The organism is Diaminobutyricimonas aerilata, from assembly GCF_002797715.1.
GTDB lineage: Bacteria > Actinomycetota > Actinomycetes > Actinomycetales > Microbacteriaceae > Diaminobutyricimonas > Diaminobutyricimonas aerilata.
Genome location: NZ_PGFF01000001.1, coordinates 2,826,547 through 2,941,889 on the forward strand (window position 1 = coordinate 2,826,547; position 115,343 = coordinate 2,941,889).

Below are 115,343 nucleotides of genomic sequence, written 5' to 3' on the forward strand. Positions count from 1 at the left end.
CACGTTCCGACGTTCGCGAGCTGGATCGCGAAGCGCGGGTCATCCGCGGTGGCCTCGTCCGCCGACGGCAGCGCGAGCGACGCGGTGTACGTGCCGGCCGGGATGCCGTCGAGCGACGCGGTGATCGTGGAGGTCGTGCCGGGCAGCCAGGTGCGGGCGTCGCCGTTCGAGAACGGCACCTCGAACCGGCCGGCCGCGCCCTCGAGCACGAGATACGCGGAGCGCGGCGTGTAGGGGGCGGCCCAGCCGTCGTTGCGCACATCGACCGACACGGTGGTCGCGCCCGCCGCATCCGCCTGCACGGTGCTGCTCGTCGCGACGAAGCGGTAGCCGAGGCGCATCGCGGTCTCGTCGATGCCGGCCTGACCCCAGCTGTCGAGCACGTCCTGGTTGTAGTCGCGGTTGAGGTAGCTGTAGTGGTAGCGCGCGAGTTCCGCGGAGGCGCTCGGCCACTCCGAGCGCGGCGGGTTCACGTTGCAGGTCTCGCCGCCGACCGGCACGTAGAGGCTGTCGGCCTCGAGGTACTGCTGGTCGAGCTCGATCGGGTCGGAGAGGAAGGTGCCCCAGTCGTCGGGCGCGGCGAGCAGGCAGTCGTTGTGGTGACCGATGCGGGCGATGTCGCTCTCGGTGTACGCCTGCGCCGGGTCGATGGCGCCCTCGGCGCCGGTCGGCACGTCGAGGGTGCGCTGCTTGGTGAGCATGGTGCGCACCTGCACCGAGCGGTCCGTCGGCAGCGCATCGAGCAACGCCTGCACGACCGCGGCCCGGTTCGCCCAGTCCTCGTCGGTGACGACGCCGGGGTTCGCCGGGTCGGCGACGAAGTGGTCGGTGTAGTAGCCCTCGCCCCACAGCCCGATGAACCCGTTCTGCACGACGGGGATGACATCCGAGTTGGCGCGCAGGATGGGGGTGAGCTGCTCGATGTGCGCGAGCACGACCTCGAGCGGCGCGTCGCCGTAGGGCGGCTCGTACGGCCAGGCGCCGCCCTGCACGTACGCGAACCGTGTGATCACGGAGACGCCGGCCGCGCGGGCGGTGTCGTAGTCCGCCTGCACGAGGGCGAGGAACTCCGGGTCGAGGGTCGGGGTCGCGGCGAACTTCTCGAGGTAGAACACCCGCAGGATCTGCGTGATGCCCTCCTCGCGGAAGCCCTCGAGCGTCGCCTGGTCCAGCGGCACATAGCCCGAGTTGTCGGCACGGTAGTGCGTCTCGGTGTGGTGGTAGAACCCGCGCTGCGGGTTGGCGATGATCGCGTCGCTCGCCTCGTACGTCACCGTCGTGGATGTCGCGGGGGCGGCGACCGCGGGGGCGGCGGCGCCGAGCGCGACGAGTCCGGCGACGGCCGCCGCGGTCAGGGGCAGGGTGGATCTCGACTTCATTGTGGGTCTCCGTATCCGAACAGGGAGGGGCTACTTCAGTCCGCTCGACGCGAGTCCGTCGATGACGCGGCGCTGCAGGACGATGAACATGATGAGCACCGGCGCCATGGCGAGCAGACTCGCAGCCATCACGACGGGGTAGTCGGTCGTGCGGTCGCCGATGAGCGTCGCGAGACCGGCGGAGAGCGGCATCCGGTCGCTGAAGGTCGTCACGACGAGCGGCCACAGCAGCTCGTTCCACGACCACAGCACGGTCGTGATCGCGAGCACGCTGATCGTGGGTCGCGCGAGCGGCAGCATCACCTTCCAGAAGATCTGGAACGGGTTGGCGCCGTCGAGGCGCGCCGCCTCCTCCAACTCGTTCGGCATCGCGAGGAACGCCGTGCGCATGAGGAACGTGCCGAAGGCGCTGAAGAGGCCCGGCAGCACGAGACCGCCGAGGCTGTCGAGCAGGCCGAGTCCCTGCACGATCTGGTACTGCGACAGCAGGTACACCTGCGAGGGCACCATGAGGATCGACAGCACCAGCGCGAGCATGATCGCCCGACCGCGGAACCGCATCCGGGCGAAGGCGTAGCCGGCGAGGGTGCAGAACAGGATCTGCGCGAGCGTGCGGATGGTCGTGATGAGCACCGAGGTCTGCAGCTGATCGAGGAAGGGCAGCCGGTCGAACACCTCGGCGTAGTTGCCCCACTGCAGTTCGGCGGGCCAGAACACCGGGGTCACGCTCTGCACCTCGGCGTTGGTGGAGAGCGACATGATGATCTGCCACACGAACGGGAACGCCATGATCACGCCGCCGGTCGCGAGCACGATGTGCGCCACCACGTGGGAGCCGCCGCGTCGGCGGGCGGATCGGCGCGCCGACGCGCGCGTCGCCCGTCCGATCGCGGCGGTGGCACGCGGCTGCTGCGCGGTGAGCGGCACGTCGACCGGACGCACGGCGGTGATGTTGTCGCTCATGCCTGCACCCATCTCTTCTGCAACCGGAACTGCAGCGCCGTGACCAGGCCGATGATGAGGAACACGAACATGGCGATCGCGGCGGCGTAGCCCTTGTCGTTGCTCACGAAGCCCTCGCGGTAGAAGAAGTAGACGAGCGACATGCTGCGCGGCAGCACGGGGTTGCTGCTGCCGAGGATCGCGTAGAGCAGGTCGAACAGCTGGAAGCTCGAGATGACCGTCACGATCGTGACGAAGAAGATGCTCGGGGTGAGCAGCGGCACGGTGACCGACCGGAACTGCCGCCACCGGGTGGCGCCGTCGAGCTCCGCCGCTTCGTAGAGCTCCGGCGGGATGTTCTTGAGCCCGGCTGCGAGCACGATCATCGAGAACCCGAGCGACGACCACAGCCCCACGATCGCCACGGCCACGAGGGCCGCGCCGGGCGTGCTGATCCAGTACGGCCCCTCGATCCCGACGAGACCCAGTCCGTAGTTGAGCAGCCCGAAGTCACCGTTGAAGATCACCCGCCACACCATCGCCACCGCCGTGGGCATCGCGACGTAGGGCAGGAAGAACAGCACGCGGTACAGCGCGGCGAAGCGCAGACCGGGGAGGTTCAGCAGACTCGCGAGATAGACGGCGAGCGGGATGCCGAGCAGCACGATCGCCGTGTAGAGCAGCGTGTTCCCCAGCGAGAGGTACAGCGCCGGGTCCGCGAAGAGCTCGAGGTAGTTCTGGATGCCCGCGAAGGTCCAGCCGCCGAAGGCGCCCCAGTCGGTGAGCGAGTAGAACGCGGTCTGCAGGATGGGCCAGAAGTAGAACACCGCGACGCCGAGCAGCAGGGGGCCGACGAACAGCACGGGCCAGAGCCCGTCACGGCCGCGCCCCTCCTCGGAGGGGGCGCCGCCTCCGGCCCGCCCCGCCCGGCCCCGAGGGGCGCGAGGGGACGAGCCGAGCGGAGGGGAGACGGTCGCCATCGGGTCACTCCTCGGCGAGCGCCGCGTTCATCTGCTCCGCGAGTTCGGCCGTCACCTCGTCGACGGGACGCTCCCCCGAGAACGCCTGCGGCAGCAGCTCCGTCTCGAAGGCGTTCCACGCCGCGGAGTTCGAGCTCACCGGCAGGGGCTGCGAGTACTCGAGCGCGTCGAGGAACACCTGCAGGTTCGCGTCGGGCAGCGATTCGGTGAAGGCGCCCTGGGTTCCGTCGAAGGCCGGGATGATCGCGCCGGCGTCGCCCTGCATCTGCTGCGCCTCCTCGCTAGCGAGGAACACCTGGAACGCCTGTGCGGCCTGCTTGTTCTTCGACGCCGCGGAGACGACGTTCGACACGCCGTGGATGACCGACGCCTTCTGCTCGCCTTCCGGCAGCGGCAGCACCGTCACATCGGCGGCGAGCTCGGTGTCGGTGAGCGCGGAGCGGAACCAGCTGCCGCCCCAGTACATCGCCGCCTTGCCGGAGGTGAACCACTGGTCGCCGGTCGTGTCGGTCAGCTGCTGGATGGTGGGCGAAGCGCCGCTCGCGATGAGGTCGGTCCAGAACTGGATGCCGGCCTGCGCCTCCGGGGTGTCGTACGCCGACGTGCCGTCGTCGATCACGGCGCCGCCGGCCTGGAAGATGGTGTTGTAGTACGTGGTCTGACCGTCCATGCCGCCGGCTGCACCGTAGATGCCCTGGCCGCCCAGCGCATCCGAGATCGCGGATGCGGTCGACTGGAATTCCTCCCAGGTCCAGTCGCCCTCGGGCAGGGCCACTCCGGCCTGCTCGAAGAGCGCGCGGTTCGCCCAGATGGCGATCGTGTCGAAGTCCTTCGGCACGCCGTACTGCACGTCGTCGACGTTGTAGAGGTCGACGAGCGCCTCCGGGTAGTTCGCGAGATCGAGGTCGCCGGCGTCGACGGCGCCGGTGATCGGCTCGAGCTGACCGTTCGAGCCGTAGAGGCCGATGTTGGGGCCGTTCATCCAGAACACGTCGGGGAGGGTGTCGCTCGATGCCTGCGTCTGCAGCTTCGTCCAGTACTCGCCGTACGGGGTGACGTTCACGTTCACCTCGATGTTCGGGTAGATCTCGTTGAACGCCTCGATGTTCTCCTCGATCGCGGGCACCTGGTTCTGATCCCAGAGGCCGTAGGTGATCTTCGCGGAGAGGTCCTCCTCCGGCGCGGAGTACTCCGACGAGCCGCCGCCGGCGTTTCCGCCGCTGCAGCCGCTGAGGATGACGGCGAACGCGGCGGTCGCCGCGGTGGCCACGAGCGCGCGTCGGGTGCGCGCGAAGGGCGAGGTGCTGGTCATGATGTCCTTCCGGGAATGTGATTCGTGGAGACTCGGGAGAAGTGCTCGAGCACGTGAGCCGGCAGCTCCGGCACGTCGAGGGGGCGTGATCCGTCGCGCAGCGAGGCGGCGGCGAGCGCACCCGCCGCGACGGCTTCGCGGGCGGCGATGGGCGAGACGACCGTCGGCGCTCCGTCGACGACGTGGTCGAGGAACTCGCGCATCGTCAGCAGGTCCGCGTCGGCGTGACCGCTCGCGACACCTTCGATGGGGTACTCGCGGTCGCCCTCGACCTGCCATTCGTGGCGGCGGTTCCACACCTTCACGACGCCGCCCGCGGTGTCGCCGACGTTCTCGAGGCGCCCCTCGGTGCCGATCACGGTGTAGTTGCGCCAGTAGTCGGGCGTGAAATGGCACTGCTGGTAGCTCGCGAGCACGCCGTTGTCGAGGGTCATCATCATCATCGACACGTCTTCGACGTCGACCACGGGGTTGAGGCCGGTCTGCGCGAGGGGCGGCCAGTTGTCCATCGAGAACCAGTCCGGCATGGTCTCGCCGCGGCGGTCGCGCCGGTCGGTGATGCCGCCGTAGATCATGAGGTCGCCCATCCCGACGACGCGCCGCGTGTAGCCGGAGGCGAGGTAGTGCACCACGTCGATGTCGTGGCTCGCCTTCTGCAGCAGGAGCGTGCCGGTCTTCGAGCGGTCGGCGTGCCAGTCCTTGAAGTAGTAGTCGCCGCCGTTGCCGACGAAGTGCCGCACCCAGACGGCCTTCACCTCGCCGATCTCGCCGCGTTCGATGACCTCGCGCATGGTGCGCACGACGGCGGAGTGCCTGAAGTTGTGTCCGACGTAGAGCGGGGTGCCGGTCTCCGCGGCGGTGGTGAGCACGCGGTCGGCGCTCTCGAGCGTGATCGCGAGCGGCTTCTCGAGGTAGACGGCGATGCCGGCTTCGAGCAGGGCGACCGCGATCGCCTCGTGCGTGTGGTCGGGGGTCGTGACGATCGCCGCGTCGATGCCGCCGGCCGCGATGAGGTCGTCGAGGCTCGAGTGGATGACGGCGTCGGGGTGGGCGGTGCGGGCCCGCGCGCGTCCGATCTCGTCCGTGTCGACGATCGCCGTGATGCGGGCACCGGGCCGCGCCTCGGGCACGTGCTCGGCGATGTAGCTGCGAGCACCCGCGCCGATGACGGCGACCGAGAGGTCGGTCGTCGGGGCGGATCCCGTTCCGGACGTCGTCATCGTGCGGCCGGCCACGTCGTCGTGCATGCCGCCATCCTGCAGCACGTGAGCGGATTTGTCACGTGCGGGGTCGAAATGAGCATGTCCAGACAGTAATCGCTCACGGCAAGCATGCGGAACGGTGCGGCGAAACGTTTACGAACCCGAAACACGGCCGATCCGCCGAGAGAGGTCGTCCCGCTCGCGCGGCGCGGCCGCGGGACGGCTCGGCTCAGGCGTTTCGGGCGACGACGACCTCGACACCTGCGGCGGCGAGGTCGGCGGCCATCTCCCGCGAGGGCTCCAGGTCGGTGACGAGCACGTCGACCCGGCTGAGTGGGCAGATGCGGGCGAACGTCGTGCGCCCGAGTTTCGTCGAGTCGGCGGCGATGACGATGCGGCGCGCGACGGCCGCGATCTCTCGGCTCGCGTCGGCTTCCCCCTCGTGCACGGTCGTCGCCCCGAAGGCCGCGCTCAGACCGTCGACGCCGAGCACCGCGGTGTCGATGCTGAAGTCGCGCAACGACGCGCCGACGAGGGGACCCACCAGTTCGTAGGACTGGCGGCGCGGCACACCGCCGGTGACGACGATCTTGACGTGCTCACGCACCGACATCTCGTAGGCGATGTTGAGCGCGTTCGTCACGATCGTCACACCCGGCACGTCGGACCCGACATGCAGCCGCTCGCTGCGACCGAGCATCCGTGCCACTTCGCTCGTGGTGGTGCCCCCGTTGAGTCCGACCGACTCGCCCGGCGCCACGAGATCGGCGACGGCCCGCGCGATCGCGAGTTTCGCGTCGGCCTGCCGCGCGATCTTGTACTGCAGCGGCAGTTCGTAGCCGGAACCGAGGGCGGATGCGCCGCCGTGTGTGCGCGTGACGAGCCGCTGCTCGGCGAGGGTGTTGAGGTCGCGGCGCACCGTCGCGGTCGACACCCCGAGCGCATCGCTCACGTCGGCGATCGACACGTTGCCACGTTCGCTCACGAGTTCGAGCACCACGTTCAGGCGCTGTTGCGGGGTCATCTCCTGTGCCGGCCCTTCGATTCGCCTCATCTTGACACACCCGGTCTTGCGGTGGCGTGATCGATTCTGATCGAATACCACCAGGTGGCAACAAAAACGCTTGTCACGGTTCACCCCCGATGGAAAGAAGCCGATGCCCTCCACCTTCGTCGACGCAGAGATCGCCTCCCAGCCCCAGGTGTGGCGCCAGGCGGGCGCACTCGCCCGCGAGGTCGCCGACTCGCTGCCCGCACCCGGCGAGCGCGTGGCCGTCGTCGGCTGCGGCACCAGCTGGTTCATCGCCATGTCGTACGCCGTGCTGCGCGAGCAGGCCGGTCACGGGGTGACCGACGCCTTCGCGGGAAGCGAGTACCCCACCACCCGCGAGTACGACCGCGTCGTCGCCATCTCCCGCTCGGGCACCACGACCGAGATCGTCGACCTGCTCCACGCGCTCGACGGGCGCGCGACCACCCTGATCACGGCGGTGCCCGACTCCCCCGCCGCCGACGCGGCGGCCACCACGATCGCCCTGCCGTTCGCCGACGAGCAGTCGGTCGTGCAGACCCGTTTCGCCACGTCCGGCCTCACCCTCCTGCGCGCACACCTCGGCGCCGACGTCGAGGAGCTCGCACGCCAGGCCGAGGTCGCCCTCGAGATCCCGGTCGACGAGTTCGTCTCGGCCGACCAGTGCACCTTCGTCGGCACCGGGTGGGCCGTCGGCCTCACGTTCGAGGCCGCCCTCAAGACGCGGGAGGCCGCCCAGTTCTGGTCGGAGTCCTACCCGGCCATGGACTACCGCCACGGTCCCATCGCCATCGCCCAGCCCGGTCGCCTCGTCTGGAGCCTCGGCCCCGCGCCCGTCGGACTCGACGGCGAGGTCGCCCAGACCGGCGCGACCTTCGTCTCGCACGACCTCGACCCGCAGGCCGGCCTCATCGTCGCGCAGCGTTTCGCCGTCGCGCTCGCGAAGGCGCGCGGCCTCGACCCCGACCACCCGCGTTCGCTCACCCGCTCCGTCATCCTGACGTGACCGGCGGGCCGACCGCATCCGCTGCCGACTCCCTCATCGGGGTCGACGTCGGCGGCACGACGATCAAGGCCGTGCGGGTCGACCGCGCGGGAGTGATCGTCGCGGAGCAACGAGCACTCACCCCCAAGCCGGACCCGTCGGGCGAGCTCGTAGCCGGGGCCGTCGGCGACGTGGTCGAGGCGCTCGGCGGCCACGGCGGACGCGCCGTCGGAGTGGTCGTGCCCGGCATCGTCGACGAGACGCGCGGCGTCGCCGTGCTCTCGGCGAACGTCGGCTTCCGCGAAGCGCCGGTGCGCGCGCTGCTCGAGCGCCGCCTCGGTACGACCGTCGCCTTCGGGCAGGACGTGCGCTCGGGGGCGATCGCCGAAGCACGCACCGGCGCCGGTCGCGATGTGGATGGAACCCTCGCCTTCGTCGCCGTCGGCACCGGCGTCGCCGCCGCCCTGCTGCTCGAGGGCCGCGCCATCGTCTCGGGCGGCTGGGCCGGGGAGATCGGTCAGCTCGTGCTCACTTCGGGACCGCACGCCGGCAGCCGGGTCGAGCACATCGCCTCGGCGTCGGCCACAGCGCGACGCGCGGGCGAACCGGACGCCCTCGCCGTCGCCCGCCGCGTCGCCTCGGGAGACTCCGCGGCGACCGCGGTCTGGCAGACGACCGTCGAGGTGCTCGGCGAGAGCCTCGCAGGCATCGCCGCCTCCCTCGCCCCGACGCGGATCATCATCGGCGGGGGCCTGGGTCAGGCCGGCGATCTGCTGCTCGAACCGCTGCGTGACGACCTGGCGCGTCGGCTCGAGGGCCTGCGAGTGCCCGAGCTCGTCGCCGCGACCCACGGCGACGTCGCGGCCGCGCTCGGTGCGGCGTTCCTCGCGCGCGACGCCGAGCACAGGACACCCGCCGACCCCGGGCCCACACACTCATGAGCAGCGACGTCGTGATCGCGGCATCGCGACTCGTCGACGGCACGGGTTCCGACGGTCCGGGCTGGCTGCGGGTGCGCGACGGCGTCATCGTCGAGCGTGGGCAGGGAGAGCCGACCGGCGACGTGACGACCCGGCTGGGCGCCGTCGTGCCGGGCTTCCTCGACATGCACGTGCACGGCGCTCTCGGCGTCGACTTCGGCGCGCTCGGGGCGGATCCTGCTCCGGCGATCGCCGCGCATGCCCGACGAGGCAGCACCACCCTCGTCGCGTCCCTCGCAACCGGCCCCCTCACCGCGACCGCCGACCGCCTGCGCGAGCTTGCGCCGATCGTGCACCAGGGCGGGCTCGCCGGTCTGCACCTGGAGGGCCCGTTCCTCTCCTCCGCACGCGCCGGCGCTCACGACCGGTCCCTGCTGCGGGCACCCGAGCGCGCCGACCTCGACGCGCTCCTCACGGCGGCGGACGGCACGATCGCGATGGTCACGCTCGCGCCGGAGCTTCCCGGCGCGTTCGAGGCGATCGCGCATCTCGTTGACGGCGGGGTCGTCGTGGCCCTCGGTCACACCGACGCCTCCGCGGACGAGGTCCGTCGCGCCATCGACGCGGGCGCGACCGTGATCACCCACCTCTTCAACGGGATGCCGCCCCTGCACCACCGGCATCCGGGTCTCGCGGGCGTGGCGCTCACCGACGAACGGGTCACGGTCGAGCTCATCGCCGACGGCCACCACGTCGACGACGTCGTCATCGACCTCACCCGCCGTGCCGCGGGCGGCCGGCTGGCCCTCGTCTCCGACGCGATGTCGGCGACCGGGCTCGGGGACGGGCGCTACGACCTCGCGGGATCGATCGTCGACGTGCACGACGGGATCGCCGAACTCGCCGACGGGTCATCGCTCGCGGGCAGCACGACGCCGGTCGGCGACGCCGTCGCCCGGCTGCTGCGACGGGGCATCGACCTCGCCGAGGTCGTCTCGGTCACGAGCGCGGCGCCGGCACGCGCGCTCGATCGCCCCGGCCACGCCCTCGCCGTCGGCTCCCCCGCCGACCTGGTGGAGATCGTCGACGGCGCGGTCGCGCGCGTGCTGCGCGGGGGCGCGCTCGTCGCCTGAGCACCGTTCCCTGAGCCCGTCGAAGGGGACGGCCGCACGACCCGCTTCGACAGGCTCAGCGGCCGACCCGTTCCCTGAGCCCGTCGAAGGGGACCGCCGCACGACCCGCTTCGACAGGCTCAGCGGGCGAGGGACTCAGCGACCGTCACGCTCAGCGGGCGCGGGCCACCCGGCCCTCGTCCCACACCGGCTCGTCGGACTCGTACACCCGGCCGTCCTCGCCGAACACGAGGAACCGGTCGAACGAGCGCGCGAACCAGCGATCGTGCGTCACCGCCATGACGGTGCCCTCGAACCGTTCGAGCGCATCCTGCAGGGCCTCCGCCGACACGAGGTCGAGGTTGTCCGTCGGCTCGTCGAGCAGCAGGAGCGTGGCCCCGCTCAGCTCGAGAAGCAGGATCTGGAACCGCGCCTGCTGGCCGCCGGAGAGCGACTCGAAGTCCTGCGCCGCCGCCCCGACGAGTCCGTACCGGTCGAGGGCACGACTGGCCTCCCCACGGGGCATGCCGGCACGGGCGTCGTCTCCGCGAAAGAGGATGTCGAGCAGCGAGCGCCCGATGAGCGACGGATGCTCGTGGGCCTGGGCGAACCAGCCGGGCACGACCCGCGCGCCGAGCTTCGCGACGCCCTCGTGCCGCACCGGCGTGAGTTCCGCGCCGACCGAGGTGAGGTGACCGGCGGCCGGGTCGGGGTCGCTCCCGCCGAGCGCGAGCAGCCGCAGGAAGTGCGACTTGCCCGATCCGTTCGACCCGAGCACGGCGACCCGCTCCCCGAACCACACCTCGAGGTCGAACGGCGCCATCAGGCCGCTCAATTCGAGCTGCTCGCAGACGACGACCTTCTTGCCCGTGCGGGATCCGCGCAACCGCAGATTGAGGTCCTGGTCGAGCGGACGCTCCTGCGGGGGACCCGCCTCCTCGAAGCGCCGGAGCCGGGTGAGCGCGGCCTGGTACCGCGAGGCGAACCCGTCGTTGGCGGCCGCCTTGACCTTCATCGTCGCGACGAGCTGCTTGATCTTCGCGTGCTGTTCGTCCCAGCGCCGCTTGAGCTCGTCGAGCCGCTCCATCCGCTCGTCGCGGGCGCGGTGGTAGCTCGCGAACCCGCCTCCGTGCACCCACACGGTGTTGCCGGCCCCGCCGAGCTCGAGCGTGATGATGCGGTCGGCGGCGCGCGCGAGGAGCTCTCGGTCGTGGCTCACGAGCAGCACGGTCTTCGGCGTGGCGCGCAGCGCCTCCTCGAGCCACCGTTTCGCCGGCACGTCGAGGTAGTTGTCGGGCTCGTCGAGCAGCAGCACCTCGTCCGGGCCGCGCAGCAGCGCCTCGAGCACGAGCCGCTTCTGCTCTCCCCCGCTCAGCGTGTTCACCTCGCGGTACTGCGCCCGGTCGAACGGCACGCCGAGCGCCGCGACCGTGCACTGGTCCCACACCGTCTCGTGCTCGTAACCGCCCGCATCCGAATATTCGGCGATGGCCGACGCGTAGGCGAGCTGCGTGTCGAGCTCGTCCCGCTCGATGAGCGCGGATTCCGCGGCGTCGAGCGCGCGGGCGGCATTCCGGATGCGCGGGGGCGCCACGGAGACGAGCAGCTCGCGCACGGTCGTCGAGTCGCGCACGTGACCGACGAACTGGTCCATGACGCCGAGGCCCCCGTCGAGGGCGACGGAGCCGGAATCGGGCGCCACCTCGCCGCGGATGATGCGCAGCAGGGTGGACTTGCCTGCGCCGTTCGCGCCGATGAGCGCCGACGTGGTGCCCTCCCCGACGCGGAACGAGACCTCGTCGAGCAGCGGGCGCCCGTCAGGTAGCGAGAGCGAGACGTTCATGACGTCGATGTAGCCCATGGGGATGTACTTCCGTTCGCGGCCCCGTGCGGGGGCTCGCGCCTCGGGCGAGCCGACCAGGCTACAGGCCTACGCCCCGGAAAGTCGAATCCCTTTCGCCCCGCCTTTCGGCGGGCGGATGCGCTCAGCCGCGGTAGTTCGGCGCCTCGACGACCATCTGGATGTCGTGCGGGTGCGACTCCTTGAGCCCCGCGGCGGTGATGCGCACGAAGCGACCCTTCACGCGCAACTCCGGGATCGTGCGGGCGCCGGTGTAGAACATCGACTGCCGCAGTCCGCCGAGCAGCTGGTACACGACCGAGCCGACGGGACCGCGGTAGGGCACCTGCCCCTCGATGCCCTCGGCGATGAGCTGCTCGTCGCTCGGCACATCCGCCTGGAAGTAGCGGTCGCGCGAGTAGGAGGTCTTCTTGCCGCGGGTCTGCAGGGCGCCGAGCGACCCCATGCCGCGGTAGCTCTTGAACTGCTTGCCGTTCACGTAGCGCAGCTCGCCGGGGCTCTCGTCGGTGCCGGCGAGGAGCGATCCGAGCATGACGGTCTCGGCACCGGCGACGAGCGCCTTCGCGATGTCGCCCGAGTACTGCAGGCCGCCGTCGGCGATCACGGGCACGTCGAACTCGCGGGCGGCGAGTGCCGCCTCGTACACCGCGGTCACCTGCGGCACACCCACCCCGGCGACGACGCGCGTGGTGCAGATCGAGCCCGGGCCGACGCCGACCTTGATGGCGTCGGCGCCCGCCTCGGCGAGCGCGCGCGCGCCCGAACGGGTGGCGACGTTGCCGCCGATCACGTCGATCGCGTCGAAGGCGGAGTCGGACTTGATGCGGCGGATGATGTCGAGCACGCCGGCCGAGTCGCCGTTGGCGGTGTCGACGACGATGATGTCGACACCCGCGTCGCGCAGCGCGCCGGCACGCTCCCACGCGTCACCGAAGAAGCCGATCGCGGCACCGACACGCAGCCGGCCCTCGGCGTCCTTCGTCGCGTTCGGGTACTTCTCGGTCTTCTCGAAGTCCTTGACGGTGATGAGCCCGCGCAGCCGGCCCCGGTCGTCGACGAGCGGGAGCTTCTCGATCTTGTGCTGGGCGAAGATGGCGACCGCGCCGTCCGGGTCGATGCCTTCGGGTGCGGTGATGAGCGGCGTCTTCGTCATGACGTCGCGCACGAGCGTCGTGGACTTCTCGAACGGCGAGACGAAACGCATGTCGCGGTTGGTGATGATGCCCACGAGGGTGCCGTCGTCCTCGACGACCGGGAGTCCAGAGACGCGGAACTGGCCGCACAGCGCGTCGACCTCGGCGACCGTGGCATCCGGCGTCGTCGTGACCGGGTTGGTGATCATCCCGGACTCGCTGCGCTTGACCTTGTCGACGTGCGCCGCCTGGTCGTCGATCGACAGGTTGCGGTGCAGCACCCCGAGTCCGCCGTGCCGGGCCATGGCGATCGCCATGCGCGACTCGGTGACGGTGTCCATCGCACTCGAGATGAGCGGCGCGCTCACCGAGACGCGCTTGCTGAGGCGCGAACTGGTGTCGGCCTCGCTCGGAATGACATCGGTGTGCCCGGGCAGGAGCATGACGTCGTCGTAGGTGAGTCCGATGAATCCGAACGGATCGGGCTGGTCCATGAGTCCCCTCGCAGATGCGGAATGAAGTCAGGCCGGATGCGACATCGGATACCGGTAATCCATGTTAACCGTTTAGGCGCCCAGGCATTCCGCGGTCATAATGAGCGGGCGGTTCGGTGCGCACGCATGAAACACGAGCGACACAAACCGCAAGTATCGTCAACGCCGACGATCGGGCTGGTCGCGGGATCCCCTGCCCGGCGACTCGGCGCCAACAGGAGGTTTCGTGCACACAGCTGGCCAATCGCGTACCCCGCGATTCCGACGGTGGCTCGGCGGCCTCGGTGCCGCCCTTGCCGGGGCGACACTCGCGACGCTCCTCGTCTCCGCCTCCGCGGCGGCCGAGGAGACCACGCCGACGCCGACCCCCACACCGACGGGCGACTTCACCACCACCTTCACCGTCGGCGGCATCATCCGCTCCGACGACACCCCGCTCGAGGGCGTCGAGGTGCTCGTCGAGGGTGACGACTTCGAAGAGACCGGCACGACCGCCGAAGACGGCCGCTGGGCCGTCGTGGTCCCGGGCCGCGGCGAGTACACCGCGACGCTGCAGGTCGACACCCTCCCCGAGGGCGTCGCCCCGCGCGATCCGGACAACGTCACCCGACAGGTCACGATCGGCACGACGAACACGGTCAACGTGCTCTTCCCGACCGGTGAGGGGTCGACGCAACGCACGACGTTCGCCGACACCCTGCTCACCCGGCTCGTGTACGGACTCAACTTCGGCCTGCTGCTCGCCCTCGCCGCGATCGGTATCTCGCTGATCTTCGGCACGACGGGCGTCAACAACTTCGCCCACGGCGAGATGCTCACCTTCGGGGCGATCTTCTTCTACCTCTTCACCACGGCGTTCGGCTGGAACCTCGTGGTGTCGATCCTCGCGACGCTGCTGTTGAGCGCCGCGTTCGGATGGGTGCAGGACGCGGGGCTGTTCAAGCCGCTCCGGCGCAGGGGCGTCGGGCTCGTGCAGGTGCTCGTCGTCACGATCGGCCTCTCGATCGTGGTGCGCTACCTCTTCCTCTACTTCTTCGGCGGAGGCACCGAGAACCTCAACACCGGCCTCACCGACACCGTCGCCCTCGGCCCGGTGACCATCACCGCCGCCTCGCTCGTGAGCATGGGCGTCAGCATCGTGATGCTCGTGCTCGTCGGCCTCTTCCTCACCCGCACCCGCATCGGCAAGGCCACCCGCGCGGTGAGCGACAACGCGTCGCTCGCGGCCGCATCCGGCATCAACGTCGACCGCGTCATCCGGGTCGTCTGGGTGATGGCGGCGACGCTCACCGGCCTGAGCGGCATCCTGTACGGCCTCTACCGCGGGGTCACGTGGGACATGGGCTTCGCGATCCTGCTGCTGCTCTTCGCCGCGGTGACCCTCGGCGGCCTCGGCAGCGCGTTCGGCGCGCTCGTCGGCGCCCTCATCATCGGGCTCTTCACGGAGCTCTCGACCGTCGTCATCCCGCCCGACCTGCGTTTCGCGGTCGCGCTCGTCGTGCTCATCCTCGTGCTCCTGTTCCGCCCCCAGGGCGTGCTCGGGCGCAAAGAGCGGATCGGCTAGGAGGAACCATGGACTGGGGAAGCATTCTCGGCAACGCGGCGGGCGAGATCATCAGCCCGACCACGGCTGCCTACGCCCTCGCGGCGATCGGCGTCGGCGTGCACTTCGGCTACGCGGGCCTGCTCAACTTCGGGCAGGCGGGCTTCATGGCCGTCGGCGCGTACGCGTTCGCCATCACGACGCTCGAACTCGGGTTCTCGGTGCCCCTCGCGATCCTCGCGTCGGTCATCGCCTCGATCATCTTCGCGTTCATCCTCGGCATCCCGACCCTGCGGTTGCGGGCCGACTACCTGGCGATCGTGACGATCGCGGCGGCGGAGATCGTGCGCTACCTCGTCTCGACCGTCGGACTCACCGACCTGACCGGCGGATCGCAGGGCCTCAGCGGATACGCCCGCGAGTTCCAGGCGCTCAACCCGTTCGGCGAGGGCACCTTCGGCATCGGCCCGTGGGTGTACTCGGGCGAGCAGTGGTGGGTGCGCGTCTTCGGCTGGGGCCTCGTCGCCATCGCGTCGGTGCTCGTGTGGCTGCTCATGCGCAGCCCGTGGGGACGCGTCGTGAAGGGCATCCGCGAAGACGAGGATGCGGTGCGCAGCCTCGGCAAGAACGTCTACTCCTACAAGATGCAGGCGCTCGTGCTCGGCGGTGTGCTCGGCGCCCTCGCCGGTGTGGTGTTCATCCTGCCGCGCGCCGTGCAGCCGGGGAACTACGGCACCGCGCTCACCTTCTTCATCTGGACGGCGCTGCTGCTCGGCGGTGCCGCGACGGTGTGGGGCCCGATCGTCGGCTCGATGATCTTCTGGGTCGTGCTCTCGCTCACCAACGGCATCATCAACGGGCTGCGGTCCGCCGACGTGCTGAGCTTCATCTCGAGCACCCAGGCCGGTCAGATCCGCTTCATCCTCGTGGGTGTCGCCCTCATGCTGCTGGTCATATTCCGCCCACAGGGCATCTTCGGCAACAAGAAGGAGCTGTCGTTCAATGTCTGACACGTCGACAGTCCGCACGCATCCGCTCGTCAAGGGCGAGGTGGGTCCGGGATGCGCCAAGGTCGATCCCATCGTCGTCGCCGACGGCGTGACCCGCACGTTCGGCGGCCTCACCGCCGTCGACGTTCAGCACGTCGAGATCCCGCGCAACGCCATCACGGCGCTGATCGGACCGAACGGGGCCGGCAAGACGACCTTCTTCAACCTGCTCACCGGGTTCGACAAGCCCAACACCGGCTCGTGGAGCTTCGAGGGACACAGCCTCGCGGGTGTGCCCGCGTACCGGGTCGCCCGCCGCGGCATGGTGCGCACGTTCCAGCTCACCAAGTCGCTCGGTCGCCTCTCCGTGCTGCAGAACATGCTGCTCGGGGCGACCAAGCAGCCGGGCGAGAACATGTTCCGCGCGCTCGTGCGGCCGCTGTGGCGCAATCGCGAGCAGGAGATCACCGAGAAGGCCGACGATCTGCTCAAGCGCTTCAAGCTCGACACCAAGCGCGAGGACTACGCGGCGTCGCTCTCCGGCGGTCAGCGCAAGCTTCTCGAGATGGCACGGGCGCTCATGAGCGACCCGGTGCTCGTGATGCTCGACGAGCCGATGGCGGGTGTGAACCCTGCCCTCACGCAGTCGTTGCTCGGGCACATCAAGGACCTCAAGGCGCAAGGCATGAGCGTGCTCTTCGTCGAGCACGACATGCACATGGTGCGGCACATCTCCGACTGGGTGATCGTCATGGCGGAGGGCCGCGTCGTCGCGGAGGGTCCGCCCGAGACGGTCATGTCCGACCCCGCGGTGATCGACGCCTACCTCGGCGCACATCACGACACCGACCTCGGCGAGATGACCGGGGACGACCGCGCCGCGCTCGCCCAGGAGGCCGCCGCGGAGATCCCGGTCGACGTGTCGCCGACCCCCGTCTCCGACCCGACGCCCGTCTCCGACACGACGCCCGTCTCCGACAAGGAGGAGAAGTAATGGCTCAGGCCGTCGCATCCAGCACCGTCACGCGCACCGACGAACCGGTGCTGCGCACCGACGACCTCGTCGCCGGCTACCTGCCGGGGGTCAACATCCTCAACGGCTGCACCGTCGACGCCTACGACGGTGAGCTCATCGGCATCATCGGCCCGAACGGCGCCGGTAAGTCGACGCTGCTCAAGGCGATCTTCGGGCAGGTGAGGATCCGCGGAGGCGCGATCTGGCTGAAGGGCGAGGAGATCACGTCCCTCAAGGCCGACAAGCTCGTCGCCAAGGGCGTCGGCATGGTGCCGCAGAACAACAACGTGTTCCCGAGCCTCAGCATCGAGGAGAACCTCGAGATGGGCATCTTCCAGTCGCCGAAGAAGTTCGCCGAGCGGTTCGAGTTCGTCACGACGCTCTTTCCGGAACTCGAGAAGCGGCGCCGCCAGCGCGCCGGTTCGCTTTCGGGCGGTGAGCGTCAGATGGTGGCGATGAGCCGCGCGCTCATGATGGACCCATCGGTGTTGCTGCTCGACGAGCCGTCGGCCGGCCTCTCCCCCGTGCGTCAGGACGAGACGTTCCTGCGCGTGGCGGAGATCAACCGCGCGGGCGTCACGGTCATCATGGTGGAACAGAACGCGCGCCGCTGCCTGCAGATCTGCCACCGGGCCTACGTGCTCGACCAGGGCAAGGACGCGTACACCGGCACCGGCCGCGAGCTGCTCAACGATCCGCGTGTCACCGAGCTCTACCTCGGCACCCTCGCCGCCGACGAGGACGCCAAGCGCAAGGGCCCCGCGACCGCCGAGCCGCCCACCGCATCCGGGTTCACCGCGTAGCGGCCCACCGCATCCGGGTCACGGCCCCGTCTCCCCGAGGAGGCGGGGCCGTTCCCGTCCCTCGGGCGGGCCCGTCTTCCCGGAAGACGGGCCGTTCCCGTCCCCGCGGTGCCCGCCCCGGCCGTCGGCATCCGCCGCCCGATCGGGGCGACGGATCCGGCCCGGCGGCGTCGCGCTACAGTTCCGCGGCGCCGCGCCGGAAACTCCTGGCGCGCGGACACGAGGCTGTAGCGCAACGGCCCCACGCCGGCGGGTAACGACGTTTCCGGCGCACCACGTGCACCGACAGACCGGGCGTCGCCGGGCACGCCGCAGCGGCCGCAAGTCGCCGCAGCGGCCGCAAGTCGCCTCAGAGGCCCGGCAACGCCTCAGTGGCCCGGCAACGCCTCAGGGGCCCGGCCGCGCCGGGAACGCCGAAGGGGCCCGGCGTCGCCGCCGGGCCCCTCCGTGTCGACGTGTCACGCGAGCGCGACACGTGCGAGGTGGATCACTCCTCGTTCAGGCTGCCGAACTCCGCGTTGAGCGGGGCGTACTTGTTGTCGGCACCGTACTGGTAGATGCCGATGTACGCCTCGGTCGGGTCACCGTTCTCGTCGAACTCGATCGGGCCGGAGGCACCGTCGTAGTCGACGTCCTCACCGTCGCCGATCAGGGCGAGGCAGTCGGCGACCGTCTCGCACTTCTCGCCCTCGGCCGAGACCGACTGCATGTTCGCCTTGATGGCGTCCGCGTGGTCGTTGCCGGCCTGCGCGGCGGCGAGCGCCGCGACGACGACCGCGTCGTAGGACTCAGCCGCGTAGCTGAAGTCCTCGAGCGCGGGGTCGATCTCGAGCAGTCGCGCCTGGAAGTCCTCCGAGGCGAAGTTGCCCGGAAGGGTTCCCTTCGCGCCCTCGAGGGTGCCCGGCTGGAACTCGTACGTGTTCGAGAGGTTGCCGTCGACGAAGTAGACCTTGTCGCTCGGGAAGCCCTGCGTGTTCACGAGCTCGGGGATGATCGACGCCGTCTCCTCGAACGCGATCACGGCGATCGCGTCGGGGTCCTCGGCGAGGAGTTCGTCGACCTGGGTCGAGAACACCGTGTCACCCGGGTTGTAGGGCACGGATGCGGACACCTCGCCACCGGCGGATTCGATCGCCTGCTTGGCGTTCTCCTCCAGGCCGATGCCGTACGGGTCGTTGATGTAGATGATGCCGACGTTCTCGGCGCCGTCACCGACCATCAGGTTGCCGAGCACGCGGCCCTGCAGCACGTCGGACGGGGCGGTGCGCCAGTAGTAGTCCTCGTCGTCGTAGTCGGTGAAGTCCGGCGACGTGTTCGCCGGCGAGATCTGCACGACCCCGCCGTCGATCATCTGGTCGATGAACGTGAACGACACACCGGACGACGCGGCACCCACGGCGATGTCGACACCGGCGTCGACGAGCTCACCCGCCGACTGGGTCGCGATGTCGGTGGTCGTGTCGCCCGAGTCGCGCTCGGTCAGGGTGATGTCGAACTCGAAGCCGGCCGCCTCCAGGTCGGCGATGGCGAGCTTGACGCCGGCGACCTCGGGCGGGCCGAGGTAGGCCAGGTTGCCCGTTGCGGGCAGGATCGTGCCGACCGCGAAGGTGCCGTCACCTTCCGGGATGTCTGCCGACGGCTCTGCGCTCTCCTGGGGGGGAGTGCTCGCACACGAGGCGAGCAGCAGAAGTCCGGCACCGAGTGCCGCGAACTTCGCACCGCGAGAGACGAACTTCGAGCGTGCGGAGGGGGATCCTCCGGTGAATGCGCTCATCGTGCTCCTCAAGTTGTGATTACAGATCTATCGCCCGCGGAGTCCGCGCGCGATTGCCTAAAGGTATTGGGCGTACCTGCCATTCTCAATACGAGCGTGTTACAGCCGCGTAACACGGTGCCAATCGTTACCTTCCGTGATTTTCGGACGCGTTCCGCGCGAATCCTGCCGGAATCCGTCGTCGCCGCTCCGGATCCCGTGCCGCGCCGGATTCCGTGCGAGAGAGGCTCAGGCCGGTTCGAGGGCACTCCGCCGCGGGCCGCGACCGGCGGTGAACATGTCGATGGTGAGGATGAGCAGCGCCACCCACACGAGCCCGAAGCCGACCCAGCGTTCGAAGGGCATGTCCTCGTGCAGCGCGATCACGCCGAACAGGAACTGCAGCAGCGGAGCGAGGTACTGGGACAACCCGAGCACGGTGAGTTTCAGGCGTCGCGCGGCTGCGGCGAAGAACAGCAGCGGCACGGCGGTCACGACGCCGGCGCTGAGCATGAGGGCCGTGTGCCAGGCCGACACCGTGCCGGTGGTGAGACCGGTCGTCACGCCGATGACGATGAGAGCCGCGAGCGCGAGCGGACTGAGCCACATCGTCTCGATCGTGAGCCCGGTGATGGCGTCGACGCGGGGGCCGACCTGCTTCTTGACCAGGCCGTAGATGCCGAACGAGAAGGCGAGGATGAGCGCGATCCAGGGCACGCTGCCGTAGCCGATGGCGAGCACGAGGGCCGCCACCGCACTCAGGCCGATCGCGGTCCACTGCAGGGGACGCAGCCGCTCGCGCAGCAGGAAGACGCCCAGCAGCACGGTGACGATCGGGTTGAGGAAGTAGCCGAGCGCCGCCTCGACGACGTGGCCCGTCGTCGCGGCGAACACGTAGGTGAGCCAGTTGGTGAGGATGAGCACGCCGGCGAGGGCGAGCAGCAGCATCGAGCGGCGATCGCGCAGGGTGGCCGCGAAGGCGAGGCCGCTGCGGGTGATCGCGATGAGCACGAAGCAGAAGACGAGTGAGAGCAGGATGCGCGCCGCGACGATCTCGACCGGTGACGCCGGCATGAGCGCGAGGAAGAAGACGGGGAGGATGCCCCACAACCCGTAGGCCCCGACCGCGAAGAGGAGGCCGGTGCCCTGCTTCTGGGGAGGGGGCGTCGAACTCACCGATTCAGCCTAGACCTGCGGATGATGGCCCCCGGAACGGCGAAGGCCCCGATGGCGGGAAGCCATCGAGGCCTTGGCGGTTTCGGCCGGGATCAGCGGACGACGACCGCCAGCACGTCGCGAGCCGAGAGCACGAGGAACTCGTCGGCACCGAACTTGACCTCGGTTCCGCCGTACTTCGAGTAGAGCACGCGGTCGCCGACGGCGACGTCGAGCGGGACACGGTTGCCGTTGTCGTCGATGCGGCCGGGGCCGACGGCGACGACTTCGCCCTCCTGCGGCTTCTCCTTCGCGGTGTCAGGGATGACCAGGCCCGACGCAGTGGTCTGCTCGGCCTCGACCTGACGAATGACGATGCGATCCTCGAGCGGCTTGATGGACACCGACACGGTTGACCTCTTCTTTCTGAGAAATCCGGGGTTGGCACACTCCCTTCGGGAGTGCCAGATCAAGTGTAGGGGTGGGCTAGCACTCGGTCAATCCGAGTGCCAATCGCACCCGGGCGGCGAGCGCCGATGGGAGGATGGCGGGATGGATGTCGCCGAGCTGAGACACCTGCTCACCCCCGAGGGGCTGCGCCTGCTCGACGACCTGCCGCCCTACGACTCGCAGGGCGACGTGCTGCGCATGGTCGCGGGCCTGCGCGCGCAGGGGCACTCCCCCGGGCTCGTCGCCGCCGTGCTCACCCAGGCACGGTTGCGGCGTCGGGCTCGCGCCAAGTTCGGCGAGTTCGCCGACCGGATGCTGTTCACCGAGGCCGGGCTCGAGCAGGCCACGCGGCTCAGCGTCGCGGCCGTGCACGCCGGCCGGTTCCAGGGCGCGGGCGTGCGCTGGGTGGCCGACCTCGGGTGCGGGATCGGCGCCGACGCGCTCGCCATCGCCGCCCTGGGGCTCGATGTGACCGCGGTCGAACGCGACGAGGTGACGGCCGCGATCGCGAGCTTCAATCTCGCCCCGTGGGGCAACGCTCGCGTCGAACAGGGCACCGCCGAGGAGGCCGCCCTCGACGGCGTCGGCGCGGTGTGGCTCGACCCGGCCCGGCGCGATGCCTCCCGCCGGCTCGACGACCCCGCCGACTGGTCGCCGTCGCTCGACTTCGCGTTCGGGCTCGCCGAACACCGGCCGATCGGCGTCAAGCTCGGCCCGGGCATCGACCGGGACCTGCTGCCGGCCGATGCCGAGACGCAGTGGGTGTCGGTCGACCGCGAGGTCGTCGAGGTCGTCGTCTGGACCGGCGCGCTCGCCCGCCCGGGCGTTCGTCGCGCCGCCCTCGTCATCGGCGACCACGGATCGGCCGAGCTCACCGCCGCGGCCGACGCCGAGGACGTCGATCCCGGTCCGCTCGGCACCTATCTCCACGAACCGGACGGCTCCGTCATCCGCGCGCGCCTCATCGGCGACCTCGCCCGTTCGCTCGGCGCGACGACGGTGCATCCGCAGATCGCCTACCTGACCGGCGACGCACCCGCGGAGTCCCCGTTCGCGCGTTCGTTCCGCATCCTGGCCGAACTGCCGCTCGACGAGCGCGCCCTGCGCCGCGAGCTCGCCGCCCGCCGCATCGGCACCGTCGAGATCAAGAAGCGCGGCGTCGACATCGACCCGGCGCAGTTCCGCAAACGGCTCGCTCCGAAGGGTCCCGAGTCGGCGACGCTCGTGCTCACCCGCGTCGGCGGGCGCCGTGTGGCGCTCCTGACCGAACGGGTGTGAGTGGATGCCGCCGGCGGCTCCGTGGCCGGACGATCAGCGCTTGGCGGCGGCCTTCGCGGCGCGCTTCGTCTCGCGCACCTTCGCGAGCGACTCGGGGTCGACGATGTCGGCGACGGAGCGGTACGACCCCTCGTCGCCGTAGTTTCCGGCCGCCTCGCGCCAGCCGGCGCCGGTGAAGCCGTAGCGCTTGCCGAGCAGGGCGAGGAAGATCTTCGCCTTCTGCTCACCGAAGCCGGGCAGCGCCTTCAGTCGCTTGAGGACGGTCGCGCCGTCGGGATCGTCGCGGGTCCACAGCGCCGCGGCGTCGCCGTCCCACTCCTCGACGAGCGCAGCGCACAGCGCCTGGATGCGCCCGGCCATCGAACCGGGATAGCGGTGCACCGACGGCGGGGTGCGGCACAGCTCGACGAACTCGTCCGCGTCGGTGCGCGCGATGACCTGCGCGTCGAACGCACCGAGGCGCTGCCTGATCTTCGCCGGACCGGCGAAGGCGGTCTCCATCGCGACCTGCTGATCCAGCAGCATCCCGATCAGGAGGGCGAGCGGATCGGTCGACAGCAGCTCGTCGGCCTCCGGGTCGCCGGTGATGTGCAGCTCGTGCGACATGGTGTCAGGAGCCGAGCGCGGCGACACCCTCGGTCGCGGCGACGCCGAGGGCCGGGATGAGGAACGCGAAGGGCAGGAACGCGAACATGGTCGCGAGCACGAGGAAGATGACGAAGATGCCGATCGCCGCGTAGCCGGTGATGAGGCCGGTCAACGCCATGCCGCGACCGGCGGGCTCGCGCTTGAGGGCGAGGTGGCCGAAGACGACGGCGAGGATCGACGGGATGCCGAGGGTGAACCACGAGACGAAGAAGCCGGAGAGTCCGAGCACGAGGGCGGTGATGCTCATTCCCTTGGGCGGTCCGGCGTAGGCGGCCGGGTACGGCTGCTGCGCGTAGGGCTGTCCGTAGGGCTGCTGGCCGTAGGGCTGGGCGTACTGCTGCTGCGGGTCGTGCGGCTGCACCGGGTACTGCTGCTGCGCCGGGTACTCCTGCACGGGTGCCGCGTACTGCTGCACCGGGGGCGAGTACGGCGGCGGCACGGGCACGGTGGGTTCCTGTGCGGCGACCGCGGGCTCGCCGGTCGGCGGCGCGGTCGCCGCGGACGGCTGCTCGGATGCGGGGGTGGTGTTGTCGCTCATGTGGTCTCCCGAGACGACTGTGGGCCCGCCGAAGCGAGCCCACAGTGCGTGATGGTTGCGCTCAGTAGGTCGGGACCTGCGAGAGGCTGGCCAGCGCGGCGATGCCGATGATGAACGCGATCGCGTAGATGAGGCCGATGGCCACGCCCACGAAACCGGTGATCATGCCGACGATCCACATCCACTTCGGCGCGTTGGGCTCGCGCGACTTCGCCATGAAGGCGAGCACGACGGCCGCGGCCGAGGCGAGGAGACCCAGGAACGGGATCCACGACAGGATCACGAGCGAGCCGACACCGATGATGAACGAGGTGAGCGACAGGCCCTGCTTGACGCCACCACCGGGCGTGCCGGCGGGGGCGGAGTAGGGGGAGGGCTGGTGCGCGGCCGGCGGCGGCGTGGCGCCCGAGGGCGGGGGCACGTCAGGGGGCGGCGGCGGAGGCACGTTGGTCATTGAGGGGTCTCCTTCTGGGACGAAATGTCCTCACTGGGCGCCCCCATAGTGGCAGCACGGGAGAACAGTGTCAACGCGCTGGACGGCGCGCCGGGAAGAGCCCAAAGGCCCGCGAACCCGCAGAAGTCACATCTGGACGGTCGTGACCGGCAGGGTCGAATCGGCCCCGAAGCCGAGCCCGGACGGCGCGCGCCCCGCGGCGATGAGCCCAGCGCCGACCGCGGCGATCATCGCCCCGTTGTCGGTGCAGAGCGACAACGGCGGCACCCGCAGTTCCACTCCGGCCGCATCCGCCCGCTCCTGGGCGAGCCCCCGGATGCGGGCGTTCGCCGCCACGCCGCCGCCGAGCAGCAGGCGAGGCACACCCCGGTCGACGCACGCGGCGATCGCCTTCGCCGTGAGCACGTCGGCGACCGACTCCCGGAAACTCGCCGCCACATCCGCCACCGGCACGTGCTCGCCGGCGTCCTGGCGTTGCTCCACCCAGCGGGCCACCGCGGTCTTGAGTCCCGAGAACGAGAAGTCGTAGCGGTGGCGTTCGAGGTCCTTCGGCTGGGTGAGGCCGCGGGGGAAGCGGATGGCGGCGGGGTCGCCGGATGCCGCGGCCTCGTCGATGCGCGGGCCGCCCGGGTATCCGAGCCCGAGCAGGCGGGCGACCTTGTCGAAGGCCTCCCCAGCCGCGTCGTCGATCGTCTCGCCGAGCAGTTCGACGTCGGAGAGCAGGTCCCGCACGTGCAGGAGTGAGGTGTGTCCGCCGGAGACGAGCAGCGCGATCGTCGGCAGTTCGAGTTCGCTGCCGTCGGCGCGCAACACGTCGGCGCCGACGTGGCCGACGAGGTGATTGACCGCGTAGAGCGGCTTGCCGGTCGCGAGGGCGAGTCCCTTCGCGGCGCCGATGCCGACCATGAGCGCCCCGGAGAGTCCGGGTCCGCTCGTCACCGCGATGCCGTCGAGTTCGTCCAGGGTGACGCCTGCGGTGTCGAGCGCCTCGCGCAGCGTCGGTTCGAGCGCCTCGAGGTGCGCCCGCGCGGCGACCTCGGGCACGACTCCCCCGTAGCGCGCGTGCTCGTCCATCGACGAGGCGATGACGTTGGCGAGCAGCTCGCGGCCGCGCACGATCCCGATGCCGGTCTCGTCGCAGCTCGTCTCGATGCCGAGCACGAGGGGGCCGCTCATCGCGTGGGCTCCCCGCGCATGATGACCGCATCGATGCCGCCGCGGTAGTAGCGGGGGCGCACGGCGATGCGTTCGAAGCCGAACGACTCGTAGAGCGCCTGGGCGTTCGGGTTGTCGGCCCGCACCTCGAGGAACACCCGCTCGACGCCGCGTTCGCGGGCCTCGGCGAGGAGTGCGGCGAACAGTTCGCGCCCGAGGCCCTGCCGCCGCACATGCGGGGCGACCGCGATCGTCTGGATGTCGCCGTCGCCGGTGCCGCGCGGGGCGAGCAGTCCGGCGTAGCCGATCACCGCATCCGCGTCGTCGACGGCCACGAGGTAGTGCCCGTGCTCGCCGGTGAGCTCGGATCTCATGGTGTCGGCTGACCAGGCGTCGTCGTCGAACGTCGCCGTCTCGAGCGCCATGATCGCGTCGAGGTCATCGATCGTCGCGGGGCGCAGCCGGGTCACGACACCCTCCGCGCGCCGCGGTTGCTCGCCGACATGGTCACGTCGGGAGAGCGGAGGTACAGGGCACGGTCGTCGGCGAATGGTCGCCCGGCGGCATAGAGGCGTTCGGCGAGCATGCCGAGCGCGCCGGCGGAGACGGGGGCGTGCTCGAGACGCGGCAGTGCCGTCTCGAGCTCGTCGGGTCGCGCGATCTCCGGTCCGCGGATGCGCCGGGGCAGGCCGAGCTCGTCGGGCGCGTCGTATTCGGACCAGTACACCTCGCGGCGACGCGCGTCGGTGATGATCGCGACCGCGTCGGCGTGCGCGAAGGCGAGGGCGTCGTGGCTCACGACGGGCACGAGCGGGCGTCCGGTGCCGAACGCGAAGGTTCGCGCGGCGGCGATGCCGACCCGCAGGCCGGTGAAGGGGCCGGGACCCATCCCGACGGCGACACCGGAGAGGTCCGACGCGGTGACCCCCGCATCCGCGAGGCTCCGCTCGATCAGCAGCCCGACGACCTCGGCGTGGCGGCGGGTGTCCGCCTCGGTGTGCTCGGCGAGCACGCCGGCGTCGCGGTCGACCACGGCGACGCTCGTCCCCGAAGAGGTGTCGATCGCCAGCAGCACGGCGACCAGCCTAAGCGCTCCCGCCGCGGGGGTACGCCCGTGCTCGCCCCGCTGGTCGAGTAGGCGCGGCGAAGCCCGCCGTATCGAGACCGCTGACGCCGATGTCCCGACTCAGGGTTGCGGCAGGGAGGTCTCGATACGGGCGCCAGAGCGCCCTACTCGACCAGCGGGTGCGGCTCCGGTGGCGGGGCGACCCAACTCAGGTCGGTCCAGCGGGGGCCGTGGCCGGTGATACGCACGCGCCGCGGGGTCGCTTCGTCCGATTCGGGGTCGGCCGCGACGTCGCCGTGCCCGCGGTCGATGTCGACCTCGAGCCATGATTCGGCGACGCCGTCGAGCAGGCCCGCGCCCCACTCGACCACCACGATCGAGCCGGGGTAGTCGAGGTCGAGGTCGTCGAGTTCCGTCGCATCGCCGAGCCGGTAGGCGTCGACGTGCACGAGCGGGGCGCCGGAAGTGCGCGGATGGGTGCGGGCGAGCACGAAGGTGGGGCTCGTCACCGTGCCGCGCACGCCGAGGGCGGCACCGAGTCCGCGGGTGAGCGTCGTCTTGCCGGCGCCGAGTTCGCCGTTGAGGGCGACGAGATCCCCGGCATCGAGGCGACCGGCGAGGCGCGCGCCGAGCGCCTCCATCTCGTCGGGTGTTCCGACGATCAGTTCCACGCTCATCCGCGGTACCGCCGGGGTACTCGCGGGCCGACCCGCGTGACGATCTCGTAGTTGATGGTGTCGGCCGCGAGCGCCCAGTCGTCGGCGGAGGGCACTCCGTCGGCCGGGTCGCCGAACAGCACGGCGCGGTCCCCCGCCTGCACGGGTGTGTTCCCGACGTCGACGACGAACTGGTCCATCGCGATGCGGCCGCTCACCGTGTGGGTGACGCCGCCGATCGTCACGGGACCGCGGTTGGACGCCTGTCGGGGCACCCCGTCGGCGTAACCCATCGCCACGAGCGCGAGGGTCGTGTCGCCGGCCGTGCGGTAGGTGAATCCGTACGACACCCCGCTGCCGGCGGGCACGCGCTTGACCGACACGACCTCCGCCGAGAGCGTCATCGCGGGGGTGAGTCCGAGTTCGGCGCTCGAGACGCCGTCGAAGGGCGAGAGGCCGTACATGCCGATGCCGAGGCGCACCATGCCGAAGCGGCAGTCCTCATGACGGATCGCCGCGGCCGTCGAGGCGAAGTGCACCGCCTCGGGCGCGAGCCCGGCCGCGCGAGCCGCATCCAGGTGACGGTGGAAGGCGGCGAGCTGCTCGCGGTCGTCGTCGTCGCTCGCGTTCGCGAGGTGGCTGAAGATCCCGCGCACGCTCAGCCGGCCGGCGCTCTCCAACGCCGCCGCCCGGTCGAGCACGGCCGGCAGCTCGCTCTCCGGGATGCCGTTGCGGCTGAGCCCGGTGTCGGTCTTGAGGTGCACGGTGGCCCCGGCGTCGCCCGCCCGCTCGAGCTGGTCGGCGGTGCTGATGCCGAGGTCGATGTCGGCCTCGACGGCGGCGCGCATGTCGACGTCGCCGGGGTGCAGCCAGCAGAGCAGCGGTGCGGTGATGCCCGCCGCGCGCAGCGCGAGCGCCTCGGCCAGGTCGGCGGTGCCGATCCACTCGGCCCCCGCCTCCAGCGCCGCCCGCGCGACCGGGAGGGCGCCGTGCCCGTACCCGTCCGCCTTCACGACCGCCATCGCGGTCGCCCCTCCGGCGCCGCGGCGCAGCACCTCGACGTTCCGGCGCACGGCGTCGAGGTTCACGAGCGCCTCGCGCAGCGTCATGACTCCACCACCACGTAGGCGACGGCGATCCCGGCGTCGTGCGACATCGAGAGGTGGATGCGGGCGATGCCGCGCTCCTCGACGAGCGCGGCGAGGCGGCCGGTGATGCGGAAGTCCGGGTCGCCCTGCGGTCCGGAGACGACGGCGATGTCGTGCCAGGTCACCCCGTCGGATCCGCCGAGCGCTTTGATGAGCGCTTCCTTCGCGGCGAACCGGCCCGCGAGGCTGCGCAGCGGACGCGGCCGACCGTCGACGACCTGCTCATCCGCGCCGAACAGCCGGTCGCGCAGCCGCGGCGTGCGACTCAGAGCCCGTTCGAAACGGGCGAGATCCACGACGTCGACGCCGATCCCGGCGATCACGGCTACTCGACCGTGACCGACTTGGCGAGGTTGCGCGGCTGGTCGACGTCGAGCCCCTTGGCGGCGGCGAGCTCCATGCCGAAGATGTGCAACGGCACGACCGACAGCAGCGGCTCGAACAGCGGCGCCGCGAGCGGGATGCGGATGACCTCGTCGGCGTACGGCAGCACGGCCGCGTCGCCCTCCTCGGCGATCGCGATGACGCGGGCGCCGCGGGCACGGATCTCCTGGATGTTCGACACGACCTTGGGGTGCAGCGACAGGGGGTCGCGCGGGCTCGGCACGACGACGAACACGATCTGACCCGGCTCGATGAGGGCGATCGGTCCGTGCTTGAGCTCGCCGGCGGCGAAGCCCTCGGCGTGGATGTACGCGAGCTCCTTGAGCTTGAGGGCACCCTCGAGCGCGACCGGGTATCCGACGTGGCGGCCGAGGAACAGGACGGAGCGGGTGTCCGCCATCCAGCGCGCGAGCTGACTGATCGTCTCGCCCGACTGCAGCACCTCGCTGAGCTTGGCGGGCACGGCCGCGAGCTCGGCGACCTGCTCGGCGATGAGCTCGGGGCTCAGCGAGCCGCGGATCGAGGCGAGCTGGAGTCCGAGCAGGTAGAGGGCGGTCACCTGCGCCACGAACGCCTTCGTCGAGGCCACGGCGACCTCGGGGCCGGCGTGCGTGTAGAGCACGGCATCCGACTCACGCGGGATGGTGGCGCCCTGGGTGTTGCAGATCGAGAGCGTGCGGGCCCCGGCCTCACGGGCGTACTTGACCGCCATGAGGGTGTCCATCGTCTCGCCGGACTGACTGATCGAGACGACCAGGGTGCGGTCGCCGATCACCGGCTCGCGGTAGCGGAACTCGTGCGAGAGCTGCACGTCGACGGGGACGCGCGCCCACTTCTCGATCGCGTAGGCGCCGAGCATGCCGGCGTAGGCGGCGGTGCCGCACGCGATGACGATGATGCGCTCGATGCCGGCGAGCGTGTCCGCTCCGAGCGGGTCGAGCTCGCTCAGCGAGACCGTTCCGTCGTGCACGCGGCCGAGGAGGGTGTTCGCGATCGCGTCGGGCTCTTCGCTGATCTCCTTCGCCATGAAGCTCGACCAGCCGCCCTTCTCGGCGGCGGACGCGTCCCAGGCGACCTCGAACTCGCGGGTCTCGACCGCGGCGCCGTCGAAGTCGGTGACGTCGACGGAGTCGGGGCGGATCGTGACGATCTGGTCCTGACCGATCTCCATCGCGCGCCGGGTGAACTCGACGAACGCGGCGACATCGGAGCCGAGGAAGTTCTCGCCGTCGCCGAGTCCGATCACGAGCGGCGAGTTGCGCCGGGCGCCGACGACGACGCCGGGCTGGTCGCGGTGCACGGCGAGCAGGGTGAAGGCGCCCTCGAGGCGCTTGACGACGTTGCGGAACGCCGCGGTGAGGTCGTTGGTGGCGCGGTACTCGCGGCCGACCAGGAGGGCGGCGACCTCGGTGTCGGTCTCGCTGGAGAATTCGGCGCCCTCGGCGAGCAGTTCCGCCTTGAGCTCGGCGAAGTTCTCGATGATGCCGTTGTGGATGAGCGCGAGCTTGCCGTCGTCGCCGAGATGCGGGTGAGCGTTCCCGTCGGTCGGGCCGCCGTGGGTGGCCCAGCGGGTGTGACCGATGCCGGTCGTGCCGTTCGGGAGGGGCGACTCCTCGAGGTCGTCGGCGAGGACCTGCAGCTTGCCGGCGCGCTTGCGCGTGCCGAGGGTGCCGTCGGCGTCGATGACCGCGACGCCCGCGGAGTCGTAGCCGCGGTACTCCAGGCGGCGCAGGCCGCCCATCAGCACCTCGATGCTCTTGGCATCACCGACATATCCCACGATTCCACACATGCCCCCGATTCTACGGGCGCGCGTCCGCGCGGGCTCGCCCGCGTTCGGGGCGACGGTCGCGGGGCTAGGCTGGCACGCGATGTCGGACCCCTCAGCCCACGGCTCCTCGCCGTTCCTCGAGATCGAGCGAGCAAGGTGGGCGGAGCTCGCACCGACGGTGCCGTTGCCGCTCGACGACGCCACCCTGGCGGGGCTCGTCGGAGTCGGCGACGTGCTGGATGCACGCGAGGTGCGCGAGGTGTACCTGCCGCTCAGCCGCCTGCTGGGACTGCACGTCGAGTCCGCCCGGCGGCTCAACGCCGCCCGCAACGGCTTCCTGCGACAGGAGCGCCCGACCACACCGTTCGTCGTCGGCATCGCCGGGTCGGTCGCCGTCGGCAAGTCGACGACCGCGCGACTGCTGCGCGAACTGCTCTCCCGGTGGGATGGCACTCCCCGGGTCGAGCTCGTGACGACCGACGGGTTCCTCTTCCCCAACGCCGAGTTGGAGCGCCGCGGGCTGATGCAGCGCAAGGGGTTCCCCGAGAGCTACGACCGCCGGGCGCTGCTGCGGTTCGTCAGCCGGGTCAAGAGCGGCGCCGACGAGGTCAGCGCACCGGTGTACTCGCATCTGAGCTACGACATCGTGCCGGACGCCGCGGTCGTGGTGCGCCGGCCCGACGTGCTCATCGTCGAGGGCCTCAACGTGCTGCAGCCCCCGCGCGCCGGCGGTCTCGCGGTGAGCGATCTGTTCGATGCGAGCATCTACGTCGACGCGCGCACGAGCGACATCGCGAGCTGGTACGAGGAACGCTTCCTCAGCCTCCAGCGTGGGGCGTTCGCCGATCCGCAGTCGTACTTCCACCGCTACGCCGCCCTCGACGAAGAGCAGGCGCGCAGTCGGGCCCGGGAGATCTGGGGCGCGATCAACGAGCCGAACCTGGTGGAGAACATCCTGCCGACCCGGTCGCGCGCGACGATCGTGCTGCGCAAGGGCGGCGACCACGCCGTCTCGACGGTGCTGCTCCGCAAGATCTGACGTGGGCGCCCTACTCGACCAGGGGGTCGGGGTCAGCGGGCGAGGTGCTCCCGCACGGCGTCGGCGAGCCGTTCGGCGATGCGCTGCGCCGTCGCCTCGTCGGCCGCCTCGACCATGACGCGCACCATCGGCTCGGTGCCCGAGGGGCGCAGCAGCACCCGTCCGGTGTCACCCAGCTCGGCCTCGGCCTCGCGCACCGCGGCGGCGACGCCGTCGCTGTCGCCCAGGGCGTGGTGGTTCACATCGCGCACGTTGATGAGCACCTGCGGGAACACCGTCATGATCGACGCGAGTTCCGCGAGGGTCTTGCCGGTGCGCGCCATCTCGGCGACGAGGTGCAGCCCGGTGAGGATGCCGTCGCCGGTGGTCGCGAAGTCCGTCATGATGACGTGCCCGGACTGCTCCCCGCCGAGCGACAGGTTCTGCTCGGTCAGCGTCTCGAGCACGTAGCGGTCGCCCACCTTCGTCTCGAGCATCGTGATGCCGTTGTCGGCCATCGCGCGCTTGAGGCCGAGGTTGCTCATGACCGTCGCGACGAGGGTGCGGTCGTTGAGCCGCCCGCGTTCGGCCATCGAGACGGCGAGGATCGCCATGATCTGGTCGCCGTCGACGACCCGACCCTGCGCGTCGACCGCGAGGCAGCGGTCCGCGTCGCCGTCGTGGGCGATGCCGACGTCGGCGCCGTGCTCGAGCACGGCTGCGGCGAGCTGATCGAGGTGGGTCGAGCCGACACCGTCGTTGATGTTGACGCCGTCGGGGTCGGCGCCGATGAGTGTGACCCGCGCGCCGGCGTCGGTGAACACCTGCGGCGAGATGGCGGATGCGGCGCCGTTCGCGCAATCGAGCACGACGTGCAGTCCGTCGAGGCGGTGCGGCAACGTGCCCAGGAGGTGCACGACGTAACGGTCCTCGGCATCCGCGAACCGCGCGATGCGGCCGACGTCGCCGCCGATCGGGGTGAGGTGGTCGGCACCGAGCGCCTGCTCGATGCGATCCTCCACCTCATCCGGCAGCTTGCGGCCGCCGATGGCGAAGAACTTGATGCCGTTGTCGGGCGCCGGGTTGTGCGACGCCGAGATCATGACCCCGAAGTCCGCGCCGAAGTCGGCGACGAGGAACGCCGCCGCAGGGGTGGGGATGACGCCGGCGTCGTAGACGTCGACGCCGGAGCTCGCGAGTCCCGCCGAGACGGCGGCCGTGAGGAACTCGCCCGAGATCCGCGGATCGCGAGCGACGACGGCAGTCGGCCGCCGCCCGGCGGCGCGTCGTGCCTCCGCGGAACGTCCGCGGGTGAGCACGACGGCAGCCGCCTGGGCGAGGCCGAGTGCGAGGTCGGCGGTGAGGTCGCGGTTCGCGAGCCCCCGGACGCCGTCCGTACCGAACAGTCGAGGCATAGGCCGGACTCCCGAAGGAGCCTCGATCAGCGCTTCGAGAACTGAGAGGCCTTGCGGGCCTTCTTGAGACCGGCCTTCTTGCGCTCGATGACGCGGGCGTCACGAGTGAGGAAGCCGGCCTTCTTGAGCGCAGCGCGGTTGTTCTCGCGGTCGATCTCGTTGAGCGCACGGGCGATCGCGAGACGCAGCGCGCCGGCCTGGCCCGAGGGGCCACCGCCGGTGATGCGGGCGATCACGTCGTAGCTGCCCAGGAGATCGAGCACCTTGAACGGGTCGTTGATGAGCTGCTGGTGCAGCTTGTTCGGGAAGTACTCCTCGAGCGTGCGGCCGTTCACCTGGAAGGTGCCGGCGCCGGGCACGAGACGCACACGCGCGATGGCCTCCTTGCGACGACCCACGGCAGCGCCGGGGACGTTGAGGACGGCACGCGGGGTGCGGGGGGCCGAGTCGGCCGGGGTCTCGGTCGAGTAGTTCGACAGAGCGTCGTCGGTGATGGAGTCTGCGATCTTCGCCACGGTAAAAGTCCTTGGTCTCTCGGGCGCTTACTGGGCGACCTGGTCGAACGTGTAGGTCGTGGGCTGCTGGGCAGCGTGCGGGTGCTCGGCACCGGCGTAGACCTTGAGCTTCTTGATCTGGGCACGGCCCAGCGAGTTCTTCGGCAGCATGCCGCGCACGGCCTTCTCGACGGCACGTGTGGGGTGCTTCTCGAGCAGCTCGGTGTAGCTGGTCGCCGTGAGGCCGCCCGGGTAGCCCGAGTGACGGTAGGCCATCTTCTTCTCGTGCTTCGACCCGGTGAGGGCCACCTTGCCGGCGTTGACGATGATGACGAAGTCACCCATGTCCATGTGCGGCGCGAAGGTGGGCTTGTGCTTGCCGCGCAGGATGGCGGCGACGTGGCTGGCCAGTCGGCCGAGCACGACGTCGGTCGCGTCGATGACGATCCAGTTGCGCTGGATGTCCGCCGGCGTGGGCGAGAACGTGCGAGTCACAGGTGTACTGCTTTCTCTCGAGGTGGTCGTGAATCCCGCTCCGGTGGGAGTTCCGTGGGGAACGCCGCGGTGGAGGGCTCGGAGGGTCCGCGAGTGCGGACACAACTTCGTTAGATTAGTCCATCGGCAGGGGATCGGTCAATTGCGGCAGCGTGCGCAGGGCTCGGGTCTGCTCGGCTCGCTCGGCGAGCGCCGCGTCATCCGGGTATCCGACCTCGACGAGCGTGAGCCCTTTGGCGGGCGCGACCTTGAACTCGCTCGTGCGCGCGAGCCCGTCGCGCACCGCGACGAGTCGCTCCGCGTCGAGCTTGTCCTCCCCCACCGCGATGCTCGCCCCGACGAGCGCCCGCACCATGCTGTGGCAGAACGCATCCGCCTCGACCTCGGCGAGGAGCACCCCGGTCGCGTCACGTCGCCACGCGAACCGCTGCAACGAGCGGATGGTCGTGGCGCCCTCGCGCGGTTTGCAGAACGCCGCCCAGTCGTGCAGTCCGATGAGCGCCTCGGCGGCGGCGTGCATCCGCTCGACGTCGAGCCGGGCCGGGTACCAGAGGGTGTGGTTCTGCAGCAGCGGGTTGCGTTCGGCCGCGACGTCCGCCACCCGGTACACGTAGCGGCGCCAGATCGCCGAGAAGCGGGCGTCGAAGCCGGGCGGCGCCGGAGCGACCCGGCTCACGTACAGGTCGCTCGAGAGTCCCGCGATGCCGTTGAGCCGCCGGGCGAGCGCGGCGGGACCGCGCGCCTCGTCCGGTCGCGTCTTGCCGCGCCCCGGGCGGTCGAGCGACGCGAGCTGCTCGGGTGTGAGGTCGAGGTGCGCGACCTGCCCGGTCGCGTGCACCCCCGCGTCGGTGCGGCCGGCGACGGTGAGCGTCAGGGCCGGTCCGTGCCGGCGGAAGACGGTCGCGAGGGCCGCCTCGAGCTCGCCCTGCACGGTGCGCAGCGACGGCTGGCGGGTCCACCCGGAGAAGCCCGTCCCGTCGTAGGCGATGTCGAGTCGCAGCCGCACCGTTCCGCTCTCGATCACCCCGTGAGGATACCGGCGGGATGGGGCAGGATGTCCGCATGATCACGCCCGTGCCGCTGCCGCTCGATCCGATGCTCGCCAAGTCGGTGCCCGCCCTGCCCGACGGCGAGGGGTTCTCGTTCGAACCGAAGTGGGACGGGTTCCGGGCGATCGTGTACTTCGACGGCACGGATGTGGAGATCGGCAGCCGCGGATCGAAGACGCTCACCCGCTACTTCCCCGAGCTCGTGCGGGCCCTCGCCGAGCAGCTCCCTGGCGCGTGCGTGCTCGACGGAGAGGTCGTCGTGCGCTCCGGGGAACGGGGCGCGGAACGACTCGACTGGGAGGCGCTGTCGCAGCGCATCCACCCGGCCGAGACCCGCATCCGGTTGCTCGCCGAGCAGACGCCCGCGTCGTTCATCGCGTTCGACCTCCTCGCGGTCGGCGAGGACTCGTGGCTCGACCGCCCCTTCGGCGAGCGCCGTGCCGAGCTCGAACGGGTCGTCGCGCAGGCGGAGGCGCCCGTGCACCTCACCCGCACGACGACGGATGCGGAGGTCGCGGGTCGTTGGTTCGTCGAGTTCGAGGGTGCGGGCCTCGACGGCGTCGTCGCGAAGCGCCTCGACGGGGTCTACGCGCCGGGCAAGCGCACGATGCTGAAGATCAAGCACGCCCGCACCGCGGATGTGGTGGTCACCGGATACCGGGTGCACAAGAGCGGCGTCGGGGTCGGGTCGCTGCTCGTCGGGTTGTACGGCGATGACGGCGTGCTGCGGAACGTCGGCGGTATCTCGGCGTTCACCGACAAGCGCCGCAAGGAGCTCGTCGACGAGCTCGAGCCGCTCGTGGAGCTCGACGAGAACGGCGACCGTGTCACCGGGGAGGGAGAGCGCAACCGCTTCTCGTCGTCGAAGGACACGAGCTTCGTCGTACTCCGCCCGGAGCGCGTCGTGGAGGTGCGCTACGACCAGATGGAGGGCGACCGCTTCCGTCACACCGTGCAGTTCGAGCGGTGGCGGCCGGATCGCGACGCGCGCTCGTGCGGCTTCGAGCAGCTCGAGGTACCGGTCGCGTACGACCTGGAGGACGTGCTCCGTTAACCGCGGGGTTCTCACATACCGCCGGTCGAGTAGCGACGAAGGAGCGTACCGAGACCCCCACGGCGAACACCCCCGCAACGGGGTCTCGATACGGCGGGCTCCGCCGCGCCTACTCGACCAGCGGGAGTCAGTCCTTGTTGCGGGCGCGGCTCGGCTGCACGCGCATCGGCTCCCCCGGCATCTTCGGGTAGTCCGGCGGGTACGGCATCTCGCCCTGCCCGGCCGCGACATCCCGGTCCCACCACTCGAGCAGCACGTCGATGTCGCCGCGCGTGTCGTTCAAGCCGGCCCACGGGTCCCCGATCGCGCGCAACCGGTCCGGCACCGTGCGAACGGTGTAGCGCTCGGGGTCGGACTCGTCGAGTTCGTCCCACGCGAGCGGGCACGACACGGTGGCCGCGGCGAGCGGGCGGGGACTGTACGCCCCCGCGATGGTGCGGTCGCGCGCCGCCTGGTTGAAGTCGACGAAGACGCGCTCGCCGCGCTCCTCCTTCCACCACGCGGTCGTCACCTGGTCGGGCATCCGCCGCTCGAGTTCGCGTGCCGCGGCGATGACCGCATGCCGCACGTCGATGTAGTCGTGCGTCGGTTCGATCGGCGCGAACACGTGCAGCCCCCGGTTGCCCGAGGTCTTCACGAACGCCTCGAGGCCCGCCTCCCGCAGCACCTCGCGCAGCACCGGCGCGGCAGCGACGGCGTCGCGGTACCCGCGCCCGGGCTGCGGATCCAGATCGATGCGCAGCTGGTCGGGGTGGTCGGAGTCCGATGCGCGCGACGGCCACGGGTGGAACACGACCGTATTCATCTGCGCCATCCACACGGCCGCCGCGGCCTCGTCGATGACGAGCATCGGATGGGTGCGCTTGCTCGGGAAGGTGACGACCGTCGTGCGCACCCACTCGGGCACGCCGCGGGGCGGGTTCTTCGAGAAGAACTGCTCGCCGTCGACGCCGTCCGGGAACCGCTGCAACGCGACCGGACGATCGCCGTTCGCCGCGACGAACGCGTCGCCGACCGCGGCGAGGTACTCGGCGAGCTCCAACTTGGTGATCCCGACCTCGGGCCAGAGCACCCGTCCCGGGCTCGAGATGCGCACCTCGCGGGTGCCGACGGTCAGTGTCACGGCGTCCGATGCCATGCGCTCAACCTACTGGGCGGGGAGCCCGGCCGGAACGGGAACGCCGGATGCGCTCGGGTTAGGCTGTCGGGGTTCCATGACCCCGCACGACCGTTCTCCCTCCGCGGCGCGTGACCTCCCGGTCGCCGCGCCGGGCTCGATGGACCCCGCCGCGGGGCCCTCCCGCATCGGCCGCCTCGCTGGTCTCGACGGACTCCGCGCGCTCGCGGTCACCGGTGTGCTGCTCTTCCACCTGTTCCCCGCGCTGCTGCCGGGCGGATTCCTCGGGGTCGACGTCTTCTTCGTCATCAGCGGCTTCCTCATCACGACGCTGCTCGTGCGCGAGCACACCGCGTCGGGTCGGCGCGGGATCGACGCGGCGTCCCTCGCCCGGTTCTGGGTACGTCGCGCCCGCCGCCTGCTCCCCGCGCTCGCGGTCGTCGTCCTCGTGAGCGGCGCGGTCGCGTTGCTCATCGGCGGCGACTCGCTGCTCGGGCTCGGCTGGCAGATCGTCGGCGCCGCGACGTTCAGCTACAACTGGCTCGCGCTCGCCGACGGCACGAGCTACTTCGAGCAGGGCACACCCGAGCTGTTCCGCATCCTCTGGTCCCTCGCCGTCGAGGAACAGTTCTACCTGCTGTGGCCGCTCGCGCTCCCGTTCCTGCTGCTCGTGCGTTCGCGCGGCATCCGGATCGGCGTGCTCGCCGCACTCGCCGCCGCATCCGCTGCCGCGATGATCGTGCTCGCGCCGGGGACCGGCGACCCCACCCGGGTGTACTTCGGCACGGACACGCACGCGTTCGGACTGCTGCTCGGGGCCGCGCTCGCCGTGTTCCGCGAGCTGTGGCCGGCACCGCCCGCGTGGTCGCTGCGGTTGCGGTTCTGGGCGTCGACGCTCGCGCTCGGCTCGCTCGCCGGTCTCGTGGTGCTCGCGCTCACGATGACCGAGGACGCGCCGTGGACCTACCGCGGCGGGCTCGCGCTCGTCGCGCTGCTGTCCGCCGGCGTCATCGCGGGGGGCGTGGTGCCGGGCTCGTGGCTCGGCCGCGCACTCGATGCGCCGCCGTTGCGCTGGGTCGGCGAGCGCTCGTACGGCATCTATCTGTGGCACTGGCCGGTGTTCGTGCTGCTCGACGACGCGCTCGCCGACAGCGGATGGTCGTCGTGGGTGATCGGATGCGCGGCCACGGTGCTCGCCGTCGGGGCGGCCGCCGCGTCGTACCGGTGGGTGGAGCTGCCCGTGCGGCGTCTCGGATTCCGTGGGGCGGCGGCGCGGTCCGTCGCGGCGTTCCGCGGCTCGCGGGCCGGTGCGATCCGCGGGTCGGCGGTGGTGGCGGCGACGCTCGCCGCAGTGCTGCTGACCGCGGTCGCGGTGGCGCACGATCCCGGTCGCGGCGAGGCCGAGCAGCAGATCGCGGCCGGGCGCGATGCGCTCGATTCCGCCGCGGAGACGCCCGACGAGCCGGCGCCGCTGCCGGGCGGGGATCAGATCACCGCCGTCGGCGACTCCGTGATGCTCGCCGTCGCGCCCGCGCTGCAGGAGGCGTTCCCCGGCATCGCGGTCGACGCGGTCGTCTCCCGGCAGATGCGCCAGGCGCCCGAGCTGCTGCAGGCGATGGAGGACGCGGGCACGCTCCGTCCGATCGTCGTGCTCGGCCTCGGCACGAACGGCTCGTTCGAACGCGACACCGTCGAACGGGTGCTCGACATCATCGGCGACCGCCAGCTCGTGCTCGTCAACGTGCAGGCTCCGCGCGGCTGGACGGACGGCAACAACGCGCTGCTCGCCCGCATCGCGCAGGAACGCCGCACCGTGGATCTGTGCAACTGGCAGGCCGCGATCGCACCGCACCTCGACCTGCTCGCGAAGGACCACATCCACGCCGACGGTCCGGGCGGCGGCGAGGTCTACGTCGAGGCGCTCACCGCGTCGTTGCAGCGACTGGCGGAGGTGCCGCCGATGCTGCGCACCAACGACTACGGCCTCGCGCCGCGCCCGTCCTGACCCGCCCGCGGGAACGGCGAAGGGCCCCGCTCCAACCGGAGCGGGGCCCTTCGTTCGTACGGGTGTTACTTGGCGTCGTCCGACGCGGCGTCATCCGACTTCGAAGCGGCGTCGGCCTCGACCTCGGCGGCAGCCTCGGTGGGCTCCTCCTCGGCGATCGGCTCGGACTCCTCGACGGCGGCGGCGTCGGTCTGCTCGACCGGGGCCTCGTCGGCGCCGGTCTCGGCGGCGACCTCGTCGTTCGCCTCGGTGCTGTCGGCGTCCACGGTGGTCTCCTCGGCGACGGGCGCGGCGGCGGCGGTCTTCTTGGTCGAGCGCACCTTCGGGGTCACCGGCTCGAGCACGAGCTCGATGACGGCCATGGGCGCGTTGTCGCCCTTGCGGAAGCCGGTCTTCGTGATGCGGGTGTAGCCGCCCTCACGCTCGGCGACGAGGGGCGCGATCTCGGTGAAGAGCTCGTGCACCACGCCCTTGTCGGCGATGACGCTCAGCACGCGACGACGCGCATGCAGGTCGCCACGCTTGGCGAAGGTGATGAGGCGCTCGGCGAGCGGACGGAGGCGCTTGGCCTTCGTCTCGGTCGTCGTGATCCGCTTGTGGGTGAAGAGGGCGGCGGCGAGGTTGGCGAGCAGCAGACGCTCGTGCGCCGGCCCTCCACCGAGACGGGGGCCCTTGGTCGGCTTAGGCATTGTTCGTGTTCTCCAGGTTCAGAAGTTCGTCAGGCAGTCGCGGGCGACGGGATCAGATGTTCTCGTCGTCGTCGTAGCCGCCGTAGAAGTGGGCGCCGTCGAATCCGGGCACCGTGTCCTTGAGCGACAGTCCGAGCTCGACGAGCTTGTCCTTGACCTCGTCGACGGACTTCTGACCGAAGTTGCGGATGTTCATCAGCTGCGTCTCCGAGAGGGCGACGAGCTCGCTGACCGTGTTGATGCCCTCGCGCTTGAGGCAGTTGTAGCTGCGCACCGACAGGTCGAGGTCCTCGATCGGCATGCTGAGCTCGCTCGAGAGCACGGCGTCGACCGGAGCCGGGCCGATCTCGATGCCCTCGGCGGCCGAGTTGAGCTCGCGCGCCAGGCCGAACAGCTCGACGAGGGTCTTGCCGGCCGAGGCGATCGCGTCACGCGGGGTGATCGCGTTCTTGGTCTCGACGTCGACGACGAGACGGTCGAAGTCGGTGCGCTCACCGGCACGCGTGGCCTCCACGCGGTAGGTGACCTTGAGCACCGGCGAGTAGATCGAGTCGATCGGGATCTGACCGGCCTCGCTGAACTCGCTGCGGTTCTGGGTCGCCGACACGTAGCCGCGGCCCCGCTCGATGGTGAGCTCGAGCTCGAACTTCGCCTTGTCGTTGAGCGTCGCGATGACGAGGTCGGGGTTGTGGATCTCGACACCGGCCGGGGCCGAGATGTCGGCGGCGGTGACCTGACCGGCACCCTGCTTGCGCAGGTACGCGGTGATCGGCTCGTCGTGCTCGCTCGAGACGACGAGGTTCTTGATGTTCAGGATGATCTCGGTGACGTCTTCCTTCACGCCCGCGACGGTGCTGAACTCGTGCAGCACACCGTCGATGCGGATGCTCGTCACGGCGGCGCCGGGGATCGACGACAGCAGGGTGCGGCGGAGCGAGTTGCCGAGGGTGTAGCCGAAGCCGGGCTCGAGCGGTTCGATGATGAACCGCGAACGGAACTCCGAGATGTTCTCCTCGGTGAGAGTGGGGCGCTGTGCGATGAGCACGATGGATTCCTTTCGGCGAAGTGTCCGCTATATGACACTTGTGATCACGACCGGGTGGCGGGCCCGTCGGTTCTGTTGAGTTGTGCGAGCGTCGCGCGAATCGCGCGACCGACGCAGATCGAGTAGGCCCGCGAGGGACCTACTCGATCTGCATAAGGAATCAGACGCGGCGGCGCTTCGGCGGACGGCAGCCGTTGTGGGTCTGCGGCGTCACGTCGTTGATCGAACCGACCTCGAGGCCGGCGGCCTGCAGCGAGCGGATCGCCGTCTCACGACCCGAGCCGGGGCCCTTGACGAAGACGTCGACCTTCTTCATGCCGTGCTCCTGCGCCTGGCGAGCGGCCGACTCGGCGGCCATCTGCGCTGCGTAGGGGGTCGACTTGCGCGAGCCCTTGAAGCCCACGCCACCCGACGATGCCCAGCTGATGACGGCGCCCGAGGGGTCCGTGATCGAGACGATGGTGTTGTTGAAGGTGCTCTTGATGTGGGCCTGGCCCACAGCGATGTTCTTCTTTTCCTTGCGGCGCGGCTTGCGAGTAGCCGACTTGGGTGCTGCCATGAGTGAGTTCTCCTAGATCTGGCGACAAGCGGTTACTTGCGGCCGGCCTTCTTCTTGCCGGCGACGGTGCGCTTCGGGCCCTTGCGGGTACGCGCGTTGGTCTTGGTGCGCTGTCCGCGCACGGGCAGGCCACGACGGTGACGCAGACCCTCGTAGCTGCCGATCTCGACCTTGCGGCGGATGTCGGCGGCGACCTCGCGACGGAGGTCACCCTCCACCTTGTAGTTGCCCTCGATGTAGTCGCGCAGCGCGACCAGCTGGTCGTCGGTGAGGTCCTTGACCCGGATGTCCCCGCTGATGCCGGTGTCGGCGAGGGTCTTGAGTGCCCTCGTGCGGCCGACTCCGTAGATGTACGTCAGTGCGACCTCGACGCGCTTCTCGCGCGGGATGTCGACTCCTGCCAGACGTGCCATGGTGGCTTCTCCTGTGAGTGAGTGGAGGTGTGGAGCAGCATCGGTGCCCGGGCCTCCGCCCCGAGGTGTCCCCCGCCGAAGCGGGATCTGATGCTGCCGTTCTCGATGTTCAGTTGTGGAGTCTGCGTTCCGGCCGCGTCGCCGCGACCGGAGCCGATCAGCCCTGGCGCTGCTTGTGGCGCGGGTCGTTCTTGCAGATGACCATCACGTTGCCGTGCCGGCGGATGACGCGGCACTTGTCGCAGATGGGCTTGACGCTCGGCTTGACCTTCATGTTCTTCTTCTCTCGCTGTCTTCGTACCCTCGCGCTGACGCGCGCGGGCCGTTACTTTCCAGCGGCTCCTACTTGTAGCGGTAGACGATCCGGCCGCGGGTCAGGTCGTACGGGCTCAGCTCCACGATCACGCGGTCCTCGGGGAGGATCCGGATGTAGTGCTGGCGCATCTTCCCCGAGATGTGGGCGAGGACCTTGTGCCCGTTGCTCAGCTCGACGCGGAACATCGCGTTGGGCAGAGCTTCCAGCACCGAGCCTTCGATCTCGATGACACCGTCTTTTTTGGCCATAGCCTCTTCGTCGCTTGCAGGTAGGAACTACCGGTCGTGCGGATGGATGATTTGGTGCTTCCGGCATCCGGAGACCGGACCGCGGCACGCCGAAAGGCGGGCATGAAACACCAAGGGTCAAGCTTAGATCATTCCGGGCGTTTCGCCAAACCGCGGCTATACTCCGCCGCTGCGATCGGCACGCCCCGGACGGGCTCAGGCGGCGCGGGGCTGCAGCCCGCGACCGGCGAGGCCGGCGGCGATGCGCGCGGCCACGTCGTCGATCGCACCGAGACCGTCGACCTCGAGCAGCAGGCCGCGATCGCGGAACATCGCGATGAGCGGTTCCGTCTCGCGGGTGTAGACCTCCTGGCGGTGACGGATCGCCTCCTCGGAGTCGTCCATGCGGCCCTGTTCGAGGGCGCGGCGGCGCAAGCGCTCCACGATCTCGTCCTGATCCGCGACGAGCCGGATGACCACGTCGAGCGCGTGCCCGTGCGAGGCGAGCAGCTCGTCGAGGTAGCGCACCTGGTCGGTCGTGCGGGGGTAGCCGTCGAGCAGGAAGCCGCCCGCGGCATCCGCCTCGTTCAGCCGGTCGGTCACGAGCGCGTTGGTGAGCTCGTCCGGCACGTAGTCGCCCGCGTCGACGATCGCCTTCACCTTGAGGCCGAGCTCCGTGCCGTTCTTGATGTTGGCGCGGAAGATGTCACCGGTGGAGATCGTCGGGATGCCGTAGGCGTGCGAGATCCGGGCCGCCTGCGTCCCCTTCCCCGCCCCCGGAGGGCCGACGATGAGCAGCCGCGTGCCGCCGCTCAACGCAGAAGACCTTCGTAGTGACGCTGCTGCAGCTGGGAGTCGATCTGCTTGACCGTCTCGAGGCCCACGCCGACGATGATCAGGATGCTCGCGCCGCCGAACGGGAAGTTCTGGTTCGCACCGACGGTGGCGAGGGCGATGAGCGGGATGAGCGCGACGATGCCGAGGTAGAGCGCACCCGGGAGCGTCACGCGCGTGAGCACGTAGTCGAGGTACTCGGCAGTCGGTCGACCGGCACGGATGCCGGGGATGAACCCGCCGTACTTCTTCATGTTGTCGGCGACCTCTTCGGGGTTGAAGGTGATCGCGACGTAGAAGTAGGTGAACCCGACGATGAGCAGGAAGTACAGCGCCATGTAGAGCGGGTGGTCACCGCGCGTCAGGTAGGTGCTGATCCAGTTGACCCACTCGGGGTTGTTGCCGTCGGTGGTCTGGTTGAACTGCGCGACGAGCGCCGGCAGGTACAGCAGCGACGAGGCGAAGATGACCGGCACGACGCCCGCCATGTTGACCTTGATCGGGATGTAGGTGTTGTTGCCGCCGAACGTGCGACGGCCGACCATCCGCTTGGCGTACTGCACCGGGATGCGGCGCTGCGACTGCTCGACGAACACGACCGCGGCCATGATCAGGATGCCGATCGCGAGCACCACGAGGAACAGCTCGAAGCTGTACTCGGTGGCGATGCGCCACATCGACTGCGGGAAGGTCGCCGCGATCGAGGTGAAGATCAGCAGCGACATGCCGTTGCCGATGCCGCGCTCGGTGATGAGCTCGCCGAGCCACATGATGAGGCCGGTACCCGCGGTCATGGTGACGACCATGAGCAGGATGGCGTACCACTCGCTGTTGGTGAGCAGCTGGCTGCACTCGGCGGCGCTGCTGGAGCCGAACAGGGCTCCGCTGCGCGCGACCGTGATGAGCGTCGTGGACTGCAGCACGCCGAGGGCGATGGTGAGGTAACGCGTGTACTGCGTCAGCTTCGCCTGGCCCGACTGGCCCTCCTTGTAGAGGGTGTCGAAGTGCGGGATGACCACACGCAGGAGCTGCGTGATGATCGACGCCGTGATGTACGGCATGATGCCGAGCGCGAAGATCGACAGCTGGAGGAGGGCTCCGCCGCTGAACAGGTTGACGAGGTCGTAGAGCCCCGACGTACCGGCGTTACCCGCCAGGCACGCTTGCACGTTGCCGAAGTCGACGAACGGTGCGGGGATGAACGACCCGAGCCGGAACAGCGCGACGATGCCGAGGGTGAATCCGATCTTCCGACGCAGATCGGGGGTGCGGAAGATCCGCCCAACGGCTCTGAACACGAGGCCTCCCGGGTTTCGTGGTTCGGTGGTCTGCCGTGACGGCAGTCTCGACCACCTCACGTGCAGCGACGGTGACCGCCCTCGCGGGCGGCCACCGTCGTCACGTTGTTGCTACTTGACGGAACCGCCCGCAGCGACGATCTTCTGCTCCGCGGAGCTCGATACCTTGTCGACTGCAACTGTCAGCTTAACCGCAATGTCGCCGGCTCCGAGAACCTTGACCTTCTCGTTCTTGCGAACGGCGCCCTTGGCCACCAGGTCGGAGACGGTCACGTCGCCGCCCTGGGGGTAGAGCTCGGCCAGCTTCTCGAGGTTCACGACCTGGTACTCGACGCGGAACGGGTTCTTGAACCCGCGCAGCTTCGGGGCACGCATGACCTGGTTCAGGTTGCCGCCCTCGAGGCCCGAGCGCACCTGGTAGCGCGCCTTCGTGCCCTTGGTACCGCGACCGGCGGTCTTACCCTTCGAGCCCTCACCGCGACCCACGCGGGTGCGCTCCTTGCGGGAGCCCGCGGCGGGACGGAGGTGGTGCACCTTGAGCACCTGCTGGCGCGCCACGACGTCGTCCGACTTCGCAGCGGCCTTCGCCGCCGGCTTGCGCGCGGCGGTGGTGGTCTCCGAGGTCGACTCCGCGTCGGCGGCGGCCTTCGTGGTGCGGCTGCGCGGGGCAGCCGTCTTCTTCTCGGCAGCGGGAGCAGCCTTCTCGGCGGCCGGCTTCTTGGCCGGCGCCTTCTTCGGCTTCTCCTCGGCTGCCTTGGTCTCTTCAGCCATCAGTCAATCTCCTCGACCTTCACCAGGTGAGCGACCGTGCGGACGTAGCCGCGGTTCTGCTCGTTGTCCTCGCGGACCACGACGTCGCCGATGCGCTTGAGCCCGAGGCTGCGCAGCGTGTCGCGCTGGTTCTGCTTCTCACTGATCTTGCCCTTGATCTGGGTCACCTTCAGGCGAGCAGCCATCATGCACCTACCTTCGCGGCAGCGTTACGGGCCTCCGCCTCGGCGCGCACGAGACGCTCCGGGGCGATGTCCTCGAACTCGCGTCCACGACGGGCGGCGACGGCGCGCGGCTCCTCGAGCTGCTTGAGCGCCTCCACCGTCGCGTGGACGATGTTGATCGTGTTCGACGAGCCGAGCGACTTGCTCAGCACGTCGTGGATGCCGGCGCACTCGAGCACGGCACGCACCGGACCACCGGCGATGACGCCGGTACCGGCGGCGGCGGGGCGCAGGAGCACCACACCGGCAGCCGCTTCACCCTGCACCGGGTGCGGGATCGTCTGGGCCGAACGCGGGACGCGGAAGAAGTTCTTCTTCGCCTCCTCGACGCCCTTCGAGATCGCCAGCGGCACCTCACGGGCCTTGCCGTAGCCGACGCCGACCATGCCGTTGCCGTCACCGACGACCACGAGGGCGGTGAAGCTGAAGCGACGACCACCCTTCACGACCTTCGACACGCGGTTGATCGTGACGACGCGCTCCAGGAACTGGCTCTTGTCGTCGCGCGATCCACGGTCGCGGTTGGGGTTGCGCTCACGGCCACCGCGGCGCTGCTCGCGCGGCTCCTGCTGCGGCGCGGACGACGCAGCCGTCTCCACCGGGGTCTCGTTGACCACGGCCACCTGGACCTGGTCCTTGTTCGTTGCGTCGCTCACAGGTTCAACCCGCCCTCTCGAGCTCCATCGGCGATCGCGGCGACACGACCGGCGTACTTGCTACCACCGCGGTCGAAGACCACGGCCTCGACTCCGGCCTGCTTCGCGCGCTCGGCGACGAGCTCGCCGACACGACGGGCCTTGGCCGTCTTGTCGCCCTCGAAGCCACGGAGGTCTGCCTCCATGGTCGAGGCGGAGGCCACGGTGTGGCCCTTGGTGTCGTCGACGACCTGCACGAAGACGTGACGGGCCGAACGGGTGACGACGAGGCGGGGACGCTCGGCGGAGCCCACGACCTTCTTGCGAAGGCGGGCGTGCCTGCGGTCCTTGGCCGCCGACTTGCTCTTTCCTCTGGTGCCCAGAGCCATGATCACTTACCAGCCTTTCCGGCCTTGCGCCGCACGTTCTCGCCGGCGTAACGCACACCCTTGCCCTTGTAGGGCTCGGGCATGCGGAGCTTGCGGATGTTGGCGGCGACCTCGCCCACGGCCTGCTTGTCGATGCCGCTGACGGTCAGCTTGTTGTTGCCCTCGACGGTGAACGTGATGCCCGCGGGCGGGTCCACCGTGATGGGGTGCGAGTAGCCGAGCGCGAACTCGACCGAGGAGCCCTTGGCCTGCACGCGGTAACCGGTGCCGACGACCTCGAGGCCCTTGGTGTAGCCCTGGGTCACGCCGACGATCTGGTTGGCGATGAGCGTGCGGGTGAGGCCGTGCAGCGAACGCGACTCGCGCTCGTCGTCGGGGCGCGTGACGAGCACGGTGCCCTCTTCGACCTTGACCTCGATGGGGTTGGCGACGGTGAGCTTCAGCTCGCCCTTCGGGCCCTTGACGGTGACGTCGCGGCCTGCGACGGCCACGTCGACGCCCGACGGGATCTCAATGGGAAGACGTCCGATTCGAGACATGACGGATCACCACACGTAGGCGAGGACTTCCCCACCCACGCCCTTCTTGGTCGCCTCGCGGTCGGTCAGCAGACCGGACGAGGTGGAGAGGATGGCCACACCGAGGCCGCCCAGCACGTGGGGGATCTCGGTGGACTTCGCGTACACCCGGAGGCCGGGCTTGGACACGCGCTTGATGCCCGCGATGGAGCGCTCACGGTTGGGGCCGTACTTGAGGTCGATGGTGAGCGTCGAGCCGACGCGTGCATCCTCGACCCGCCAGTCGGCGATGTAACCCTCGGTCTTGAGGATGTCCGCGATGTGGGTCTTGAGCTTCGAGCTCGGCAGCGACACGGAGTCGTGGTGCGCCGAGTTCGCGTTGCGCAGTCTGGTCAGCAGGTCTGCGACCGGATCTGTCATCGTCATGTGTTCGTCGTCCTGTTCTCGGCCGGTTTCGGCATCCGGTACACCGGGTGCCGACCTCGCCGATCGTTGTTACTGGTTCTGGTCGTTCGACCGGAAGGGGAAACCGAGAGCGCGCAGCAGGGCGCGACCCTCGTCGTCGGTCTTGGCCGTGGTGACGACGGTGATGTCGAAACCGCGGACGCGATCGATCTTGTCCTGGTCGATCTCGTGGAACATGCTCTGCTCCGAGAGACCGAAGGTGTAGTTGCCGTTGCCGTCGAACTGACGGTCCGACAGGCCGCGGAAGTCACGGATGCGGGGCAGCGCGAGCGACAGCAGACGGTCGAGGAACTCCCATGCGCGGTCGCCGCGCAGGGTCGTGTGGGCGCCGATGGGCATGCCCTCACGCAGCTTGAACTGCGCGATGGACTTGCGGGCACGGGTGACCTGCGGCTTCTGACCGGTGATGAGGGTCAGGTCGCGCACGGCACCGTCGATGACCTTGCCGTCGCGGGCGGCCTCGCCGACACCGGTGTTGACGACGATCTTCACCAGTCGCGGCACCTGGTGCACGTTGGTGAAGCCGAAGTCCTTCTGCAGCTGCGGAACGATCTCCGAGCGGTACTTCTGCTTGAGGCGCGGCTGGATTGTGCCAGTCTGCGCAGCAGCGGTGTCAGTCATTACTCAGCGTCCTTCTTGGTCGACTTCTTGGCAGTCGACTTCTTGGTCTCGGCCCGACGTGACGGCTTGAAGTAGCGCACGCGGGAGGTCTTGCCGGCCTCATCGGTCTCGACGCGGAAGCCGACGCGGGCCGGCTGCTTCGTGTCGGGGTCGACGAGCGCGACGTTCGAGATGTGGATGGGAGCCTCGTGCGTCTCGATGCCGCCGGTCTTCGTGCCACGCTGCGTCTGGCCGACGCGCACGTGCTTGGTCACGAAGTTGACGCCTTCGACGATCACGCGGTTCTTCTCGACGAGCACCTCGATGACGCGACCCTGCTTGCCGCGGTCACCACCGCGGGCCTGGCTGGGCCCGCTGATGACCTGCACGAGGTCGCCCTTCTTGATCTTCGCCATGGCTTACAGCACCTCCGGGGCGAGCGAGATGATCTTCATGAACCGCTTGTCGCGCAGCTCACGGCCGACCGGTCCGAAGATGCGGGTACCGCGGGGGTCCCCGTCGTTCTTCAGGATGACGGCGGCGTTCTCGTCGAACTTGATGTAGGACCCGTCGGGACGACGGGTCTGCTTGACCGTGCGGACGATGACCGCCTTGACGACGTCGCCCTTCTTGACGTTGCCACCGGGGATCGCGTCCTTGACCGTGGCGACGATGACGTCACCGAGGCCGGCGTAACGCCGACCGGATCCACCGAGCACGCGGATGGTGAGCAGCTCCTTGGCGCCGGTGTTGTCGGCGACCTTGACTCTCGATTCCTGCTGAAGCATTTCTCTCTCCTACAAGTAGGCGCGAGGCCTACTTGGCCTTCTCGAGGATCTCGACCAGGCGCCAGCGCTTGGTGGCGGACAGCGGACGGGTCTCGCTGATGAGCACGAGGTCGCCGACGCCGGCGGTGCCGGCCTCGTCGTGCGCCTTCACCTTGGAGGTGCGGCGGATGACCTTGCCGTACAGCGGGTGCTTGACGCGGTCCTCGACCTCGACGGTGATGGTCTTGTCCATCTTGTCGCTCACCACGTAGCCGCGGCGGGTCTTGCGGTAACCGCGGGCGCCCACATCCTTGACGTCGTGCTCGGCCGACTCGTGGCCGGCGGCAGCCTGCTTGGCCTGCGCCATTAGTTGGCCTCCTCAGCCTTCTCGGCCGGGGCCTCGGCGGCCTCGGACTTCTTGCTCTTGCGGGTCGTCTTGGCCGGGGCGGCCTCGACGGGGACGGGCGTGGCACGGATGCCCAGCTCGCGCTCGCGGATCACGGTGTAGATCCGGGCGATGTCGCGCTTCACGGCACGCAGTCGGCCGTGGCTCTCGAGCTGACCGGTGGCCGACTGGAAGCGCAGGTTGAACAGCTCCTCCTTGGCCTTCTTCAGCTCGTCGGCGAGACGCTCGTCTTCGAAGGTGTCGAGCTCGGCCGGGGCCAGCTCCTTGGATCCGATCGCCATCAGGCGTCGCCCTCCTCGCGCTTGATGATGCGTGCCTTGAGGGGCAGCTTGTGGATGGCACGGGTCATGGCCTCACGAGCGAGCTGCTCGTTGACGCCGGCGACCTCGAAGAGGACGCGACCCGGCTTGACGTTGGCGACCCACCACTCGGGCGAACCCTTACCGGAACCCATGCGGGTCTCGGCGGGCTTCTTCGTGAGCGGACGGTCGGGGTAGATGTTGATCCACACCTTGCCGCCACGCTTGATGTGACGCGTCATCGCGATACGAGCGGACTCGATCTGACGGTTGGTCACGTAAGCGGGCGTCAGGGCCTGGATACCGAACTCACCGAACGACACCTGGGTGCCACCGGTCGCCTGACCGCTGCGGCCGGGGTGGTGCTGCTTGCGGTGCTTGACTCGACGGGGGATCAACATGGTTACGCCTCAACTCCTGCTGCGGCAGGCGCCTCGGCCCGCGGGCCACGGCGGCGGTCGCCGTCACGACGCTCGGGGCGCGACGACTTCTGGTTCGCCTGCTCGCGAGCGAGTTCCTTATTGGTGATGTCGCCCTTGTAGATCCACACCTTCACGCCGATGCGGCCGAAGGTGGTGCGGGCCTCGTAGAAGCCGTAGTCGATGTTCGCGCGCAGCGTGTGCAGCGGAACCCGACCCTCGCGGTAGAACTCGGAGCGGCTCATCTCCGCGCCGCCGAGGCGGCCGGAGACCTGGATGCGGACGCCCTTGGCGCCGGCGCGCTGGGCGCCCTGCAGGCCCTTGCGCATCGCGCGGCGGAAGGCCACGCGGGCGCTGAGCTGCTCGGCGATGCCCTGCGCGACGAGCTGGGCCTCGGCCTCGGGGTTCTTCACCTCGAGGATGTTGAGCTGGATCTGCTTGCCGGTGAGCTTCTCGAGGTCGGCGCGGATGCGCTCGGCCTCGGCGCCGCGGCGGCCGATCACGATGCCGGGACGCGCCGTGTGGATGTCCACGCGGACGCGGTCACGGGTGCGCTCGATCTCGATGCGGGCGACGCCCGCGCGGTCGAGCTGCGTCTTCAGCAGGCTGCGGATCTTGACGTCCTCGGCCACGAAGTCGCGGTAACGCTGACCCGCCTTGGTCGAGTCGGAGAACCACCGCGAGACGTGGTCGGTCGTGATGCCGAGACGGAAGCCGTACGGGTTGACCTTCTGGCCCATTACTTGCTCGCCTTCTTGTTAGCGGTGCGCGCGGGTCGCGACGACGTGGCGTCGGCGGCCTCCGGCGTCGCGAGGACGACCGTGATGTGGCTGGTGCGCTTGTTGATGCGGAACGCACGACCCTGCGCGCGCGGCTGGAAACGCTTGAGCGTCGTTCCCTCGTCGACGAAGGCACGGGCCACGTACAGGTCCTGCTCGTCGAGATACGAGTTCTCGGCATCCGCCTTGACCCGGGCGTTCGCGATCGCGGAGGCCACGAGCTTGTAGACCGGCTCGCTGGCGCCCTGCGGGGCGAACTTCAGGATCGCGAGGGCCTCGACGGCCTGCTTCCCACGGATGAGGTCCACGACACGACGGGCCTTCTGAGGCGTCACGCGGATGTGTCGCACGCGGGCGATCGACTCCACCATTTCTTCTCCTCCTCACGTCACCGCGTCAGCGGCGACGGCCCTTCTTGTCGTCCTTCTCGTGTCCACGGAAGGTGCGCGTCGGCGCGAACTCGCCGAGCTTGTGTCCGACCATGGTCTCGGTCACGAACACGGGGATGTGCTTGCGACCGTCGTGCACGGCGATCGTGTGACCCAGCATGGCGGGGACGATCATCGAGCGGCGCGACCAGGTCTTGATGACGTTCTTGGTCTTGGCCTCGTTCTGCGTGACGACCTTGCGAAGCAGGTGGTCGTCGACGAAGGGGCCCTTCTTCAGACTGCGTGGCATTCCTCTTGACTCCTACTAGCGCTTCTTGCCGACGGTGCGACGGCGGACGATGAGCTTGTCGCTCTCCTTGTTGGGGCGACGGGTGCGGCCTTCCTTCTGGCCCCAGGGGCTCACCGGGTGACGGCCACCGGAGGTCTTGCCCTCACCACCACCGTGCGGGTGGTCGATCGGGTTCATCGCGACACCACGGACGGTCGGGCGGACGCCCTTCCAGCGCAGACGGCCGGCCTTGCCCCAGTTGATGTTCGACTGCTCGGCGTTGCCGACCTCGCCGATCGTCGCGCGGCAGCGCGCGTCGACGTTGCGGATCTCGCCCGAGGGCAGACGCAGCTGGGCGTAGGGGCCGTCCTTGGCGACGAGACGCACCGAGGCGCCGGCCGAGCGGGCGAGCTTGGCGCCTCCACCCGGCTTGAGCTCGATCGCGTGCACGACCGTACCGACGGGGATGTTGCGCAGCGGCAGGTTGTTGCCGGGCTTGATGTCCGCGCCGGGACCCGACTCGACGATGTCGCCCTGACCGAGCTTGTTCGGAGCGAGGATGTAGCGCTTGGTGCCGTCCACGAAGTGCAGCAGCGCGATGCGCGCGGTGCGGTTCGGGTCGTACTCGATGTGCGCGACCTTGGCGTTGACGCCGTCCTTGTCGTTGCGACGGAAGTCGATCACGCGGTACTGGCGCTTGTGGCCACCACCGATGTGACGCGTCGTGATGCGGCCGGAGTTGTTGCGGCCACCGGTCTTCGGAAGCGGCTTGAGCAGCGACTTCTCCGGGGTGGAACGCGTGATCTCGGCGAAGTCGGCGACCGACGAGCCGCGACGACCGGGGGTCGTCGGCTTGTACTTACGAATAGCCATGATGTTCTCCCTGGCCCTTAGCCGACAGCCGTGAAGATGTCGATGGAGCCGGACTTGAGCGTGACGATGGCGCGCTTGGTGTCCTTGCGCTTACCGGCGCCGAAACGCGTGCGGCGGGTCTTGCCGGTGCGGTTGAGCGTGTTCACCGAGTCGACCTTGACGTCGAAGATCTTCTCGACGGCCAGCTTGATCTCGGTCTTGTTGGCACGGGGGTCGACGACGAAGGTGTACTTGCCCTCATCGATCAGGCCGTAGCTCTTCTCGCTCACGACGGGCGCGATGATGATGTCGCGCGGGTCCTTGTTGCGGCCGCTCATGCGCTGACCTCTTCCTTGTTCGCGGTCTTCGCCGCCACGAAGCGCTCGAAAGCGGCCTTGGTGAAGACGATGTCGTCGCTCACGAGCACGTCGTAGGCGTTCAGCTGGTCGGCCGGCAGCACGTGGACGGTCGGGATGTTGCGGACGCTCTTGAGGCCCACCTCGTCCTCGCGCTCGAGCACGACGAGCACGTGCTTGCTGGTCGCGATGGTGGCGAGCAGGTCGATCGCGGACTTCGCCGAGGGGACCTCGCCGGCCACGAGCGACTCGATGACGTGCACGCGGTCACCGCGGGCGCGGTCCGAGAGGGCGCCGAGCAGAGCCGCGGCGATCATCTTCTTGGGGGTGCGCTGCGAGTAGTCGCGGGGCACGGGTCCGTGCACGATGCCACCACCACGGTGCTGCGGCATGCGCACCGAGCCCTGACGGGCGCGGCCGGTGCCCTTCTGCTTGAACGGCTTGACGCCGGAGCCGGAGACCTCGCCGCGACCCTTGGTCTTGTGCGTGCCCTGGCGCGCGGCCGCGAGCTGCGCGACGACGACCTGGTGCAGGAGCGGGACGTTGGTCTGCACGTCGAAGATCTCGGCGGGCAGCTCGACCGTGCCGGACTTCTTGCCTTGCGGGTCGATGACGTCGACGGTGGTAGCCATGGTCAGGCTCCCTTCACGGCGTTGCGGACGAAGACGATGCGGCCGCGGGCGCCGGGAACGGCACCCTTGACCAGCAGCAGGCCCTTCTCGGCGTCGACCGAGTGGACCTTGAGGTTGAGGACGGTGACGCGCTCGCCACCCATACGTCCGGCCATCCGCATGCCCTTGAAGACGCGGCTCGGCGTCGACGAGGCGCCGATCGAACCGGGCTTGCGGTGGTTGCGGTGCGAACCGTGCGACGCGCTCACGCCCTTGAAGTTGTGGCGCTTCATGACACCGGCGAAGCCCTTGCCCTTGCTGGTGCCGACGACGTCGATCAGCTGGCCGGCCTCGAACGTGTCGACCGTGAGCTCCTGGCCGAGGGTGTACTCGGCGGCGTCGGCGGTGCGCACCTCGGTGAGGTGGCGGCGTGGCGTGACGCCGGCGGCCTTGAAGTGGCCCGACGCGGGCTTGTTGACCTTGCGCGGGTCGATCTGGCCGGCGGCGATCTGGACGGCGACGTAGCCGTCCTTCTCCTCCGAGCGGACCTGGGTCACGACGTTCGGAGTGATCTCGATGACCGTGACCGGCACGAGGCGGTTGTTCTCGTCCCAGACCTGCGTCATGCCGAGCTTGGTGCCCAGCAGACCCTTGGTCGTAGTGGTGGCGGTAGGCATGGCGTTCCTTAGAGCTTGATCTCGATGTTGACGTCGGCCGGGAGGTCGAGTCGCATGAGCGAGTCGACCGCCTTCGGCGTCGGGTCCACGATGTCGATCAGCCGCTTGTGGGTGCGCTTCTCGAAGTGCTCGCGGCTGTCCTTGTACTTGTGGGGAGAACGAATCACGACGACCACGTTCTTCTCGGTCGGAAGGGGCACCGGACCGACCACGGTCGCACCCGCACGGGTGACCGTGTCGACGATCTTGCGCGCCGAGGTGTCGATGACCTCGTGGTCATACGACTTGAGTCGGATGCGGATCTTCTGTCCCGCCATTGTCTGGCTCTCTCTCTTGAGTACGTACTGCATCCCGGAGGATGCCAACGCTGCACAGCACTGAGCTGTCGCACCACTGTTTATCTGTCAATGGCACGGCGATCCGAGGACCCCCGCGCACTCCCTCCGACCCGCGCGCAGACGTCAGCCTGCACGGCGCACACGGATGCCCGGTGCACGAAGGGTTCGGATTAAGCTGTGCTCTGCCGCCCGCGGCCTAGGTGCTCAGCCCTATGCACTGCCTGGCGGTGATCCGCGCGAGCGCGCGGAATGTTGAACTAGACGAGTCTGCCACAGCCCGGCATTTGCTGCAACCCGGGCGTGTCGCGCTCAGTTCCGCGGTTCTCGCGCGGCGAGCACCAGGGTAGCCGTGCCGGCGAGAAACAGCACGAGGGCCGATGCGAGGGCCGTCGGACCGCCCATCCAGCCGACCGCGGCGGCGCCGATCGCCGCGCCGACGCCCATCGCGACCACGGCGAGCAGCCGGGGCACCCAGCGTTCGCCGCGTCCGCCGCCGAGCCGGCTGTCGCGGGCCAGGTTGGCGACGGTGTTGGTGACGACGATCGTGGTGATGTCGCTGTTGCCGATCGGCTTCACGGCGGTGACCTGGCCGCCCATCACCGCGGCGAGCAGGAAGGTCACGACGAGCAGCGCCGGTTCCGGCAGCTCGCCGAGCACGGCCCACACGACCGTGAGCAGGACGAGCACCGCTCCCCCGCCGATGAGTTGGCCGGCGGCGCGGCGCGGCAGGCCGGTCGGATGCCCGCGACCGACGATCCGGCCGGACACGATCGATCCGACGACGAACCCGACGAGCGCGACCGCGTTGTTGAGGAACGGCACGCCGCCGACCCCGACGGCGGCGAACCCGAGGAACAGCACGTTGCCGGTCATGTTGCCCGTGAAGACGCGGTCCAGCGCGAGGTAGCTGACCGCATCCACCGCCCCGGTGGCGGCGGTGAGCAGCAGGAGCCCGAGGGTGAAGCGGCGCGCGGCGCTCGTCGCCGCGCCCGCCGGTCCCGTGCTGCTCGCGCTCATCCGTTCCACCGTATCCACTCACGCCGCACTTCCCGCGCCGCTCGACCTGCCTCCTTCGTCGAGCGTGCCCGTTCCGGACGAATCCGCCGGCGTTTGGGCCCGCGGGAGTCCGGAACGGGCACGGTCGGCGATGTCACGGGCGCCGCAGGCGTGGGATGCCCGCCCGCCGGAGCTTCGCGACGAGCCGCTCACCGTGCCACGCGTCGGACCACTCCCACCTCACGAATCCTCGCGACTGGGCACGCAGTTCGTCCTCTCGCCGCTTCTCCTCCCGCAGCACCTCTTCGAGCGGAATCCCCCGCTCCCGGGCGCGCTCCTCGTACTTGCCCCAGCCGTCCGCCTCTCCGATGACGTCGGCTCCCGGCCACTAGAAGTCCACGGCATATCGATGACCGTCGAGTCCGCGGTACTCGCGCTGCTGCTCCGGTTGCACGAAGCCGTACTCATGGAACCTGAACCGACTCAAGGTCTCGAGCGGCGAGGCCGAGGCGCTGGAGGCGAGAGCGAGCACCCGGTCGACCTGCCGGCAGTTGGCGTAAGGGCGCCGCTCGTGATGCAGCGCGGACAGGGCGTCATGAGACACGTCGAGACGGTTGTCGGGGCGCAGCACATGCTCTGCGGCGATCATGCCGGCGAGCACACCATCGGAAGCGGCGAGGTCGAGCACGGTGAGCGCCGGGCTGGTGACCCAGAATCGGTCGATCGCGAACACCTCGTCGGCGAACTCGCCCGCGTGCCGGACGATGCCGTTCCTGCTGCGTCGACCGACCGCAGCGCCAGAGCGCACGTGCACGGCATCGCTGATCTCCCCGAGAAGTGGGATGCCGAGCAGGACCGCTGCCGTGCGGTGCGAGAACACGACGTCGTCGCGGGCGCTGTTGCTCACCGCCTCCGCGAGCGCCCGGTGGCGCGCCGTGGCCGACGCGTCGGCGAACTCGTCCCGGGGCGCGTAGGCACCTCGACGAAGCCTGGTCACCCGACCGCGCGCAGCCGCTCGTCGAAGAGCACGTCCGGCGGTCGCATCGACACTGCTCGCCGGTACGACTCGGACCGGCGGCGCTTTCGTCGGGCTCACACCGCTAAGGATGAGCAACGGTGCACTCCCGGCGTCCGTCGGCCTGCGCCGCTGTGGCCGGGGCGTGCACCGTCCCGCTTGTGCGGGAGTGGCGTCGGATCGCGCGACGAGGGGCGACTCAGCCGCCCAACGTGCCCGTTCCGGACCGCGCAAAGGGTTTTCGCCGCCTAAGCGGTCCGGAACGGGCACGTTCGGCGAATCCGGGGCGGCGAAACGCGCGTGAAACGAGGGCGAAACGAGAGGCGGCGTCCGGCTCGGTAGCGTGCGGATCGCCAACCCCACCCCAGCGACTCGATGACGGGGGCGAGGCGAGTCCGACGACGGAGGTTCGACCGTGTCGGGCTGAGCGGTCGTCGAACCGCCTGCGCCGCCCGCGGTTCGCACGACCGGAAAGCGGACAGCATCCACATGACAACTCCCTCCCGCCGCCGCGGGCTCGCCCCGGCCTTCGCCGCCGGAGCACTCGCCCTCGGCCTCACGCTCACGGGCGCCGCGCCGGCGCTCGCGGCACCGTCGGCTTCTGCAGTGACCATCACGGCGACTCCGACCGTCGACGTCGGCGGCACCGTCGACGTCGAGGTCGGCCTGACCGGCGCCGTCGACCTGTATGCCGCCCGATTCACCGTCACGTTCGACCCGACGCTGCTGAGCTACGTCGACGGAAGCACGACCGGTCCGAGCGGCGGATTCGACTCCGTCACCACCGGTCCCGGCACGGTCACCGTCGTGCACTCGCGCCTCGGAAGCTCCCCCGCCCTCGCCGGCGACATCCCGTGGTCGCTCGACTTCGTCGCCGTCGCCCCCGGATCCGGCACGGTCGGCGTGCAGTCCGTGGAACTCGTCGACCCGCAGGGCGCCACGACCGCGGTCGACGGCACCGACGAGGCCCCCGTCACCGTCAACGGCGTCGTGACCGAGCCCGACCCCGGCACCGGTGGCGGCGGAACCGGCGGGGGCGGCGCCTCCCCCGGAGCCGGCACCGGCACCGGCACTGCGAGCGGCGGCAACGCGGACGACGCGCTCGCCGGCACCGGTGCCGCCGTGACCGGTGGCCTCGTCGCCGCCGGACTGCTGCTCGCCGCGGGCGTCGTGCTCGTGCTCCGCCGCCGCGCCGCGAGGGTCTCGTGACCGCCCGCGTCCCGCACGGGACGCAGCACGCAACCACCTCCTCCCGCCTTCCGAGAAAGAGCACGATGACCCTCCCCCGCACCCGCGCGGTGATCGCCACCGCCTCCGGTACCGTCGCCCTCCTCGCGGTCGGCGGCATCACGGCCCTGCCGGCGAACGCCGCCCCTCCGACGACGATCGGCACCGCCGAGGCCGGCGCCCTGCTGGCGCCCTACTACACGGACCTCGACCTCACGGGCGACGACTCCGTCACGCAGGACGACCTGGCGCTGGTCGCCGCCCACCTCGGCGCGACCCCGGCCGACCCGGCCTGGCCGACGGTCGCGACCGCGGATGCCGATGCCGACCAGCTGCTCGAGCTCGTCGATCTCGCCGAGGTGTCGAGCCGCATGGTCTACGACGACGGGCCGTTCGAACTCATCGAGTCGTCGGCGATCGACCTTCAGGCCGCGATGAACGCGGGGGTCACGACCTCTGTGGCGATCACGCAGGAGTACCTCGACCGGATCGCCGCGTACGACCGCACGGTCGTCGACACCTCCGGCACCGGCCGCGCGCTCAACTCCATCATCACCGCGAGCGACGAGGCGCTGGCCACCGCCGCCGCGGCGGACGCGGAGCGGGCCGCGCACGGGATGACGAGCATCCTGCTCGGGGTGCCGGTCGTCGTGAAGGACAACTACGACACGGCCGACATGCCGACGACAGGCGGATGCGGCTGTTGGGACGCCAACCAGACCGCCGACGACGCGGCGATGGTGAGCGGTCTGCGCGCGCAGGGCGCCGTCATCCTCGCGAAGGCGAGCCTTGACGAGTTCGCGTTCGGCTTCGTCTCCGAGTTCTCCGCCTTCCAGACGGGGGGCACCAGCACCCTCGTCGCGAGCCCGTACAGCACGTCGCGCACCGCCGGCGGGTCGAGCGGCGGGACCGGCGCGGCGATCGCCGCCAACCTTGGGGCGATCGGATTCGGCACGGACACGGGCGGATCGATCCGCGTGCCGTCGTCGTACAACCAGCTCGTCGGCATCCGACCGACCGTGGGTCTCGCGAGCCGGGACGGGATCATCCCGCTCGCGCTGAGTCAGGACACCGGTGGACCGATGGCGCGCAGCGTCGCCGACGCGGCGATCGCGCTCGACGCCGTCGCCGGCGTGGACCCCGCCGATCCGATCACCGCCCAGCAGGAGGGCCTCGTGCCCGACTCGTACACCGAGTACCTCGACCCGACCGCCCTGCAGGGCGCGCGGATCGGCTACGTCGCGTCGATGATCGGCTCCAACCCGACGACGCTGCGCCTGTGGACGCAGGCGAAGGCTACGCTCGAGGCGCAGGGTGCGACGGTGGTCGAGGTGACCCCGCCGGCCGGGTTCTCGGCGGTGCTGAGCGAGCCGAGCGGCAGCACGAACGAGTTCAAGCACGACCTGAACGCGTACATCGCGGCCCACCTCGCCCCGGGGGTGGAGGCTCGCTCGCTGCAGGGCATCCTCGCCACCGGCCGGTACGTGCCGTCGCGACAGGGCACCTACCAGTCGCGCGACCAGGTGACCGAGGAGACCTACCAGGCGTGGGCTGGCCCGACGGGCACCCACACGACGGCGATCGCGTCGGGCAAGGCACTCGTGACCTCGTGGATGGACGAGCAGGATCTCGACAGCCTCGTCTACCCGTCCGGCAACCCGTACGGCACCCAGGGCACCAACCTGCGGCTGAGTCCGAACACGGGGATGCCGTCGATCTCGGTGCCGATGGGTCAGGCGACCGCCGAGGAGAGCATCCCGGGCGCCGGCGTGAACCTCGAGTTCCTCGGACGCCACTACGCGGAGGGCACCCTCATCGGGCTGACCTACGCGTTCGAGCAGGCGACCGGCGCGCGCACGTCGCCGGCGCTGTACGGCCCGCTCGGCTGAACACCCCCGTCCGCCCGGTCCGCACTCGCGGCCGGGCGGGCGGGTCAGCCGAGCAGCTCCCGCAGCTCGGACTCGGCGGCGGTCACGCGTTCGGCGTCGATCGTGACGCCCTTCTGGTACAGGTCGACGATGCGCGGGTCGACGTAGCTCGAGCGGGCGATCGACGGGGTGTTGTTGAGCTCCTCAGCCGCGTCGCGCATCGCCTGCGCGAGAGCCCTCGTGCGGGCGGTCTTCGTGTGCTCCGGGCCGTGCTTGGCGAGGCTGATCGCCGCGGCGATCGTGCCGTGCAGGGTGCGGAAGTCCTTCGCGGTGAAGTCGCCCCCGGTGCGCTCGCGCACGTACGCGTTGATCTCCTCGGCCGAGAGCGGATGCCAGCCGCGCTCGTCCTTCCAGGCGAGCAGGCGCGCGTTCGGACCGCGCCGCTTCAGCAGGCGCACGACCTTCGCGAGATCGGGGTCGCGGATGTCGGACTCCCACTCCTGGCCGCTCTTCGCGGGGAACTTGAGTTCCACCGTGTCCCCGTGCACCACGGCGTGCGCGCACAGCAGCGTCGACAACCCGAAGCTGCCGTTCGAGTGGGCGTACTGCTCTGACCCCACCCGCAGGGACCCGGTGTCGAGCATCCGGAACGCCGCGGCGAGCGCGCGATCGCGCCCGTAGCCGTCCTCACGCAGGTGCATCGTCACCTGGCGCCGCGCGGCGGTGAGGGTGGCGGCGAGCTCGAGTGCCCGCTCGTACTTGACGCGGTCCTTCTTCTCCCGCCAGAACGGGTGGTAGATGTACTGCCGCCGACCGGCGGCGTCGGTGCCGGTCGCCTGCACGTGCCCGTTCTCGAACGGGCAGATCCAGATGTCCTTCCACGCCGGCGGAATCGCGAGAGCGTCGAACCGCGCCCGCAGCTCGGGATCGCGCACCGGCTGACCGTTCGGACCGCGGTAGGAGAAGCCGCGTCCCGCGCGCACGCGGGTGTAGCCCGGCCCGTTCGTGTCGCTGCGGCGGAGGCGGGGCATGTCGCGAGGCTAGCGCCACGGATGCTGTGGGCACGCCCGGAGGGCCGGTCGCTCAGCGATTTCCCGTTCAGCACCCGGCGCCGGAACGACGGATGCCCGGACCTCGTGGTCCGGGCATCCGTCGTTCAGTGCGTTACGACCGGCTCTGTTCGCGGCGGCGACGCGCGGCGAGCAGGAGCAGCACACCACCGGCGATCAGCACGCTCAGCGCGAGCACGATCGAGGAGGCGAGCGTCACACCGGTCGCGGCGAGCGCGTTGCCGACCACGACGAACGGGTCGTCGTCGGCGACCGTGACGACCTCGCCGTCGCGGTCGAGCAGCAGCACCGGGGTGCCGTCGGGGTTCACCGACGGGTCGCCGGTCGGCACGCCGTCGTCGTCCGTGGCGGGCACCACGGCGTCGGCGATCACGTCGACACGGTCCTGGTGCATGCCGGCGCCGGCGATGAGGGTGCCCTCCGCGTAGAACGACTGACCGGGGGCGAGGATGCCCGTCCACGGCCCGCTCCTCACGAAGCTGTAGTCGGCGGGACCGCCGACCGGCGAGAGGTCCGCCGTCCAGTCGTCACCGATCTTCGCGCCCTGCACCGTGATGTCCGACAGGCGGATGTTGGTGAGGTGCGTGTTGCCGGTGTTGGTGACCACCCAGCGCACCTTCACGGTCGACCCGGGCTGGGTCGTGACCGCGTGCTGCGCGTCGTTCGCCGTGGTGCCGGCGGGCACGTCGGGCTTCGACGGGATGATCCAGTCGCCGTTGGCGTCCTTCACCCGCGGGTCCTCGTCGGCCCCGTTGTACTTGATCACCTGGATCGCGGCGGTGACGGCGTTGTAGTCGTCACGGTCGCTGACGGCGATGCCGGAGCCGGCGCCCACCGCGTCGACGCGCGCGCGGTCGACGTGCGGCTGCTGCGATCCGGTGACCGTGAGCTGCGCGGTTCCGGTGATCACGGCGTCGGGCGCCCACGTGGCGGTGCCGGCACCGAAGGTGTCGGCCCACTGCGCGGTCCAGCCGGTCGGGGTCGGCGTGGCGGCCACGGTCTCGCCGGTCGGGAAGGTCCAGACCAGCTCGCGGATCTCGCCGCCGGCGAGGTTCTCGTCGGTTAGCGTCACCGCGCGCAGCGGCTCGTCGCCCGTGTTCGTGACGGTGAAGACGATGGTGCGAGTCTCGCCCGGCGTGTAGAACTCGGCCTCCGGCATGGTGTCGGCGTCGTGCTCGATGGTGGTGCCGTCGCCGTCACCCTTCTCGATGTCGACGAACGGTCCCTCACCCGTGCGGGCGTTGAACGGGTCGTCGTCGTCGACCGTCACCGGGTCGCCGTTCTCGTCGATCGCGACGATCGGGTCGCCTTCGGGGTCCACGGCCGGCTCACCGGTCGGGGTGCCGTCGGGGCCGACCTCGGGCTGCACGATCGTGCCCACCACGTCGACGGTGTCGGTGTGGTTGGTCAGCGCCGGCAGCGTGAGGGTGCCTTCGGCGAAGAACGAGGCACCGGGCGGCAGGATGCCCTGCCACGGGCCGTCCTCGACGAAGCTGTAGTCCGCCGGACCGCCGAACGCGGTCAGGTCGGCCGTCCAGTCGCCGTCGATCGCCGGGCCCGCGTCGGTCGTGTCGACGAGCGTGATGTCGGTGAGCGACGTCGTGCCCGTGTTGGTCACGACCCAGCGCACCGTGCGCGGCGTCTGCACCGGGTACTCGACCGCCTCGTCCGCCGTGTTGGCGTCCTGAGCGGCATCGGTCAGCGGCTTGGCCGGGATGACCCACTCGTCGCCGTCGCGGACGGCCGGGTCGGCCTTCTCACCGTCGTACTTGATGACCTGGATGTCGCCCGTGAAGGCGTTGTAGTCGTCCTCGTCGCTGACGGGGGTGCCCGACGCGGCGCCGACCGCGGTCACCGCGGCGGTGTCGACGTGCGGTTCACCGTCGAGCGCGACCGTGAGGGTGGCGGTGCCGGTGACGACCTCGCCCGTCTTCCACGTGGTGGTGCCGGGTGCGAAGGTCGCCGCCCACGGCGCCTCCCATCCGCCGTCGACCTGGGTCGCGGGGAGGGTCGAACCGTCGGGCAGCGTGAACACGAGGTTTTCGACCGTGCCGCCGGAGACGGTGCTGTCGGTGAACGTCACGTTCCGCAGCTCGTCCGCGCCGGTGTTGACCACGCGGAACATGATCGTGCGGGTCTCGCCCGGCTCGTACACCTCGCCGTCGCTCATCGTGTCGGCGTCGTTCACGATGCTCGTGCCGGTGCCGTCGCCCTTCTCGATGTCGACCGCGGGTGCGACCGTGGTCGGGTTGTCGAGCTCGATGGCGGTGGTGGTGTCGTCACCGATGGTGAGGGATGCGGTGCCGTCGCCGTTGTCGGTCACTCCGGCGCCCGACCACGTCGGGGTGCCGAAGCCGACGCCCGCGGGGGTGCCGGTGGGCACGTCCTCGGAGAGAGTCACGACGGTGCCGTACGGGATGTCATCGGAGGTGACGACCGTGCCGTCGGGGCTCACGGTGAGGGTGCCCGGCGTCGCGAGACCCGGATAGGTGTAGCGCACCGTGAAGTCCTGCTCGTCGCCCACGAGCGCCTCACCGGGACCGGTGACGTCCTTGAGGATCGAGAAGCGGCCGGGCTCGAAGAGCTCATTCGTCACGACGAAGGCGAAGGGGGCGCCGGGCGTGACCAGCTGGGCGGTCGACGGCGTCACCGTGACCGACCGGTACTGGTCGCTGTCCTGCTCCGTCACGGTCACCCGGGTGCCGACCGGAACGGTCACCGGCGCGCTCGTCTGGCCCGCGGTGAGCGTCACCGTCTCGAATTCGCCGAGCGAGATGGGCAGGCCGCGGAAGTCGGTCGCGGCAGGGTCGAGCACGAAGGTCTGGTCCGGCGCCGGCTCGGCGCCGTCACCCGAGACCCGCTTCTCGATGGTGAACGATCCGCTCGCGATGTAGCCCGCGTCGATCGTGTGGTCGTTCTCGCCGGGCCCGCCGGTCGTGAAGTCGTACTCGCCGGTCACCGTGTCGGGGTTCGATCCGGTCGTCGAGTCCGTCAGCTCGCGCTGGGTGAGGTCGATCGCGCTCCAGGGCACGACGCCGAACACGTCGGGATCGAGCGGCGCATCGCCGGTCGTCGGGGCGACGAAGCGCACGGTGTAGTCGGTGTTCGTGGTCAGGTCGGGGTCGAAGTACTCCGAGGTCGGGTCGGACGAGAAGTAGTAGTTGCCGTCCGCATCCGTGGTGCGGGTTCCGACGACGTTGCCGTCGGCGTCGACCAGCTCGACGGTCACGCCGGCAAGCGGCGGCTCGTCGGCATCCTGAATGCCGTCCTGGTCGGCGTCGAACCACACGCGGTTGCCGATCTCGATCGGCGCCGCCTGCGCGAGCAGGCTGATGCCGCCGAGGCCGCCACCCTTCTGGAAGTTGCCGCCTTCACCGCCACCGCCGCCATCGCCGTTGAGCTCGTAGCCCGCGACCGCGGCCCCGTTGTCGACGTCCATCCACATCAGGCCGGCGAGGCGGATGCCGCCCAGCGGGTCATACACGGTCGTGACGACCTCACGCGAGCCGCGCAGACCGGCGAGGTGCCCGAGGGCGACCTCGTGGTGGCTGCTGCCGGCGCCGAGGTTCTGCCCGTCGTCGTAGAAGTTGCGTCCGCCCGGGCCCTGGTTGCCGAGAGTCGACGCTCCGGTGCGGGCACCGGCGACGCCGTTGTCCTCGAGCACGAAGGTGCCGTTCGCGGTCGGAGCCGCGATGAGGATGTCACCGCTCGCGCCGCCCTCGTAGTTGGTGCCGGGCACGGCCGGGTCGCTCGCGACGCTGCGGTTGCCCGCCTGGAGCTGCGTGCGGTCGGTGAAGCCGAGGCTCAGGTAGCCGTCCTCGTCGAAGTAGAGGTCGGAGAGGATCGGCTGCGGGTAGATCTGCCAGCCGCCGTTGTTCTCGGCGACCCGGCCGCCGGCCCACGTCCACGTGCCGGTCCAGGTGTTCCAGCGCTGACTCTGCGGCGCGAGCGCGTTGTTGTAGACGTCGCCCTTGGTGTAGTCGAGGTCGCCGTCGAAGACGGATGCCCACGCGCCGCTGAGGTTGTTGAGCGGCCGCTTGATCACGTGCGCCTGCAGACCCGCGGCGGCAGCGGAGACGCCGGGCACGAAGCCCGCATCCGTCTCGCCGCTGTCGACGTAGCCGACGTAGAGCTCGCCGCGGTAGAGGGTGAGCCCGTAGGGGCGCTCGCCCGTGCCGAGGCCGAGGTCATACGACTGGAAGCCCGTCGGCGGGGTGGTCGGGTCGGAGATGTCGAGGGAGTACAGCTTCTTGTCGAAGAGGTTGACGAAGTAAAGCGTGCGTCCGTCGGGGCTGATCGCCATGTCGCCGATGCCCACCGTGCCCGCCTTCGCGAACGCGTCCGTGTCGCGCACCGGCTTCTGGTGACCACCGAGCTCGCGCTCGGCGTTCGTCTGCGCGGCGCCGACGTCGATGCCGATCGCCTCGACGTCGAGCCAGTTCTCCACGGCGCCCGCGCCGCTGGGCTCGTTGCCGACCATGGCGTCGGTCACGCGGTAGATGCCGCCAAGACCGAGCGGGCCGAGGCCGCTCTGCCGCTTGTAGACCGCCGCGGTGAAGATGCTGTTACTCGAGGACTGGTAGACGTTGCTCGAGACGGCACCGACCTCGCCGAACGTGGCGAGGGTCACGCGGTTGGGGAAGCCGGTGGGCTGGCCGCCCTCGGGGCGGGCGTAGCCGTCACCGTAGCTGACGCCGGCGAGCGCCGGCTCGCCGGCCTTCGTGCCGCCGTCGGCGGGGACGGGCGAACCGGCCCACTGGATCGCCGTCACCAGCGGGGCGTTGCCCTGGCTGTAGTCCTCGGGGGCGTTGACGGCGAAGTCCGCACCGGAGGTGCCGACGGTGACGAACTGCACCGAGGTGCCGTTGCTGCCGCTGGGTCCGTGCACGGGTCCGGGCTCGTATCCGGCGGGAAGGCCGGTGAACTCGAGGCGCAACGCGTCGCTGTGTGCGTCGTCGACGAGCAGCGAGTAGCTGCCGTCGGCCTGCGACGCGGCGGTCCACGACTCACCGAGCGCGTCGTACGCGGTCACGATGACGCCGGCGAGACCCGCGTCGACGGCTGCGCCGGTGGCGGTGCCGGTCGTGGTGTCGCGGATGCCGTCGCCGTCGAAGTCACGGAAGACGTAGCCGCTGACGGTGCCGTCGGCGGCGCTCGCCGGCGCGGCGCCGGCGAGGGTGAGGCCGGTGACGGCTACAAGGAAGGCGGTCGCTCCAGCGAGCGATCGGGGGGCGCGGAACATGGTCTCCTCTGGGGGATGGTGCTCGGGCGGAGGCCGCGCGCGGGCGAAGCGTCCAACCATCAGATGGCGTGATGCCGTGGTTATGACGCGTGTTCGCGGAATCTCCGTGAGGAGGGTTCCGTTCGCCGTCGCGCGGCAACAGGATGCCGTCGCACTCGAGGGGTTATCGGGGGTGACGCCGTCCCAGACCGGCGCCGCAACCGATAGTAGCGGGAGCGGAGCGCGGACGATGATCTTTTCGCCGCGGAAATCCCGTGCCGGTCGACCGCTCAGCCGTGGAGTGCCACGAGCGCTGCGCCGAGCGGCCGATCGCGGTCGAATCCGGGCAGGATCACGAACGTCGCCGACCCGGTGGGCGTGACGAATTGTGACAGCGCGTCGACCTCGTCGAGCCGTTGCTGCGTCGCGGTGAAGGTGCGGAGCGAGCGCTGGAAGCACACGAACAGCAGCCCGGTGTCGGCGACCCCGTCGACGTCGCCGTCGTCGAACGTGTAGCCGCGGCGCAGCATGAGCTCGCTGCCGGTGAACGACGGATGCGCGGCGCGCGCGTGCGCGTTCGCGGGCACGAGGTACTCGCCCTCGGGCGTCTTCGCCCGCAGGTCGACCTGGTCGCGCGGACCACCGCCGGAGAGGGGTGCACCGTCGCCGGCGCGACGACCGAACACGGCCTCCTGCTCGCCCCGCGAGCGGGCGTGGAAGGCGTTGACGTCGAGCCGGAGGCGACGGATGACGCACACGGTGCCCTGCGCGAGCGGGCCGTCGGGAATCCACACGTTCTCGTCGAACTCGGCGTCGCCGCGCGGCACCACGACGCCGTCGAGGAACCCGAGCGGGTTGCGCACGATCGTGCCCTCGCTCGGGGCGCGGAATCCGCGCTGATCCCACCGCTTCGTCGCGCCGGGCACCGCCGCGGCGACGAGGTCGAGAACGGGCCGCAACGCGGTGGGGTCGGAGCAGTACGCGGCGAGCAGCACGTCGCCGCCGCGGCGGGAGTCGGGGATGGCCCCGTCGTTCTTGAAGTCGGGCAGCTCCTCCGCGCCGGGCAGCGCCGGGTCGACCGACGCGATTACCCGCGGTCCGAGACCCACCGTGATGCTCAGGTCGCCGGCGCCGTCGGGAAGGATCGTCGCGGCATCCGGATGCGAACCGTCGACGATGTCGAGGATGAGGTCGCCGAGCGCGGCGAGCCAGCCGAGGTCGGTCGAGGGGAGGTCGAGCGCGAGCAGCCGTCCGTGGGATTGCGGGGTGTCGGGGCGGCGGATGCCCGCCTGCTGCCGCCCGGCCGCCTCGACGCGGGGCAGCTTCGGGTCTTCGGTGCTGGGCTTCCCGCCCGTGACCGGGGCGGTCGCCCATCCGGTCGCCGCTCCCCAGCCGACGCCTCCGGCGACGGCACCGGTGACGAGTCCCCCGAGGCCGAGCAGCACGGAGCGGCGTCGCATGCCGTGCGGCTCGGGCGGTGTCGGCGTCCCGGACGGTGTGGGCGTCTCAGCCACCGGTGCCCCCGAGCGTCTCCACCGGGGCGAGGTCGACCTCCGCATCGGCACCGAGGTCGAGCACCGACCACTCGTCGGAGCCGCGCTGGCGCAGCTCGACGCGCAGCAGACGGCCGCGCTCGTCGATCCAGTACCGCACCGGCGACTCGGTCGGCGCGGCGCTGGCCGACGCGGGCTCGTCCGAGCTCGGTCCCGCGATGACGTCGACCTCGGTGCCGTCGAGCTCGTCGTCACGCAGCCAGCGGGCGTCGCTCTGCTGCAGCAGCGTCGGGTTGTCCGGCCGGTCCGCGCCGAGTGAGAGCGCGACGGTGAACAGGTTCTGCAGGGCGGATGCGGCCGGGTCGAGGGGACCGGTCTGCCAGCCGTCGGCCGGCGGCGGCAGCTCGGCGGCATCGACGGCGCCGTCGCGCGCCGCGACGAAGTCGCGCGTCCAGGCGAACAGGCCGAACTCGCCCACCGTCTCGTCGGACTCCCCCACGGCGACATAGCCGCGGTGGGCGGCGAAGTCGACCCATCCGGTGAGATGCACGGGTTGCTGCCCCGGCACCTCGGCGTCGATCTCGCGCACGCCCTCGTCGTAGTTGGTGAAGCGCGCGATCGCGAGCCGCTGCGCCTCCTCGGTGGTGAGGGCGCGGTCTGTCGGCTCCGGTTCGGCGTTGGCCGCGCATCCGCTCAGGGCGGCGACGGCGAGCAGCACGAGCGTCGCGAGGGGGCGCCGGATCGCGACGCTCACGCCCCGGGTCTCCAGTCGCGCGCGGGCGCCAGCACCGAGGCGAGGTCATCCGGGGCACCGACCGTGTCGGGCAGCGGATCCGGGGTGCTACGCAGGTCGCCCGGCAGCTGCGGTTGCGCGGGCGGCGCCGGCACCTTGAGGAACGACATCCCGGGCGGCGCCTCGGGACGGGTCAGGGCGTCCGTGGCGACCGCCGCCTGCTCGGCCGCGTCGCAGTCGTCGCGGGCGAACGAGGCCGGCGCGGTCGTGGCGGGATCACCGGCCGCGAGGCAGTTGCCGGATGCCGCGGCGCGCGACAGCGAGGTGTTGGCGAGGTCGACGCCGTTGTCGGCGAACACGGTGCCCGAGAAACGGTTGCCCTGCGCGGCGATGTCCTCCGCCCCCGAGACGAGCACCCCGGCGTGCGGGTTGCCCGCGATGGTGTTGCGCTCCAGCACGTTCGACTGCCCGCCGGCGATGCCGAGACCCACCCCGAAGCCGCCGTCGGCCTGCGCGGGCGACTGCGACGACACGTTGTCGGCGATGAGGTTGCCGACCACGGTGTTGGCGCGCTGCGGCAGGAACGCCTCCTGGTAGTTGCTGAGCAGCGTCATGCCGATGCGGTTGCCCGACCAGCGGTTGCCGACGATGTAGACCGAGTCGCTCGCGTTGGCGTTCTCGAACCCGACCGCGTTGTTCTCGGCGGTGTTGCCGCGCACGACGATGTCGCACTCCTCGCACTGCCCCACGTAGAAACCGGAGTCGGCGGATCCGGATGCGTACGAGTCGGTGATCGACCCGTGCCTGCTGTCGAAGGCGTAGATGCCGTAGAGCCCGTTGTTGTACGACGTGACGTGCGAGATCGAGAACCGTTCGATGGGCGGGAACTTCTCGGGGTCGAGCGTCTCGTAGCCGTCGAGCCCGTGCGCTTGCGCCTCGCCGCCGTCGTGCATACCGGTGACGAGCACGCCGTTGAACGTGTGCTCCTTGACGGTGAGGTTCTCCACCCGAACGCCGTCGGCGATCACGACGACGCCCTCGGGCCGCAGGCCCTCACCGTCGATGACGACCTCGTTGCGGTCGAGCCCGCGCAGAGTCACACCCTCGGTGTCGATGACGACCGTCTCGGTGTAGGTCCCCGGTTCGACGAGCACGAGCCCGCCCTCGGCAACCCGGTCGACCGCCTCGGTGATCGTCGGCGCATCCGTCGGCACGGTCACGACGGCGGGGGCGTCGCCCTCCGGCTCGCTCGGACCACCCGTCGTGCTGCACGCGCCGAGGGTGAGCAGCAGGGCGGATGCGGCCAGCAGCAGCACCGATCTCATCGACACCCCCCGGTGGCGCGATCGTCGACGGTCGAGAAAACGCACCCGGTCACCATAACGCGCCCCGCGCCGGCACCCTCGCGGATCGAGGAGGGCGCCCCGCGCCCGTATCCCTCGCCGATCGAGTAGGGCGCCCCGCGCCCCTATCGAGATCTCCATGACGAAGAAGCTCCGTCGTGGGGGTTTCGATACGGGCGCTGGCGCGCCCTACTCAACCGGCGAGCTTGGACGACGAACGGCGGCGACCGAACCAGAACAGCAGCGCACCGGCGCCGAGGAGTGCGAGCACCCCGCCGGCGATCGGCAGCACGACCGCACCGGTCGCGGCGAGCGGCCGCACGATCTCGAGGGCCGTGTCGCACCGCCCGTCGGCGAGGCACCAGCCGCCGATCTCCGAGTCGGGCAGCACCGTGTTGAGCATCCGGTTGTCACCGCCGTTCTCGTTCACGACGAACGAGTAGGTGATGAGCGAGATGTCGCCGACCGCCAGGGCACCCGACCAGGTGAGCGTCGGCGCCGCGTACGTCGTGCCCGCCGGGGCGTCGCCGGCGTACGTGGCGTCGTCGAGCACTCGCGAGAAGTCGTCCACGAAGGTGGCCGGCTGCTCGTCCGTGTACTCGACCTGGCCGTTGTTGACGACCGTGACGGTGTAGGTCACCCGGTCGCCCGGCTTCACGGTGCCCTGCGCATCCGACGTCTTGGTCGCGATGTACGACCGCACGAGGGTGCGCGTGGCGCAGTCGGGGTCCGTCGAGGCGGCCGAGCAGTTGCTCGGAACCTCGTCGGGCGTCGACACGACGTTGTCGAGGATGCCGTCGCCGGTGACCGGGGCGTTGATCGTCACGGTGTAGGTCACGACCACGGCCGCGCCGCGCTCGAGCGGTCCACTCCAGCTCAGCGTGCCGCCGGAGACCGCGGCGCCGTCGACCTCGTCGCCGTCGATCGTGGCACGCACGTCGCCGTTGTAGACAGCGTCGTCGAGCACGGCCGACAGGCTGTCGGTGAACGACGCCGGACGTTCCTCGGTCCAGTCGAGTCCGCCGTCGTTGGTCATCGTGATCTCGTACTCGACCGTGTCGCCCGGCAGGGCCACCTCGGTCGACGAGGTCTTCACGACGGCCACCGACGGTCCGCCGGTCGTCACGTCACACGACGGGTCGTCGCTCGTGTCGGTGCAGTTCGATCCGATCGTGGGCGAGGTGACGCGGTTGTAGAGCACCTTGTCGCCGGGGATGGGGTCGCGCACCGTGACCGTGTAGGTGTACTCGATCACCTGGTCGACCGCGAGCGGGCCCGTCCAGGCGAGCGTGTCGATGCCGTCCCAGGTCACGCCGCCGGTGGCGTCGTCGTTGTAGACGGCGTCGTCGAGCACGTCGGTCAGCGGGTCGGTCCACACCACCGGGGTGGCGTCGTCGTAGGCGACCTCGCCGGTGTTGGTGAGCACGATCGTGTACTCGACGACCTCGCCCGCCACGACCTCGGTCTTGTCGGCCGACTTCTCGATGCGGAACGAACGCACGAGCGTCTCGGTCGCACAGTCGGGGTCGGTCGAGTCGGCCGCGCAGTTCGACGGCGTGCCCGGAGGGGTCACGATGCGGTTGTCGAGCCGGTTGTCGCCGAGGTTCGGGTTCGCGATCTGCACCTGGTAGGTGACCGTCGCGGTCACACCCGCGGCGAGCGGACCCTCCCAGTGGATCGCCCGCAACGTTTCGTCATAAGACGCCTGTCCCGCGGACGAGTCGAGCGCGAGGCTCTCCTCCGTCACCGGGTCGACGTCGTCGAGGATGCGCGTGAGGCTGTCGTCGAACGATGCCGGCGTGCCGGCCGTGAAGTCGACGGCACCCGTGTTCTCGACCGTGATCTCGTATTCGATCACGTCGCCCTGCAGGGCCACCTCGTCGGAGACCGTCTTCGTGTAGTGCAGTGAGCGGACGGGCGTGACGGTCTTGCAGTCCGGTACCGTCGCGGCGGCACAACCGCCCTCGGGAGCGGTCAGCACGGCGTTCTCGAGGATCGCGTCACCGTCACTCGTGCGCGGATCGCTCACGACCACCGAGTACTCGATGGTCGTCGTGCCACCGATCGGGAGATCCCCCGCCCACGAGATGACTCCGGTCGCCGCGTCGAACGTGGCGCCGGCGCTCAGGCCCAGCGGGCCGGTCGCGTCATCCAGCACATCCGCCAGGTCATCCGTGAACGTCGCCTGCAGCGGCGCCGCATACGCGACCTGCCCGATGTTCGTGACCGTCACCTCGTAGGTGATCGTGTCGCCGGGCTCGGCCTGCGTCTGCGAGACCGTCTTGACGGTGTCGTAGGCACGGATGGGCGTGTTCGTCGCGCAGATCCCGCACTCACCGCCGGGAGCGGTCGGCTCCACAACGTTCTCGAGCAGGTAGTCGGCACCCGCGGCGAGCGGAGCGTCGACCTGCACCCGGTAGGTGAGGGTCACGACGCCGTCGACGGGCAACTCACCGGACCAGCGAAGCTCTCCGGCCGCGAAGGTGGGCAGGTTGTCGCTGTCACCCGCGACCGCGAGGTCGGTCGGGTTGCCGGCGACATCGAGCACGTCGGACAGATCGTCGACGATCGAGGCCGGGTCGGCATCCGTGAAGGCGACCGTTCCCGTGTTCGTGACCGTGATCGTGTATTCGACGATCCCGCCTGGCAACGTGGAGCCCGGGGTCGCGCTCTTCTCGACGAGGTAACTACGCACCGGCGTGTCCGTGGTGCAGACACCGTCCGCGGCGCAGACGCCGTTCTCACTCGTGACGGTGTTGACCAGCCGGTGGTCGCCCACATCCGGGTCATCAACGGTCACGGTGTAGGTGATGGTCACCTCGTCGCCCGCTTCACCGGGCAGGGCCAGTGGCCCTTCCCAAAGGATCGAGCTGCCCACGACGGTCGCCTCACCGGCACCGGCCGGAGAGATCACGGGGTCGCTGAGCTCACCCGCGTCATCCAGCACACCCGAGAGGTCATCCGCGATGTCCGCGGGCACGTCATCCGTGTACTCGACGGCACCGGTGTTGCGCACCGTGATCGTGTACGTCAGCTCCTGACCCTCGGTCGCCGCCTCGGCATCCACCGACTTCTCATACTCGAACGAACGGATCCGCACCTCGGTGTCGCAACTCTCGTCGTCGACACACGACCCGCCGGGCCCCGTCGGCGTGACGCCGTTCACGAGAATGCTCTCATCGGCGCCCGTCGCGATCACGGTGTAGCGGATGACGTGCACGCCATCGATCGGCAGCGCGCCGCTCCACGTCAGTACGCCGTTGGCAACGGTCGCCCCGCCCTGCAGCACCGTGCCGAACGTCGCGTCGTCGAGCACGTCGGACAGGTCATCCGTAAGCGAAGCACTCGTGTCCGGCGTGGCACCGTCGTACGCCACATGACCGGTGTTGCGCACCGTCACCGTGTAGACGACCGTGTCGCCGACCTCGACGACCTCCGGGGTCACCGTCTTTTCGGTCGTGTACTCACGCACCAACACGAGAGCGTCGCAGTCCTCGTCCGTCGAGAACGGAGTGCAGTTACCACCACGGCCGGGAGGCGTGACCACGCGGTTCTCCATGCGGTGGTCACCCGCATCCGGGTCATCGATGTCGACCGTGTACTCGAGCTCGACGGTCTCCTCGACCGCGAGCGGTCCGGTCGCGGTCAGCACGCCGTCGACCACGTCGACCACCCAGCCGTCGGGCTCCGCCGTGACCTGGAGCCCGCCCGAGTCGCCGAGGATGTCGGTGAGGTCGTCGATGATCTGCGCGGCCTCAGCGCCGGTGCCGGTGTAGTCCTCGGCGCCGGTGTTGGTGATCGAGATCGTGTAGGTCACATCCTGTTGACCCGGCTCGACGATCGGGTCGCTCACCGTCTTGACGACCTCGTAGCTGCGGGTCGGGATCTCGACCTGGCAGCGCGGATCGGCGTCGTCGATGTCGGTTGCCGGGTCGCAGTTGCCGCCCACGGCGGTCGTCTGCGCGCGGTTGACCATGCGGTCCGGCGGCGTGACGACAGACGTGATCTCGACGCTGTACGTGATGGTCACCGGGGCACCGTCGACCGGAAGGTCGCCGACCCAGGTGATGGTGTCGGTCGCGTCGTCGAAATCGGCGGTGCCGGTGCTCGAGGTGACCGTGCCGTCGAAGCTCGCGTTCTGCAGCACGTCGCCGATTGGGTCGGCGATGCTCGCCTGCGGCTCGCCGGCACCCGCCGGGTAGGGCACGCGACCGGTGTTGCGCACGGTGATCGTGTACTCGACCGTGTCACCGACCTCCGCAACCTTGGTGTCGGCGGTCTTGATCAGCTCGTACGACTGCACCGGGGTGTTCGTGCCACAGGCGGGGTCGGTCGAGCCGGTGTCGCAGTTCGCAAGCCCTGGGGGTGTGGTGATCGTGTTGATCAGCTGGTGGTCGCCGCGGTCGGGGTTGTCGACGAGCACGTCGTACTCGATCGTCACCGTGCCACCCAGTGGCAGCGGGCCCTCCCACGCGAGCACGGAGCCCGAGTAGGTGGCGTCGCCCGCGGTCCACGTGACGGTGCCGGGGATGATGTCACCGTCGTCGTCGAGACCGACGAGCTGACCGTCGTCGACGATGCCGGCGAAGGAGTCGCGGAAGGAGGCCGGGTAGGCGTCGGTGAAGGGCACCTGCCCGGTGTTGGTCACCACGATGGTGTAGCTGACGGTGCCGCCCGGGTTGGTGTAGGCGGGGTCGGCCGTCTTCTCCACGCGGAACTGCGCGATCGGGGTGGACGTGTCGCACGCGCCCGCCTCGGCGCAGCTGCCACCGGGGCCGGTCGGAGTGACAGTGTTGTTGAGCACCTGGCTCGCAGCGTTCGGGGTCTGCTTCACCGTCACCGTGTAGGTGAACGTGCGCGACTGACCGACGCCGAGCGATCCCGACCAGGTCAGGTTCGTACCGGTGAGCACGGCACCACCGGTCGCGGTGCCGGTGAAGTCCGCGTCATCCAGCACATCCGCCAGGTCGTCGGAGAAGGAGGCGACATCCGCACCGACACCGGTGTACGGCACCTGCCCGGTGTTGCGGATCGTCAGCGAGTACGACACCACGTCGCCGCGCACGACCGGGGTCTCGGCGGTCGACTTCTCCACCGTGTACGACTGCACCAACACTGTGGCGTCGCACAGCGGGTCGGTCGAGTCGGCGTCGCAGTTGTTGCCCGGCGTCTCGGAGACGATCCGGTTCACCAAACGGTCATCGCCCGGGTTCGGGTTCTTGATCCGCACCTGGAAGGAGAACGACGTCTCGCCGCCGACGGCGAGAGCACCGGTCCAATCGACCGAGTCACCATCGAACGTCGCACCATTGGTCGCACTCCCGGCGACTAAGTCCGCATCGACCAGCACATCGGTCAACGGGTCGGACACCGATGCCGGGTAGCCGGGCACCGTGTACGCCACCTGCCCGGTGTTACGCGCGGTGACCGTGTAGGTCACGACGTCACCCGCGCGAGCCGTGGCCACGTCGGAGGTCTTCTCGAACTGGATGCCCGGGATGAGGTGCTCGGTCGAGCACGGGTCGCACTCGATGCCCGTCGGCGGCGTCACGACGTTGCGCAGCACGTCGTCGCCGTCGCCGTTCACCTCGACGGTGTAGCTGATCGTGTACGTCTGGCCGGGCGCGATCAGCGGAGCCGTCCACGACAGCACCGTGCCGTTCACGCTCGCCGTGCCGAGCGGGGCACCGTCGACGCTCGTCGTGATCACCGGATCGCCGACGAGGTCCGCATCATCCAGCACCGCGGCGAGGTCGTCGGTGAACGCCGGGTTCCGCCACGGCGCCGGGCTGTCCGCCGGCTCTGTCACCGTGACCGAGTAGGTGATCTCATCGCCCGGGAGCACGGCCGAGCCGCTCGCCGGGGTGGAGCTCTTCGCGATCGTGTAGGGCAGCGGCACGACGAATCCGGCGGGGTCGCTCGGGGTGAGCTGCGGTCCCTCCGGCGGAGTGACGGTCGCGGTCGCGGTGTTGATCGTCGTGCCGAGGCCCGCGGTCATCGAGCACTGGATGACCGACTCCGCACCGCCGGCGAGCGTGGCGACCGTGGTCGCGCACGACGGGGCGAGCGGGTCGGAGACGACGATGTTGGTCAGTGTTCCGGTGCCCTTGTTGCTCAGCACGAAGCGGAACGGCACCGTCGCGCCCTCCGCGTACTGTGGGAACTCGGCGACCGCGTTCGCGTCGACGTAGTCGGCGGGGTTCTGCGGGTCACCGCCGGCGGTGAGCACATACTTCTTCAGATCGAGCGCGTAGCAGTCGCCGATCGTGGTGGTGGCGGAGGCGCGCATCGGCAGGCGCGTGTGACCGGCATAGGAGTTGCCGGAGTTCACGAGCACCTGCCCCGGCTTGTTGTCACCGGCGGCCGGAGCCGCGCAGTTCGTGCCGGCCGGGGTGGTGAAGTTGATCTTGATGGTCTGGCGCGCTCCTGGGGCGAGTGCCGGACCGATCACGCGGATGGCCGTCGGGTTGACGACCGTCGGACGCACGGTCGTCCAGCCGACGGTGTTTCCGGTGACGCTTCCCGGGGTGCCGCCGTTGCTCGCGCTGCGCGGGTCGTCGCTCAGGCTGCCGAACGGCGCGATCGAGTAGTACACGGTCGCACCGGCCGGTGCTGTCACGCCGGTCACCGTATAGCCGCCATCGGCGTTCGTGCCGCGGCCGTCGGAGGGCGACGGGAGGATGTCGATCGTGTCGGTGTAGGGGTTCGACACCGGGTCTTGCGAGTCGACGTTGAGCGTCCACGCGGAGCTGTCGCCGTAGAACGAGAGCACGTTGTCGTCCGCCGACTTGCCGAACGACGTCGACGCGGAGTTCGGCACGACCACTGTCGCGCTCGCGGTGCGTGCGCCGGGCAGGCTCTGGTCACCCGGCACGTTGACGACGGCCGAGTTGGTGAGACTCGCGCCCGGCGCGGGCGGTGCGGCGGCGTCGATCTCACCCTGATAGGTGATGGTGCGCTCGACGTTCGGCTGCGCGTTCGGGAAGTTCCACGTCAGCGTGCGGCGGTCAGCCGACACGCTCGTGGGCGCCGGGGTCGCCGAACCAGCGACGTAGACGAGCCCGGCGGGAAGGGTGTCCACCACCGAGAAGGTGACGGGCGGGGGATTCACGATGGCGTTCCGCGCCTGCGCCTTGACCGTGTAGGTGATCGGCTGCCCGGCGGTCGCGGTGGTGGTCGATGCGACCTTCGAGATGACGCCGTTCGGGCCCTGCAATCGGTAGGCGTCACGGGCACCGTTCATGTTGGGCCCGTACGTGCTGCCCGGCAGGTTCGTTCCGCCCGGTCCCGTGCTGACGTTGTGCCAGCCGTTGAGGGCGGGATAGGTGGGCCAGCTGCCCTGGGACTCGGGCTTCGCGGTGAAGGCACCCGTGACCCAGCCTTCACCGGAGGTCGGCGCGGTGGGGCTGATGTATCCGAAGCCGCGCAAGAACTCGAGGCCGTTCGGCGGGGTGCGGTCGATGCCCGGGTTCCAGGTCATCTTGATCGCGGTGACTCCCGCCGGCAGCCCGGTGATGACGGAGGCGTTCGCGAGGGTCGGGTGGGTGAGCGTGGACCCGGCCGGGCGCTGCACCTCCACCCACATGGCGCTCGGCGCGGCCTGACCGCATGTCTCGGTCTTGGTGTTGACCGGCGCCGTCGTGTAGTAGTAGCGCGCCGAGGCGTAATCGTCGTACGACCCGGGAACGTCGCCCCAGCCGCCGCCGTCGAAGCCCGTGAGCACGAAAGCGGGGTTCTGGTTCATGAGACATAGACCGCCCAGCTGCGCTCCGCCGGCCCCGGAGTAGCCGCTCCATAGGGAGGAGTTGGTCTGGAAGTAGAGCGGCAGGGGCGCAGCCGCGACGCCGCTGCGGAGGTTCGCGACTTGATCTTGCGACGTGCCGGGGCTCACCCACAGGTTGGTGTCCCACGGGCCGCGCGACGCCGCCGGTTGACCCGCCCAGAAGACGGAGTAGCCACCGGGCGGACGCAACGTCGCTGTCGTGACGTTGTTCGTCTTCGGCGCCTCCGCACGCACCGTACCGTCGACGAAGGTCACGTTGCCGGCGTTCGTCGCGTTGAAGGAGTACTCGGTGATGACGGTCACCGGGTTGGGGATGCTGAAGCGCACGGTGCCCGAGGCGATGTAGGCGCCGGTACCGCCGAGCGGCTGGCCGAAGCTGTCGTTCACGGGCACCCGGGTCAGCGTGTAGTCGAGGCCGCTGAGGTTGACGGTGTAGTTGGCGCCGGTCCCCGCGACCGTGCAGCCTGGAAAGTTCGCGCGATCCGCCTTGGCCGGGTCGGAGAACGGGTGCCCGGTGACGCGTGTCGCATCGCCGGTGGGCACGCATCCTTCGAACTGGAATCCGGTCATGCCGCCTGCGACGTTGCTGGCCACGGTCACCGGGAAGCTGTAGTTGACCGGACCCGGTCGGCTGCCGCCGGCGAGGATGATCGAGAAGTTCATGTCCACGAACGTGCGATTGCCGCCCGTGCGGCTAGGAAGGACGACGCCCTGCGCCGAACCGGCGCCGAGCGCCAGGTCGAGCCCATAGGTGTAGGTGATCGGCAGGGGGGTGGGAGCCGCCGGAGCTGAAGCGGCGGCGGCGCTGTCGGAGATGACCGTGCCGCTCACGGTGACGTTCCCCCCGTTGCTGCCCGTGACTCGCATCGGCGTCTGGAAGATGTTCGCGCTGCCGCTCGTGAGGGTGCCGAGGTTGCACAGGAGGGTGGCGCCGTCGGCCGAGATCGACGACACGGGGGTCACGCCGCTGGTCTTACAGACCGCGGGGATGCTCGTGAAGCGCGCATTCCCCGCCGTGAGCGTCGCCCGCACGTTGTCGACGGGTTCCTTCGAGAAGGGGTCGCTCGCGTCGTTCGTGTTGATGTGCCACTCCGCCGTCACGGTCGACGCGAAGGGCGCCGACGTCGGCACCGGAGCTCCGGTCGTGTTGCCGATCCAGTTGACCGTGATCTCGTGGTTCGCCACGATGGCGGCGCTCGCGCTGAGCGGAGCGCCGGTGGCGACGAGACCGACGGCGACGACCGTCGCGACTGACGCTTTCCATCCTCGGCCGACACGACGGATGGATCGACGAATGCTACGCAACAACGCGTTCCCCTTGCTGTACGCCGGCTTCACCCAGAAATCCGGACCCCCCGGAAACGGCGTGACCTCAGTCTGCGTGACCGAAGACGCTTCGGAAACCCCGAAGCTGACAACGAGCCGATAACGATGCACCCCAGAAACGGGGGTCGCGAGCCCGTCAGCGCGTGGTCGCCCGGCGGCGAGCTCCATGCCAGAAGAAGACGGCCGCTCCGACACCGACGATGACCGCGGCGCCGCCAAGGATAAGAGGGACCGGCGAGCCGGCCATCGTCCCCGACGTCTCGGTGAGGCCGCGAACAGAGGGGGGCGCATCCATGCCGGCTATGGCATCGGCGTCGACGGCGCGGACGAGCGTCGTGCCGGGCGAGGTCGTAGCCGCCACAGACGCCGTAGTGACCACCTGGTAGTCCTTCTCGGCGGGCTCCCCCACGGTGGCCGAGATCGAGAACTGACGGCTCTCGCCACCGGCGAGTTCGACCGGCCACGACGCCTCCCCGTCGAGGGAGACGTAGGGAGGGGCGGTCACCGTCACGGTCACCGCGGCGGGGGCACCGCCTTCGTTGCGCACGGTCGCGACGTAGTCGAGCACGTCACCGTCGCGGGCCTCGTCGACCCCGTCGCTCAGCTCGACCGAGACGACGGGGGCCTCGGCGGCTCCCGCCGGTGCTGCGAGGAGCAGCACCGGCAGGAGCGCGACCGTGGCGCCCGTGAGGCTCCGGATCACGCCTGGTTCTCGAGGCGGCGCCGGCGTCCGATCCAGAACAGCAACCCGCCGGCCCCGATCAGCGCGAGCACTCCCCCGACGATCGGCAGCACGAATGCACCGGTCGCGGCGAGCGGGCGCACGATCTCGATCGTCGTCGTGCAGCCGGTCTCGGTCGCACATCCGCCGCCGATCTCCGAGTCGGCGAGCACCGCGTTGATCATCCGGTTGTCGCCGCCGTTCTCGTTCACGACGAACGAGTAGGTGACGATCGTGATGTCACCGACCGCGAGAGCGCCGTTCCAGGTGAGCGTCGGAGCCACGTAGGTGGTTCCGGCGGGCGCGTCACCGGCATAGGTCGCGTCGTCGAGCACCTGGCTGAAGTCGTCCACGAACGACGCCGGCTGCTCGTCGGTGTAGTCGACCTGGCCGTTGTTGACCACGGTGATCGTGTAGGTGATGCGGTCGCCCGGCTTCACCTTGCCCGCCGCATCCGACGTCTTGGTCGTGACGTACGACTTGACGAGTGTGCGCGTCGCGCAGTCCGGGTCGCTCGAGGAGGTCGGGTCGCCCGCGGCTGCCCCGCCGATCTCACCCTCACCCTCGCCCGGCGACGGCTCGCTCGGCATCGCCGTGCAGTTGCTCGGCACCTCCTCGGGCGTCGTCACGACGTTGTCGAGGATGCCGTCGCCACTCACAGGGGCGTTGATCGTCACCGAGTAGGTCACGATCACCGACTCCCCGCGAGCGAGCGGTCCCTGCCAGTGCAGGATCGTCCCGCTCACCTCGGCGCCGGGCACCACGTCTCCGTCGAGGGTCGCCTCGACGTCGCCGTTGTAGGTGGCGTCGTCGAGCACAGCCGCGAGGTTGTCGTCGAACATCGCGGGGCGCGCATCCGTCCAGTCGATGCCGCCGTCGTTGGTGATGGTGACCGCGTACTCCACCACGTCACCCGGGAAGGCCGTCTCCTTCGAGGAGGTCTTCACCGTGCGCACCGACGGGCCGCCGAGGTCCACCTCGCAGAGCGGGTCGGCACTCGTCTCCGCACAGTTGCTGCCCTCGGTGGGCGACACGACACGGTTGTAGAGCACCTTGTCACCCGGGATCGGGTTGCGCACCGTGACCGAGTAGGTGAACTCCATCACCTGACCGACCGCGAGCGGGCCGGTCCAGCTGAGGGTCTCCGTGCCGTTCCAGGTCACGCCGCCCGTCGCGTCGTCGTTGTAGACGGCGTCGTCGAGCACCTCGGTGAGGTCATCCGTCCACACCACCGGTCCGGCGTCGTCGTACGCGACCTCGCCGGTGTTGGTGAGGCGGATCGTGTACGTCACCCGGTCGCCGGGGAAGAACTCCGTCTTGTCGGCCGTCTTCTCGACGCGGAACGACTTGACGAGCGTCTCCGTGGCGCAGTCGGGGTCGACCGACTCGGCCGCGCAGTTCGACGGCACCCCGGGGGGCGACACGACCTTGTTCGCGAGTCGGTTGTCTCCGCGGTTCGGGTTGGCGATCTGCACCTGGTAGGTCACCGTCGCCGTCGCGCCCGGGGCGAGCGGACCCTCCCAGTGGATCGACCGCAGTGTCTCGTCGTACGACGCCGTGCCCGCCGACGCCTCGAGCGCGAGGGACTCCTCCGTCACCGGGGTGACGTCGTCGAGGATGCGCGTGAGGGCGTCGTCGAACTGCGCCGGGTCGGCGTCGGTGAAGGCGACCGCGCCGGTGTTCCGCACGGCGATGGTGTACTCGACCACGTCGCCCGGAAGCGCGACGCCCGTCGACACGGTCTTCGCGTAGTGGAGCGACCGGATGGGGGTGATCGTCTTGCAGTCGGGCGCCGTGGACTCGGCGCAGCCACCCTCGGGCGGGGTCAGCACGGCGTTCTCGAGGATTCCGTCCCCACCGGTCACAGCCGGGTCGCCGACGACCACCGAGTAGGTGACCGTCGTCGTCGCGCCGATCGGCAGGTCGCCGGCCCACGTGAGCACGCCGGTCGCCGGGTCGAAGGTCGCGCCGGCGCCGAGGCCCTGCGGGCCCGTCGCGTCGTCGAGCACGTCGGTCAGGTCGTCGGTGAACGTCGCCTGCAGCGGCGCCGCGTAGGCGACCTGACCGGTGTTCGTCACCGTCACCGTGTAGGTGACCACGTCGCCGATGCGGGCCTCGCGTCGGTCCGTCTTCTTCACCGTGCTGTACGCGCGGATCGGAGTCACCGTCGAGCAGATGCCGCACTCGCCGCCGGTCGCCGTGGGCTCCACGACGTTCTCGAGCAGGTAGTCCGCGTCGGCCGCGAGGGTCGCGTCGACCTGCACCCGGTACGTCAGCGTCACCACGCCGCCCACGGGCAGCTCACCGGCCCAGCGCAACTCTCCGTCCGCGAAGGTCGGCAGGTTGTCGCTGTCCCCCGCGACCGCGAGGTCGGTCGGGTCTCCGGCGACATCGAGCACGTCGGACAGGTCGTCGACGAGCGACGCCGGGTCGGCGTCCGTGTAGGCGACGGCACCGGTGTTGGTCACGGTGATCGTGTATTCCACGATTCCGCCCGGCAGCGTGGTCGCCGGCGTCGACACCTTCTCGACGAGGTAGCTGCGCACCGGGGTGGTGGTCGTACAGCCCCCGGCTTCGGCGCACACGCCGTTCTCGCTCGTGACCGCGTTGACCAGCAGGTGGTCGCCCGTGTCGGGGTCGTCCACGGTCACCGTGTAGGTGATGGTGACCTCGTCGCCGGCCTGGCCGGGCAGGGCGAGCGGGCCCTCCCAGAGGATGGAGCTGCCGACGATCGTGGCCTCGCCGGCACCGGCCGGGCTGATCACGGGGTCGCTCAGCTCCCCCGCGTCATCCAGTACACCCGAGAGGTCGTCCGCGATGTCGGCGGGCGCCTCATCCGTGTAGGCCACGGCACCGGTGTTGCGCACGGTGATCGTGTACGTGAGCGTCTGCCCTTCGACTGCCGCCTCGGCATCCACCGACTTCTCGTACTCGAACGAGCGGATGCGCACCTCGGTGTCACAGCTGCCGGCGTCCACGCAGCGCCCGGTGGGGCCGGGCTCCACGCCGTTGATCAGCACGTGCTCGTCTGCCCCCGTGGCGATCACGGTGTAGCGGATGAGGTGCGTGCCGCCGATCGGCAGCGGTCCCGACCAGGTGAGCGTCTCGCTCGCCGCGTCGAAGGTCGCCCCGCCTTGAAGCACGGCGCCGAAGGTCGCGTCGTCGAGCACGTCGGCGAGGTCGTCGGTGAGCGACGCGCTCGTGTCGGGGGTGAGCCCGTCGTACGCGACCTGGCCCGTGTTCACGACCTCGATCGTGTAGACGACGGTGTCGCCCACCTCGACGACCTCGGGGGTCACCGTCTTCTCGGTCGTGTACTCACGCACGAGCACCGTCGCGTCGCAGTCTCCGTCTGTCGAGAACGGCGTGCAGTTGCCGCCGCGGCCGGGGGGCGTCTCCACCCGGTTCTCGAGGCGGTGGTCGCCCTCATCCGGCTCGTCGATGTCGACCGTGTAGACGAAGGTCACCGTCTCGTCGACCGCAAGCGGCCCCGCCGCGGTCAGCACGCCACCCGTGAACTCGACGTCCCAGCCGGCCGGCTGCGAGACGAGCACCGGGTTCCCCGAGTCGCCGAGGATGTCGTTGAGGTCGTCGCGGATCTCCGCGGCGTCCTCGTCGCCGATCTCCGTGCCGAGGTAGGCCTCGGCACCGGTGTTGGTCACCGTGATCGTGTAGGTCAGGTTCTGCTGACCGGGCTCCACGATCGGGTCGCTGACCGTCTTCACCGTCTTGTAGCTGCGCGTCGGCACCTCGACCTGGCAGCGCGGGTCGGCGAGATCGACATCGGTCGTCGGGTCGCAGTTGCCGCCGATCGTGGTGGTCTGCGCTCGGTTCACGATCCGGTCCGGCGGCACCGCGGCGGTGTGGATGGTCACGGCGTAGGTGATCGTCACCGGCGCGCCGTCGACCGGCAGGTCACCGACCCAGCGGATGGTCTCGGCGGCCGCATCCCACGTCGCCGTGCCGGCGGTCGCGTTCACGATGCCGTCGAAGTCGGCGTTGAGCAGCACGTCGTCGATCGGGTCGGCGATGCTCGCCTGCGGCTCGCCCGGGCCGGCCGGGTAGGGCACGCGACCGGTGTTGCGCACGGTGATCGTGTAGTTCACCGTGTCGCCCACCTCGACGACCTTCTTGTCCGCGGCCTTGACCAGCTCGTACGACTGCACGGGCGTCTCGGTACCGCAGTCCGGGTCGGTCGAACCGGTGTCGCAGTTCGCGATACCCGGAGGCGTGGTGATGGTGTTCTTCAGCAGGTGGTCGCCCCGGTCGGGGTTGTCGACGAGCACGTCGTACTCGATCGTCACCGTGCCGTCCACCGGCAGCGGGCCGACCCAGGCGAGCGTCGCACCCGAGTAGGTCACATCGCCGGCCGTCCACGTGATGGTGCCGGGGATGATGTCACCGTCGTCGTCGATCCCGACGAGCTCGCCGTCGTCGAGGACGTCGGAGAACGAGTCGCGGAACGATGCCGGGAACGCGTCGGTGAAGTCGACCGCCCCGGTGTTCTCGACGACGATCGTGTAGTGCACGGTGCCGCCCGGGTTCGTGTAGGCGGGGTCGGCCGACTTCGCCACGTGGAACTGGGCGATCGGCGTCGACGTGTCACACGCTCCGGCGGCGGCGCAGCTGCCGCCCGGTCCGGTCGGGGTGACCGTGTTGTTCAGCACGAGGCTGTCGGGATTCGGCGTCTGCTTCACCGTCACCGTGTAGGTGAACGTGCGCGTCTCGCCGACCGCGAGCGGGCCGGCCCACGTGAGGCGCCCGTCGGCGAACACAGCGCCACCGGTCGGGGTGCCCGTGAAGTCGGCGTCGTCGAGCACGTCTGCCAGGTCGTCGGAGAACGACGCGACGTCGGCACCGGTCCCGGTGTAGGGCACCTCGCCCGTGTTGCGCACGGTCAGCGAGTAGGTGACGACGTTCCCGCGCACGACGGGCGTCTCGGCCGTCGACTTCTGCACGGTGTACGACTGCACGCGCACGGTGGCGTCGCAGTCCGGGTCGGTCGAATCCTCGGTGCAGTTGTTGCCCGGGGTCGTGGACACGACCCGGTTCTCGAGGCGGTTGTCGCCGGGGTTCGGATTCTTGATCCGCACCTGGAACGTGAAGGAGGTCTCCGCTCCGACCGCGAGCGCGCCGGTCCAGTCGACGGAGTCGCCGTCGAAGATCGCACCGTTCGTGGCGCTGCCCTCGACGAAGTCGGCGTCCTTGAGCACATCCGTGAGCGGGTCGCTCACCGACGCCGGGTAGTCGGGCGTCGTGTATGGCACCTGGCCGGTGTTGCGCGCCGTCACCGTGTAGGTGACGACATCACCGGGGTGCGTGACCGCGACATCCGCCGTCTTGGTGAATCGGATGCCCGGGATGGGGTTCTCGGTCGTGCAGGTGTCGCACTCGATGCCGGTCTCGGGCGTCACGACGTTGCGCAGGCGGTGGTTGCCCGTCACCGGGTCGTCCACCTTCACCTGGTAGGTGAGGGTGATCGTCTCGCCGGGCCAGATGCGGCTCGAACCCCAGGAGATGGTCTCGCCGTCGCGGGTCGCCGTTCCGGGGTCGCCGTCGGTCGCGTCATCCCCGTCCTCGTCGAGCGAGGAGGTCGTGGTGAGGCTGCCCTCGACGAAGTCCGCGTCGTCGAGCACGTCGGTGAGGGTGTCGACCGTCGACGGGTTGAGGTACGCCGCGGGGCTGTCGGCCGGCTCGGTGATCGTCACCGTGTAGGTGACGGTCGCACCCGGCTCGACGCGGCTGCCCGAGGGCGGGTTCACCGATTTGGTGACTCGCGGCGGCAGCGGCACGACGATGCCGGCCGGGTCGCTGCCCGTGAGCACGGCGCCGATCGGGGGCTGCACGCGCACGGACGCCTCGTTGATCGTCGTGCCGAGCGCCGCGTTCGGCACCGAGCACTCACGGGTGTCCGACGCCCCGGCCGCGAGCGTCGGGATCGTGTAGTCGCACTGCGGGAACCGCGGGTCGGTCACGGCGATGTTCGTCAGCGTGCCGGTGCCCTGGTTGGTGACGACGAAGCGGTAGGGGACGGTATCGCCGGGGCCGTACTGCGGGTAGTCGGCGCGGTCCTGCGCGTCGTGCCAGGCGTCGGCGTCCGCCGAGTCGCCGCCCTTCTCGAGCACGTACTTCTTGATCTGGATCTGGTTGCAATCCGCGATCAGCGTCGTGGCCGACGAACGCATCGGCAGCGCGGTGTGCGCCGCGTAGCTCGTCGCCGCGTTGACGATCCGCTGGCCGGGCTTGTTGTCGGTCTCGCCGGGAGCCGAGCAGACCTGGCTCGTCGGGGCGGTCGTCGAGAAGTTGATGGTGAAGAACTGCTGCGCGCCCGGGTTGAGCGCGGGTCCGATCACGCGGATGGCGGTCGTGCCGGCCGGAATGGTCGCCGTCGTGCCGGTGAGAGGCACGGCGGTCCAGCCGACGGTGTTACCGGTGATGGCGCCCGGCGCGGTGCCGTTCGAGCGGGTGCGCGGGTCGTCGCTGAGCGTCGTCGCAGCGGCAGAGGTAGCGAAGACGCGCCATCCTGTCGCCGCAGGCACCGTCACGGTGTTGACGCGGTAACCGCCGTCGATGTTCGTGCCGTTCTCGTCGCCCTTGTACGGCAGCACGTCGATCGTGTCGGTGAACGTGTTCGCCGACGGATCGAGCGAGTTGAGCGTCATCCGCCACGACGAGCTGCCGCCGGCGTACGGCACGTAGGTGTCGGCGGCCGATTTCGCGAACGTCGTCGTGCCGTTCGCGGGCACGACGATCGACGCGGACGCCTGCCGCAGTTCGAGTTCCCGGTTGTCACCCGGCACGCGCACCTCGGCGGTGTTGGTGAGCGTCGTGCCCGGTGCGACGGTCGAGGTCGCGGGCAGGAGCGCCTGGTAGGTGATGACGCGCTGCGTGTTCGCGGGCGAGTTGGTGATCGAGAAGGTGAGCTGCGTTCGACCGGTGACCGTCGTCGACGCGGGCGTGATGGGCTGCCCGTCGAGGCGCGCCGAGCCTGCGACGTACTGCATGCCCGGGGGCAGCAGGTCCAGCACCGAGAGGTTGCTGTTCGTCGGCGGGGTCGTCGTGCTGTTCGTCGCAGCGCGCACGGTATACGTCACGGCCTGGCCCGGTCCGGCGGTCGTCGGGTTCGCGGTCTTGCGGATCGTTCCGGTGTTGCCGACGATCCGGAAAACGTCACGGTAGCCGTTCGTGCCGCCGGCCGCGCCGGTGTAGTCGCTCCAAGGGGTGGCCGTGGAGTTCGCAGCGATGTTGCTGTTGTTGTACCAGACGCCTGTGGGCAGGTTGAAGGAGCCGACCGTCCACCCCTCACCGGCGAGGGCGTTGCTCGGAACGGCGTTCGCCTTGATCTGGCCGAATCCGCGCACGACGACGCTCACGGGCTTGTCAATGGCGGGATTCCAGGTGACCTTGAGGCCGGTGACGTTGGCCGGCAGTGCCATCACGTTCGAGTTGGAGATGCGCGGGTCGTTGAACTGGGACCCGGCTCGCGGCGTGACGCGGGTCCAGGTGCCCTGGTCGCACGTGAACGTCTTGGTATTGATGTTCGCCGTGGTGTACCAGTACTGGATTGAGCGCATCTGCTCATAGCCACCGGCCCCGTATCCGCCGCCGTCGAAGTAGCGGTACTGGAAGTTGTTGTTCTCGGGCGCGGGCAGACTCGTGGCGGTCTGGTTCATCGTGCACACGCCGGCGAGGTTGGTGCCACCCGCGCCCACGTAGTCGTTCCACACCTGGCTCGTCGCTTGCGAATACAGCGGCAGCGGTCCTGCGATGGTCGTGCCCGCGCCGGGGAGGGTGATGTTCGATCCGGTGCCGGCGGCGACGAAGAGCTGGTCGTCCCACCGCGAACGCGACGACGCCGGGGTCCCGAGCCAGCCATTGCTGAATCCGCCCGGAGCGTAGAGCGTGATGGCGTCGGCGTTGTTGGCAACCGGGTCGACCGTCGACGCCGTGGTGCCGGGGTAGGTCCAGTTCGGAGCGGTCACCCGGACGTCGACGTTCGTCGTGACGTTGACGGGGTACGGGTTGCTGAAGACGAGCGCACCCGACGCGATGTAATTGCGGCCGACGGGCAGGTTCGCGCCCTTCGAGTCCTTCAGCGGCACCCGCGCGAGGCTGTAGTCGATGTTCGTGAGGTTCACGCGGTACTGGGTCGCCGACAGGCGCGTGATGGTGCAGCCGGGGAAGTTCGCACGGTCGGGCCGGTTCGTCGCCGAGAACGGGATGCCGGCGGCGATCTCACCGTTGACGGGACGGCACTCCTCGTGGGTGATGCCGGTGAGCACGGCGCCCGGAGTGGTCGACGAGAGATTGATGGTGAACGCGTAGTTCGCCGGCCCCGGACGGCTGCCGACGTTGGCGGCGATCGCCCAGTCCACGATCAGGCGCTGCCGGTCTTGCGTGCCCTCCTCGTAGGCACTGCCCTGGCTACCCTCGGCGGGGTTGCTGCTCGGGGTGCTGATGACGAGGTCCATGCCGTTGTTGTAGGTGATCGGCTTGGGGGCGAGCGATGCGGGGCCCGCCGGAGCGGTAGCGGTGTCGGAGGTGACCGAGCCGTTGGCGGAGAGGGCGGCACCGGTGGTGCTGGTCGGGCGGATTCCGGCCTGGAGTACCGTCGCGGTGCCAGCCTTCACGGTGCCGAGGTTGCAGACGAGCGTGACACCGTCGGCGGAGATCGACGACGCGGGGGTCGCGCCGGTCGTCTTACAGACCGTCGGCAGGGCGCCCCACTTGCCGTTGACCGCTGTCAGCGTCGCAGTGACGTTCGCGACGTCCGCGTTCGACTCGGGTTGCGACGCGTCGTTCGTGCTGATGTGCCACTCCGAGACGACGATGCCGCCGTACGGCACGCTCGCCGGTGCGGGGGCGGCCCAATTCGCGGTGATCTCGTGCACCGAGACGATGGCCGCGCTCGCGCTCATCGGCGCACCCGTCACGATCAACAGGAACGACAGCGTTCCGACGAGGGCGACCCGCCACCCCCGGTGGACACGACGAATGGAACGACGGAACGTACGCAGCACGCGCATCTCCCCTGCTGTTCGTCGGCTTCTCCCCAGAACCCCGGACCCCCCGGAACCGACTTGCCCCCATTCTGTCGGATTGAAGGACCCTCGAAAAACGAATTCCTGGCAAACGGCTGGGCGCGCCTACCCCCATTTCGGGGGGCTGGGTCTGTCGGCGGAGACACGACGAAGGGCCGCACCCCTCGCGGGATGCGGCCCTCTCGTTCGTACGGACTACTCGGTGGTGGTCACCGACTCGTCCTCGCGGCGGCGGCTCCGCGCCCGCCAGACGAGCAGCAGCACACCGGCGCCGAGCAGCACGAGCACGGCGACGAGGATCATCGGCCACGCGACCGACAGTCCCGTGACGGCGATGCCGTCACCGTCGCCGGGGGTCGGCATGGGCACGTTCGGCTCGAGCACCTGCAGGAACACGATCGTGTCGGCGGCCACCGCCGTCTCGACGGCCGCTCCGTCCACATCCGTGCCGTCGGGCCCGCTCAGCAGGGCCTCGACCGGGAAGGCGTAGTTGCCGGCCGTCGGCGTCCAGGTGGTGGTGCACTCGATCGTTGCGCCGACCTCGAGCACCGTGACGCCGCCGCAGTCCACGACGCCGAGAGCGTCGCTGCCGACCGAGTCGAGCGTCAGCGGCACGTTGCCGGTGTTGCGGATCACGAGGTCGATCGTCACCGCGGTGCCGTTCGCGAACACCGGACCGGGCGAGGCGAGCGTGTCCTGCCCGTTCGCGGTGGCCTCGATTGTCGCGCTCGGCTCCATGCCGAAGTAGTGGCTGACATCGGATGCGGTGAGCTCGGTGATCGCGCGGATGCCCGGGCCGCCGGAACGCGGCACGACGTTCGCCGTGACGGTGCCGGTGTTCTCGTACTGGCCCGCCTCGGCGGTGCCGTCGGCGACGCAGTCGAGCGTCGCTCCCGGCAGCACCTCGGTGGCGGGGCAGTCGATCGCGCCGAGCACGTCATCGGTCACGGTGATGCCGTTGAGCGACGTGTCGCCGTTGTTGACCACACGGTAGGTCCAGCGCACCGGGTCGCCGACCTTGACGTACGGGCCGGTCTCGACCTGCGCATCCTGGGTCTGCGTCGACACGATGAGCTGCAGCTCGGCCGCACGCTCGCCGAAGCCGTAGCCGGTCGCATCCGTGCCGGGCGTGATGACGATGTCGCTCACGCTGTTGAACGCCGCCGTGCCACCCGCGGTGCCCACGAGCGTCGCGCCGTCCGACCAGTTGTCGAGGTCGGCCTCGGTGAGCGTGTAGGTGCCCGCCTCGAGTCCGGCGAACGTGAACGAGCCGTCGGCACCGGTCGTGGTGACTCGGTCGTCTGCACCGCTCAGCGTGATCTCGACGCCCGCGATGGGCGCTTCGTCCGCGTCCTTCACGCCGTCGTCATCCGCGTCGTTCCAGACGAAGCCGCGGATGGCCGACAGCGGCAATTCCGCGAAGAGGTAGCCCGACGCCGCGCCATTCAGCACGATGCCGTCGATCCGGTTGGTGGTCGCGGTGCCACCGGCCGTACCGACGACGCTGAGGCCGTCGGCGTAGCCGGCGAGGGGCTGTCCCTCCTCGACGACCGAGTAGGTGCCGGGGGCGAGCGACGGGAAGCTCCACGCGCCCGACGCGTCGGTGTCGGTGGTCGCGACGATCGCGTCCGCTGCGTTCCGCAGCGTGATGGTCACACCGTCGACGCCGTCTTCGCCCGCGTCACGTACGCCGTCGCCGTCGAGGTCGTCGAAGACCGCGCCGCTCAGACCGACAGGAGCACGCTCACCGAAGAGGTACCCGGTCGCCTGCGTCGCCGAGGCGAGCACGATGCCCGACACGACGTCGGCGCCGACCGTTCCGCCGGCCGAGCCTGCCGCGTCCTTGCCGTCGAAGTAGCCGGTCGGCTGCGTCTCGGCCACCGAATAGGTGCCGGGCAGCAGCCCGTCGAACGTATAGGCGCCGTCCGCCGCGGTCGTGCGCGTGAGGTTCACGGCCGTGCCGAAGAGGGTTGTGCCGGTGAGCGTGACGGTGGTGGTCGGGATGCCCGCCTCCCCCGCGTCGCGCACGCCGTCGTCGTCCGCGTCCGCGAACACGGCGCCCGTGATCGACGCCGACTGCACGTCGCCGAAGAGGTAGCCGGTGGCCGCCTGCCCGACGCCGAGGTCGATGCCGGTGATGTCGTCGGAGGTGGCGCTTGCGTTGTCGACGTCGCCGCCTGCGGTACCAGCGGTCTCGAATCCGTCGACGTAACCGTCGACCTCGGTCGCGGTCACGGCGTAGGTACCGGGACGCAGCGAGGAGAAGAGGTACGACCCGTCGGCGCCGGTGGTGATCGGACCCGCCGCCGAGGTGCCCGAGAGCGTCACTGCCGCTCCCTCGATGCCGGGCTCGCCCGCATCCTGCACGCCGTTGGCGTTCAGGTCGTGGTAGACGACACCGGCGATGCTCGCCGGAGCCAGCTCGCCGAACGTGTAGCCATCGGTGTCGCTGGTCGAGCCGACCACGATCTCGCTGATGACGTCGCCGTCCACGGATCCCACGGACCCGTTGAGGGCGGTCTCCCCATTCAGGTATCCGGTGGGCTGCGTCTCGGTGAGCGTGTACTCACCGGGGGCGAGGCCCGCGAAGGCGAAGGTGCCGTCGGCGAGCGTCGTCGTGGTCAGGTCGGCGTCACCGCTGAGTGTCATCGTCACGCCGGCGATGCCGGGCTCGCCCGCATCCTGCGTGCCGTCGCCGTCGAGGTCGGAGAAGACGACCCCGCCGATGAGCCGCGGTTCGAGCATGGCGAACAGGTAGCCGACGCCGTTCTCACCCGGAGCGAGCGGCACCGCCGCGATGATGTTCGATCCGGCGGGACCGCCGGTGCCACCGGCCGAGCCGGCCACGTTGGTGCCGCCCAGGAGGCCGGCCGGCGGGGTCACGAGCACCTGGTAGGTGCCGGGGCGCAGACCGTCGAAGGTCCAGGCTCCCGACGCGCTGCTCGTGACGGTGCGCGAGACGGGAGCACCGAGGTCGTCGGAACCGATGAGGGTCACGGTCACGCCGCCGATGCCCTCTTCAGTGGCGTCGATGGCTCCGTCGTTGTCGTCGTCGCCGAACACCGTGCCCGCGAGCGACTGCGTGCCGAAGCCGAAGTTGCGCGCGGTCACGTCGGTGCCGAGCGGCAGTGTCACCTCGAAGGAACCATCGGCCGAGCCCGCACCGTCCGGGTCCGCCGTGAGGGCGTACGCGGGGTTGAGGGCGCGGGCGCTCGCCTGGTCGACGGTCACCGTGTAGGTGCCGGCGGGCAGACCCGGGAAGGAGTAGGTGCCGTCAGCGGCGGTGGTCACGGTGCGATCGACCGTGGCGCCGCTCGTGGTGGCCGTGCCCAGGATGCGTACCGCGACGCCTGCGAGGCGGCCGGTTTCCGCGGCGTCGATCACGCCGTCGGCATTCATATCGGCCCACACGGTGCCCGCAACACTCGAGGCGTCGAAGAGGATCGCGTCGCCGGAGATGTCGACGGGCGTCGTCACGCTGACGACTCGGGCGACGGCGTCGTTCGTCATGAGGTCGCCGTCCTCAGCACCCTCGGTCGCGAAGCCGAGGCGCACGACCTCCTGCTCCTGCGTCGCCAGTTGTCCCGAGATGATGCGTACCGCAGTCACGGCCGGGAGGTTGGCAGGGCACCCGGCAGCGCCGATCTGCGCGAGCGTGCACCAGACGGTGGAACCGCCCTGCAGGTTGCTCGCGGCGTACGGGTCGCGCTCGATCTGCGCCGGAGCGCGTCCGGTCACATAGAACGTGGTGCCGGTGCGAGCGGGCTGAATGGTCGCGGAGACCGGCAGCGCGTTGGGAACCGCCGAAGGCGCATCCGTCGTGGTGATGCTCTTGAGGTCCACGGTGCCCGAGAAGTCGGACTCGGGGCTGCGCCCGTCGCCCGGGTAGGGCAGCACGTCGACGATGTCGACACCGGGGAAGGTGTTGCTCGTCTTGTTGGCGTAGGTGAGGTTCCACCCGACCTCGGCGCCGGCGACGCCGTCATCGGCACCCGACTCGACCTGTGAGTCGAACGCGGTCTTCAGCGCCGCGAGCGAGAGGAAGGCGTTTCCGATCGTGATCGGCTGCCAGTCCATGCGACGGTTGCGGAGCTGGCCGAAGCAGCCGGTGTAATCCGCGGCGGGCGGGATCTGCGAGACCGACTGCACGGGCACGTTGCTCGTCGGGGGAATGGTGACCTCGAGCATGGCGCCGCAAGCGACGATCGGCAGATCCTGGTCGATCTGCACCCCTGTCGGGCTCACCGACTCCGCGACCGCGGTGCTGTGGTTGATGCTCGGAGTCGGCGCGAGCGGGTCTGCCTCGGCGGTGAACGTGAAGTCGGGTGTGGTGGTCACACCGTTCGTCGTGCCCGTGATGTCGCCGAGATCCCACACGATGATGGTTGCGCCGTCGCTCTGCGGCAGCACGTGTGCGGGAGTTATGGAAGCCGACCCGGTGACGTACCGCATGCCGGCCGGAAGCCGGTGCAGCACTCGCAGTGGCTGCGTGGTCGCGACGTTCTCGCCGAAGGCGACGGCGGCGCGGAGGGTGAAGGTCGTGCGGTTGTCGCCGGGAGCGCCCGCCTGCACGGACGTCTTGGAGGTATTCACGATGTCGACGCTGGTGTCGACGTTGATCCGCCCGGCGACCGTGGGACCCGTGTAGGCCGTGGGGGTCCATGGCGCGATCGTGATCTGCGGGTAGTCGTACACGGCGACGTCGCCGATGCGCGTCGTCGCGAAGATGGTCTGCCCGGCCTGCGTCGTCGCCGCGCGGTAGGTCTCGCGGGTGGTCGTGTGCAGCTTCATGGCGACACTGACACCCGGCTCGATGTCCTCCAGGAACGTGATGCGCACTCGGTTGACGACATCCAGCGGGTCCGAGAGCCCGAGCGACTGCGCGTAGGCGGTGATCGCCGGATCGGACGGGCTCGTGTGCCATCCGGTCGCGGTGTCGGCGTCGCCACAGGTCACGCCGGTGAAGGCGGTGTCGGGCAGCGGCGCCGTGGTCGGGGTCGTGCCGCCGAGCTCACCCGCGGCGTACTCGACCACATATGAAGACGGAGCGACGGCCCAGTTGCCCGCGGCGGTCGCCACCGGGTTGTACGAGCCGGCCGGCTCATACGGCGGGGCGAGGATCGGGTCGCTCGTGGGACCCGTCGTCGTAGCGACCACGTAGGTGTTCGCGGGAACGCTTGCGCTCGTGGCGAACGGGGTGATCCGCTGCGTGGTGACGTCGATGACGTCGCACAGCTGCACGGGATTCTGCACGACGGTTCCCGTGTTCTCGAATCTCACCTGCGACACGAAGGAGCCGTTCCGAGTCGTCTGGTTGGGCGACAGCTGAGCGGGGAATGCGCTGTTGCCCGTGTAGGGGCCGACCGCCGCGTCGCTGATCGGGCGCTTCTCCACCAGACGGTTGTCGGCGTTCACGATCTGCCCGAACGATCCTGCGTTGGATACGGCGGTAGCGGGCTCTGTGTCGCTCAAGTAGTTGCTGACGCCGTTCACGTCGTTCGGGTCGAACGCCGTGATGGTGATCGTCGGTGCAGGGGTCGTACCCGCCGGTACGGCGTCGAGCGGCACCCAGAGCAGCAGCCAGGCCGCCGCCCAGACGCCGCCGGACGCGGCAGGCGGGTTCTGCCAGGTCACCTGCACGGGCGACCCGGGCCCTCCAGCCTGCGCGCAATCGAAGAGGCCGCCGGCGATCGGGCTGTATTGGTTCGAGATGTTCAGCGCGGTGCCGGTGTAACCGGCGTTGCCCGGCGTTGCCGCCGTACCCTCGGCAGCGCAGCCGTCGCCGTAGTTGCCCCAGTTCAGCAAGCGGTACGACGAGACGTCGATGGCTGCCGAGGTCATCGTCTCGGTCCACGTGACGGGTCCGGCGAGCGGGGAGAATCCGCCGACCTTCGCGGGAGCGATGTACGTCGACGTCGGGATTGCGAAGCCCGGCTCGCCGGTCGCCGACCGGTAGAAGAACGGCGCCGGCAGATTGTTGGCCAGAACGTTCCTCCGCGCGTCGTACATCGGCGCGCTCGACGACGTGTACGTCGCTGTGCTCACCGCCGCGACGGCGGCACTCGTCTCCGACGAGATCTGCGCCGGCACCGTGAAGGTGTAGCCGTCGAACGCCAGGGGCTCCAGGAAGAGCGTGGCAGTCACGGACCCGTCGCCAGGGCCCTGGGGGTTGGCGATCAGACAATTCAGGGTGCGGTTGTTATCGGTCCGAGTGGAACCGGCGGCACAGGCGGCCGGAATGCCCGTCCACGTGGCTGCACTGCCACCGTTCGCTTCCGGCAGGGTCGAGCGCAGCACGACGCCGGTGTCGGCGCCACTGAAGGCGAAATCGAAGCGCACCTGGGCGGTGTCGCCGGTGCGGAGGATCTGGTCGGTAGCGGCGAGGGTCACGTCCATGCCGGCGCAGTGCGCGGCGGCGGTCGAACCCTGCGTCGCGCACGTGGAGGCCGCGTCTGCGGCGACGGTGCCCGAGTTCACGCGCGTCGCGCTCAGTGTGTAGGTCGCCGCAGAGGCGGGTACCGCCCCCACGAACACCGATCCGATCACCGCGAGCGTCGCAACGCCCGCCGTCAGTGCCCGCCAATAGCGCGTCGTCGTCCGGCGCATCGTTCCCCCGTTTGCTTCGTTGCCACCCGCGGCCGTACCGCGGGAATCCACCCATGGCGACGCGACGGACGCTGAACGCGTCCCCCCCCTCGGCGCATCCCCTCAGCCCCAGATATCGTGCACGCACGAAAGAGGGGAGGCGCCCTCGAAGCATAACCCGCCTTGACATTGGCTGGGAAGCATCGAGTGACGATCCGGTAACGGACCGACGTGGGTGCCGCCCCCGACGGATGCGGCCCCTCGACAGTGTCCGATCAGTGGGCGGCTTCGTACGCCTCGATGACGGCGGTGGGGATGCGGCCGCGCTGGTTGACCTCGTGGCCGTTGTCGGCGGCCCAGGCCCGCACGGCGGCGAGGTTGAGAGGAACACCGCGTCGAGGCCGGGACGACGCGCTGTCGCCGCGCGAACCGCCCGCGGGCCGGGCGGCGTCGATGAACGGCTGCAGAGCAGACTCGAGCTTCGCCCGGTTGGCCTCCGACAGGTCGATCTCGTAGCGCTTGCCGTCGAAGCCGAACGTCACCGTCTCGGCGTCCTCCGACCCGTCGAGGTCATCCGTGATGGTCACAATCGTGCGCTTCGCCATGCGAGCGACCTTACCGCGGAGCGGCACGACGACGGCGGATGCTGCCCCGCGGGGCGGGAACGGCGAAGGGCCGCACCCCATCGGGGTACGGCCCTTCGTGTCCGTTCGGGTTACTCGGCGCCGAGTCGGCGGCGACGCTGGATGTACAGCACCGTCAGCAGACCCAGCAGCAACAACGCGATGCCGACCAGCACGGTCGTGGTGATCACGGCACCGGTCGCGGCGAGGGCGTTGACGACCGTGTTGGTGGTGGAGGTCCGCGGTGCGGGCACCCCGTCCACCGTCAGCGACACCAGCGACCCGTCGACCGCGGCCACGTTGACCAGGTCGGCACCGTCCGCGGCGTTGGCGCGCACGTTCACCGCGTAGGTGATCGTCGCCACATCGCCGGAGTCGAGTGCGCCCGACCAGGTCAGCGTCGTGCCATCCATCACGACTTCACCGGTGTCCGAGGTCGGCACACCCGCGAGGGTCGCGTCATCCAGTACATCGGAGAGGTCATCCGTCATCGCCGCGGGGTCATCCGCCGGCAGGTCCACGGCTCCGGTGTTCGTCACCACGATCGTGTACTGCACGCTGCCACCCTGCGCGACACTCGACCCACTCGCCGTCTTCTCCACCGACAACGCCGGCAGAGCGGATGCGGTCACGGCACACACGGTGCTCGTCTCGCAATCCTCGACGACGGGCGTCTCGGGCTCCACGTCCAGTGGCTGAGCTTGGAACGCGACGTTCCGCAACAGCGCGTTTCCGCCACCCGTCACCTCGACCGTGTAGCTGACCGTGACGGTCTCGCCCGCCAGGAGCGCGCCCGTCCAGTCGAACCGGTCGCCGTGCGAGGTGATCGTGCCGACCTCGGGGGTCGCCGTCGGAGCGGCCACCAGCTCGGTCTCGTCGAGAACGTCCGTCAGGTCGTCCCACACCACGGCCGGGTAGAGGGCGGTGTAGTCGCCATCACCGGTGTTCTCGATCGTGATCTCGTACACCGCCTCATCGCCGATGCGCAGCACCGGATCCTCGGTGGTCACCGCCTTGGTCACCACGAGCTCGGGCACCTCGACGTCGGCAGTGGAGACCGCGTCGGTCGTGAGGACACCGTCGACACCGGAGACGACGGTGGCGGTGTTACCCCAACCACCCGGCTCGGTGCCCTGGTCCTCCGGAAGCACAGCCCGCACCGTCACATCGAACACGTGGAGGGTACTCGGCGCGAGCGGAGTGCCGTCAGCCACGAGCTGCAGCTGAGTCTGGCCATCCCAATCCGCTTCCACCGCCGGACCACCCGCACGCGACGCCGCGGACACGATCGTCACCTCGGCGTCCGCCGGGAAGTCCAACTCATCCCTCAGACCATAGGAGAGGCCCACCGTCGACGGGTTGGATACCGTCATCGTGTACGACAGCAACCACGACCGATCCGGCTGCTGCGTCGGCACACCGTTCAGCTCCTTCGTCACACCCGGATCCCACGCGGTCGCGCACGCGGAGCTGTCGACGGTTGCGATCCCCGTGCTGAGCGACGCGGTGTTGAGGAAGCCGGTGCCGGTCTCGCCGGCGTCGACCGTGCAGTCGCCCGCCGGGTCGTTCCCGGTCACGGATCCCGAGTCGATGATCGCGCGCACCGTGTAGGTGTGCGACCCCGCAGCCGGCAGAAGGATGTCCTCCGAGATCGTGGTCGCGTCAGCACCGTTCCAATCCGGCTCCGCCGTCACACCCGCCGGGAGCGCGACGACCTGCGGCGCCTCGTCGAGCACGATCCCCTCACCCAGGGCGAACTCGTCATCCAACGTGTAGGTGCTCGCCGAGGTCGCGGAGGGGTTCGCCACCGTGACGCGGTACAGCACCTCCCACGTGCCATCGGCCTGCTGATCCTGGGAGAGCACCGACTTCGTCAGCCCCGGCACCGGCACGTCTGGCACATCCGCACACGCCACCGCACCGGACACCCGAGCACCCACGCGGATCTCGGCCTCATTGCGCAGCCCGCCTCCGCCCTGGGCCGGGTCGCACCGGGCGGCATCCAGCGTGCCCGACGGCACGTCGAACCGCACCGTCACCCGGTAGGTGTGGGTCGTCGGCGTGTTCGCGTCGATCGCCTGACCGATGGACCCGCTCGCGAGTTCGAGGGAGTCGACTCCGTCGAAATCGGGGTTGATCGAGGCTCCTGCGGGACCGCTCACCGCCACGTCGACGATGGCGACCTCCTCCGGGAAGCCGAGGGTGTCGGTCAGCTCGTAGGGGATCGAACCCGTCGTCGTGGTCGAGCGGTTCCGCACCGTGATGTCGTACCGCATGGTCCAGGTCCCGGTCGACGCATCCTGCGTGGGAGCACCGACCGTCGTCTTGACCACGCTCGGGTCGTTGATCGGCTCGCAGGCATCAGCCGTTCGCGTGACATCGCCGGAGGTGAGCGTCGCGAGGTTGCGATATCCGGTCCCCGACTCTCCCCCGTCGATCCGGCAGTCCGCCGCCGCGCTCTCGACGTCGAAATCGCCCGGGTCGGCCGTGACCGTGGCCGTGTAGCGGTGGGTCGTCCCCGCCGCCAGCAGGTGATCCGTCGTCACGACGGTCGTCGACCGGCCGTCCCACTCGCTCGTGGGCCCGTCCGACGAGGTCATCACCGCGTCGAGCACCGTCACGCCCTCGGCGAAGCCGAGCTCATCCTCGAGGCTGTACCGCGTGGAGTGGGTCGGGCTCGGGTTGGAGACGTCGATCGTGTAGACGAGCGTCCAGTCGCCGGCTCCGGAGATCGACGACGAGGCCACGCTCTTGCGGATGTCGGGCACCGGCTGGGTGAGCGCGGTCGCGCACGCCGACGCGGTGTCGATCACCGTGTCACTCGAGCCGGAGAGCAGTGTCACCCGGTTCGCATAGCCGCCGTCACCCGCGGGCGGGCACGCGAGCCCGGACGCGGGGGCGGCGCCGGCGCGGGCGTCGAACACGACGGTGACGGAGAACACCCGGATCGCGGGATCAGCGACCGTTCCGGCCGGGATCCGGTCCGGCGCCGTGAGGAGCGCCGTGTCGCCGGTTCCGAAGGCGGGGTTGAGCGCCGCATCCGCGGGCCCCGCGGTGTGGACCGACTCGACGGCGATGCCGGTCGGCACGGTCAACAGGTCGTCGAGGGTGTAGGCGAGAGTCGCCGGCGCCGGGTTCGTGTTCGATACGGTGACCGTGTAGGTCACCTGCCAGGAGCCGTCGGGCAACTGCGAGACCGCACCGGCCGTCTTGTCGACGGCCGGGGCCGCCGGCGCGGCGCACGCCTCTTCGTGGAAGCTGCGACCGTCGGCGAGCGACAGCGTCGCACGATTCGCGAAGCCGGAGGTGACCCCCGCGACGCAGGTGGCGGCCGCTGTGCCGAGGGTGGCCCCGGCGTCGGCGATCACGGTCACCTGGTACGTGTGCTGGCCATCGGCGGGGAGGGTGACCGCCTGAGCGACGGCTCCGGATCCCGCCCACGCGGGCGACGTCAGGACGACCCCCTCGGGCGCGGAGGTCACGGACGCGTCGAGCACCTCGATGCCCGCACCGAAGGCGAGCGCGTCGGCCAGGCTGTACGTCGTCGGTGCCGTCGGGTCGAGGTTCGTCACCACGAGGTCGTACACGGTGGTCCACGTGCCGTCGTCGTTCTGCGTCAGCGACGCCACCCGCTTGAGCAGTGTCGGCGCGAACGTCGCTGTCACGCTCGCGCACGAGTCGCCGTCGTCATCCACGCCGTCGGTGCACACGGATGCGGAGTCGCCGACGAAGACGGTGTTCGTCAGGACGCGGTCGCCGCCGGTGGCGTCGCCGACGTTCACCCGGTAGGTCAGCACGAGCTGCGAGCCCACGTCGAGCGCGCCCGTCCACCGCAGCAGACCCCCGGCATCCGGATCGGCGACGGTTCGCGGGGAGCCGCCGTCGATCCGAATCTCGGCGGAATCGGTCGCGAATGCGGCATCGTCGAGAACCTCGCCGAGGTCATCGACGAGGGCCGCCTCGTCGGTCGCATAGTCCACCGTGCCGTCGTTGGTGAGCGTCACCGTGTACGCCACCGCATCGCCCTGACGCACACCGGCGGGGGCCGCGTCGCTCGACTTGGTGACCGTGAGCCGCTGCAACTCGTCGACGTCGGCGGCCTCGTCGCGGACGGTGGCACTCGAGTCCGCGGGATCCGTCGCGGTCACTGCGGCGGTGTTCTCGACCTGGCCGCGTGCGTCCGCCGCGATGGTCACCGTCACGGCACGCACAGCGGAACTGCCCGGAGCTGCGGAGCCACCGGTTCCACCGGAGTTCGGCGTCGCCGCAGCGGCGAGGTCGAGTGCCGGCCAGGTGACGGTGCCTCCCGTCCCGTCCGGAGCCGCGCCGGTGTGCACTCCGCCGTCCGTCGCGCTGACGAAGACGACATCATCCGGCAGGGTGTCGGTGAGGACGGCCCCGGCGACCGTCTCGCCGACGAGGCCGTTCGTCGCCGTGATCTCGTAGGTCACCGTGTCACCGGGAGTGACGACGTCCCGGCCGTCGGTCTTGCTCAGTTCGAGTGCCGAGTCGAACGGCACGACGGCGAGGCATCCCTCGCTGGTGTTGTTGGCCGGACGCGGGTCGTACATCGCGCCGGCGACCTCACCGGGGACGCACACGGGCCCGTCGGCCGACAGCGGCTTCACGGCGAGGGCGAGAGTGCGCGACGCCCCGATGGCCAAGGTGGTGGTCGTGCCGTCCGGCGCGACGGGTACACAGCTGACGCGCACGGGTCCGTCGAGGGGGAGGCTGCCGCTCGGCGACGCCGTGCACGCCCATCCCTGCGGCGACAGCGAGCGCACCTGGATGCCCGCCGGGATGTCGAGCACCGCGGTGGCCGGCGCGTTCTGCGAACCGCCGTGGTTGATCACGGTGTACGGGAGGACGCCATTGCGGCCCTCCTGCAGCGGCAGTCGATCGGGGACCTGGATCTCGAGATCGGCCTCCGCCGTCACCGCACAGACGGCGGGCGGCTCGGACGGCAGGGTCTGCGCGGTGTCGATCGCGACGGAGTTGCACGCGCGGGCGTCGGCGCTCGAACCGGGGTTGACGGTCGCCGTGTACTCGAAGCGCACCGAAGCGCCCGGTGCCAGGTTGCCCGCGTACTGCGCACGGATCGCTCGCATGCCCGACGCCGTGCTCCCCCACGAGCCGGTCGTGCTGCCGCTGAACACCTCGGGCCTGGGCGGGCTGGTCGACGACGAGTAGCTGAGCGTCAGGCCGCTCGAGATGTTCGAGGCGGAAGCGAGCGTCTCGGCGAAGGTCGACCCGCGCGGCGTCGACGAGGTCGCATCGGAGGTGCCGACGTCGCCGACGTACGGGAGCACGTCGTAGGCCACGACGCCGTTGAGCTGCGTGTTGCCCCCGTTGAGGATCGTGACGCGATAGCGGATGTCGGTGGCCGTCGTCGAGACCGGCACCGGTTTCGAACTGTCACCGACCCAGTTGCATCCGCCCGCCCCATCCGGCAGGCAGATCTCCTTCAGCACCGTGGCCGCCGACGACGAGCCGACGGAGACGGCCTGGGTCGCCGAGGCGAACCACTCGCTGGTCGAACCGTCCTGGTCGACGTCCGGCGCATCCTGAACGCCGCCGTTGAACGTGCCCGTCGTGGAGTCGAAGCTGTGCCGGGAGTCGCCCATCCAGGCGGTCGCCTGGCTACTCGTACCTGCGGTCACGGCGAAGGTCGGGCGAGCGGTCACGCTGAGATCGGGCCAGACGGCGTTCTCGCCGAACACGGTGGTGTCGGGCCAGGTCACGACGACCGCCTCGCGCTGCGCTCCGCCGATGGTGACGGCGCGCGGCGGGGAGATCTGGTATCCCGGACTGACGGTCTGGGTGCCGAAGGTGGCGCTGCCCGGAACGATCGTCCAGCCGACCGGGGCGATGAAGACGTACTGCGGCGTGATGTCCTGATCGTTCGCGATGTTCGCGGTCGATCCGCGGACGGTGAAGGTGACGTCGCGGCCCGGTACCGCCGTGCCGCCGCCCGCGACGACCGCCGCGACGGGGAACGCCGCGGCGAACGTCGGCCTCGCGGCCGCCACCTTCGGGTACTCGCGCAGCTGCACGTTGCGCGAGACCGTCTGGGACGGGGTCACGATCGACGTGTCGGGGTAGGAGATCGACACCGTCGCGGTGTTGGTGCGCACCCCGAGCGGCGCACCGGTCGTCACGCTGTAGTCGAACACCACCTGCCAGGCCGTGCCGGTCGCGGTGTCGGCGGGTCGAAGGTTCCCTCCCGCCACGGACCCGCTGGTGACCGTCGCCGCGGTGTAACGGCATCCGCTCGACCGCTGCCCAGCGGTCAGGGAGACCGTGGTCGCCGTCGTCGTCCCGCTCACCGGGGCGGATGACCCGCACCGATAGGTCCAGTCGATCGTCGGAACCGGGGTGGTCGCGCTCGCCCGGATCGCGTGCACGGGAGCTCCGGGCAGGTCGAGAGTCGAGTCGGCGATGGTGATGTTGCCGGGCGCGTTCCCGGCGTTGTATCCGGTGACGACCCAGCTCTTCGCGTTGTCGGCGAACGCCGCCAGCGGCTGGCCGGGCGTGCACACCCGGTTCCAGTCGTCGCGCCCGCTCGACGGACAGGTCTCGCCCGAGACGTCGGGCGGCACGTTGACCAGACGTGTGGTGCGGTCGGCGGCCGTCGCGTCCGCGGTGCTGTCCTTGCCCGCGTTCAGTCGTCCGAACGGTTCGTAGCAGGTCACCGGGTACGCGGCCGAGGCGTCCGCGGTTTTCGTGGTGCGGAGCGCATCGAGGTAGGTCGCGGTCACCGCGACGGACGGCGTCACCGTCTCGTCGAAGTTGCAGCCGCTGGGGTCGCTCGTGAAGGCACTGGCCGGGTAGTTCAGCACGACGTTGCGCGGGGTGTAGCAGGGGGCGTTCTGGTTCCAGTTGTTCTGCGGGGCGGCCGTCGCGCCCCACCCGCCGGCGGCGCAGTAGGTCGGCGCGTCGACGGTGCCCTCGCTCCAGGTGACGGTCCTCGCTACCGGATCCCACACACCACCGCGGTCGGCGGAGACGAACGTGGCCTCCTCCGGGACCTGCATGGTCACGGTGTAGTTGCCTGCCGCGAAGACGTTCGACCGTCCCACGATGTTGCCCCCGGTGCGCACGAACGAGCCGGTGCTCATCCTCACCTGGTGGCTGATGTTGACGTCGGGCTTGATGGGGCCGGGGTTCGTGATGACGATCGAGGGGGCGGGAACGGTCGAGATCCGCCAGGTGACCGGCGCGGCGTCGGCCTGCGCCGGAGCGACCGCCGTCGATGAGCTGATCGTGACGCCGTTCGCGATCTGGAACCCGTCCGGGAAGATCTGCCCGGGCGCCGCGTTGGCGTTCCTCGCCGGCGTGGTGCTGTACGAGATCGAGAAGGATCCGGATGTGCCCGCCGGCAGCGTGCCGAGGTTGACCGTGCGACCGTTCGCGTCGTCACCCGTCACCGTGCCGCCCGTGGGCGGCGCCGTCCACGTCGAGAAGGTGAGCAGTCTGAGGGGCACAGTCGACGTGATGCCCCACGGGTTCACCTGCGCCGGGTTGAACTGCACCACGGTGTTCTCGCACGCCGCGACGGAGCACACGAAGTTCACGCGGTAGCCGACGTTGGGCTGGTTCCAGGACGCCTCGGTGATCGGTTGCCCCGTGACGTAGTCGATCGGCTCGATCGACACCGACAGCACCCCGTCACCGGCCGCGGCGGCCGGCGACGCGGGCAGCACCCCGATCGCCAGCGCCAGCGCGAGCGCCGGTGGCAGCAGTCGGCGCGCGGCCGTGCCCATTCTTCGTGCCGCTGCGGAGCGTCGCCCCACCGATCGTCGCTGCATGACGAGAACCCCCGGTCGCCTCATTGCTCGATTGCGACGACCGGCTCCCCAGTTGCGGTCGTCGCGAGATCAACGTAGCGAACGCGCGGGTCGCGGAAACGCCTTGCCCCCCGAACTGGGGTCGCGCGCGTTCGCCGACGGGCCGCTCGGTCCCGGGAGCGGACGGATGCCCGGACTCGCGAGCCCGGGCATCCGTCGATCACATCGTGCGATCAGGCCTGTCGCGTCCGACGCCGCTGTGCGACGTACAGGCCGATACCGGCGAGCAGGGCCAGGAGCCCCAGCAGCAGGGTCAGTCGCACCTCGACGCCCGTCGAGACGAGCCCGCCGGTGCCGGGGCCCGCTGCGGCCGGCGGAACGGTGACGACCTCGACCACGGCCTCCGCCTCGGCGGCCGCGACCTCGACATTGCCGACGCCGACCGCGAAGGCCGAGGCGACATTCAGCACCTGACCGGCGGCGGCCTGCTGGGCGGTGATCTGGTACTCCTCCACCGCCGCGCAGTCCACCGAGTCGCCCGGGGCGAGCACGGTCGCGTCGCACACGATCTCGCCGGCCATCGGGTCCACCACCGTCACGTCGCTCAGCGTCGCGGCGGAGGGGTTGGTCACCGTGAAGCTCCACTGGATGCGGTCCGCCGCTGTGGTGCGGCCGTCTCCGTCGACATCGACCGGCGTGCCGGCCTTCGTCAGGGTCAGCGCGAGCTCACCCGTGAACGGCAGCACGAGCTCTGACAGCTCCGACTCGATCGGGTCGGCCGACCCCGGCGCGACACCGGTCGCGGTCGCGCTGTTGGTCAGCTCACCCGCATCCACGTCGGCCTGGGTCACCTCGTAGTCGGCGGTGCAGTCCACGAACTGACCCGGCAGCAGCGAACCGGTCGCGCAATCCACGGCGGAGAGGTCACCGGTGCCGGAGAAGTCCTGCTCGATCACCTCCGCATCCGCGAGCGACACGTTGCCGGTGTTGGTCACCCGGAACCGGTACTCGACCGCATCCCCCGCCGCGGCGTACCCGTCGACGTCCGCCGACTTCACCACCGAGACACCCGGCTCCTGCACGAACGGCAACTGCACACTCGACGGCTCCGACGTGAGCGGACCGCCGGGCGCGACGGCGGTCGCCGTCGCTGTGTTCGACAGCGTGCCCGCATCCACATCGGCCTGCGTGATCGTGTACGTCGCCGAGCAGATCACCTGGTCACCGGGGTCGAGCGCGCCCGCGCCGGCGGCACACACCACATCCGACAGCGCGCCGGAACCGGTGAACTCGACCTCGTCGATCGCGACGTCGTCCAGCGTCACGTTGCCGGTGTTGGTCACGACGAAGGAGTAGGTGACCTCCTGATCGACCACGAGGTCCGTCGGCGTCGCCGACTTCACCACCGACAGCGCTGGCGCCGCACCGATCACGAGGGACGCGCTCGAGGCCTCGCTCGACACCGGCGCATCCGTCGGCGTCGTCGCGACGGCGACGGCCGTGTTGTCGATCCGTCCCGCGTTGACGTCGGGCTGCGTCACCTCGTACGACGCGGTGCAGATCACGGACGCGCCGGGTGCGAGTACCCCGTCGGCGCATTCGGCCACCACGTCAGCACCGGTACCGGTGAACGCCGTCTCGTCGATCGCGACATCCGACAGCGTGACGTTGCCGGTGTTGGTCACGAGGAACAAGTACGACACCGTGTCACCAGCCGAGTCGATCACCGCGTCGCCCGCCGACTTCACGAGCGTGAGCGCCGGAAGCGCCTGCGCCGTGACCGTCGCGGTCGAAGCGTTCGACACGGGCCCTTCGACACCGGCGGGAGCGGTAGCGGCGGCGGTCGCGGTGTTCGTCACGATTCCTGCGTCGAGGTCCGCCTGCGTCACCGTGTAGGTCGCCGTGCACGTCACGCTCGCAGCGGGCGCGAGCGTGGCCGCCTCGCTCGGACAGGTGACCGCCGGAGCGATGCCTGTGCCCGTGAATGCCGTCTCGGTGACGCCGACCGCGCTGAGGGTCACGTCGCCCGAGTTCGTCGCGAGGAAGGAGTACGTGATCACGTCCCCGACCGAGTCGACCGTAACCGGGTCCGCCGTCTTCACGAGCGTGAGACCAGCGGTGCGGATCAGCTCGTCCACGTCGTCGTCGGTCGCCGTGAGGACGACTTCGGGAAGGGCCGGGTCGATCGTCGTCACCGTCGCCGTGTTGGCGATCTCGCCGACGGCTTCCGCCGCCTGTACGACGCGCACCGTCACGGTCAGCTGCTGCGTGGAGCCGGCGGCCCCCGCGGCGACGTCACCGTCGGCATCCGGCTGACCGGAGGCGGCGAGCGAAGCGAGGTTCCAGGTGACCGTGCCACCGGCGCGGAGGCCATCGGCATCCGCATCACCCTGACCCTCGATGGAGCCTCCGGCACTGGCGGAGACGAACGCGAGGGTCGGCGGCAGCTCGTCGGTGATGACGATGTCGCTGAGCCCTTCGCCGACGAGCAGGTTCGCCACGTCGATCGTGTAGGTGAACTCCTCACCCATCGCGACGCTGCCGAGTCCGTCATCCTTCGTGAGCCCGACGAGCGTGTCACCCTGCACCACGTCGAAGCATGCCTCGGCGGTGTCGTTCTCCTCGACCGGGTCGGACATGAGACCCGACACGGCGGCTGCGAAGCACGCGCCCTCGCCGACGAGCTCGTCGCTCGGGATCACCGCGGGCAGGTCGAGCGCGTTGGGCTCGTCGATCGCGAGCATGCGCGCCGTGCCCTCCGCCGTCACCGGCTCGCACGAGAGCGTCACCGGCCCGAGCACCGAGCCGTCAGGCTCGACCTCATCAGCGGCGCAGACCCAACCGTCGGGGTCGAGGCTCGTGATGCGGATGCCCGCGGGAACGTCGATCTCGACGGTGGCGGGCGCGTTCGCCGACGGCCCGAGATTGGCCACCGTGAACGGCACCACACCTGGGCGCTCGGCCTGCAGGGGCAGGCGGCTCGGCACCGTGACCGCGAGGTCGGCCTCCTGTGTGGTGGCGCAGACCGGCCGCGGCTCGGCCGGGAGCGTGCTCGCACTGTCGCTCGCGACCGAGTTGCACGCCACGGCGTCCGCCGCCGCGCCCGGCACGACACTGGCGGTGAAGGTGAAGCTCGCCGAAGCACCGGGGGCGAGCGTGCCGGTGAGAGCAGCGCGGATGGAACGCGCGCCATCCGCCGAACCGGTCCAGCCCGTCTCACATCCCGGGTTGGTCGACAGGACCTCCGGACGGCAGGGGTTCGTCGACGCGGAGTAGCTGAGCTCCAGGTTCGGCGACACCGAGGTAACCTCGTTCAGCGTCTCGCCGAAGGTGCTCCCGCGCGGGTCCCCCACGTAGGGCAGCACGTCGTAGCCGACCACGTTCGACAGCGTCTGGTTGCTGCCGTTGCTGAACGTGATGCGGTAGGTGATGTCGGTCGCGTCGGGGTCGACGCCCGCGACGATGTCGGGGTTCGAGACCCACTCGCAGGCACCGTCCTCATCGAGGACGCAGATCTCCTTGACGGTGTCGAGCCGCGAGGTCCCGCTCACGAGGACGGCAGCACTGTTGCCCGCGGCGAACGCCTCGGTCGAGTTGCCGTCGCCGTCGACGTCGGTCGTGTCGACGACCTTGACGTTCCAGGTGGTGGTGTCCGGTTCGTAGGCGTTGCGCGAGTCCCCCGCCCATGCCGTGGCGACGCTGTTGGTGCCAGCGGCCACTGCGGACGTCGGGCTGGCCACGACGTTCATCGTCGGCCAGGTGACGTTCTTGCCGAATGTCGTGCCCGTCGGCCACGAGGCGATGACGGCTTGGCGGGTGACGCCGGCGATCGTCACGTCCTTATAGGTGTAGGCGACACCGGGCGGCACGGAGCCGGCCGGGAACGACGCCGAGTTGGGCACGACCGCCCACCCCACGGGGGCGATGAAGACGTACTGCGGCGAGACGTCGCGGTCGGCCGGGATGTTCGCCGTCCCGCCGCGCACCCCGAACGTCACACGACCACCGGGCACGACCTGGCCACCGCCCTCGACCACTGGAGCGCTGGCGAAGCCGGCACCGAAGGTGGGAGGCGTCACCGGCACCGTCACCGTGGGCCAGTCGCGGAAGTTGGCCGTGGCGGTCGCTTCCATCGGTATGTCGGCGATCTCCGGGTACTCCGGGTAGCTCATGGTCGCCGTCGCCGTGTTCGTCCACGCGACGTCTGTCGGAGCCCCCACAGGGACCTCGTACCGGTAGAGCGTGCGGAACAGCGTTCCCGCGTTCTGGCTGGGAAGGAGGTTCGGGCCGGCGATCGGCCCGGATGTCACCGTGGCGGCGATGATGCGCAGGCCGGCCGGTGCCACGTACTGGGTACCCGTCGCCCTCGCAGGGGTGCCGTCCGAGAGGGTCACGGCGATCGTGGCGGCGGCGCTGGTGTTGATCTGGTAGACGCGGAGTGCCGAGTCGCCGAGGTCGTCGTCGGTGATGACCGCCACACCGGGAACGTTGCCGCGGTTGTAGGTGTCGACCTGCCAGTACTCGAGCTGGGTCGGGTAGGTCGCCACCGCTCCCCCCGGCGTGCAGGTGGTACCCCAGTCGTCGCGACCGGATTCGGGGCACACCAGGCCCGTCGTGTCGGGCGGCACGTTGACGAAACGCTGACCACCGATGATCTGGTCGCTCGTGGTGTCCTTCGTCTGGTTTGCTCGCCCGAACGGAGCGGCGCGGATGACCTGGTTCTCCGACGACGCCGTAACCGTCTTCGTGGTCTGGGCGTCATCGAGGTAGGTGACGGTCGCTTCGATGTCGTTCGTCACCGGGGCGATGAAGTCGGCTCCACCGGCGGCCTCGGGGAAGGCGTCGGCGGGGAAACGCACGGTGACGAAGCGGTTGGCGTAGCCGTTGCCCGTCGACCAGCCGGTGTAGAGCGCGACGCCCCAGCCGCCGGCGGCACGGGGACCGGAACCCGTCCACGTGACCGTGTGCGTCTCAGGATCGTAGACGCCGCCCCCGGTCGCGGAGACGAACTCCGCCTGGTCGGGCAGGGTGTCGACGACGGTGAAGTTCTCGGCGCAGAGATAGGGACCTGTAGCGAGCCAGCGCGCAGCGCCCTGGTTGACGAAGCACCCGTCCGACATCGCGATCCGGTAGGTGTAGTCGGTGTCGGGCCGCGTCGTGGCCGTGAGACCCACCTTGCCGATGGCCGGCGTGGGGATCTGGATGTTCCAGGTCACGGGCGACGCTACGGCCGTCGCATCCGCGGTCGCGTTGGGCGACGAGATGGTGGCGGACCGCTCGATCTGATACCCGGGCGGGAAGTACGCCGCCTCCAGCGGGTTCGGGGCGCTTCCACCGGTGTACCGGATGTACTGCACCTGGAATGTTGCCGACGTGCCCGCGGGCAGAGTGCCGAGGTTCACGGTGATGCCAGCGGTCTCGCTGTTGGTGATGGTCGCGCCACCACCGGCCGGCGGCGTCCACGTCTCGTAGTGGTGCAGGCGGAACTGACCGTAGGTGGGGTCGGTCGCAACCGCGGGCAGCGTGACGACGGCGTCGGTGCACTCGGCGACGGAACACGAATATCCGATGCGGTAGGCGAGCCGGTCGTTGTGCTGGTTGAACGCCGTCTCGGTGATGACCTCGCCTGTGGTCGGGTTGACCGGCGTGATCTCGATCGACAACTCAGCGGGACCGACCGCTTGCGCGGGAAGACCCCCGGCCAGAGTGAGTGCAGCGGTGGCGATGACCGTCGCGATCGCCAATCCCATTCGACCGCGTCGTCGCGTTCCTGTTCGTGCTGTGTGTCCCATGGCGATGTTTCCCCTCGTGCCTCGACATGGGGCTCGAGCCGGTGGCCGGACGCGACCCCTCGCGACCCGGCATACATCCGGCTTTCCCCCCCGGCGTCGGTCGAGCTGCACTCGCGACGCGCTTTCACTCTCAGGTGTGCCGACCGCCCCGTCGGATGAGGGTCCCGGATTTCACCCTGTGTTTCACCCGGTTCACCCGATCGACCGCACGCGCCAAGCGAGCGCCGCAGACAGGAGTGCGGCGAGGATCGCGGATGCGAACAGCGCCTGATATCCGCCGCTCACCACGACGATTCCACCCGCCGCGAGCGGCGCGAGCGCTTGTGCGCCGTTGATGGCGGTGTTGGCCAGCCCCAGGTCGCGCCCGGGTCGACGGTCGCCGCCGGGAAGCACTTCGCTGATCAAGGCACCGGCGACAGCCAGGTGCATTCCGAGTGCAACACCCTGCAGGAACGCATACGCGAACATGACGGGCAGCACCGGAGCGACGATCGGCAGCAGGAGGGCCGCGGCGAAGATCACGCTGCTGACGACGAGCAGCACCCGGCGCCGCCCGCTTCGGTCACTCCACCATCCGGAGATCGCGGCTGTGACGATGAGCCCGACGAGGCCGGTGGCCGTGAGCGCGCCGACGTACAGCGGCGCCTCCCCCTCCGGCACCCGCACATGGTCGTCGAGGATGTAGAGCAGATAGGTGCTCACTGCCTGTTGTCCGAAGGTGAACGCGAAACGGGCCCCGAGGGCCCACGCGAAGTCGCCGCCCGGCGATCGACGCACGCCGCGGCCACCAGCCTCGCGGCCACCTCGAGAGTCGCTGTCGACCGACTCGACGGGACGCCGGAGGGTACCCCGTCGTGGCGCCGATCGAGCCGGTCTCCGCACGCCAACGAAGGCCACGGCACCGACGAGCGCGATCGCGGCGACCAGCGCGAAACCGAGCTCGACCCTGCTCGCGAGCGATCCCGCGATGACGGCTCCGATCGCCGTGCCGACCGCGACGCTTGCCGCGAGCGCACCGCTCGGCCGGCCGCGGCGACCGCGCGGGAACTCGTCGACGACCGCAGCGGAAGCTGTGATGTCGACACCATTGAGTGCGAACTGCGCCGCGGCCCACACCACGCACACGGCGACGATCGTGCCCGTCCATCCCATGAGGGCGACGGCTACCGACCCCACGAGCGCGCTTGCGAGCATCCACCCCGCGCGACTGCCGAGCCGACGGCGGGCACGGTCGCTTGCCGCCCCGAGCAGAGGCTGCGAGAACAGGGTCACGGCGAAGGCGATGGAGGTGGCGGCGCTGAGCGCGGCGACCTTCCCCTGCGGGTCGATGCGTTCGATCTGGGCAGGCAACAGCACCGCCACAACCCCGCCGATCGCCACATAGAGCGAGGTCATCACCATCGCGAGCCGCGGCATGACGGCCCTGCCGGGTGTCGGCTCCGTCATCATCCCCCTTGCACGGTCCGGCTACCGAGTCACGCTCTCGCCGGAAGCCGTTCGATAGAGTCGCCTGACAATGATGGGGGATGTGCAAGGGCGGATTCGATTCGCACCTCGCGTGGCCGGATGGCAGCTCTCTCGCCGGCGCCTCGTCGATCGCATCGAGGAGGGCGTCCGCGACGGGCTGGTGATCGTGCGCGGACCGGCGGGCTGCGGCAAGACGCTCGCCGTGGCGGATTGGGCCGCACACGCCGATCGCGCCGGCGTGTGGGTCTCCCTCCGCGACGACACCGCCTCTCGGTTCGCGCTGTGGGAGCACGTCATCCGATCCGTCGGCGGCGTTCGCGCGGCAGATGCGCTCGCGGCGATCGACGGGCGCAGTGAGCTCCATCTGCATTCGGCGCTCGCGGAGCTCTTCGAGCCGGAACCGCAGACGATCGTGCTCGACGACGGCCAGTTCATCGCCGATTCCGGCGTGTACGACGACATCGCCTGGCTCGTGCGGAGCACGCGGTCGTCCGTCGTGCTGCTCAGTCGCGCGGTCGCTCCGCTCGAATCCGGCGGAGCGGCCGTTCGAATCGGGCCCATGCTCATCGGCGCAGACGAACTGGCGTTCACCCGTGATGAAAGCGCAGCGCTCCTGTCTGCCCGGATCCGCATGCCGGCCGAGTTGCGGGACGCCGTGTACGAGCACCTCGAAGGATGGCCGCTCGCGACGCGTGCCGTCGAGCTGGAGTTCGCCAGGCGCGGCCCGGAGACATCCCTCGAGGATGCCGTCGGTCGTGTGGCAGAGACGGTCATGGCGGAACAGCCGGCCATGCCTGCCTCACTCGCCGACCTGACACTTCTGGCTTTCGCCACGCGCGTCGTCGTGGCGGAGTGGCTGACGCTCGATCTCGCCCAGGCGCTCGCTCCGGATGCCGACGCCACAACGCTGCTGCGGGAGCTGGAGCGCGAAGGTCTCGGATCGTGGAGCGAGAGCTCCTCGGGCGCGGTGTTCCGTTTCCAGCCGTTCGTGCGCACGGCACTCCTGACCCGATCCGAGTCGCACGACCCCGCCGAGCAACGGGCCCTGCGTCGCGCCTACGCCCGCTGGGCCGACGTCGCCGGCCATCCGGTGCTCGCCGGCCGCCAGGCGGTCGCTCTCACCGACTGGGCGTTCCTGGCGCACCTCTCCCAGCGCCATTTCCGGCGGATCATGGTGCTGCACCGCTCGGAGTGGTCCGAGCTCATGGGCGCCGTTCCGTTCGACCAACTGCTGCGACACCCGGTGCTCGGGGCGGTTCTCATCCAACTGCTGAATGCCGACAGCGGGGCGACCGACCGGATGCGCGGGATCGCAACCGTTCTGCTGACCGGTCTGGCACCCCTGCGCGAGCACGGTTCGACGCCGGACCGCATCTGGCGCAACGCCTCCGCCCTGGCAGCCGAGCGGATCTCCGGACGCTATTCCGCCGCCGCGACGACCGCGCAGCGGCTCGCCACCCTCGTCGAGGCGCTCACCCCGCTCGAGATGGACGCAGTCGAGGGTTTCCTTCCGATCCTGCACGTGCATCTCGGCACGACGCGACTCTACGCCGGCGACCTCGTGGGCGCCGTGTCGCACCTCGACGAGGCACTCCGTCTCGAGAACGACTCGCAGTGGGCGCATCTGCATGCGCGGAGCCTGCTGGCGCTCATCGCCGCTCTGCGCGGAGAGCTGCCGCTCGCAGCTCGACATGCGGACGAGGTTGAAGCGCTCATCCGGATCCCCGGGTGGCGGGGCACGTACTCCGCCGCGGGATTCCACCTCGCGCGCGCGCTCATCCACATCGAGGCTTTCGACGGTACGGCCGCCCGGGCGGAACTCGCCCAACTCGAACGCCACTACCACACGATCGAACATTGGCCGCTGATGACAGCGGTCGACGCCCTGACGTCCCTCGTCGACGGCGGTGCAGCGGCTGCTGCCGCGGCGCTTCCCGCCCGCATCCGGAAGCGGTCGCGGCGGTCTCAGACGAGCGCGGTGATGCGCGATCTGCTCGCCGCCACACAGGCGGATCTGCTGCTGGCGGGTGGCGAGTCCGGCGCAGCGGAACGGGCTCTCGGGCACGCCGACCACCGCGACGGCGTCACGGTGGTGCTGGCGGCCGCCCGAACCGCACTCGCGCGCGGCGACGATGCCCGCGCCATCAGCCTCACCGAGCGGCTCGTCGGAGCGGATGGCGCCAGTCCCCGAACGCTCGCGAGCCTGCTGCTCGTGCGCGCGGTCGCTCGCGAGCGGTCGGGACGTGCCGGCGAGGCACTCCTCGCCCTCGAGCAGGCGCTCGACGTGCTCGAGACCCACGACCTGCGGGTGCCGCTTGCGCTCGTGCCCCGCGCGCGCCTCAAGTCGCTCGCCGTCTCCCTGCCGACCGGCCCGAGCAGGCGGCTCCGCGCGCTGCTGGAGGAGACTCCTGCCCTGATCCCCCTCGCATCCGTGTCGACGTCGGCGGCTCGCCTGACGCCCCGTGAGATCGCGGTACTCGAGCAGCTCACCGGCGATGCGAGCGTTCGCCAGATCGCCGACACCCTCTTCGTCTCCCCCAACACCGTGAAATCCCAGCTCCGCAGCCTCTACCGCAAGCTCGGAGTGTCCACCCGGGAGGAGGCCGTCTCCGTCGCCTCCGCTTCCGGACTCCTCCGCGAGGACTGACTGCACGACGACGAAGGGCCGCACCCCTCTCGGGATGCGGCCCTTCGTTGATCTCGATACGGCGCTGGGCGCCTACTCGATCAGCGGGGTGTTACTTGACGATCTTCGTGACCTTGCCGGCACCCACGGTGCGGCCACCCTCACGGATGGCGAAGCCGAGGCCCTCCTCCATGGCGATCGGCTGGATGAGCTCGACCGTCATGTCGGTGGTGTCGCCGGGCATGACCATCTCGGTGCCCTCGGGCAGCGTGATGACGCCGGTGACGTCGGTGGTGCGGAAGTAGAACTGCGGACGGTAGTTCGCGTAGAACGGGTTGTGACGCCCACCCTCATCCTTGGACAGGATGTACGCGGTGCCCTCGAACTGGGTGTGCGGCGTGACCGAACCCGGCTTGACGACGACCTGACCGCGCTCCACGTCCTCGCGCTTGGTGCCGCGGAGGAGCAGACCACAGTTCTCGCCGGCCCAGGCCTCGTCGAGCTGCTTGTGGAACATCTCGATACCCGTGACGGTGGTCTTCTGGGTCGGGCGGATGCCGACGATCTCGACGTCCGAGTTGATGGCCAGCGTGCCACGCTCGGCGCGGCCCGTGACGACGGTTCCACGACCGGTGATCGTGAAGACGTCCTCGATCGGCATCAGGAACGGCTTGTCCTTGTCGCGCACCGGGTCCGGGATCGACTCGTCGACGGCCTCCATGAGCTCGACGATGGACTGGGTCCACTTCTCGTCACCCTCGAGGGCCTTGAGGCCCGAGACGCGCACGACGGGAGCGTTGTCGCCGTCGAAGTCCTGGCTCGAGAGCAGCTCGCGAACCTCGAGCTCGACGAGCTCCAGGATCTCCTCGTCGTCGACCATGTCCGACTTGTTGAGCGCGACGAGCAGGTAGGGCACGCCGACCTGCTTGGCGAGCAGCACGTGCTCACGCGTCTGAGCCATCGGGCCGTCGGTCGCCGCGACCACGAGGATCGCGCCGTCCATCTGAGCGGCACCGGTGATCATGTTCTTGATGTAGTCGGCGTGACCCGGGGCGTCGACGTGCGCGTAGTGGCGCTTCGGCGTCTCGTACTCGACGTGCGAGATGTTGATCGTGATGCCGCGCTGGCGCTCCTCGGGAGCCGAGTCGATCGACGCGAAGTCGCGCTGCACGTTCGTGGCCGACGGGTACTTGTCGGCGAGCACCTTCGAGATCGCCGCGGTGAGCGTGGTCTTGCCGTGGTCGACGTGACCGATCGTTCCGATGTTGACGTGCGGCTTGGTCCGCTCGAACTTGGCCTTAGCCACTGTGGGTCCTCCTCAGGACTCGTTCTGCAGGCATCCGGATGGATTCCGGATGCTCTGCGGGTTTGTGTGTACCTATGTTACTTACGTTCCGAGACAGGGAGCCTGCCCCGTGGGGCGGCGGACCGCTTGCGGCGGTCCGCCGGGCGATCACTCGCCCTTGCTCTTCTGCACGATCTCGTCCGCGACGTTCTTGGGAACCTCGGCGTACGTCTCGAACTGCATCGAGTAGACGGCGCGCCCCGAGGTCTTCGACCGCAGGTCACCGACGTATCCGAACATCTCGGACAGCGGCACGTTCGCCCGCACGACCTTGACGCCCGTGGCATCCTCCATCGACTGGATCTGACCGCGACGCGAGTTCAGGTCGCCGATGACGTCGCCCATGTACTCCTCGGGCGTACGCACCTCGACGGCCATGATCGGCTCGAGCAGCACGGGGCTGGCCTTACGGGCAGCCTCCTTGTACGCCATCGAACCGGCGATCTTGAACGCCATCTCCGACGAGTCCACATCGTGGTACTGGCCGTCGAGCAGCGACGCCTTCACACCCACGGTCGGGAAGCCGGCGAGCACGCCCACCTGCATCGCGTCCTGGATGCCCGCGTCGACCGAGGGGATGTACTCGCGCGGGATGCGACCACCGGTGACCGAGTTCACGAACTCGTAAACCGTGTCGGCCGTGACCTCCATCGGCTCGAGCTTGATCTGCACCTTGGCGAACTGACCCGAACCACCGGTCTGCTTCTTGTGGGTGTAGTCGTACTTCTCGACCGTCTTGCGGATGGTCTCGCGGTACGCCACCTGCGGCTTGCCGACGTTCGCCTCGACCTTGAACTCCCGCTTCATGCGGTCGACCAGGATGTCGAGGTGGAGCTCGCCCATGCCCTTGATGATGGTCTGGCCGGTCTCCTGGTTCTGCTCGGTGCGGAACGTCGGGTCCTCTTCGGCGAGCTTCTGGATGGCCGTGCCGAGCTTCTCCTGGTCGGCCTTCGTCTTCGGCTCGATGGCGACCTCGATGACGGGCTCCGGGAAGGTCATCGACTCGAGGATGACCTGCGAGTTCGGGTCGGAGAGGGTGTCACCGGTCGTGGTGTCCTTGAGGCCGATCACCGCGTAGATGTGGCCCGCGGTGACGCTGTCGACCGGGTTCTCCTTGTTGGCGTGCATCTGGAAGATCTTGCCGATGCGCTCCTTCTTGCCCTTGGTCGAGTTGATGACCTGGGCGCCCGACTCGATGGTGCCCGAGTACACGCGCACGTAGGTGAGTCGACCGAAGAACGGGTGCACCGCGATCTTGAACGCGAGGGCCGAGAACGGCTCGGTCGCGTCGGCGTGACGCTCGATGACCTTCTCCTCGTCGCGCACGTCGTGAC

General features: G+C 69.9%; 85 protein-coding genes (2 of these 85 only partly in view). 14 read left to right on the plus strand and 71 right to left on the minus strand.

All coding sequences use genetic code 11. From position 1 onward, the window contains the following. The 6 genes from CLV46_RS13605 to CLV46_RS13630 all read right to left on the minus strand — a co-directional run. A protein-coding gene (locus CLV46_RS13605) for a DUF4832 domain-containing protein (RefSeq protein ID WP_100366063.1) crosses the window boundary here: on the minus strand, positions 1-1,379 show its 5' portion. The gene continues 193 nt to the left of window position 1, outside the view; 1,379 of the gene's 1,572 nt are visible here — the first part of the coding sequence; the start codon lies at positions 1,377-1,379; its stop codon lies off the left edge, out of view. Between the two features lie 30 nt (positions 1,380-1,409). Beyond that, positions 1,410-2,342, minus strand: a complete 933-nt coding sequence (locus CLV46_RS13610) for a carbohydrate ABC transporter permease (protein WP_100365279.1) — start codon at positions 2,340-2,342, stop codon at positions 1,410-1,412. Beyond that, a complete protein-coding gene (locus CLV46_RS13615) occupies positions 2,339-3,301 on the minus strand; it encodes a carbohydrate ABC transporter permease (RefSeq protein WP_100365280.1) in 963 nt (320 codons plus the stop codon). The genes CLV46_RS13610 and CLV46_RS13615 overlap by 4 nt, the downstream gene beginning before the upstream one ends. A 4-nt stretch (positions 3,302-3,305) precedes the next feature. Next, positions 3,306-4,613: an ABC transporter substrate-binding protein gene (locus CLV46_RS13620; RefSeq protein ID WP_100365281.1), complete on the minus strand. Its 1,308-nt coding sequence runs from the start codon at positions 4,611-4,613 to the stop codon at positions 3,306-3,308. After that, complete coding sequence (locus CLV46_RS13625) at positions 4,610-5,833, minus strand: Gfo/Idh/MocA family protein (RefSeq protein WP_100366064.1); 1,224 nt, start codon at positions 5,831-5,833, stop codon at positions 4,610-4,612. Before CLV46_RS13625 ends, CLV46_RS13620 begins: the two co-directional genes overlap by 4 nt. Before the next feature lie 211 nt (positions 5,834-6,044). Further along, a complete protein-coding gene (locus CLV46_RS13630) occupies positions 6,045-6,839 on the minus strand; it encodes a DeoR/GlpR family DNA-binding transcription regulator (RefSeq protein ID WP_100365282.1) in 795 nt (264 codons plus the stop codon). Between the two features lie 133 nt (positions 6,840-6,972). Here CLV46_RS13630 and CLV46_RS13635 point away from each other — a divergent pair, with 133 nt between their 5' ends. Genes CLV46_RS13635 through CLV46_RS13645 form a run of 3 tightly spaced genes read left to right on the plus strand, consistent with a single transcriptional unit; the run spans position 6,973 to position 9,883 of the window. Beyond that, positions 6,973-7,851 (plus strand): SIS domain-containing protein, encoded by an 879-nt coding sequence (locus tag CLV46_RS13635; protein WP_100365283.1) that lies wholly within the window; start codon positions 6,973-6,975, stop codon positions 7,849-7,851. Beyond that, positions 7,848-8,771, plus strand: a complete 924-nt coding sequence (locus CLV46_RS13640) for an ROK family protein (protein WP_100365284.1) — start codon at positions 7,848-7,850, stop codon at positions 8,769-8,771. The genes CLV46_RS13635 and CLV46_RS13640 overlap by 4 nt, the downstream gene beginning before the upstream one ends. Continuing rightward, positions 8,768-9,883 (plus strand): N-acetylglucosamine-6-phosphate deacetylase, encoded by a 1,116-nt coding sequence (locus CLV46_RS13645; protein ID WP_100365285.1) that lies wholly within the window; start codon positions 8,768-8,770, stop codon positions 9,881-9,883. Before CLV46_RS13640 ends, CLV46_RS13645 begins: the two co-directional genes overlap by 4 nt. Before the next feature lie 151 nt (positions 9,884-10,034). Here CLV46_RS13645 and CLV46_RS13650 read toward each other — a convergent pair whose 3' ends face one another. Both CLV46_RS13650 and guaB read right to left on the minus strand, forming a co-directional pair. Then, positions 10,035-11,723, minus strand: coding sequence for an ABC-F family ATP-binding cassette domain-containing protein (locus tag CLV46_RS13650; protein ID WP_100365286.1), 1,689 nt, complete (start codon positions 11,721-11,723; stop codon positions 10,035-10,037). A gap of 124 nt (positions 11,724-11,847) precedes the next feature. Further along, positions 11,848-13,350 carry an IMP dehydrogenase gene (gene guaB / locus CLV46_RS13655; RefSeq protein ID WP_100365287.1) on the minus strand — a complete coding sequence of 501 codons (1,503 nt, stop codon included), beginning with the start codon at positions 13,348-13,350 and terminating at the stop codon, positions 11,848-11,850. A gap of 226 nt (positions 13,351-13,576) precedes the next feature. Here guaB and CLV46_RS13660 point away from each other — a divergent pair, with 226 nt between their 5' ends. The 4 genes from CLV46_RS13660 to CLV46_RS13675 are packed head-to-tail and all read left to right on the plus strand — an operon-like array spanning position 13,577 to position 17,700. After that, complete coding sequence (locus CLV46_RS13660) at positions 13,577-14,914, plus strand: branched-chain amino acid ABC transporter permease (RefSeq protein ID WP_100365288.1); 1,338 nt, start codon at positions 13,577-13,579, stop codon at positions 14,912-14,914. An 8-nt stretch (positions 14,915-14,922) separates the two neighbouring features. Next, positions 14,923-15,903: a branched-chain amino acid ABC transporter permease gene (locus CLV46_RS13665; RefSeq protein ID WP_100365289.1), complete on the plus strand. Its 981-nt coding sequence runs from the start codon at positions 14,923-14,925 to the stop codon at positions 15,901-15,903. Beyond that, the gene (locus CLV46_RS13670) at positions 15,896-16,876 is read left to right on the plus strand and encodes an ABC transporter ATP-binding protein (RefSeq protein ID WP_100365290.1); all 981 of its coding nucleotides are present in this window, start codon (positions 15,896-15,898) and stop codon (positions 16,874-16,876) included. Before CLV46_RS13665 ends, CLV46_RS13670 begins: the two co-directional genes overlap by 8 nt. Continuing rightward, positions 16,876-17,700 (plus strand): ABC transporter ATP-binding protein, encoded by an 825-nt coding sequence (locus CLV46_RS13675; protein ID WP_100365291.1) that lies wholly within the window; start codon positions 16,876-16,878, stop codon positions 17,698-17,700. The genes CLV46_RS13670 and CLV46_RS13675 overlap by 1 nt, the downstream gene beginning before the upstream one ends. Before the next feature lie 487 nt (positions 17,701-18,187). Here CLV46_RS13675 and CLV46_RS13680 read toward each other — a convergent pair whose 3' ends face one another. The 3 genes from CLV46_RS13680 to groES form a co-directional block, all read right to left on the minus strand. After that, positions 18,188-19,474, minus strand: coding sequence for an ABC transporter substrate-binding protein (locus CLV46_RS13680; protein ID WP_100365292.1), 1,287 nt, complete (start codon positions 19,472-19,474; stop codon positions 18,188-18,190). Between the two features lie 228 nt (positions 19,475-19,702). After that, the gene (gene rarD / locus CLV46_RS13685) at positions 19,703-20,629 is read right to left on the minus strand and encodes an EamA family transporter RarD (RefSeq protein ID WP_100365293.1); all 927 of its coding nucleotides are present in this window, start codon (positions 20,627-20,629) and stop codon (positions 19,703-19,705) included. Positions 20,630-20,721: 92 nt separating this feature from the next. Further along, complete coding sequence (gene groES / locus CLV46_RS13690; protein WP_091492757.1) at positions 20,722-21,018, minus strand: co-chaperone GroES; 297 nt, start codon at positions 21,016-21,018, stop codon at positions 20,722-20,724. A 142-nt stretch (positions 21,019-21,160) separates the two neighbouring features. On the opposite strand from groES, the gene CLV46_RS13695 reads away from it, so the two are divergent. Continuing rightward, positions 21,161-22,336, plus strand: coding sequence for a class I SAM-dependent methyltransferase (locus CLV46_RS13695; protein ID WP_100365294.1), 1,176 nt, complete (start codon positions 21,161-21,163; stop codon positions 22,334-22,336). Between the two features lie 33 nt (positions 22,337-22,369). On the opposite strand, the gene CLV46_RS13700 is transcribed toward CLV46_RS13695, so the two are convergent. From CLV46_RS13700 to glmS, 10 genes are all read right to left on the minus strand, one after another. Continuing rightward, entirely contained in the window at positions 22,370-22,942 is a 573-nt protein-coding gene (locus tag CLV46_RS13700; RefSeq protein WP_100365295.1) for an HhH-GPD-type base excision DNA repair protein, read from the minus strand. A 4-nt stretch (positions 22,943-22,946) separates the two neighbouring features. Next, a complete protein-coding gene (locus CLV46_RS13705; RefSeq protein ID WP_100365296.1) occupies positions 22,947-23,522 on the minus strand; it encodes a DUF4190 domain-containing protein in 576 nt (191 codons plus the stop codon). 61 nt (positions 23,523-23,583) lie between these two features. Further along, complete coding sequence (locus tag CLV46_RS13710) at positions 23,584-23,976, minus strand: hypothetical protein (protein WP_100365297.1); 393 nt, start codon at positions 23,974-23,976, stop codon at positions 23,584-23,586. 126 nt (positions 23,977-24,102) lie between these two features. Next, positions 24,103-25,152 (minus strand): tRNA (adenosine(37)-N6)-threonylcarbamoyltransferase complex transferase subunit TsaD, encoded by a 1,050-nt coding sequence (tsaD, locus tag CLV46_RS13715; RefSeq protein ID WP_100365298.1) that lies wholly within the window; start codon positions 25,150-25,152, stop codon positions 24,103-24,105. Next, positions 25,149-25,601 (minus strand): ribosomal protein S18-alanine N-acetyltransferase, encoded by a 453-nt coding sequence (gene rimI, locus CLV46_RS13720; RefSeq protein WP_342746119.1) that lies wholly within the window; start codon positions 25,599-25,601, stop codon positions 25,149-25,151. The genes tsaD and rimI overlap by 4 nt, the downstream gene beginning before the upstream one ends. After that, complete coding sequence (gene tsaB, locus CLV46_RS13725) at positions 25,598-26,206, minus strand: tRNA (adenosine(37)-N6)-threonylcarbamoyltransferase complex dimerization subunit type 1 TsaB (protein ID WP_100365299.1); 609 nt, start codon at positions 26,204-26,206, stop codon at positions 25,598-25,600. Before tsaB ends, rimI begins: the two co-directional genes overlap by 4 nt. 155 nt (positions 26,207-26,361) lie before the next feature. Beyond that, on the minus strand, positions 26,362-26,874 hold the full coding sequence (gene tsaE / locus CLV46_RS13730) for a tRNA (adenosine(37)-N6)-threonylcarbamoyltransferase complex ATPase subunit type 1 TsaE (protein ID WP_211282203.1): 513 nt from the start codon (positions 26,872-26,874) through the stop codon (positions 26,362-26,364). After that, positions 26,871-27,962 carry an alanine racemase gene (gene alr / locus CLV46_RS13735; protein WP_100365300.1) on the minus strand — a complete coding sequence of 364 codons (1,092 nt, stop codon included), beginning with the start codon at positions 27,960-27,962 and terminating at the stop codon, positions 26,871-26,873. The genes tsaE and alr overlap by 4 nt, the downstream gene beginning before the upstream one ends. Beyond that, positions 27,959-28,324: a holo-ACP synthase gene (locus CLV46_RS13740; protein ID WP_100365301.1), complete on the minus strand. Its 366-nt coding sequence runs from the start codon at positions 28,322-28,324 to the stop codon at positions 27,959-27,961. The genes alr and CLV46_RS13740 overlap by 4 nt, the downstream gene beginning before the upstream one ends. Positions 28,325-28,326: 2 nt before the next feature. Beyond that, on the minus strand, positions 28,327-30,177 hold the full coding sequence (gene glmS, locus CLV46_RS13745) for a glutamine--fructose-6-phosphate transaminase (isomerizing) (protein WP_100365302.1): 1,851 nt from the start codon (positions 30,175-30,177) through the stop codon (positions 28,327-28,329). Between the two features lie 79 nt (positions 30,178-30,256). Between glmS and coaA the strand changes: the two genes are divergently transcribed. Then, positions 30,257-31,195: a type I pantothenate kinase gene (coaA, locus tag CLV46_RS13750; protein ID WP_100365303.1), complete on the plus strand. Its 939-nt coding sequence runs from the start codon at positions 30,257-30,259 to the stop codon at positions 31,193-31,195. 32 nt (positions 31,196-31,227) lie between these two features. On the opposite strand, the gene glmM is transcribed toward coaA, so the two are convergent. The 4 genes from glmM to truA form a co-directional block, all read right to left on the minus strand. Further along, positions 31,228-32,589, minus strand: coding sequence for a phosphoglucosamine mutase (gene glmM / locus CLV46_RS13755; protein ID WP_100365304.1), 1,362 nt, complete (start codon positions 32,587-32,589; stop codon positions 31,228-31,230). 26 nt (positions 32,590-32,615) lie between these two features. Next, positions 32,616-33,104: a 30S ribosomal protein S9 gene (gene rpsI / locus CLV46_RS13760; RefSeq protein WP_100365305.1), complete on the minus strand. Its 489-nt coding sequence runs from the start codon at positions 33,102-33,104 to the stop codon at positions 32,616-32,618. Between the two features lie 27 nt (positions 33,105-33,131). After that, complete coding sequence (gene rplM / locus CLV46_RS13765; protein WP_100365306.1) at positions 33,132-33,578, minus strand: 50S ribosomal protein L13; 447 nt, start codon at positions 33,576-33,578, stop codon at positions 33,132-33,134. 115 nt (positions 33,579-33,693) lie between these two features. Then, positions 33,694-34,599 carry a tRNA pseudouridine(38-40) synthase TruA gene (gene truA / locus CLV46_RS13770; RefSeq protein WP_425430427.1) on the minus strand — a complete coding sequence of 302 codons (906 nt, stop codon included), beginning with the start codon at positions 34,597-34,599 and terminating at the stop codon, positions 33,694-33,696. A gap of 41 nt (positions 34,600-34,640) precedes the next feature. Between truA and CLV46_RS13775 the strand changes: the two genes are divergently transcribed. Next, a complete protein-coding gene (locus CLV46_RS13775) occupies positions 34,641-35,681 on the plus strand; it encodes an ATP-dependent DNA ligase (protein ID WP_100366068.1) in 1,041 nt (346 codons plus the stop codon). A gap of 127 nt (positions 35,682-35,808) precedes the next feature. Here the strand turns inward: CLV46_RS13775 and ligD are convergent, their stop codons facing one another. Next, on the minus strand, positions 35,809-36,819 hold the full coding sequence (gene ligD / locus CLV46_RS13780; protein WP_100365307.1) for a non-homologous end-joining DNA ligase: 1,011 nt from the start codon (positions 36,817-36,819) through the stop codon (positions 35,809-35,811). Positions 36,820-36,895: 76 nt separating this feature from the next. Between ligD and CLV46_RS13785 the strand changes: the two genes are divergently transcribed. Beyond that, complete coding sequence (locus CLV46_RS13785; protein ID WP_245866879.1) at positions 36,896-38,803, plus strand: acyltransferase family protein; 1,908 nt, start codon at positions 36,896-36,898, stop codon at positions 38,801-38,803. 65 nt (positions 38,804-38,868) lie between these two features. Here CLV46_RS13785 and rplQ read toward each other — a convergent pair whose 3' ends face one another. The 30 genes from rplQ to CLV46_RS13935 all read right to left on the minus strand — a co-directional run bounded on the left by rplQ (position 38,869) and on the right by CLV46_RS13935 (position 55,940). Then, complete coding sequence (gene rplQ, locus CLV46_RS13790; RefSeq protein ID WP_100365308.1) at positions 38,869-39,492, minus strand: 50S ribosomal protein L17; 624 nt, start codon at positions 39,490-39,492, stop codon at positions 38,869-38,871. 52 nt (positions 39,493-39,544) lie between these two features. Further along, positions 39,545-40,537: a DNA-directed RNA polymerase subunit alpha gene (locus CLV46_RS13795; protein WP_100365309.1), complete on the minus strand. Its 993-nt coding sequence runs from the start codon at positions 40,535-40,537 to the stop codon at positions 39,545-39,547. Between the two features lie 160 nt (positions 40,538-40,697). After that, positions 40,698-41,096 carry a 30S ribosomal protein S11 gene (rpsK, locus tag CLV46_RS13800; RefSeq protein ID WP_100365310.1) on the minus strand — a complete coding sequence of 133 codons (399 nt, stop codon included), beginning with the start codon at positions 41,094-41,096 and terminating at the stop codon, positions 40,698-40,700. 32 nt (positions 41,097-41,128) lie between these two features. Further along, positions 41,129-41,509 (minus strand): 30S ribosomal protein S13, encoded by a 381-nt coding sequence (gene rpsM, locus CLV46_RS13805; RefSeq protein ID WP_100365311.1) that lies wholly within the window; start codon positions 41,507-41,509, stop codon positions 41,129-41,131. Between the two features lie 157 nt (positions 41,510-41,666). Continuing rightward, complete coding sequence (gene rpmJ / locus CLV46_RS13810; RefSeq protein ID WP_100365312.1) at positions 41,667-41,783, minus strand: 50S ribosomal protein L36; 117 nt, start codon at positions 41,781-41,783, stop codon at positions 41,667-41,669. A 68-nt stretch (positions 41,784-41,851) separates the two neighbouring features. Beyond that, positions 41,852-42,073 carry a translation initiation factor IF-1 gene (infA, locus tag CLV46_RS13815; protein WP_100365313.1) on the minus strand — a complete coding sequence of 74 codons (222 nt, stop codon included), beginning with the start codon at positions 42,071-42,073 and terminating at the stop codon, positions 41,852-41,854. A 195-nt stretch (positions 42,074-42,268) separates the two neighbouring features. Next, the gene (locus CLV46_RS13820; protein ID WP_245866881.1) at positions 42,269-42,868 is read right to left on the minus strand and encodes an adenylate kinase; all 600 of its coding nucleotides are present in this window, start codon (positions 42,866-42,868) and stop codon (positions 42,269-42,271) included. Next, on the minus strand, positions 42,865-44,184 hold the full coding sequence (secY, locus tag CLV46_RS13825) for a preprotein translocase subunit SecY (protein WP_100365314.1): 1,320 nt from the start codon (positions 44,182-44,184) through the stop codon (positions 42,865-42,867). The genes CLV46_RS13820 and secY overlap by 4 nt, the downstream gene beginning before the upstream one ends. A 111-nt stretch (positions 44,185-44,295) precedes the next feature. Further along, entirely contained in the window at positions 44,296-44,955 is a 660-nt protein-coding gene (gene rplO / locus CLV46_RS13830) for a 50S ribosomal protein L15 (protein ID WP_100365315.1), read from the minus strand. Then, a complete protein-coding gene (gene rpmD / locus CLV46_RS13835) occupies positions 44,955-45,140 on the minus strand; it encodes a 50S ribosomal protein L30 (RefSeq protein WP_100365316.1) in 186 nt (61 codons plus the stop codon). The genes rplO and rpmD overlap by 1 nt, the downstream gene beginning before the upstream one ends. Further along, a complete protein-coding gene (rpsE, locus tag CLV46_RS13840; protein ID WP_100365317.1) occupies positions 45,140-45,835 on the minus strand; it encodes a 30S ribosomal protein S5 in 696 nt (231 codons plus the stop codon). The genes rpmD and rpsE overlap by 1 nt, the downstream gene beginning before the upstream one ends. Next, positions 45,832-46,203 (minus strand): 50S ribosomal protein L18, encoded by a 372-nt coding sequence (gene rplR, locus CLV46_RS13845; protein WP_100366071.1) that lies wholly within the window; start codon positions 46,201-46,203, stop codon positions 45,832-45,834. The genes rpsE and rplR overlap by 4 nt, the downstream gene beginning before the upstream one ends. A 2-nt stretch (positions 46,204-46,205) precedes the next feature. Next, entirely contained in the window at positions 46,206-46,742 is a 537-nt protein-coding gene (gene rplF, locus CLV46_RS13850; protein ID WP_100365318.1) for a 50S ribosomal protein L6, read from the minus strand. A 6-nt stretch (positions 46,743-46,748) separates the two neighbouring features. Further along, positions 46,749-47,147 carry a 30S ribosomal protein S8 gene (gene rpsH / locus CLV46_RS13855; RefSeq protein ID WP_100365319.1) on the minus strand — a complete coding sequence of 133 codons (399 nt, stop codon included), beginning with the start codon at positions 47,145-47,147 and terminating at the stop codon, positions 46,749-46,751. A 69-nt stretch (positions 47,148-47,216) separates the two neighbouring features. Beyond that, the gene (gene rplE, locus CLV46_RS13860; protein WP_100365320.1) at positions 47,217-47,807 is read right to left on the minus strand and encodes a 50S ribosomal protein L5; all 591 of its coding nucleotides are present in this window, start codon (positions 47,805-47,807) and stop codon (positions 47,217-47,219) included. Beyond that, positions 47,807-48,202, minus strand: a complete 396-nt coding sequence (rplX, locus tag CLV46_RS13865; RefSeq protein WP_100365321.1) for a 50S ribosomal protein L24 — start codon at positions 48,200-48,202, stop codon at positions 47,807-47,809. Before rplX ends, rplE begins: the two co-directional genes overlap by 1 nt. A gap of 3 nt (positions 48,203-48,205) precedes the next feature. Then, a complete protein-coding gene (rplN, locus tag CLV46_RS13870; protein WP_100365322.1) occupies positions 48,206-48,574 on the minus strand; it encodes a 50S ribosomal protein L14 in 369 nt (122 codons plus the stop codon). A 28-nt stretch (positions 48,575-48,602) separates the two neighbouring features. Further along, positions 48,603-48,920 carry a 30S ribosomal protein S17 gene (rpsQ, locus tag CLV46_RS13875; RefSeq protein WP_100365323.1) on the minus strand — a complete coding sequence of 106 codons (318 nt, stop codon included), beginning with the start codon at positions 48,918-48,920 and terminating at the stop codon, positions 48,603-48,605. Beyond that, positions 48,920-49,240 carry a 50S ribosomal protein L29 gene (gene rpmC / locus CLV46_RS17080; protein WP_100365324.1) on the minus strand — a complete coding sequence of 107 codons (321 nt, stop codon included), beginning with the start codon at positions 49,238-49,240 and terminating at the stop codon, positions 48,920-48,922. Before rpmC ends, rpsQ begins: the two co-directional genes overlap by 1 nt. Continuing rightward, positions 49,240-49,659, minus strand: coding sequence for a 50S ribosomal protein L16 (gene rplP, locus CLV46_RS13885; protein WP_100365325.1), 420 nt, complete (start codon positions 49,657-49,659; stop codon positions 49,240-49,242). Before rplP ends, rpmC begins: the two co-directional genes overlap by 1 nt. A gap of 2 nt (positions 49,660-49,661) precedes the next feature. Beyond that, entirely contained in the window at positions 49,662-50,417 is a 756-nt protein-coding gene (gene rpsC, locus CLV46_RS13890) for a 30S ribosomal protein S3 (protein WP_100365326.1), read from the minus strand. After that, positions 50,417-50,827 carry a 50S ribosomal protein L22 gene (rplV, locus tag CLV46_RS13895; protein ID WP_100365327.1) on the minus strand — a complete coding sequence of 137 codons (411 nt, stop codon included), beginning with the start codon at positions 50,825-50,827 and terminating at the stop codon, positions 50,417-50,419. The genes rpsC and rplV overlap by 1 nt, the downstream gene beginning before the upstream one ends. A 25-nt stretch (positions 50,828-50,852) precedes the next feature. Then, the gene (rpsS, locus tag CLV46_RS13900) at positions 50,853-51,134 is read right to left on the minus strand and encodes a 30S ribosomal protein S19 (protein ID WP_100365328.1); all 282 of its coding nucleotides are present in this window, start codon (positions 51,132-51,134) and stop codon (positions 50,853-50,855) included. A 15-nt stretch (positions 51,135-51,149) separates the two neighbouring features. After that, on the minus strand, positions 51,150-51,986 hold the full coding sequence (gene rplB, locus CLV46_RS13905) for a 50S ribosomal protein L2 (RefSeq protein WP_100365329.1): 837 nt from the start codon (positions 51,984-51,986) through the stop codon (positions 51,150-51,152). 17 nt (positions 51,987-52,003) lie between these two features. Further along, on the minus strand, positions 52,004-52,303 hold the full coding sequence (rplW, locus tag CLV46_RS13910) for a 50S ribosomal protein L23 (RefSeq protein ID WP_100365330.1): 300 nt from the start codon (positions 52,301-52,303) through the stop codon (positions 52,004-52,006). Next, entirely contained in the window at positions 52,300-52,953 is a 654-nt protein-coding gene (rplD, locus tag CLV46_RS13915; RefSeq protein ID WP_100365331.1) for a 50S ribosomal protein L4, read from the minus strand. The genes rplW and rplD overlap by 4 nt, the downstream gene beginning before the upstream one ends. A 2-nt stretch (positions 52,954-52,955) precedes the next feature. Next, positions 52,956-53,609: a 50S ribosomal protein L3 gene (gene rplC / locus CLV46_RS13920; RefSeq protein ID WP_100365332.1), complete on the minus strand. Its 654-nt coding sequence runs from the start codon at positions 53,607-53,609 to the stop codon at positions 52,956-52,958. An 8-nt stretch (positions 53,610-53,617) separates the two neighbouring features. Next, positions 53,618-53,926, minus strand: a complete 309-nt coding sequence (gene rpsJ / locus CLV46_RS13925; RefSeq protein WP_043593369.1) for a 30S ribosomal protein S10 — start codon at positions 53,924-53,926, stop codon at positions 53,618-53,620. Between the two features lie 330 nt (positions 53,927-54,256). Next, entirely contained in the window at positions 54,257-54,964 is a 708-nt protein-coding gene (locus tag CLV46_RS13930) for a YoaK family protein (RefSeq protein WP_100365333.1), read from the minus strand. Between the two features lie 367 nt (positions 54,965-55,331). After that, positions 55,332-55,940: a hypothetical protein gene (locus tag CLV46_RS13935; RefSeq protein ID WP_100365334.1), complete on the minus strand. Its 609-nt coding sequence runs from the start codon at positions 55,938-55,940 to the stop codon at positions 55,332-55,334. Between the two features lie 507 nt (positions 55,941-56,447). Between CLV46_RS13935 and CLV46_RS13940 the strand changes: the two genes are divergently transcribed. After that, positions 56,448-57,167, plus strand: coding sequence for a cohesin domain-containing protein (locus CLV46_RS13940; protein ID WP_100365335.1), 720 nt, complete (start codon positions 56,448-56,450; stop codon positions 57,165-57,167). Between the two features lie 65 nt (positions 57,168-57,232). Continuing rightward, a complete protein-coding gene (locus CLV46_RS13945) occupies positions 57,233-59,074 on the plus strand; it encodes an amidase family protein (protein WP_100365336.1) in 1,842 nt (613 codons plus the stop codon). Positions 59,075-59,118: 44 nt separating this feature from the next. On the opposite strand, the gene CLV46_RS13950 is transcribed toward CLV46_RS13945, so the two are convergent. The 13 genes from CLV46_RS13950 to CLV46_RS14000 all read right to left on the minus strand — a co-directional run bounded on the left by CLV46_RS13950 (position 59,119) and on the right by CLV46_RS14000 (position 110,017). Beyond that, a complete protein-coding gene (locus CLV46_RS13950) occupies positions 59,119-60,084 on the minus strand; it encodes a DNA topoisomerase IB (RefSeq protein WP_100365337.1) in 966 nt (321 codons plus the stop codon). 133 nt (positions 60,085-60,217) lie between these two features. Beyond that, complete coding sequence (locus CLV46_RS13955; RefSeq protein WP_170028580.1) at positions 60,218-65,365, minus strand: SdrD B-like domain-containing protein; 5,148 nt, start codon at positions 65,363-65,365, stop codon at positions 60,218-60,220. 269 nt (positions 65,366-65,634) lie between these two features. Then, a complete protein-coding gene (locus CLV46_RS13960) occupies positions 65,635-66,804 on the minus strand; it encodes a Dyp-type peroxidase (RefSeq protein ID WP_157802335.1) in 1,170 nt (389 codons plus the stop codon). A 46-nt stretch (positions 66,805-66,850) separates the two neighbouring features. After that, complete coding sequence (locus CLV46_RS16730) at positions 66,851-67,591, minus strand: hypothetical protein (RefSeq protein ID WP_157802336.1); 741 nt, start codon at positions 67,589-67,591, stop codon at positions 66,851-66,853. Next, the gene (locus CLV46_RS13965; protein ID WP_100366072.1) at positions 67,588-68,895 is read right to left on the minus strand and encodes a right-handed parallel beta-helix repeat-containing protein; all 1,308 of its coding nucleotides are present in this window, start codon (positions 68,893-68,895) and stop codon (positions 67,588-67,590) included. The genes CLV46_RS16730 and CLV46_RS13965 overlap by 4 nt, the downstream gene beginning before the upstream one ends. A gap of 211 nt (positions 68,896-69,106) precedes the next feature. Next, entirely contained in the window at positions 69,107-78,004 is an 8,898-nt protein-coding gene (locus CLV46_RS13970) for a DUF7927 domain-containing protein (protein ID WP_170028582.1), read from the minus strand. A gap of 154 nt (positions 78,005-78,158) precedes the next feature. Beyond that, positions 78,159-78,725: a hypothetical protein gene (locus CLV46_RS16800; RefSeq protein WP_170028584.1), complete on the minus strand. Its 567-nt coding sequence runs from the start codon at positions 78,723-78,725 to the stop codon at positions 78,159-78,161. Then, positions 78,722-87,661 (minus strand): DUF7927 domain-containing protein, encoded by an 8,940-nt coding sequence (locus CLV46_RS13975; RefSeq protein WP_170028586.1) that lies wholly within the window; start codon positions 87,659-87,661, stop codon positions 78,722-78,724. The genes CLV46_RS16800 and CLV46_RS13975 overlap by 4 nt, the downstream gene beginning before the upstream one ends. Before the next feature lie 318 nt (positions 87,662-87,979). Continuing rightward, complete coding sequence (locus CLV46_RS13980; protein WP_100365342.1) at positions 87,980-94,390, minus strand: SdrD B-like domain-containing protein; 6,411 nt, start codon at positions 94,388-94,390, stop codon at positions 87,980-87,982. 254 nt (positions 94,391-94,644) lie between these two features. Then, the gene (locus tag CLV46_RS13985) at positions 94,645-94,974 is read right to left on the minus strand and encodes a histone-like nucleoid-structuring protein Lsr2 (protein WP_100365343.1); all 330 of its coding nucleotides are present in this window, start codon (positions 94,972-94,974) and stop codon (positions 94,645-94,647) included. A gap of 110 nt (positions 94,975-95,084) precedes the next feature. Continuing rightward, the gene (locus CLV46_RS13990) at positions 95,085-102,755 is read right to left on the minus strand and encodes a DUF7927 domain-containing protein (protein ID WP_100365344.1); all 7,671 of its coding nucleotides are present in this window, start codon (positions 102,753-102,755) and stop codon (positions 95,085-95,087) included. A gap of 257 nt (positions 102,756-103,012) precedes the next feature. Next, complete coding sequence (locus CLV46_RS13995) at positions 103,013-108,529, minus strand: DUF7507 domain-containing protein (protein WP_100365345.1); 5,517 nt, start codon at positions 108,527-108,529, stop codon at positions 103,013-103,015. 234 nt (positions 108,530-108,763) lie between these two features. Continuing rightward, on the minus strand, positions 108,764-110,017 hold the full coding sequence (locus tag CLV46_RS14000) for an MFS transporter (RefSeq protein ID WP_157802337.1): 1,254 nt from the start codon (positions 110,015-110,017) through the stop codon (positions 108,764-108,766). A gap of 112 nt (positions 110,018-110,129) precedes the next feature. On the opposite strand from CLV46_RS14000, the gene CLV46_RS14005 reads away from it, so the two are divergent. Next, a complete protein-coding gene (locus CLV46_RS14005; RefSeq protein ID WP_157802338.1) occupies positions 110,130-112,685 on the plus strand; it encodes a LuxR C-terminal-related transcriptional regulator in 2,556 nt (851 codons plus the stop codon). Between the two features lie 91 nt (positions 112,686-112,776). On the opposite strand, the gene tuf is transcribed toward CLV46_RS14005, so the two are convergent. Both tuf and fusA read right to left on the minus strand, forming a co-directional pair. Then, a complete protein-coding gene (gene tuf / locus CLV46_RS14010; RefSeq protein ID WP_100365348.1) occupies positions 112,777-113,970 on the minus strand; it encodes an elongation factor Tu in 1,194 nt (397 codons plus the stop codon). A 147-nt stretch (positions 113,971-114,117) separates the two neighbouring features. After that, positions 114,118-115,343, minus strand: the 3' portion of a protein-coding gene (gene fusA / locus CLV46_RS14015; RefSeq protein WP_100365349.1) for an elongation factor G. The gene runs 889 nt beyond the window's last position; only the last 1,226 of its 2,115 coding nucleotides appear in the window; its start codon lies beyond the right edge, outside the window; it ends in the stop codon at positions 114,118-114,120.

Coding starts and splice junctions, on each gene's coding strand:
- rplD (WP_100365331.1), bottom strand. CDS start 52,953: ATGGCTACCACCGTCGACGTCATCGACCCGCAAGGCAAGAAGTCCGGC.
- rpsM (WP_100365311.1), bottom strand. CDS start 41,509: ATGGCACGTCTGGCAGGAGTCGACATCCCGCGCGAGAAGCGCGTCGAG.
- rplB (WP_100365329.1), bottom strand. CDS start 51,986: ATGGCTATTCGTAAGTACAAGCCGACGACCCCCGGTCGTCGCGGCTCG.
- CLV46_RS13785 (WP_245866879.1), top strand. CDS start 36,896: ATGACCCCGCACGACCGTTCTCCCTCCGCGGCGCGTGACCTCCCGGTC.
- CLV46_RS14000 (WP_157802337.1), bottom strand. CDS start 110,017: ATGACGGAGCCGACACCCGGCAGGGCCGTCATGCCGCGGCTCGCGATG.
- rplQ (WP_100365308.1), bottom strand. CDS start 39,492: ATGCCTAAGCCGACCAAGGGCCCCCGTCTCGGTGGAGGGCCGGCGCAC.
- tsaD (WP_100365298.1), bottom strand. CDS start 25,152: ATGAGCGGCCCCCTCGTGCTCGGCATCGAGACGAGCTGCGACGAGACC.
- glmS (WP_100365302.1), bottom strand. CDS start 30,177: ATGTGTGGAATCGTGGGATATGTCGGTGATGCCAAGAGCATCGAGGTG.
- CLV46_RS13680 (WP_100365292.1), bottom strand. CDS start 19,474: ATGAGCGCATTCACCGGAGGATCCCCCTCCGCACGCTCGAAGTTCGTC.
- CLV46_RS13675 (WP_100365291.1), top strand. CDS start 16,876: ATGGCTCAGGCCGTCGCATCCAGCACCGTCACGCGCACCGACGAACCG.
- rplX (WP_100365321.1), bottom strand. CDS start 48,202: ATGGCGAAGATCAAGAAGGGCGACCTCGTGCAGGTCATCAGCGGGCCC.
- CLV46_RS13950 (WP_100365337.1), bottom strand. CDS start 60,084: ATGCCCCGCCTCCGCCGCAGCGACACGAACGGGCCGGGCTACACCCGC.
- CLV46_RS13635 (WP_100365283.1), top strand. CDS start 6,973: ATGCCCTCCACCTTCGTCGACGCAGAGATCGCCTCCCAGCCCCAGGTG.
- CLV46_RS13645 (WP_100365285.1), top strand. CDS start 8,768: ATGAGCAGCGACGTCGTGATCGCGGCATCGCGACTCGTCGACGGCACG.
- ligD (WP_100365307.1), bottom strand. CDS start 36,819: ATGGCATCGGACGCCGTGACACTGACCGTCGGCACCCGCGAGGTGCGC.
- CLV46_RS13960 (WP_157802335.1), bottom strand. CDS start 66,804: ATGCGACGCCGCTCCGTGCTGCTCGGCCTCGGGGGACTCGTCACCGGT.
- CLV46_RS13625 (WP_100366064.1), bottom strand. CDS start 5,833: ATGACGACGTCCGGAACGGGATCCGCCCCGACGACCGACCTCTCGGTC.
- glmM (WP_100365304.1), bottom strand. CDS start 32,589: ATGCCTCGACTGTTCGGTACGGACGGCGTCCGGGGGCTCGCGAACCGC.
- rplP (WP_100365325.1), bottom strand. CDS start 49,659: ATGTTGATCCCCCGTCGAGTCAAGCACCGCAAGCAGCACCACCCCGGC.
- rpsS (WP_100365328.1), bottom strand. CDS start 51,134: ATGCCACGCAGTCTGAAGAAGGGCCCCTTCGTCGACGACCACCTGCTT.
- rpmD (WP_100365316.1), bottom strand. CDS start 45,140: ATGGCTGCTCGCCTGAAGGTGACCCAGATCAAGGGCAAGATCAGTGAG.
- CLV46_RS13975 (WP_170028586.1), bottom strand. CDS start 87,661: ATGAGCGCGAGCGCGGCCATCGTCTCGGTGCACGAGATCACCGCGAAT.
- rpsQ (WP_100365323.1), bottom strand. CDS start 48,920: ATGGCGCAGGCCAAGCAGGCTGCCGCCGGCCACGAGTCGGCCGAGCAC.
- CLV46_RS13615 (WP_100365280.1), bottom strand. CDS start 3,301: ATGGCGACCGTCTCCCCTCCGCTCGGCTCGTCCCCTCGCGCCCCTCGG.
- CLV46_RS13995 (WP_100365345.1), bottom strand. CDS start 108,529: ATGGGATTGGCGATCGCGACGGTCATCGCCACCGCTGCACTCACTCTG.
- CLV46_RS13965 (WP_100366072.1), bottom strand. CDS start 68,895: ATGAGATCGGTGCTGCTGCTGGCCGCATCCGCCCTGCTGCTCACCCTC.
- rplF (WP_100365318.1), bottom strand. CDS start 46,742: ATGTCTCGAATCGGACGTCTTCCCATTGAGATCCCGTCGGGCGTCGAC.
- CLV46_RS13650 (WP_100365286.1), bottom strand. CDS start 11,723: ATGGGCTACATCGACGTCATGAACGTCTCGCTCTCGCTACCTGACGGG.
- CLV46_RS13775 (WP_100366068.1), top strand. CDS start 34,641: ATGATCACGCCCGTGCCGCTGCCGCTCGATCCGATGCTCGCCAAGTCG.
- CLV46_RS13705 (WP_100365296.1), bottom strand. CDS start 23,522: ATGAGCGACAACACCACCCCCGCATCCGAGCAGCCGTCCGCGGCGACC.
- rplV (WP_100365327.1), bottom strand. CDS start 50,827: ATGGTGGAGTCGATCGCCCGCGTGCGACACATCCGCGTGACGCCTCAG.
- rplE (WP_100365320.1), bottom strand. CDS start 47,807: ATGACTGACACCGCTGCTGCGCAGACTGGCACAATCCAGCCGCGCCTC.
- rplC (WP_100365332.1), bottom strand. CDS start 53,609: ATGCCTACCGCCACCACTACGACCAAGGGTCTGCTGGGCACCAAGCTC.
- rplN (WP_100365322.1), bottom strand. CDS start 48,574: ATGCTTCAGCAGGAATCGAGAGTCAAGGTCGCCGACAACACCGGCGCC.
- CLV46_RS13620 (WP_100365281.1), bottom strand. CDS start 4,613: ATGACCAGCACCTCGCCCTTCGCGCGCACCCGACGCGCGCTCGTGGCC.
- CLV46_RS13610 (WP_100365279.1), bottom strand. CDS start 2,342: ATGAGCGACAACATCACCGCCGTGCGTCCGGTCGACGTGCCGCTCACC.
- CLV46_RS13945 (WP_100365336.1), top strand. CDS start 57,233: ATGACCCTCCCCCGCACCCGCGCGGTGATCGCCACCGCCTCCGGTACC.
- CLV46_RS13710 (WP_100365297.1), bottom strand. CDS start 23,976: ATGACCAACGTGCCTCCGCCGCCGCCCCCTGACGTGCCCCCGCCCTCG.
- rpsC (WP_100365326.1), bottom strand. CDS start 50,417: ATGGGCCAGAAGGTCAACCCGTACGGCTTCCGTCTCGGCATCACGACC.
- CLV46_RS13665 (WP_100365289.1), top strand. CDS start 14,923: ATGGACTGGGGAAGCATTCTCGGCAACGCGGCGGGCGAGATCATCAGC.
- CLV46_RS13630 (WP_100365282.1), bottom strand. CDS start 6,839: ATGACCCCGCAACAGCGCCTGAACGTGGTGCTCGAACTCGTGAGCGAA.
- CLV46_RS13700 (WP_100365295.1), bottom strand. CDS start 22,942: ATGTCGCACGAGCTGCACATCACCGGCGACCCGGAGGCCGACGAGCTG.
- CLV46_RS13980 (WP_100365342.1), bottom strand. CDS start 94,390: ATGCGCCGGACGACGACGCGCTATTGGCGGGCACTGACGGCGGGCGTT.
- rpmC (WP_100365324.1), bottom strand. CDS start 49,240: ATGGCGATCGGATCCAAGGAGCTGGCCCCGGCCGAGCTCGACACCTTC.
- rpsK (WP_100365310.1), bottom strand. CDS start 41,096: ATGGCAGCACCCAAGTCGGCTACTCGCAAGCCGCGCCGCAAGGAAAAG.
- CLV46_RS13940 (WP_100365335.1), top strand. CDS start 56,448: ATGACAACTCCCTCCCGCCGCCGCGGGCTCGCCCCGGCCTTCGCCGCC.
- infA (WP_100365313.1), bottom strand. CDS start 42,073: ATGGCCAAAAAAGACGGTGTCATCGAGATCGAAGGCTCGGTGCTGGAA.
- rpsJ (WP_043593369.1), bottom strand. CDS start 53,926: ATGGCGGGACAGAAGATCCGCATCCGACTCAAGTCGTATGACCACGAG.
- alr (WP_100365300.1), bottom strand. CDS start 27,962: ATGACGCTGCGCGAGGCGCTCGTGAACCTCGACGCCGTGCGCCGGAAC.
- CLV46_RS13930 (WP_100365333.1), bottom strand. CDS start 54,964: ATGAGCGCGAGCAGCACGGGACCGGCGGGCGCGGCGACGAGCGCCGCG.
- rplW (WP_100365330.1), bottom strand. CDS start 52,303: ATGAGCGGCCGCAACAAGGACCCGCGCGACATCATCATCGCGCCCGTC.
- CLV46_RS13695 (WP_100365294.1), top strand. CDS start 21,161: ATGGATGTCGCCGAGCTGAGACACCTGCTCACCCCCGAGGGGCTGCGC.
- tsaE (WP_211282203.1), bottom strand. CDS start 26,874: ATGAGCGTGGAACTGATCGTCGGAACACCCGACGAGATGGAGGCGCTC.
- CLV46_RS13985 (WP_100365343.1), bottom strand. CDS start 94,974: ATGGCGAAGCGCACGATTGTGACCATCACGGATGACCTCGACGGGTCG.
- rpsH (WP_100365319.1), bottom strand. CDS start 47,147: ATGACGATGACAGATCCGGTCGCAGACCTGCTGACCAGACTGCGCAAC.
- CLV46_RS13990 (WP_100365344.1), bottom strand. CDS start 102,755: ATGGGCACGGCCGCGCGCCGACTGCTGCCACCGGCGCTCGCGCTGGCG.
- CLV46_RS13670 (WP_100365290.1), top strand. CDS start 15,896: ATGTCTGACACGTCGACAGTCCGCACGCATCCGCTCGTCAAGGGCGAG.
- coaA (WP_100365303.1), top strand. CDS start 30,257: ATGTCGGACCCCTCAGCCCACGGCTCCTCGCCGTTCCTCGAGATCGAG.
- guaB (WP_100365287.1), bottom strand. CDS start 13,350: ATGGACCAGCCCGATCCGTTCGGATTCATCGGACTCACCTACGACGAC.
- rpmJ (WP_100365312.1), bottom strand. CDS start 41,783: ATGAAGGTCAAGCCGAGCGTCAAGCCCATCTGCGACAAGTGCCGCGTC.
- rplO (WP_100365315.1), bottom strand. CDS start 44,955: ATGGCTGAAGAGACCAAGGCAGCCGAGGAGAAGCCGAAGAAGGCGCCG.
- rplR (WP_100366071.1), bottom strand. CDS start 46,203: ATGGCTCTGGGCACCAGAGGAAAGAGCAAGTCGGCGGCCAAGGACCGC.
- CLV46_RS13955 (WP_170028580.1), bottom strand. CDS start 65,365: ATGTTCCGCGCCCCCCGATCGCTCGCTGGAGCGACCGCCTTCCTTGTA.